Here is a 112,967-nt window from a genome sequence, read left to right as displayed (position 1 = left end):
TACGAAAGATTACCCAACCTCCTTTCCGGATTTTCACGAGTCACTAATGGACGATCGTCCATTAAATGTTGCGCCAGAACGGTCTTTCGTGTCAATCTTCATGTGAGATAGACTTGAGGGATGCCATCAAGAGGATGGAATTATTGAATAAAGTGGAAAACGTCAGAGGAAGAAAACGTGGCTCGAAACGTGCTCCGGATGCCAATAAGCAACTTCTGATCAAGGCGACTCTGGACTCTATCGCGGATATTGGTGTCACCGATACGACGGTCAGCCGCATCTGCGAGCGTTCTGGTTTATCGCGCGGAATGATCCATTTACATTTCGGCGGGAAGGACAATTTGCTGACGGCAGCAGCCCAGCATTTCAGTGCTCAATATTATGCCGAAATGGACAAATTGACCGACCTGGGTTCGGATGCATCGCCCGAAGACCGTGTGATGGCCGTGATCGAGGCGGACCTATCCGAAGCTCTGCTCAATCCAAGAAGTACGAAAATCTGGCATGCATTCCGCGGCATCGCGAGCTCACATCCAGGTATTGCCCGCTACAGCAGCACCCAAGATCAAAAACTTGTCGAGACCTTGCGGCTTGCATTTAAGGAGATAGCTCAAAAAAACGAGCGTGACCCAAACTTGGTGGACGATGCCACCGCCGGAACGCTGGCTTTGCTGGAAGGTATGTGGGTCAATTACCTAACAGATATGCAGGGTTTTTCACGACGACGCTCTGTTGATCTTATCAGACGTTTCTTGTGCGGACTTTTCCCCGGAAAATTCAAATTGTGAGATTTCGGGACGCTCAGATTTGAGACAGAAAAACAGCATGTTCTTGGAAAGCCGACTGCTGGTATTGGCGAATTCCCTGGCGTCTAAATGCAACACCCCGTGCATTGGACGAAATCCAACATCCGCTTTCCCCCGAAGAAAGGTTTCCATTGCACGTGCAGCGAAAGACCGCTTTCCGCCCTTTTCGACGAATGCTGCGGTCATTGCCGAAGTCGCCTTTGGGCTCGAAGCAGTCATCCGACGGCATTGGCGATGAGACTGGTTTGTGGTTGCGAGCGGTCATTGGGGCCGCTCTCAGGATTGGTCCGACATCGGCCCTCCCAGCAATATTCAACGAGTTTTCAAGCTTGACGCTGAGGTTCTACCGCCGTCTGACCCTCTCTCGGGTGCTGTCAGACGAATTCGAACCGGTCTCAGTTTGCCGCGGAAACCGCGAACCTATCCGGAACAAAGTTGACGCCACTCGCTAAGAGCGGCGGCGCGGGTCAACTTGAAGGTGTCTCGGCGGGTGAGGGATCTTTCTTGATTGAAGTGGTTGTAGACGGAGGAATGGACGGCGGCGAATTTCTGCAAACTTCGCATGCGCCTGAAACGCTGCATCGCGCGTTCACGCCGTCGAAACGGCAGGTGCGAGTTCTCGACGCGGTTGTTGAGCCACCTTCCCGTCTGTTGTTTTTCGAGCGCGCCCAGCTCTCTGAGCGCGGCTCTGTATGAGGCGAAGCGATCCGTGACGACGTTTTCCGCTTTACCGTGTCGCTTCATCAATTTCCTGAGGAATTTCAGTGCTGCAGCTTTGTTTCGGCGCTTGGTGACAACGGCTTCCAGCACCTCACCCTCGTGATCAACGGCCCGCCAAAGATAATGACGCTTGCCGTTCACCTTCACGAAAACCTCGTCCACGTGCCACTTCAATTTGGAGTATGCTCTCAATTGCTGAACACGCTTTCTTCGGATCTCAGCAGCGAACATCGGGCCAAACCTGTTCCACCAATATCGGACAGCCTCGTGACTCACGTCGATGCCTCGCTCGTGCAACAAATCTTCGACATTCCGAAGCGAGAGCGGGAAGCGGATGTACAACATCACCGCAAGGCGGATTATCTCTGGGCTGGTTTTGAAGTACTTGAAAGAGGCCGGATTGGTCATGGGCAAAAGCTACGCAACAACCCTAACTCGCTCAACCAAAGTTCTTCTGACAAGACCTTTTCCGTTATTCAGAGCGACCGACCGGACCTTCCAATTCTGGTTCGGTCGGTGGTGCATCAAGTGCCTTTCCAAAGATCACCTTGTCGCCGCCATAGGCCCAAAAATCGCGAATACCCGAAGGTTGGTTCGAGTTGGAGTGTCTGAAAATGGGTTCGGAGCGGTCATTGGATCCGATCTGACGAACGGCTGCCATGCGGACAAAGCCGTCGCTCAGGATCTGATTGTCAAGGTCAGCATCCGGCCGCTTCTTACCTATCCACTCCCGGACACAATTCCGATCTAACAAATAAAACATAGCCACATCCACGTTGATTTGGATGGACCGGAAATCCTCCGTTTCTCAAATCCTTAAATCAACCCGGATAGCGCTTAAGTCAGGCGGGCTTGCCCAAGACAATGGATGATGTCGCCGGCGTTTGACACGACGTAAATCTTAGACCAGCATCTCAGTTCGATGGGAGCCAAGCGCGGTGTCGGTTTTTTGCCGATATTGTCAACCGAACAGTCTACAGGCGGAGTACATGCACCGAACACTGAGCGTGGCGAACAACAAGAGCGGCTGTTGATCCCAAAAAGAACTCCTTCATCCCAGGTCTATGCGAAGCAAGCACGATACAGTCGATGCCATGTTTGTTGGCGTATTCAGTGATCGCTCGCCCAGCCGATTGGCTTTCGATCAGGACAGATGAGACCCCGTATTCACCTTCCAAGCGTTCGGACAAGCGTGCCTTTGCCTTTTGGAGAGATTTTTCGGCAATGCCGTCATCCATGTAGTACATAATCTGTCTGTTGGGCGGTTCATGAATGTGTGCGGCGGTGATTGTACCACCTTCGGACACAAGGGCGCGTGCAGTCGAAAGCGCATGTTCACTGATGCCGTGTTCAAGCGATAGGGCCACTAAGATGTTGTTGTACATTTCTAACCTCTGGTTGAAGGATTCCGTTTTTCTGCTGTAAATCTGTCTCTCACAGATTGTCTTTGAGAGAGTTCTCGCACCCCAGTCGTCAGACAGGGGTGCGCTCTTGGGCGTGTTCTTGGTATTTTGTGCCTTCTCGCGCTACCTACCCAGCAGTAGGTCTGGCAAGAACAGAGCCAACTCTGGGACAAAGGTCGTCAGCATCAGCGTTGGTAACCATGCAAAAACGATGAACACCAAAGTCGGCCACAGCATACGCGAAACCGGTTCATCGCAGACCTGAGCGCCAAGATAGAGAAGCGGCGCTGTAGGTGGAGTGATGTTGGCCATACCCAGGTTCACGCCGATCACAGCCGCAAAATGGATCGGATCCATGCCAGTGCTCTGCGCTATGGGCAGCAAGATCGGTGTCGCCAAAAGCAGACCCGAGATATCGTCCATCAGCATCCCGATCAGGATCAACACGATGTTGATCATCAACAGAACCACAATCGGATTTTCAGATACTGAATAGACCATTTGTTTTGCCAGCTGTGGCGCACCTTGCGCAATCAGGTTATCGGATACGATCAGAACCATGAAGATCATGACCATGACTACGCCAATCGTAACGCCCGAGTTTTGGATGGTTTGAGCCAGCGTTTTCCAGGTCAGACCACGGTAGAAGTAGATCGCGATCGGGATCGAGTAGACCACTGCAATACCGGCGGCCTCGGTCGGTGTCATGATGCCGCCATAGATACCACCCAGAATGATAAGCGGCATCATCAGTGCAGGCCCGGCCAAACGCGCCTGGACACCGAAGGTTGGCAGGAATGGCTTTGGACGTTCCGTCAGATTAATGTTGTCGTATTTCCGCAGCATGAACTGATTGACCACAATCAGCAGCGTGATCAGGATGAACGCTGGCAGAACCGTAGACAGAAAGCACTTCAGGACGTGTTGCTGTGCGACCCAGCCATAAAGGATCATCGTAGAGCTTGGCGGGATCAAAAGGCCCAGCGGACTTGCAGCCACGATCAGTGCCGCTGATTGCCCGCCTGGATAGTTGGCCTTTTTCAGGTGGGGCATCATGATGCCGCCAATACAGGTCAGCGTCGCATTCGCGCTACCGGAAATGGAGCCAAATACACCACAGGCCAATACACCCGCAGCGCTAAGACCTCCTTTGATATGGCCGATGAACATTTCAGCCAACGAGACAAGAGGGGCTGCGATCTTACCCTTTTCCATGATGCCACCAGCGATCATGAAGAGCGGGATCGCCAGAAGCACCAGGGAACGGATGCCCGTAGAGCCGGTCGGCAGATAGCCCGTGATGCCTTGGTCCCCAACAAGGGCGATGAAGATCAGGACCGCTCCGAATGCCACATATACGCTTACACCCAACAGCAGCATAAGGCAGACGATTAGGAGACTTCCTCCAATAATCATTGGGCTTCTCCTTTTTGCATTTCTGATCTCAGGGGCAGACCCAGCCCCTTACGGATATGTACGTACAGATAAGCAGCCGTAAACGTTGCCATGAAGCCAAAGGCTATCATGATAAAAATCCGCCAAGTGACAAACGGAATTCGCAGCACCGGGGTTGCGCGCAACCGTGGGAAAGAGAAGTCATCGAGCAGCGAGACATAACACGCGTACATGAGGAACAGGATCACCAGTACCTCAATCGTCAGGACGACAAAGCCGCGCCACCAGATCAGTCTGGGGTTCTGTATCACGATGCCAAGAATATCTGCGTTGATATGCAGGTTGCGTGCAGAGGCCAAAACAGCGCCTGCAAAAAAGCCGATGATGCTGATGCCCAGAAGCCATTCTTCATAGGCGAAAAGATCGCCCCCAAACCCATACCGGATGACAACAACAGCCCCAAACGTGAATGCCATCAGGAAACCGGAAAACATGACGATCTGTCTCATGACAAACGCGACTGCTTTCAATGGGTACCCGATAACAACTGGCAGCTCGTCGGTGATTTTTTGCGAAGTCTTGTTCTCTGCGCTTTCGACGACCAATGGACGGTCAGCTTCCGAGCTAGACATCTTTCTCCCTCCCTTTGTTGAGCCAAAGACAAAGAAGGGCCAACTGACGTGCTGGCCCTTCTTTTAGTATTTATTGTTGTTCTTTAGCTGCCAGCAGCCGGTCGATGATGTCCTGACCGACGTTTTGAGCCATCGAAGGCCAGACCGTCTCCTGGACATGTGCGGCCATTGCAGCCTGCTCTTCGTCGTTCAGGCGCAGGATGGTGTAGCCTTTGTCCAGCAGTTTCTGACCGAACACTTCGTCATTCTCGCGGTTGTAAGCAAAGAAGTCTTCGGAGGCTTTGGTCATCGCCGCCTGCAGCACCGCGCGCTGCTCGTCGTTCAGCTTGTCGAGCGTCCGTTGAGAGGCGTAAAATGTCGTGAGTTCCGAGATCGAGTTATACTCGACAAAGTGGGTCCCAACATCCGATTTAGCGAAGATGGAATAGGTTGCTGTCTTTGTGCAGCAGATTGCGCCATCTACGATACCGGCCTGAAGTGCCGGAAAGATGTCGCCCCAAGCCATGGTTGTCGCCTGGTAGCCCAGCTCTTCAACCATCGATTTTACGACGCTGGACGACCAAACACGAATGTTCATGCCCTTGTCGTCAAAGTTGCTCCAGTTCTCTGGCTCTTGCGAAGCAACAATACCGATGAACCCTTCTGGGTTCTGCGCCATGACGCGAACACCGTATTCGTCGGTGATTTCCTGCAGGATGGTGTTGAACTCGGAATCCATGTTCAGAAGTGTGCTTTCCATGTCATCCCAGCCGCCCAGCAGGAACGGCATTGACAGGAATTCCAGGCGTGGATCGGTATCGGCATAGATAAATGCCGAAGCCAGGTCGATATTGCCGCGTGCAACATCTTCGAACAGCGCTTCACCAGAACCTAACTGGTTTGCCGGGAAGACTTCGACCGTCAGGCCGACATCCGCAGCTGCCACATCTGCTGCGACCTGCTCCATCATCTTCGTGCCCTGGTGGTCGATCGGGAACACGCCGGCAAAACGCAGCGTCATGTCTTCCGCGAATGCGGCAGTTGACATCAGCGCGCTCAGTGCGCCAGCTGCCATACCTTTGGTAAACTTATTAAAACTCATCGGGTATCTCCTCCTGGTTGACGAGTAACGCCCACCCGGCAACATGCCGAAGCGGGCGATAAATTTGCTGGTGTCAGCAAAGTTCCGGGGCGATGAACTCGTATCCAAGGTCATCGGCCACAGCCTTGTACGTCACCTTGCCGTGGGCCACGTTCAGGCCGTCCATCAGGTGACGATTGTCTGCAAGCGCCTGCTTCCAGCCGTTGTTGGCAATAGCCAGAGCGTGCGGCAGCGTGACGTTGTTCAGTGCATAGGTCGAGGTTCGGGCGACTGCGCCCGGCATGTTGGCGACGCAGTAGTGAACTACATCGTCGACCACATAGGTAGGCTCTGCGTGAGTGGTGGCTTTGGACGTTTCAAAGCAGCCGCCCTGGTCAATCGCCACGTCCACGACGACCGCTCCGGGTTTCATTTTCGAGATCAAATCGCGCGTGACTAGCTTGGGCGCAGCAGCACCGGGGATCAGAACCGCGCCGATAACCAGATCGGCATTGGTGACCTCTTCCTCCAGCGCGGCTTTGGTCGAATAAACAACCTTGGCGGACGCCTCGAAATGGTTCTCCAGCTTCTCAAGCACTGCCGGATTGCGGTCTAGAATGGTTACGTCCGCGTGCAAGCCGACGGCCATCTGAGCCGCGTTGAACCCAACAACACCGCCACCGATGACCACAACTTTGCCGGGCTTCACACCGGGTACACCGCCCAGCAATACGCCCAGGCCCCCCTTTGCTTTCTCCAACGCGCTGGCACCAGCCTGGATCGACATGCGACCGGCAACCTGGCTCATCGGTTTCAGCAGGGGCAGACCGCCATTATCGTCGGTGACTGTCTCGTAAGCGATGCAGACAGCGCCCGAGTCGACCAAATCTTTGGTCTGTTCCGGGTCGGGGGCCAGATGCAGATAGGTGTAAAGGATCTGACCTTCCCGCAGCATGGCGCGTTCAACGGCCTGGGGCTCTTTCACCTTCACGATCATCTCGGCATTGGCGAAAATATCGGCTGCTGTTTCAGCAATCTCGGCACCAGCGGCACGATAGGCATCGTCATCAGCCCCAATGCCGATGCCGGCATTGGTTTCCACGATGACGTTATGACCATGAGAAACCAGTTCCGCGACGCTCTCGGGGGTCAGGCCAACCCGATATTCATGGTTCTTGATTTCCTTGGGAACACCAATGAACATGTTCTTCACTCCTTGGATCGGATGATCATTTTGCCGTTGGCATGACGAACTCGGCACCTTCCGAGATACTTTCAGGCCAGCGCTGCATGATGGATTTCTGCTTGGTGTAGAAACGAACACCCTCTTCGCCATAGGCGTGCATGTCGCCGAACAGGCTCTTCTTCCAGCCGCCAAAACCATGCCAGGCCATCGGAACCGGGATCGGAACGTTGACACCGACCATGCCGACCTGAACCTGCTTGCCAAACTCACGTGCAGCGTTGCCGTCACGGGTGAACAGCGACACGCCGTTGCCAAACTCGTGGTCGTTGATCAGTTGCAGGCCTTCGGCAAAGTTCGAGACGCGGACACAGGACAGAACCGGGCCAAAGATCTCTTCCTTGTAGATCTTCATGTCTGTCGTGACATTGTCGAACAGAGTGCCACCCAGGAAGAATCCTCCCTCATGCCCTTCGACGCTGTAGTCGCGGCCATCGACCAGCAGGTCAGCACCTTCTGCAACGCCAGAGTCGATGTAACCCTTGATCCGGTCACGCGCAGCGGCCGTAACGATCGGGCCCATCTCGGCATCCAGCTCAAGGCCATTTTTGACCTTCAGGGTTTCGGCGCGCTCTTTCAGAACCGGGATAAGCTTGTCGGCAGCATCGCCAACCAGCAGAGCAACCGAGATCGCCATGCAGCGTTCGCCCGCCGATCCGAAGGCCGCACCAATCAGGGCGTCGGCAGCCTTGTTCATGTCGGCATCGGGCATCACCAGCATGTGGTTCTTTGCGCCACCCAGAGCCTGAACCCGTTTGCCGTGCCGAGCACCAACTTCGTAGATATAGTTCGCAATCGGGGTCGAACCGACGAAGGACACGGCCTTGACGTCGTCGTTCTCCAACAACGCGTCCACCGCGACCTTGTCACCTTGTACGACGTTGAACACACCATCAGGGAAACCGGCCTTCTGCATCAGATCCGCGTACAGCAGCGCAGCGGACGGGTCGGTCGGCGACGGCTTTAGGATAAAGGTATTGCCTGCGGCGATGGCGATCGGGAACATCCACATCGGCACCATCACCGGGAAGTTGAAGGGAGTGATCCCGGCGACAACCCCCAACGCTTGACGCGTGGTCCAGTTGTCCATGCCAGTGGAGACCTGCTCCGTGTAATCGCCCTTGAGGAGTTGCGGGATGCCGCAGGCAAACTCGATGATATCAATACCGCGCTCAACCTCGCCTTGGGCGTCGGTGAAAACCTTGCCGTGCTCGACGGTGATGGCGCGCGCCAATTCGTCCTTGTGCTCACGCACCAGAGCCAGAAAGTTGTTCATAAGACGTGCGCGGCGGATTGGCGGTGTGTTCGACCACTTCGGGAACGATGCTTTTGCCGCGGCCACTGCGTCGTCGACTGTCTGGACGTTCGCCAGCGACACCGCGCCGGTTTGTGCCCCGGTTGCGGGGTTGAATACCGGCTGGGTCTTTTCACCGGATGGAGCAGTGATTTGGCCATTAATGTAGTGGCCGATCAAAGCGATCGGGGATGCATCTTTCATGATGTCAGTCCTTTTTGGTGTTAGAAGTCAGGGGTTATGGCAGGTCAGCCAATACCTCTCCAAGTGTTTGACAGAGTGTCGTAATTTCAGGTTCCGAGATGATCAGCGGCGGCGACAGGGCGACGATGTCACCGGTGACCCGGATCATTAGACCGGCGTCCCAGGCCCGTTTCATCGCATCATAGCCCCTTGTCCCTGGCGCGCCCTCTCGTGGTGCAAGCTCGATTGCGCCCACCAGTCCCAAATTGCGAATGTCGATGACATTTGGCAGGCCTTTGAGGCCGTGAAGCTGATCCTCCCAAGGCCCCGACAGCAACGCTGCGCGGCGGAACAGATCGTTCTGCTTGTAACTTTCCAGTGTCGCCAGAGCTGCAGCGCAAGACACCGGGTTGGCCGAGTAGGTATAGCCGTGGAACAACTCAATCGGCGCATCTGCGTTTTCCATCGCCGAGTTATAAATCGCATCGGAAACGACGACAGCCCCCATTGGGATGACACCGTTGGTTAGGCCTTTTGCCGTCGTTATGATGTCCGGCTTCACATCGAAATACTCCGATGCAGTCGCGGCACCCAAACGACCAAAGGCGGTGATGACCTCGTCGAATATCAGCAGAATTCCATGCCGGTCACATATTTCCCGTAACCGCTTTAGGTATCCTTTCGGCGGCAGAAGCACACCGGTGGACCCGGCCATCGGCTCAACGATCACGGCTGCAACGGTCGACGCATCGTGAAGCGCGACTAACCGTTCCAGATCGTCCGCAAGTTCTGCCCCATGTTGCGGGCATCCACGTGAGAACGCGTTTTTCTCCAGATCATGGGTATGGCGCAGGTGATCGACACCGGTGAGAAGCGTGCCAAAATGCATACGATTCTTAACAATACCGCCGACCGAGATTCCGCCGAAGCCGGTGCCGTGGTAGCCGCGCTCTCGCCCGATCAAACGGGTGCGGGCCCCGTCACCGCGCATCCGGTGATAATGCAGCGCAATCTTGAGCGCCGTATCAACGGACTCGGAGCCAGAGTTGGTGAAAAAGGCGTGGTTCATTCCCTCAGGCATCATCGCGGTCAGCTTTGCCGACAACTCAAACGCCTGAGGGTGGGAGAACTGGAAGTTCGGTGCGTAATCCAACTCGTGCGCCTGCCTCTGTACCGCTTCGACGATCAGTGGATCACGATGACCTGCGTTGACGCACCACAGTCCGGCGGTACCATCCATGACCTCTCGGCCATCAGAACTGGTGTAATACATCCCGTTGGCTGACTGGATCATTCGGGGCTCGCGAAGGAAATCACGATTGGCCGAAAACGGCATCCAAAACGATGACATTGTGTTGGGTTGATCAAGCACGTTCATTCCTCGTGAGGCAGATTTTCATTTGATGCCAAATCTTTGCAGAGTTCAGGCATTCCGCACACCCGGCTTTGTGGGAATCTGTAAGTTGTTGAAAAACAGTCCGTGCTCACATAAAGTGCTTTCGATCAAAAGCGAGAAATCACTGAGGTAACGGTTTTGTCATCAGATTTGGAAACGGCTCGTCGCCTGAAACTGATTCGTACCTCAAAGGGTCTCAGCCAGCGTGAGATGGCCAAGCGTGCTGGAGTTGGTAGCGGGACAATTTCTCAGATCGAAAGTGGATCGACCCAACCCTCAGTAGCTTTGCTCAAGAAGATCCTCGCTGGCGTTGATATTAATCTGGGGTTCTTTTTTAGTTTTGAACTCAAAAATGAAGACAGCTTTTACTTTCCCCATGGAACCATGCGCGATCTTGGGTCACCTGGAGTCTCCTATCTGTTGGTTGCAGGTGAGCGCCGAGACAGGAAACTACAGATGCTGATTGAGGAGTACGAAGTAGGTGCTGACTCGGGTCGAGCTGAACTGTCTCACGAAGGTGAGGAATGCGCGGTTGTGATTGAAGGCCGTCTTGAAGTGACGGTAGATGGGCAGTCCAGGGTTCTGGGTCCAGGGGACGCGTACTATTTTTCAAGCATACTGCCACACAGGTTTCGGAATGCCGGTGATACGCAATGCAAAGTGATCAGCGCATGTACTCCTTCGTCGTTTTGAAACGACCAATCAAAACAAACTTAGAATTCTGCCCTGCGCACTGAATGCCCGGAACGAAGGGCCACGCCGTAGCATCAAAATGGTATGTCAAATGGCAAAATATAGCTGTTCCCAAAATGGTAAATGTCAGCTTTGCGCACTTGTGCGCAATTGGTGAAGGTCGCAGCATTCGGTAGATCTGGGCTCGGTGCAGACCTTCGCTGCAATTAGCCCTAACGTCGGTGCTGTCAGACGAATTCGAACCAGTCTCAGTTTGCCGCGGAAACCGCGATCCTAACCGGAACAAAGTTGACGCCACTCTGCAAGAGCGGCGGCGCGGGTCAGTTTGAAGGTGTCTCGGCTGGCTAACGATCTTTCCTGGTTGAAGTGGTTGTAAACGGAGGAGTGGACGGAGGCGAATTTCTGTAAACTTCGCATGCGCCTGAATCGTTGCATCGCGCGTTCGCGTCGTCGGAACGGCAGGTGCGAGTTCTCAACCCGGTTATTGAGCCACCTGCCCGTCTGCTGTTTTTTGGTAGCGCCCAGCTCTCTGAGAGCGGCCTGATACGACGCGAAGCGATCGGTGACTACTACTTCAGCTTTACCGTGTCGCTTCATCAATTTCCTGAGGAATTTCAATGCGGCCTGCTTGTTTCGGCGTTTGGTGACAATGGCTTCCAGTACCTCGCCTTCGTGATCAACAGCCCGCCAAAGACAATGCCGCTTGCCGTTCACCTTCACAAAAACCTCGTCCACGTGCCACTTCCATTTTGAAAAGGCTCGGAGTTGCTGAACCCGCTTTCTTCGGATCTCAGCAGCAAACATCGGGCCGAACCTGTTCCACCAATACCGGACAGTTTCGTGGCTCACGTCGATGCCTCGCTCGTGCAACAAATCTTCGACATTGCGAAGCGAGAGCGGGAAACGGATGTACAGCATCACCGCAAGGCGGATGATCTCGGGGCTGGTTTTGAAGTATTTGAAAGAGGCAGGTCTGGTCATGGACAAAAGCTACGCAACACCCCTACCCCGCTCAACCAAAGTTCTTCTGACAAGACCCTCAGCGCAGCCGGATACCTGCATAGCCGAATGGTGCTCGAAGGACGGCCACATACTGTCTACAGCCTCTCAGAGAGCGGAACGGCAGCATTCGGTGACTGCATTGATTGCCTCAGAGCAATCTGCGCGACGGCAACGGACTCAGATTCCAACTGATGACTCAAAGTCGACATTGGTGCATTTCGAGTCTGGGAATTCTGAGCGGAGCCTTGCTGTGTGGCCTGCTTCGGCTGGGGCGGAAACCGCCTAATCACCGTGGGGGAATTTTGCCGAGCAGGTGTTTGCGGATACGACTCTCACAAACACGCGGAGATTGGCGCAAAACCGACCTACACACTCATTGCGGGTGAAGCACAGTGCGTTTGGGTGTTTCTGGTGCCTGTCTGGACACACACACTCAAAACTTGCTTAGGAGACATGGAATGAAACCTAAATTTGTCGCCACAGTTGCAACAGTTGCCTTCGGGCTGCCCACTCTGGCCGCAGCTCAATCTGCGGACGCCAACGGAGATGGTGTTTTGACGATTGAAGAGGTGCAAGCTGTTGCGCCGAACGTTGATGCCGATACATTTACGGTAATGGACACCAATGGAGATGGTTCTCTGGATCAGGATGAGATTCAGATTGCGCAAGAAGCGGGAATACTTCCGCCAGATAACGGCTAACCTGCTTATTGAGAATGGCGGCCCGATCCTCCCTGGGCCGCCTGCTCCGCTAAGCAGCTGGTTGGAGCAAGTACAATTCTCAGAGTTCTCCGTTCTTTCGAATTACCTACAAGAAAGCCCGACTTTGCCATACCCAACTCTTTTGCGTCGTCTTGCCGAAGGTTGGGTTTGAACGGCCGGTCGGGTAGGATGTACCTCAAAAGTGATTGCACCATACTGACCTATTTGAAGAGCGGATCGCGACATGCCGGTTTTTATCACTCTAACCAATGCAGATATTAACGATCCCGCTTTTTGGGCTGCGCTGGATATTGGCGCCGATAGTACGATTGATGCATCGGGGCTGAGCAACGCTATCCAAGTCACAATGACTGGAAGCTCCATTACCTTCACCAACACAAGCACAGGCACGGTCACGACTTATACGGATGCCGATCTTGCCGGTGGGTCATTCAGCCAGTTTGTCGAGTACACCGGCAACAACAACGATGACAATGTAAGCGGGTCCGTTGGTCTGAACGCAGGAGGGTATAGCGGCGGGCGAGGCAACGATACCCTTGTCGATAGCGGTTCGCTTGGCGGAAGCATCAGCGGTGGGCGTGGCAATGACACCCTGCAAGGCGGTTCAGGCGACAACAATATCTTTGGCGGTCAGGGTCAAGATATCCTGCGCGGCGGTTCAGGAAATAACAATCTCAGTGGAGGCGGCGGTCGCGACACGCTTTTTGCGGAAGACGGCAGTGGCAATCTGGACGGCGGCGGCGGGAGAGACGTCATATACGCCGGATTGAACACAAGTTTCGTTGATGGCGGCAATGGGAACGACCGGTTGATTTTGCCTCCGGGCTCTACATTCACTCCGTTTTCTCCTGGATCTACAGGCGGGACGGCCAACCTACCGAACGGCCGGAGTTTCACCTATCTGAGTATCGAGACAGTCGAAATCGCATGTTTCACTGAGGGAACGCAAATTCGCACCCCGAGCGGTGATCGCCTAATCGAAGACCTGAAAGTTGGTGATCTGGTTGAAACGCTGGATCATGGACCGCAGCCCGTGAGATGGATTGGCAAACGTTCTGTTTGCGGGCGGGGCAAGCATTCCCCAATCCGGTTTGCGCCTGGTACAATCGGGAACCGTCGCGAGCTGCGTGTATCACCCCAGCATCGAATGCTGGTTTCTGGTTGGCGCTGTGAACTGTATTTCCATGCACCCGAGTTGCTCTGTGCCGCCAAACATCTGTGTGATGGAGACCAAGTCTGCCGTGACCCTTGTGATACGGTAAACTACATCCACATCATGTTTGACAAACACGAAATCGTAAACTGCGAGGATGCCCTACTCGAAAGCTTTTTCGCAGGTGAACACATACTCAATGCAGATCTTGACGTATATCAGGAGTTGATAGAGATTTTCCCTGAGCTTGCTGACAGAAGATACAAACCAAGTCCTGCTCGCCCGTTTATCCGCCGCATCGAAGCTGCTCTCATTAACTGAATGACAAATTGGGTTTCGAACCCAAGCTGTTCAGCCCCACGCGAAAAGCAAGCCGGCAAAACGATGCTCTGCAAACTGTCCAATGTCCTCGTCTAGCTCGTTCTTCCAACTTTATCACAGATGACGGCTGACTAATCTAGTTGGCTATTGGCCGGCGGGCTAAATGCAACTCGGGGACACATTGTCCCCGAATGCAGAAGGTACTGAAAAAACTCTCTCACGGTAAAGACCCGTCATGAGGACAAACCTATCGCCCACTATTCACCGCTTTTCTTTTGAGTTTTGAGGCTCATTCAAAAAGAGTCTACGTAAATGTCGATTGGCGCATTGGTCGCGCGTCGTTTGGGTCAAGGGGCATGATGCTCCTTGCTCTAACGAGGAGACAGAACGATGAACTTAAAGAAAATTGCAACTTATGCGATCGGTGGCCTGGCAGCCTTATCCGTCGCGACAATGGCCCGGCCCCGCCACGTAAGCGTAGAACGCGCGGCCACGTTGGGGGCCGCACCCGAAGCCATCCTTGCTCTTGCCGCGTCGAATGAAGGCACAGACCTTCAACCCCTATATGAGCATTGACCCAGATTTGCGGATCGATCTCTTTGGCCCTGCAACGGGCGTCGGATCAGGCTGTCACTTCGACAGCAAGGACGGCACAGGCACTCAGACCGTTTCTAACGTGACCGCGGAACAAGTAACCTACGCCGTCGATCTCGGCCCTTTGGGCCAACCCACGCAATCGATCAGCGCCGTGCCCGCTGACGATGGAACCAAGGTGGTCTGGCGCGTCGATGCAGATATGGGCTTTAACCCCGTGCTTCGCATCCTGGGCCTCTTCATGGACGGCATGATGGGTCCAACTTTCGAGCTTGGCCTTGAAAACCTGCGCCAAGCTACCGCTTAATCTCAACTATCAAACTAATGGAACCAACCCAATGCGTTATACATTTTTGCTTTACTCCAACCCGGCTGACTTTGCCGACATGACACCCGAAGACTGGGCCAAGGAAAAAGAAGTCTACGGCGCTTATATCGGTGCGCTGCAAGAGGCTGGCGTGTTTGTCGACACCGATTGGCTACACCCGGCTGGCACCGCGACAACTATCACGCTGAAAGATGGTGAAAAGCGCGTGCAAGATGGGCCGTTTGCAGAGACGAAGGAAACGCTTGGCGGGTTCTTCGCAATTGATGTGCCTGACCTTGATGCGGCACTGGCCTGGGCCGAGAAATGCCCGGCGGCCAAGCATGGCAAGATTGAGATCCGCGCATCGGCCATGGGCGACTATTGACCCATCACGATGCACAGGCGCGGGCCGAGGATGTCGCCCGCGCCGCTTATGGCAAATTGATCGCGATGCTGGCCAGTCGGTCTGGTGACATCATCGCCGCAGAAGATGCCTTGTCGGATGCCTTTGTGGCCGCTCTCAAGACCTGGCCAGAACGTGGCATCCCCGAACGGCCCGAAGCCTGGCTGCTGACAGTGGCCAAAAACAGACGCACCGATCAGGCGCGTAAAGATGCCCGTCTGGTCATCACGGATGAGGTTCCCGAGATGGAAGACGCACTAGCAATCGAAAATGACGACAATCTAGACGAACGGCTGAAGCTGCTTTTTGTGTGTGCTCATCCGGCCATTGATGCAGGCATCCGCACACCGCTGATGCTGCAAACAGTGCTGGGTCTGGAGGCTGAGGAGATCGCCAAGGCTTTTCTGGTTTCCCCAACAGCCATGGCGCAGCGACTGGTCCGGGCGAAGAAGAAAATCAAATCAGCCGGTATCCCGTTTGTTCTGCCAGACGCCGAATCCTATCCGGAACGCATGGGCGCAGTGCTTGAAGCTGTATACGGAGCCTATGCGGTTGATTGGTTGGAAGGATCCGGAGATCTTTCCCACGAGGCGTTCTTCCTGGCGACCATTCTTGCAGACCTTGCGCCTCAAAACCCCGAAGCCTTGGGCCTGTCCGCCCTCATCGGCTTTGTTGAAGCGCGTCGTGATGCCCGGGTGCAGCTCGGCGTTCTGGTGCCCGTCCCTGAACAAGACACCGAGCTTTGGGACGCTGCACTTGTCGAACGATCTACGGCGCTTATGGCGCGCGCGTCTACCAAGGGCCAAATCGGCCGCTTTCAACTGGAAGCCGCAATCCAATCTGTTCATGCCGCGCGCGCGGTGACGGGTCGTACAGACTGGCGCGCGTTGTCGCAGCTTTACACGGGGCTCGTTCAGATGAATCCGACGATTGGGGCGGCGGTCAGTCGCGCGGCTGTGGTGGCCGAAGACGCCGGACCCGCCCAAGGCCTGCAGATGCTGAAATTAATCGACTTTCCAAACATCGACACCTATCAGCCTGCCTTGGCTGTGCGTGCCCAATGTCTTGCACAGCTTGAGCGTTATGCAGAGGCGGCGGAAACCTATACCCGGGCCATCTTGCTTTGCACTGATCTGCCCTCGCGCCGGTGGCTGGAAAAGAAAAAGACCGATTTGCGAAAAAAATTGTTGTGAGATGTCGATTGGCGGCCCGTTCATCCGTCGTGTTGGCAGAAGGCACAAAATCCCCGCTCTCAGCCAACCAGACAGAAGGACAGATACCATGACAATTCTTTACACAGCTCTCGCCATCATCGCTGCAATCGCACTGGTTGCTTTACTCTCGCCGCGCAAGGTCATCGTCACCCGAAATGCCGAAGTGCCTCTTTCTCCGGCCGACATCATTGACCGAGTTGCCTCAACCAAGGGCTTCCAGACGTTCAACCCCTATTGCACCACTGATCCAAACCTCAAGATCACACCTTTCGGCCCTGAGGCCGGTGTCGGATCTGGATTCCGCTTTGAAGGGAAAGAAGGCAAAGGCACCCAGACGATCATAGCGGTCACAGACAGCAGCGTCACCCATTTGATTGACCTGGGTGCCATGGGCAAACCAGTTCAGCAGATCAAAGCCGAGCCGAGTGCTAACGGGTCGAAGGTTACCTGGACTGTCACATCCGATATGGGCTTCAATCCCGTATTCCGCATCTTCGGCCTGTTCATGGATCGGATGCTTGGCAAAACCTACGAACTGGGCCTGAAAAACATGAAAACGCTTGGATAGGCCGGTACGCTACTTTAACGCATCGGGCGGGCGCAGGCCCGCCCTAATTGTTGCGCTCAATCTAAATCCCGCATTGGTGCAATGTGTAGTATCGAGCACTTTAGGTTCGGTGCCGACCTTGTTGCGACCGGGGCAAAGCGTTGCTGCGGCCTCGATGATGCACGCGTTTCGCGAAAACCAGTTCATACGGCAGGCATCTGCTGGGTGGCGCAATGGATACCGCCACCCATCTCGCCCAATGGGTCAATATTCAGTGTTACGATCTCCCGACTGGGATAGCGCCGCGCAAGAGCTTCTCGCGCGATCTCGTCGGTTTCTCTGTCTCCAAATTCAGCAGCAATCACCGCCCCATTGCAGGCATAGTAGTTTGCATAGGAGGCTACGAAATCGATGCTGTTCACCCGACGGATCACCGGCTCAGGAATTAGCTCTACGTCCAAACCGCTTGCAACAAGCGCATCATGTGTCTCAACGGCAGCGAAATGGAACGGGTCTTCCAGATCGGGGTCATCCGGCAAATTGATCAGTACACGTCCCGGACCAGTAAACCGCGCAAGACTGTCGATGTGATAATCGGTGATGTCCTCGCCACGGACACCAGGCGACCAGATCATCCGGTCCGCGCCGTAGGCGGTCAGCAACCGGCGTTCGATCTCGTCGCGGCTCAGGCCGGGATTTCGATTGTCGTTCACCCAGCTGCTTTCGTGTGCAATCAACAGACCATGCCCATCCTGCTCTACGCCACCGGCTTCTCCGCGTAATCCGGTGGGCAAAAGCTGCAGCCCCAGACGTTCGGCAACACGCTCGGCAATCAGGCTATCGCGGGCATTCACTTGTTTTTCCCCCCAGCCATTGAACTGGACATGGCTGATGGCAAGACCGCCAGCGCCGTCTACCACAAAGATCGGTCCTGCGTCGCGGCACCACAGATCTTCGGTGGGGATGTCCCACAAATCCACTTTCTCAGAAAGCTTTGCCTGCGTCCTTGCATGTCCCTCAGCCGCACAGAGCATCGTTACCGGCTCGAACTCACTGATTGCATTCGCGATATCGGCAATCGTTTGCTGAGCCATATCGAGGAAGACAGGATCAGGATAAACCCTGCGGTTTACGGGCCATTGCATGAAGGTTCGCTCATGAGAATCTTCTTCCGGCGGCACGTAGAAACCGGAATTGGCCGACGCCCTATCCATCCCGAGCAATCCCACCATTCCGAGTGCCCCGCTGCCGACCATCATACTACGCCGCTTCATGAACCCTCACAATCGTTTATGAAATGGCTACCCGGTCTGATTATTGCGGGATGGTAGACATCAGCGCAAGGTGAAGCACCACGTCGATAGGGCTCGTTGCGGACTTTGGATGCGATGCCGCATCGTTTGCCTGCAAAACCATTACCCTGATGAGGACGGCCCGTTACCGGCCATTCGCCTTACCTCGCCACCGCTGCGATGCGGCCCGTCATTCCGGACTTTCGCTGCAAGTGCAAAATCGAACCGACAGCGAACTCACAGTGTGCGAACATTGCTGCCATTGACTTTGGTTTTCCGAATGTCCGCTTGCAAAATGGTACTTGTCGTACTAGCTCATTTTCACGTGCTGCACGAACGCAGGGCGATGGAGAATTTATGTCTACGATTGCGGCCCGCCGCTAAGGTCCACCTGATTGGACCAACTTGAACCAGAAGACTTCCGCGCGAGATGCCGGAAGCCTTTTTTGCTGACATAAACTCAAGAGACAATCCGTTGAATATCTCAAAACACGAACAGCGTGTTTTGCACGTTCTGGCGCAAGGTGGAGCCATCCATTTTGAGCGTATGGCGAACGGCAAAGTGCGCGAAGTCTCATGCTTCTCCCGCGACGGCCACGTATTGGCTGATTGCTCGCTGAAGCTCTTTGACCGCCTGAAGAAACGGCGGTTAATCAAATCTGAAAACGGACGACCTTACCGCGCCACAAGGCTCGGCATTCGCTCCGTGAACCCTCAGTACGACAACCGATAAGGATAAACAGAAAATGACAGACCCAATCATTAAAGCGGCTTCAACCGACGACATTGCAGGACTTCAGGCAGTGCTGGATGGGACCAAGCTTTTCCCGAGCGAAATGCTCCCAGACATGCTGGCCCCGTCATTGGCAGGCGAAACAGAAGCCTTTTGGCTGACCTGCCATAGCGACGGAGAAGCTGTGGGCCTGTGCTACACAGTGCGCGAGGAACTCGCCGATGGGACGTGGAACATGCTCGCCCTCGCGGTGCGCCCTGATTTGCAAGGCAAACGGCTGGGGGCGGCACTGGTTCATGCGGCCGAGCAGCACCTAAAGGACAAAGGGCAACGCATCTTGATTGTAGACACGTCCGGCACGGACGACTTTGCCTTGACGCGCAAGTTCTACGCTCAAAATGGCTATGAAGAAGAAGCACGTATCCGCGACTTTTGGGCCGATGGCGACGACAAGGTGATCTTCCGCAAAGCGCTTTAAACGGCAATGCCCTCCGCCACTGTTGTGGCGGGGGGCACTTCGTAGACGACGTTCGCTACGATGCAACAACTTGGTAGGTTCGGGCTCTTCGCGACTGATGAGACAAACGCCAAGAGCGAACAGATGAACTTGGTTGCTGATTGCTCCAAAGTTGGCTGCGATCTGCGACTAGGATACCATGCAATTTGAGTATTAGTCCGGTAGCCCCGCCACGCGTAGATCATTCAGGAACTGGTCGGCGGCGCCTGGATCGTGGAACTTCCCCGCGAGACTATGTCGCTGCAATTCGATTGTGTAGTCGGGCGCATCTTCGAGTAACCTCGCTATCACCTTCCGAGCTTCGTCAACACGGCCAAGCCGAACCAGCAAAGCTGCATTTGTGCGACGTGCCAGATTGGGCATATTCGCCATACTTTGTATGGCCTCTAACCCAGCTTCATATTCTCCAGAAAAGTAAAGCGCCCAGGCCAATGTCCATAGATACCAGTCTGGATGATGGGGGTTCAAACGAATTGCTGTCTGAATACGGGTGACGCCTTCCTCCATGCGGCCCATATAGACCAACGCCTCAGTGGAGTCGGCTAAGACACCGGCCGAATTGGGATTAAGTAAAATAGACCGCTCATATTCAATGGTAGCTTGCTCAAGATTACCGCTCTGCATGGTTGCATTTGCCAAAACCCAATATGCGAGCGAACTGTCCGGGTCCAACGCGATTGCCTTCCGGGCGGACCAAAAAGCCTGATCCAGAGCCATCTCTTGTGGCCGTTCTCCACACCACGCCCAGCGAAAGCAATTGATGTGAACCCAAGCCAAACTGAAATACGCCTCAGAGTAACTCGGGTCGATCACCAATGCCTTCTCCGAGAGCTGTAACGCCAGTTCATTGCCCTCCGGTGTAAATTTCAACCGTTCAGCACGCCCACGATTGACGAGTTCGTAAGCTTCCAGGCTATTTGTAGGTTGGCGCAACAGGCGATTGTATTCGGCCTGATTGATGTTTTCCTCCAAAGTTGCAGCGATGGAGCGGGTGATATCTTTCTGCAACTCAAAGAGTTCCACCAGATCGCGATCATAGGTTTCTACCCAGATCGTGTTCCCGGCTATCGCATCCACCAACTGCGCGGTGACCCGCAGACCATCTCCGGCTTTCTGTTGGCTGCCTTCAACAATGTAACGAACACCAAGATCTGCAGCGATGTCGCGCGCGGTGGCCGACTTGTCCCGGTAATAAAAGCTCGATTGCTTTGCGATGACGAAGAGGTCAGGAAAATGGGAAAGCCGAGTGATGATCTCATCGCTGATGGCATCACTCAGATATCCCTTGTCTGCACCCTGGCTCTGATCGCCAAATGCAAGAACGGCGATCGAGGGTTTATCGGGTAAGGGCAAGTGTGCTGTTGCCGGATCAAGCGGCTCGAAGTCTGTGGACGTTTCCAATGTGAAATAGGCGATCCCGACCACACCTGCCAACACGATCAAGAACAGAGACAAAGACGATCCGAAATCACGGCCGAGGGTCGGACTCGAAGCCTTAGATTTGTTCTGCCCGTCTTCCTGGATCGGGACTGCATCAAGCTTGTATCCTTTCTTGGGTACGGTCTGCACGATCTTGTGATCCGTATCATTTAGGGCACGCCGGATATCGGCAATGCACTGCACCAGACTGTCATCCGTCACAAAGGTGTCGGGCCAGATATTCTCGATGAGATCCGCTTTGGAAACTAGCTTGCCGGAGCGACGTGCCAGATAAATCAGGATGTCTGTGCTTTGGCTGCGCAGATGGAGAGCATTCCCACTTGAGTCTTTTAACTCTTTGTTCTGCAGGGAAAACGTGAACTCTCCAAGATGGAAATCCTCGGCGGATTTCGTTTCTTTTTCGTCGTTGTCTCGGGACATTTCAGCGGCCTCCGTGCGCTCCTCAACATGCGGGGCTACCACTGGGTTGGCAACAGAATTCGCATCATTCCAGCGCTCCCCGCGTATCGACTAGGTATCCAGGTCAGGAGCGTTAAGGATGAAAATAGGGACAATTTTGACGATTGCATTCAATTTAACCGGCGCAGCCACGGCATCGGAAAGCAGTAATTTAACTGGCGCCACAACTACGCTCATTTCCGTGCTGAATACGTGGCTTGACACTAAAACCGAATTCCAAGCGCCGGAGAGCCGACCCCAGATCGAATTTGTAAACATCGAGCGAGCTGAACTCCTGCACGATGTGGCAGATCGTTCTAGTGGTCGAATTCGCGGACTGTACGACTCAGAGAGTGAGATAATTTACTTGGTAGAGCCGTGGTCCCCGGAAAATCCGCGCGACATTAGCGTCCTGCTGCACGAGATGGTTCATCACAGACAGAAAAGCCAGCATTGGTATTGCGAGCAAGCGCAGGAGTGGCGGGCCTATCAGATCCAGGCACAATGGTTGGCGGAACAACAAATCGCGGATGGCTTCTATTGGCCGGCGATCTTACTACAATCAAGTTGTGCAAAGCGTGATATACATCCTTGACGATGAGTAGATTGGCCTTCTGATCTTTCGTTTTCTACTGGTTCCATTGGAACGCCGCGCCGCGCATGGAGGGCGAATTCGGAACATTGATCCGCAGCACAACTCTTCGTGTCAAAAGTTCAGCAAGGGCTGACAGATGGCCCCGCAATGGCTTCTATACGCGGGGTAGTTGTCGTCGGTGCGTTTCGCAGCATCCGACACTTTGGGCTCGTGGCAGACCTCGTCGCAGACGCAGCACAAGCCCCTGCCCTGTTTACTACGAAACATCCAACGGCCCTTTCCGGACCTTCGTGGCTTAGTGAGGCGCTGCAGCGCAGCTTCACCGAACCGGACTTTCGCCGCGAGCGCAAAATTCGGCGATGGTCGAACTCCCAGTCTGCGAGACAAACTTAGCTATGGCCCTTCCGCGGTCTACGCCTGCTCGCAGCCCAAATCGGATATTCATAGCTATCCGAATTCGCGTTAACAAAATCGCAGTCGGATTGACAGCCAAGAACAGAGCTTGCGGCAGAACCAACAATTGTCGCCCAATGGGGAGTGGGCTTGATATGTCCAATCATCACTACATTCTAAAGTTGCTGCCCCATCGCCGTGTGCTAGGCGACGACAAGTGGCCAAGAAAATTCATTATCCGTTTTTCGCTTTCTGCGTTGCACTGGAGTTTCTCCGTATCGGGTTTTGAAATGTTTGCTCAAGCAAGAAGTGTTTGAGAACCCTGATGCCAATGCGATCTCAGCTAAGCTCATGGTCGTGTTGGTGAGCAGATCCAGTGCGCGTTCAAGTCGAATCGCGCGATAATAGTTTCCAGGCGAGGTCCCCAAGTGATTTCGGAACAGCCGCTCCATTTGCCGCGAAGACACACAACTCTGGCGTGCGATCTCACTCAGGCTGAGTGTCTCTTCTATATTTCTTGCCATGGTCTCGACGGCTTGCGCCAAATATTTGGGCGCTCCAAGCAAACGACGCGTTTGCGAACCTGGCTGCTCAACGTCACCAAATCTCGGCGCATTGATCAAGAAATGATTGGCCGCTGCAACGCTTGCTTCCTTGGAAATGTCTGCAATTAGACTAATCACCAAGTCCAAAACAGCGGTTTCCCCTGCGCAACTCCCAAGCGAACTACGCTTCACAAATAGCGAGTTCACGCCTTCCGCGTTCCAGTTGTTCTCGACAAAAGATGCAAGCAATTTCCAATGCACTGCGCATTTTTCACCGTCGAACATCCCAGCATGAGCCATCAGCAAACAAACCGAGCCGATACCAAATACCGGAATTTGGTTAAACCGTGCCTTTCGCAGTACAGGAAGCAACGCCTCAGCGTCCAAAGAAGCCTTCTCTGTCGGACCACAGATCACCAGAATCCGTTTTCCTTTTGGTATTGAGAGCTGTTCCAAATAGTCGGCGAGTTGTAGATCGCATTCTACACGCACACCACCACTGGACACCGCATCATCACCACCAGCACTAAGCAATTCAATACTTGGCGCAATGTCGGGGTATCGTTCAGCAAAGAAATGAAGTGGCTCAGCAACTGAGCCTAAGCTCAAAGTAGAGAAGCCATCCAGCAGCAATATAGAGATGGACTCGTGTTTATATGCAAAATCAAACATTGTGTCTGCTCAGCGCTTATTTACTGCGGTCAAACAAGGTGACTTTGCATGTTGGTGAACGAACTCGACAGAGCGTTGGATTCCGCCTAGCGGGAAGAGATGAACTTGTCTGATCAGGCTATCATTTTGGGCGGCCTGATAGGCTTGCAGACCGTGCAGGACTTCAAGGGGTTCGTACGGCAGCAACAAGTTCGTCACGTCTTTCGCCCGCCTCTGCAAAACGCGGATAGACGGACCAACGCCGCATGCCACCGCGAATTTGAGCATTGATTGCAACTTCGCTGGACCTGCAATTCCAACATGAATGGGAAGAGTAACGCCCGCTTCGCGAAGTTGCTGCTCCCACGCAATTATAGGCTCTATCTCAAACGCAAACTGCGTGACAATTGCCATTTCGCAATCTGTTCGATTAGAAAAATCCTGTTTGGCAAGCAACGCCTTCATGACATTCGTGGTTGACCCGTCTGGGTCAATGTCTCGATTGCCCTCTGGGTGCCCGGCAACATGCAGACGTTCAAACCCATATTTGTCTAAAAGACCTGAGCCCAAAAGTGCGAGCGAACTGTCATACTCCCCGATTGGACTTGAGATTCCGCCCGCCAGCAGTAGCGCCTGTTTAGCTCCAACGTCGCGATAACGCTGTAACCAGTCTTCAAAGGCCTTCTTGTTCTCAACCAATCTGGCCGGGATATGCGGCATCACAGTAAATCCATCAGATGAAAGCCGCGCCACGGTTGAAACCATATCCTCGATAGGTGTGCCCGCGATATGTGCGACATAGATTCGTGTACCCTTCGGCAAGATGGTCTTAAAATCCGGTATCTTGGCAGCAGTTCGGGGCATCACTTCGATCGAGAAATCTGACAATACGTCCGCAAGCGCGCCATTGGCAGCGGTCCGAATTTGCGGTTTACGACTTCCGGATATCCAACTGACAATATTAACCATCTTAACTCCCGATCCCTTTTATCATTGACGTTCAAGGCTGCACATTCTGAGCGGGTCAGCGCCGCTAAGGTAGCGCCTCCAGCCCCGATGGGCTGTGAAGCACGATGTGACCGCGGCCACATTCGGCAATGCCCATTTCCTCAAGCTCTTTCAGAAGCTTATTCACCCACTGACGAGACAGACCGGTCTCAGCAGCCAACTGAGATTGCGTTGCGACAACTTTCCTTTTGTCTTGGCCTGTTGGGGTTGATCTCGACAAGAGTGAAGCACCCAACCGACGCAAACCGTTTTCGTCTTTTGTAGTGCGTAACAAGGAATACTTTGTCTGTTCTTGCAGCACGTTCACTAAGTTGGCCGCAAACTTCGGAGATATTGCCAGCGCACTTTGAAGCTTCAACGAAGTAAACAAGCAAACGGTGGACTGAACCAGTACCCAGTGCGCGCTTTCGTACTCCATGTCATCAGGCATTGATAGAACCACGGGCGCTGAGCGTGGGATAGTGGGCTCGTTGCTATCAACGTCCTCTCGCAGCGGACGCAAACCCACACAACCACTCAAGAAAAGTGCAGTTGTTTCACCTTCTTCAACAAAGCTTTCAAGCCAAGAGTTGCTTGAAACCGTCACGTGGCGGCCATACGCGAGAACAGCATCCCATTCTTGCCACGATAATCCTTGGCACAGGCTTTCAATTTCGCGCTGAATTTTCAAATGCCCTGACCTCCCCTTCAAGACATGGAAACTTTGTGCTTGGACAAACTGCCGAGCGCATCTGGTACGCTCAAATGTTCAGAAAACAAACGCTCCCAGGACTCCATCTATCTTACATCTATGTTAGATATTGTATCTTTTGTGTGATGTCAAATCGCTTTGCCTATGCTTGACCTCGGCAACTGTCAACTGGTTGACAGAACTCGACAAGAACTCGCGCTAGTTTTCTCCTCATCACTAATCAAGGGAGGAAATCAGTGACAAAGCGTAGGAAAACAAGGCTCAAGCACCTTGCTGAGAAAGTTGCAAAAGGCGAACGCATCGTCGGGATGGAATGTCATGACACACCAAGCGCGATCATCGCGGAAGAGCTCGGTATGGATCTTCTGTGCTGTGGCAGCCCTGGGCCAATGGGTCTGATGGGTCACAAATCTATGGCCACGGTAGATTTTGAAGAACAGCTCTATATGTTGGAAGGGGTTCTCCGCGGTGCGTCTTCACCTTTCATTATCTGCAATATGCCCAACACAACGGCGTGTATTTCGATCGAAGAATCTGTGCGCAATGCAGCGCGGGTCGTTAAACTAGGTGCAGATGGAGTTCATATTGAACCGTCATTGGGCACTGTTGAACACATACGCGCCATCGTCGCAGCCGGTATTCCCGTTGTTGGTCATTTTGGTGTACAGGGGGAGCGCGCCGTAATGAACTCAGGCCATGCTCCCGCCGGTCGCACAGCAGAAGAGGCCGCTAGTATCCTGGAGCTAGTAAAAGCCTCTATCGACGCCGGGATATTTGCCGCCTTGTTCGAGCACACCTCTGTTGAATTGACGAAATGGTGCTATGAAAACCTTCCTGTCGCTGTGGCCAGTCTTGGCTCTGGTCCGCATGCGCACGGTATCTTTCATGTATCCAGCGATATCATCGGCTGTTCGGTCTTCCCAATTCCACCAAAACGTGAAGTGTTTGGCGATGTGATGGGGGAAATGCGCACAGCGTATTCGACGTATTTTGAGCGCGCGCATTCGGGCCAATTCCCCAACCCCGATTTGTCGCACCACATGCACGCAGGTGAGGCCGAGAAATTGGCTGGTCTTTTGAAGATGTGACACGGTCCGGCAACCCAATGACCCCCTCGGACGCTCTATCCTGGATATCCGGGTTGCCGGAACATAAAATGCTCTGCATCGATTGCGGTGCAGGCACAACCGGCACCGCAAACTTTTTGGCAAGGAATTTTGACAACGCAATCGCCTTAGACATCAATCCCGTGCTTGGGGATTGTGTATCAAATGTGAAGAAGCTGACAGGAAGTGCAAACAGATTACCTCTTAGTTCGAACTCTGTCGATCTTGTGATTTCTGTTCAAGCCTTTCATCATTTTGATAGTAAGAAACACCTTGAGAGTGCGCTGCGCATTCTTCGACCAGGCGGCGTATTTGCCGCGCTGTGCTGGGGAGAAATCGAGATCCCAAGCCCCGTCAAAACGGCGTATGCCTCAATCTTTGAGGCTATCGAGCACTATTGGGAACCGTCGCGTGCAGATACCCTGGCCGGCTATCCAAGTCTTTCGATGCCAGGTCAGTCGTTGACCCTGCCAACGACCTACAGGAGCCTCGACGTAACTCTGGACCAGTTCGAAGGCATTGTTGCAACTTGGTCCGGGCTGCAATCTGCCATTCGCGCAGGAGTGGAAATACCGGAGCCAGAGGACACCGCCCTAGAACACTTGGATAGCGTGTTCGAGCTGCGTTGGCCGCTGATGGGCAAGTTATTCCGGGTTTGATCTCAGCTATCCTGCCAGATCATTTGGGACAGGTCGGTCTTATTCTCACTGGTTTCCATCGGGCAATCCGGGCAGGTCTTTGCGGAGGGCAAGTTACGACAACCGTGGCAGCCGCGAATTAGACGCAACGTTCGCATGACCTCATCCTCCAGTTCGAGCATCTGAGCCGCTTGCCCGCGCAGTTCATCCGAAAGGCGTTCCAGGATCTCCGTCATTGCTGCACTGGATAGATCACCTGTATCGAAATCTCGACGCCTGGTGGCAATCTCTTGAATAGTGGTCACCGGTATGTTGAGGTTGCGCATGCGATGCGCCAGTTTCGCAATCGTCAGGCCAGTGTTCGAATAATACCTTGTACCGCCATCTGAGCGGATCGACGAAATAATCCCCATTTCTTCATAACCACGAATTGTACGCACGCTAAGGCCCGACAGATTGGCAAGCTCTCCGATTTTATAGGATTTCGCAAGATTGTCAGATTTCATGAATCATTTTCCTGTCATTGTGGCTCTTGCTTGGAGGTTCGTTGTCTTGCTTGCAATGCAGAAACCGCACCGTAAGTAGCGACACAGTAAGGAACGGTATACGTCAACAAGCATTTGAAAGCATTGACTTGTTGTTGTCCGAAGATTGCATCGCCTTGATTGATTAGGTTTAACGCCGAACCAACAATAAGTGCAACCTTTAACGATCTGACAACGATCTCCCGATCCAACGCGGCTTCAAGCATAATCGCCCTCCTTATCTGACACCATTGTAAGATAATTTGGCGGTAACGCAAACACTCGATAAGGGTTATTTGAGGCACGCAACTTCTTTGTTAAACCACGCCGAAATTTTTATAGATACAATTATTGGCGGCGAAGCAGCAAAGCGAACGAATTTCAAGCTGGTTTGGGTAGGGCGGCGTTCGCCTACTTTGTCCTGGCCTAATCTGAGAGCTTTGGTGTCGCTCCGGTCTCGTAGATTGAAATGTTTCACGACCACGGCCCAGAGCTGCCGTTCGTCGCCAAGATCGACCGCTGCGGTGCGGCCCGTCAGACCGGACTTTCTCTGCCACTGCAAAAACCCGAGAGGTTGCGAATTAACAGATCGCGGACGAAGCAGTCATAGGTCCGCTGTCCACCATTAGTTTGGGACTTCATTTCGTTGTCGTAATTTGTATCTGAAGAAATCGACGAAACGGGTTTTAATCTTGCTTGGTGGTGCTGACCCCCGGCACCGCCTATTGTTCATAATCAGAAACAGATTTTAACGGCAGGAGGATCGAGTGCAAAGCATCTCTGATCGAAGTTTGTTCGCCACCAAAGTGGCTGAAGAAGCAGGCGCGTTGGCTATAAGATATTTTGGCAATAGAGACACTCTGGTGGTGGATGCAAAGGGTGCTCAGGATTGGGTTAGCGAAGCCGACCGGAATGTCGAGACGTATGTTCGCGAAAAAATATCCGAGGCCTATCCCGATGATGGAATCTTCGGAGAGGAACACGCTGCGAAATTAGGGTCCAGCGGGTTTGACTGGGTGATCGACCCAATCGACGGCACCACGAACTTCGTAAACGGCATTCCGGCGTGGACGATCGTTCTGGCGGTTGTTTCAGAGGGACAAACACAAATCGGTGTCATTCACGAGCCGAACGTGGCTGAGACCTTTGCCGCCATGCGGGGGGCGGGAGCAACGCTCAACGGGCAGCCAATGCAGGTCGCATCAGGCGTCGATATGGCAAGCGGGACCGTCTCGGTCGGATATTCGAACCGCATCGAAGCGGCAAAGGTGATCCCAATCATTTCTGCCATCATCGAACGCGGGGCCATGTATCATCGCAATGCAAGCGGCGCGCTGTCGCTTGCCTATGTCGCGGCAGGCCGGCTGTTGGGGTACGTCGAAGAGCATATGAACGCGTGGGACTGTCTTGCCGGTCAGCTGTTGATCGCAGAGGCCGGTGGTGTCGTCGAAGAACAGGACGCCAATGAAATGATCCGCGATGGTGGCCGCGTCATTGCCGGTACGCCAAAGATCTTTGATGATCTCAAAGCAATTTGCGAGAAGGCATGGCACGTCTGATTTTCGTCAGGCGATAGCCCACCAGCCGGGGCTACAGCACAGCGTGTCCAAATCAGCGCTCCAGAAATGCCCCTGCCCAGGCTGGTCGTGCTGGCGATCAATCCGCACTCCGGAGAGATGACACCATAGCAGCGTCCCAACCGCGCCGTGGGTTACGATGGCAAGATCACCACCATCGTGCGCGTCCATGATTGACGTGACTGCCCCGACAATCCGGGCCTGAGCATCTGTCGCGGTTTCCCAGCCGCGAAAGCTCACGTCGGGTGCAGCGAAGAATGCATCGGCGGCGGCTTCGAACTGGTGCGGTGGCAGGAAACCGGTGGCACTGCGGTCATTTTCGCCCAGCGCCGGGTTTAACTTCACCTCAAGGCCGTGCGGTTTGGCCAGGATCGCAGCTGTCTGTTCTGCCTTGCGTTCGGTGCTGGACCAGATGGCGCTGACCGAGGCCATGATCGGCGCATTTGCAAATGCTTCGGCCCGGGTGCGGCCCACCTCACTCAGTTCCCATTTGGTGATTGCGATCTCTGGGTTCACGACCACTTCCGGGTGCGAAATGATAACGAGTTTCGGCAATGTTAGCCCTTCGGCAGCAAAACCGGTCCCCGGTCTGCAAAGGCCATTTTGACGTCAGCGCCCGGTTGCAACGGGTCATCCACGTCGTCCTGCACGGCAAACACCTGTCCGAATGCGCCGGTCAGCGTGTATTCCATGCGCACGCCGACATAGGTAGCCTTGGAGACTTTTGCCGGGATACCGGTTTCGTATCCGATCAGGATGCGGGACGGACGCACCGCCAGCGTTGCCGGACCCACGGGCAAATCGCGAGAGGGCAAGCTGTGGCGGTGTCCTTCGATGTCGATTGTCGCCTGATCGCCATCGACTTCGACGATTTTGCACTCGATCAGGTTTGCTTCACCGATGAAGTCGGCCACGAAGCGGTCGATTGGTGCGTCATAGAGTTGCCGTGGTGTGCCGATCTGGGCGATGGCGGCGTTACGCATGACGACGATCTCGTCCGACACGGCAAGCGCTTCCTCCTGATCGTGGGTTACATAGACAACCGTCAGTCCGAGGTCCCGCTGAATGGAGCGAATGTCTTCGCGCACCTGTCGACGCAGTTTGGCATCGAGGTTCGACAGGGGTTCGTCAAAGAGCAGCACCTGCGGTTCCAGCACCAGCGCGCGGGCGACTGCAACACGTTGTTGCTGGCCTCCTGACAGTTCGCTAGGCAAACGGTTGTCGAAGCCCTTGAGGCCCACCAGTTCCAACCCTTTGAGCGCGCGCGATCTAGCCTCGCTCTTATCAAAGCCGGAGAATGTCAAACCGTACATCACGTTTTCTAGCACGCTCATATGTGGGAACAGGGCGTAAGACTGAAATACCATAGACACATCGCGATCGGTCGCGGGCAGCTTGGTCACGTCGCGATCGCCAATCACTATCCGGCCCGAGCTGGCCATCTCCAGACCGGCAATCATGCGCAGCGTCGTTGTTTTGCCGCAGCCCGATGGCCCCAGCAGCGTCACCAGTTTACCTGCTTCCACATGCAGGTCGATGTTGTCGACGGCCACGACATCTTTGCCAAATACTTTTGACACTCCTTCGAACCGAACCGGCGCGGCTTTACTAGCAATGTTGGTATCCGTCATGTCGTTCGTTCCGCTCCGATCTGGGTGCGCCGTCCGATCTGCACGCGGCCCACGGTGAATTGCAAAAGCCCTACAGCTGCCAGCATCACGAAGATCAGCGTGGTGGAATAGGCGATGGCAAGGCCGTAGTCATTGTTCTCGACGCGCCCGATGATGTAGCTGGTCGCCATGTCGTATTCGGCCGATACCAGAAAAATGACTGCCGAGATCGCGGTCATCGCGCGGACAAAACTGTAGACGAGTGCCGCTAGGATGGCGGGCTTAAGCAGGGGCAGGATCACGCGTCGGAACGTCTGCCACGAGTTTGCACCCAGCGTCAGCGAGGATTCATCAAGCGAACTGTCCAGTTGCGACATGGATGCAATGCCCGCACGCACGCCGACGGGCATGTTGCGGAAAATGAAGCTGATCACGAGGATCACACCAGTGCCTGTGATTTCGATCGGGGGAACGTTGAAAGCCAGGATGTAGCTGACCCCGATGACGGTACCGGGAATGGCGAAGGACAGCATCGTTCCGAATTCGAAGGCGTTCTTTCCGGCGAAATTTTGGCGCGTGAGCAAGTAGGCGGTCACCAGTCCTACAGCTGCCGTCAGCGGAGCCGCTATGGCCGCAATGCTGATGGTGGTCCAGAAACTGTCCCATGCGGCACCCGTCCAGCGGATGCCTTCCTCTTCAAAGCGCACTGAGAAGGCGGTGACATAGTGTTTGAAGGTGAGCGTGTTGTTGACGCCCCAAAGCTCAACGACGCTGCCGTAAATGATCATGCCGTACACAACCGCTGTAAACAGCGCCCAGATGGACGCGATGGCCAACACGGGTATTGCCAGCCCATTGGGCATCAGCGGATGCACGCCAGCGTCCCCCTTGCCGGAAACGGTGGTGTAGCTTTTCTTACCGAGCCAGGCGCGCTGCGCGTAAAAGGCAGACAGCGTGAAGAAGAGCAGTACCATGGCCAGCACGGCGGCCCGACCCTGATCATATTGCGCGCCGACGATGGCAAAGAAAATCTCGGTCGACAGAACGTCAAAATTACCGCCTAGAACAAGCGGGTTGCCGAAGTCGGCCATGCTTTCGATGAAGCCTAGCAGAAAGGCATTCGCCAGACCGGGCCTCATCAGGGGCAGCGACACCGTTCGGAAGGTTTGCCACCTATTGGCGCGCAGCGTTTGGGCGGCTTCCTCCATCGACGGCGACACGCCTTCGACAACACCAATCAGCACCAGAAATGCGATGGGGGTGAAGGCCAGCGTCTGGGCGATCAGGACACCCGGCATTCCATAGAGCCACCGCGACGGTTGCACGCCAAAAAGATCAGCGAAAAAGACTGTGACCGACCCGGATAAACCGAAGAGTAGGATCAAGGCCAGCCCGATTACGAAGGGGGGCGTGATGATTGGCAAAACCGTCAGCGCGCGCATCCCACGCTTGAACCGAAACCCTGACCTGGTGACCACAAGTGCAAAACAAAGTCCCAGAACCGTGGTGATCAGGCCGACGAGAATGGCCAAAAAGAGGGAGTTCCACGCGGCGCCGCATTTAGCACCCCAAAAACACCCCAATCCCCAGAGACGGTAATCAAAAAATTTTGAGGCAAAAACAGATACCGAATAGGCGCCGTCTTCGGTCAAAAAGGCCGAAAACAGCATGTTGGCAATTGGAAAGAACACGAAGGCGGTGACGATTGTAATGACGCCGCCGATGGCGCTGACGACAAACACATCGCCGTTGACTGCACCGCGCGCCGCGATGCCCTGCGTGAGCAGGAACAGGAAAGCCGACGCACAGAGCATCGCTCCATACCCCATGCCGAACTGTCGGATTTTCGGCTCACCAAAGAGGGCCTTGAGCCAGTCGAAGTTGAAGCCGCGAATGCCGATCCCGAAGCCTTGCGCAATCAGCCAGCCAAAGCCCAGTGCACCGGCAAGAATCAGGATCTTAGCGTAGATCGGATCAGATTTAGGTTTCCCCAGCACCAGAATTGGCAATGCCAGCGGGATCAGCAAGGGTGCAAGCCAGAGCTTTTCACCCCGCCCGATCAGAAATAGTGCGGGCGCAAAATCTTCGTCAAACGGATAGCCGTTAAAGAGCCATTCAAATGACCAAAGGCCATCCTCAACCATGTACCATGGCAGCAGGACGTAGCCGGCCCAACCGACAATGATCCAGAAGATCAATACCGGGTGGGTCCTGGTTTTCGCTTTGTCAGTCACTTACTGCGGCAGCACCGAAACGTCTTCGTCCCACTTTTGCAGCAGACGCTTACGCTCATCAGAGGAGCCGTATTTTTTGAAGTCGTAGTCGATCAGCTTGATCTGGCTCATATCCGGGGCGCTTTCAGATGTTTGCGCACCCTTGTTGGACGGGACCTGGAAGGCATTGACTTCAAGTGCGAGGTTCTGGGCTTCGGCACTCAGCGCCCAGTCGTAGAACTTTTTGGCTTCTTCTTCGTTGCGAGCGCCTTCAATGATCGACATCGAACCGATCTCGTAACCAGTGCCTTCGCACGGGGCGACAACCTTTACAGGGAAGCCTGACACCGCCTGCTTGACGGCGTCATGCATGAAGACAATGCCGATCGTGTTCTCGCCACGACCCGCGGCCTTGATGGGCGCCGAACCAGATTTGGTGTACTGATTTATGTTGGCGTGAAGGCCTTTCATGAACTCAAAGCCCTCGTCCTCGCCAAAGATCTGCACCATCGACGCCAGCGTCGTGTAGGCAGTTCCGGACGAATTCGGGTTCGCCATCTGAACGTGCCCTTTATATTCCGGCTTGAGCAGGTCCTTCCAGCAAGCGGGTTCAGGCAGGTTGTTGGCCGCCAGGAGGTCAGAGTTGTAGCCATAGCCCAACGCACCCGAATAGATACCGATGGTCTTGTTGCCAGCACTTTCGGCCTGTGAAATTGCCCAGTCATGCAACTGGTCACGCATGGGCGAGACATATTCCATAGTTAAACCTTCTTCGGCCGCTTGAAGGTGCGGGTCACCCGTGCCGCCCCACCAGACATCTCCTTTTGGGTTTGAGCTTTCCGCACGGATTTGCGCAAAGGTCTCGCCAGAGGATTTGCGAGTCATGTTCACGTCAATGCCGGTGGCGTCCTCGAAGCTGCGCGCCATAAGCTGGCACCAGTCTTCCTGCGCCGAACAGTAGAATGTCAGCTTGTCGGCTTGCGCAGCACCCATGGAAGCGGCGAATGCGATCAGTGAGCCAGCAAGTGTGTTGGTCAATTTCTTCAAAGTCTTTCCTCCCATAACTATCCAGCTTCCGGCTTTGAGCCGGGAACTGTCATGTCACCTGTGAGGGCGGCCACGCTTAATTGTGGCATCTTCTGATTTAACCGGTCTCGGTACGGCTTTTCCTCTTTGTGACTATGTAAGTCTGACCACTCTAACACTTGTTTCGCAAGGATTTTTGCATAGCGACAAAATCAGTGCGATCCAAACGGAGCACCTTTGCAAGCATTATTCAAAGGAAGATCGCAAGCTCATCCATAGCCTTCGAATGCGCGGAGCTTGATACTTGCGCCAATTGGCGAATGTGTTCTGGGCAATCAGATTGTCTAGCGGTCATACAGATTTTGCAGCGAGTGTTTAAAGCTAGCTTCCGATTTTGACCACACTTGTGATGTGTGGGTTCACGCAGTGAGTGCGTTCTCATCGCCCTGCATGACCGAGGAAACTTACCTTAGGAACGTCAACAATGGGCTCTATGCCGACCTTGTAGCAAGCGCGGCATCTCAAAACTTGCACCGCCAGGCTCCGATGATGACGGCCCAAAGCGGTCACTCAGCTGAGCACCTGGATACTGCGACCGCAGCCCTCTTTCCTGCCGTTCGCTGCGCGAGCGAAATTTGCAATTAACCAGATTTACGTCGAACAGGATACAATGAATCAACGAATTTTATTTGCTGGAGGCCGTGGACCATATCTTGGCTGAAATCCTGGATGGCAGGAGGTCCCTGAAGGAATGCCCTGGTCGCCACTCCACTTCGTGTATTTCATGAATGGTTTGGATATCCTCAACGGTCAGACGATCAAGCAGATTTACACCGGTAGAAGACTGGATCGCTTTCAGCACCGGTGCTTTGTGCGCAGGCGATTGCGCAACGACGTTGCCCAACTCGTCGTGATGCGCATCCATTGTGGGTTCGTAGAATTCATCTTCGATCATACCGCCAAACAAGCAGCTCGCGCCCTCGTGACGGTATGCACCAACGCCAAACTTTGGATTGAAAGCTTTTTTGTCCTGCGCTTCGAGGCGGGCAATGGCGGTGTCAAACAGGTCTGCAACACTCATGTTGGTTGATCCTCCTTCCATTGGGTAAGTTCGCAAAAACTACGTGTATGATGATATCAAGATCGGCAATGCAAGCCAGCGGGTCGAGGCACAATCTATGGCAAAAAGTTCAGCGCGATGAGTGGCTCAGACAAGCCAGCGGGTTCAACGGGGAAAAAGAACCGCGCGTACCTACTTTGGGGTGGCATTGCGGATTCCTTGTCCGATATTCTCGCCAGCCCGAGCATTGTGCTTCCATTTTTGTATCTGGCGCTTGGGGCTCCCCAATTTCTCGCGGGGCTGCTTCTTCCATGTGTAAAGGGTGCTCGTATTGTTGCTGAAGCCGTGATGTCTCCGTATGTGCGCGTGGGGGAACGCTCCAAAAAGGCGATGATCCTTCCCAACCTTGTCATTGCTTTGGTCCTAGTCGTTTTGGCGTTGTCGGGTGCGGCACTTCCCAATGGGGTCGTCATGGTGCTGTTTGTGCTGGTCGCCTTGGTAGTTGGCTGTTGCTACGGAATCTGGGCCTTGGGCAGTAACCACATCTACGGGTCGGAACTCGAAGACGAAGAACGAGGGCAGATCATCTTCACGCAACTGGCACTAAGTTGCATCATAGCGATAGTCCTCGTTTGGGCCACACGAGCGCTGATGACAGGAGAAACTCCGTTCGAGCGACATCGTGTTTTGCTTTGGTTGGGTGTGCTGGCACTTTTGGTTTCGTGCTTTTGCATGTTTCGACTTGTACTAACGAAATCGCCCGAAGAGGTTAGCAATCCGGAGGCTTCCGAGGAGAAAGAGACCTTTTTCAATCAGGTTTCGCGGGGTTGGTCCCTGGCGCTCCAATTTGCCTGGTTCCGCCGCTTCCTCGTCGCGCGACTTTTCTTTTTGTCAGTCGAACTGGCGACGCCATTCTACACAATTCATGCGGCTACATTTCACCTGTCTACTCCGCACATCCTGAGTATCTTCGTTACGGCAACAAGTGCTGGACGCGCACTTGGCGCGATCTTGTGGCGCCGGGTTGTTCGCAAGTCGATCCGCTACACAATCGCTGGCGCGTCTATGATCGCTTGCCTTTCGGCGCTTATGGCGATTGGATTCGACCTGTTCGGCCTGGCCAGCAACCCCTGGGTTTATGCCACAACGATCTTTTTTCTGTCCTTTGGAATCGGTGGGGAAACTGAAGGACGGTATTTGTATCTGCTTTCGATGTCCTCTGACACTAATCGCCCATATATGGTCGCGCTCGCAGACGCGGTGGCAGGTATAGGCGGGATCATTTTCGCTGCGGTGCTTGGACTGGTGGCGCAAATCCAAAGCGTCCTGTTTCCATTGATCGTTCTGGCCGGGCTTAATGCTATTTCTGTCTATCTTGCCCTGTCGCTGACCGAGAAACCGGAAAAAACGCCCTCAGGGTAATTCGTCCGTGCTGAGAGTTGAAATCTGTCGTCAGCTAAAGACAGGTTATTGCGACTGCAGTGCTTTGTTCGCTGCGGCGATGATGGCATCGGCAAGGGGGCCATAAAGGGTTCCGTGCAATCCACCCGGCACAATAACGAGTTCTGATCGAGGCAGGGCCCTATGCAGACGCCAAGGTGTCCACAAAGGAGCCGAGAGATCGAGCCGGCTGTGGATAAGATATGTCTTTAGATCAGCGAGTTTGGAGACTTGCTCTAATAATGGCGTGTCGAGCCAGGCAAGGTTGCGAAAGTAGTGGGTGACGACCCTTGCGAAACCAAGCCGAAAGCGTTCGTCATCGTAAGATAAATTGGGCTCTACGCGGGGGTCCAAGCTTACTACGGCGGCTTCCCATGTGCACCACGCGAGCGCGGCAGCGGACCTCAAGCTTGCGTCCTCACCAATCAGAAGATCGTTGTAACCGGCTGCAATTTCAATCCCGTCGTGAGCTTCGGGTACTAAAGCATGGAACTGTTCATGTGCCTCGGGCAAAAACCGACGGGCTCCAAAATAGAGAAAGTCGAGGTCTTCGCTGGATGTCATTGCCACCGCCGCAAGGATTAAACCGTTCACCCGGTCCAGATGTTCCAGCGCGTAGGCCACGGCAAGCGTGGTACCCCATGAAGAACCATAAATGTACCAGTTCGCCAGCCCCAAACTTGCGCGTAATCGTTCAAGATCATGGATCAGGTGTTTTGTCGTATTCGCCGTGAGGCCATCCACGCTGTCGCCCGCGTGCGGCTTGGAGCGCCCCGCCCCTCTTTGGTCAATTGTCACAATGTGCCAACGTTCCGGATCGAACAACTGAACCATTTGCGGACGCGTCCCACCGCCGGGCCCTCCGTGCAGCAGCACAATAGCTGGCGCATTTTCGTTACCGAATGTTTGCCAAAACACAGAGTGGCCATCTTCTTCTGGTAAAACACCAGAGAGCAGAGGCAGCGAAGGATGATAGAGAGCCATTACGCTGTCATACACTGCTTTAGGAAGCCTCGATAGCTCGATGCACCCCGTCGCCGTGAAGCTTCTTCTCAGCGCGACAAAGCTTGCCCATTTCTTACGTCTGCCGGCGTTTCTAACTGTATTCGTATTGATCGCGAGATTTGCGTGGTTTGCGATTGGCGTGATTTTACAAGGCGCCGCTTGAAACCTAGGATAGAGAGGACTGGCACCAAAGTATCCATACAGGAGAGTGTTGTTATGAGAATGCTATCGGTAGCTACAGCTTTTGCTTGTATGATGTTTCTTCCTGTGGCGGCGCTTTCGCAAGTAAGTATGAGTGTGTATTCGGATACGCCGTCCACGCATCCGAAATCTAAACTGCTGGCGTCCTTGGTGACCCAGATTCGGGACCGAACCAAGGGGCGGATCAAAGCCGAGTTCTTTAGTGCAGAATCGGGTTTGTTTCCGAATGAAGACACCGCACTGGACGCCTTGGTCAACAATCAAGTTCAGATGGTCTGGCCTCCGGTGGCGCGTCTTGAACGCTTTGCCCCCGAATTCATGCTGCTGACGCTTCCGTATAGCATCGACTTGTTTGCCATTCGCGATGCAAAAGGCCACGCGGCGCTAGTAGACGACCTTTCAAACCGGCTTCACAATGTGGGCCTGGACATTTTGGGTCTAGCCCCGGCCGGATACACTCTGTTTGTGAGTAAGAACCCTCTGACCAGTGTTGACCAGCTGCCGGGAAAGATCGTCCGCGTACCAGGGTCGCCAATGCTGACGGATTACCTGGAAGCGATTGGAGCGAAAGGCGTCAACTTTCCAGCGCCTGAGTTGCCAAAGATCCTAGGAGACAAGAGGGTAGATGTCGTCTTAACGTCTTTCGCCGGATGGAACCTGATTGGCCCAACCGATGGGGAATATGTATTGGTTGATCTTGACATGCGCGTCGGGTTTTACGGTGCCGTATTAAACGATGACTGGCTCGCTTCGCTCGGTGAACGCGACAGACAAATCGTGATTGAAGAAGTGTCAAACACCTTAGCCGCGCGTTGGTTGCAACTTGAAGATGAAAGAGTTGCATTCGAGGAGCAAATGCGCGCGGTCGGCACGACATACACAGAAATCTCAGGGGCAGATGCGGCGGTCCTCAAAACTGCGGCAGACGCTATCAGGAGTGACTACATTGAACAATCGCCGGAGTTCATTCAAAACTATTTGAAGTGAGTGACCCAAGGCGTGTGTCTCTGATCTTATCCTTGCAAGCGTCCAGCTTGTACTTACGCAAACCAAAGGTCTCGATTCTTCAGATCATCGAGTAAAGGCCATGGGTTCTGAGTCTAGCGCGCTATGTAACTCCGATGACGAGCGATCTTCCGGTGTATCCGTCCTCTTTGCTGATGATCCAGCCCAAACTTCAATTATTTTTGGCGTTCACGAACGACCGGAGTTGATGCAGATATATATATTGGAATACCCGCTCGTATTTGGCTTGCCGAATAGTCAAACGACAAATCGCTTCCGGACCCACCTGCCAATCAAAGTGCCCCATAAAAACCCAGAGTTTTCGGTATCGAGACATGTGTTACTGAATCTAGTTGGTGAGCTTCTTCACAACTTTATCAATCAACTCAGTGTTTTCTTTGACATAGCGCTGGCCAGAGGCCCGAATCTGGTCGATATTTTCTTGTTTAGGATTGAACCCATTGACGCCTGTCACCGCGTCTGGTGACAGGAAATAGCTGTCTATATCAATGGACGACTCAAAATCCGCATGTCTTTGCAATGCGTGCGAACTGACCGTCGCTTCTCCGTTGAAAACCATATGCATCATAGGAAAGAACCACCTAATCAATCCGCCACCTTCGGCGGTCGCGGGTGATACAGGCTGTCGCAGCTTGCTTCCAAGCGCGACAACTACGAATTCCTGATGTTCTGGCAGGTTCGAGCGCGCGTGCAGATACGCGATTTCACCCGGAGCGTTCAAAATCATGGCAGCATCCCCAAGGAATTCCCCAGATGCATGTTCGCCCGAGAACGTAACCGCAGGAAAATAAACCGGAGCACTGGTCACCGCCGTTACAAGTGAATGTAGATAGATGTTGCCTTCTACAGTATCCCAGTTTCGGAACACTCTAAGTCCGTTCTCTTTCTGCGAATAAGACGGGAACATAGCCGGGCGCAGAAGGTCATTGAACCTAGTGTCACCAAATGCTTGTTCATACACTCTAAAGCGGCCCTCATTTGGGATGGCCGGGCCGAACAGACCATGGCCCGTCAGTATTTTATGATAAATAGGGATTCCCAGAATTTCTCTTGCATATTGCTCATAGTCCTCCAGCGCTTTTTCGGCCGTGATCGGTTGTCCGTTCTCCCCGCTGGGGCTGAACAACAGCGCGGCTATGATTGCTCCGGTCGATGATCCGGCTACAAAGTCAAAAAGTTCGTGTACAGGCTTGCCTGATTTCTCCTCAAGCGCCTTCAGAACTTCAAGCTCTGCCAGACCATATAAGGCGCCACCGTTCATCGCCAGTATGCGCACCCGCTTGGGATCGTCGGTACGCCATTCCAGCGGATCATCAAAGTCTATTGTATCCGGCCAGCCTGGCAGTTCAGACTGGCTGTCGTAAAAGTACCTGCCATAGAAAAACACGCTTGCGGCGTAAATCAGCACAAGAGGGATCATACAGACCAGAACAGTTCCGACTATTTGAATGAGGCGCTTCATACGGTCCCTGTCTCGATTGAGAAGATAGTTCAGTCATAGCTGCCCCTGCCAATTCATCAACCGCGATCGGTGAAACGGTCAGGTAGGTTCACCAAGCGCGCGGTGTTCATTTCGCCATTCTCACTTTGTTCGGGTCGCAAGGCGCCAATGGAGGTCCGGCTGCCTGAATGATTGACTGACGGGCAAACCAATGCAACGCTCGCAACAGTTGTTTTCATACAAAGGTGGATTTGAGTTGATGCGAAGTGTTTGGTTCGTTCTGGCAACAGCTCTTTTGTTTGTTTCGGCGGCCGCTCATGCGCAGACTGATGCGACCCCACCAAGTGTGCTTGTCCTGAAGGCCCAAACCCAAAAATCAGGCTTGACAGATTCCTATGTGGGCCGTGTCGAGGCGATCAGCACGGTGGATATCATGGCGCGTGTCGAAGGCACGTTAGATGCGCGAAAGTTCGTCGAAGGTGGGCTGGTCAAAACAGGCGATATCCTGTTTGAGATCGAACGAGATTCCTACCAGGCGCTGGTCGATCAATCCGCTGCGACGGTCAACGGCGCAAAGTCGACCGCAAAAGGCGCTGAGGTGGACTACGAGCGTCAGCTGGCCCTGCTGCAGCGCGACGATGTTCCGCAATCCACGGTTGACTCGGCACAGGCAACGCTTGGCGCGGATCAGGCTGCGGTCAGTAAGGCCGAAGCGGAACTGGAACAGGCGAAAATCAATCTAAGCTATACAACGATCACCAGCCCAATCGACGGTCGCATATCGAAGTCAAACGTCGACGTTGGCAATCTTGTTAGCTCAAACTCCGGCGTGCTTGCGACCATCACCAGCGTCGATCCGATTTATGTCAGCCTCTACGTCAGCGAGCGTGATCTGATCCAAAAGCGGCAGCAAGGACTGATCGGACAAAATACATCGACGCTGGGTGTTCGGCTGGAACTGAGTAGCGGGGCGACCTATGCGCAAAGCGGGCAGGTTACCTACATCAGCAACGAAATCGAAGCGGCAACCGACACGATTGAAATCCGTGCCACATTCGAAAACTCTGACGGTCTGCTGATCCCCGGACAAGTGGTGACGGTCACCTTCGACGATCCTAATGCCAAAGAAGTGGTTGTGATCCCTCAGACCGCCATCCAATTGGACCAAAAGGGTCACTTCGTGTTTGTTGTGAACAGCGACAACGTCGCAAAACGGCAGGATGTTACCTTGGGGGCACAAACTGGTCTTGACTGGGTGGTCTCTTCGGGCCTGCAGGCCGGGGACTTGGTCATCGTTCAGGGTCTGCAACGGGTCCGGGAGGATGAAAAAGTCACCCCGACCGAGAACCAATCCTAAGCGGTAGTCCTTAATATGCTATCCAAATTCTTCATTGATCGTCCGAACTTTGCCATTGTTCTGGCTGTGATTATGGTTCTGCTGGGTGCCATCGCGACCCGATTGGTACCCATCGCCGAATTCCCGTCAATCGCTCCGCCACAGATCCAGGTCACAGCGAGCTATCCCGGCGCTAATGCTGCTCTGATCCGGGACGCTGTGGCAACACCTATCGAAGAAGAAGTGAACGGAGTTGAGGGCATGATCTACATGTCCTCCTCGTCGTCGAGCGAAGGTACATACAGTCTGACAATCACTTTCGATATTAACACCGACCCGGATATTGCCGCGGTAAATGTGCAAAACCGCGTCGCGCTGGCCACAGCGCTTCTGCCCGAGACGGTGACTCAGCAAGGGATTTCCACCTCGAAGCAGAACAGCAACATGCTGCAGGTGATTAACCTGGTATCGCCCAATAAAACCTACGATCAACTGTTTCTGAGCAACTATTCGGCGGATTTCCTGCAAGACCCTCTCAGCCGCATCGACGGAGTGGGTGCAACAACGCAGTTTGGTCAGTTGAACTATTCCATGCGGATCTGGCTGAACACGGATCAGATGGCGGCCCTTAACATTGATGCCACTGACGTGGAAGCCGCGATACAGGCACAAAATATCGAAGCCGCAGCAGGGCAGATTGGCGCGGCCCCGTTCGACGATGAAACGACTGCGTTTCAGTTCACTTTGGATGCTCAAGGCCTGTTGGACGATCCAAAACAGTTCGAGAACATCATTGTTCAAGCGCAGGATGACGGCTCATTTGTGCGTCTTAAGGACATTGCCCGCATCGAATTAGGCGCTGAGAACTATTCCGCCATCGCCTACTACAACGGTCAGCCTTCCGCGATCCTTGCGATTTTTCAGGAAAGCGGAGCCAACGCAATCGATGTCTCTACAGCCGTACAGACCGAGATCGAAAAACTGGCCCAACAATTCCCCGATGATGTAGAATACATCCTTGCCTATGACGTGACCGACGCGGTGCGTCAGTCGATCGAAGAGATAATCACAACACTGGCCATAACAGCCGCCATCGTTGTTGCCGTGACCTTTGTGTTCCTGCTGAGCATACGCGCCACGATCATCCCAGCGGTTGCCATCCCTGTGTCCCTTCTGGGGACGATTGCTCTCATCTACCTGATTGGGTTTAGCGCCAATATGATCACTCTTTTTGCTTTGGTACTGGCCATCACTCTGGTGATTGATGATGCGATCATCATCATCGAAAACACCGAACGGATCATGGAAGAAGACGGTCTGGAGCCGCGCGAGGCAACGCTCAAGGCCATGTCGCAGGTTACGCGACCGATCATCGCAACAACTTTTGTTCTGGCCGCCGTGTTCATACCGGTCTGCTTCTTTCCGGGCATTACCGGCCGCATCTACCTTCAATTCGCCCTGACAATCACCTTTGCCTTCACCCTTTCTGCAATAAACGCCCTCACGCTAGGCCCGGTACTGTGCGCTCAGTTTCTAAGTCGTAAAACCGGGCATCCCAAAGGGATTGCCCGCATCATACCCAAAGCGATCAACCGATGCCGGGATGTCTATGTGGCACTGGTCAGGCTCACGCTGAGGTTCAAGGCCCTGTGCCTGATCCTATACGCTGGCGTTGTGGCCGGAACCGTGTATCTGTTCCTGCACACACCCACCGGGTTTATCCCGCCCGAAGACAACGGCGTTCTCTTTGCCAGCATTACCCTGCCCGATGGTGCATCGCTTCAGCGCACCGAAGAGGTGTTGCTGGACATCGGCGAACAGGTCAAAGAGCACCCCGGAGTTGCTTCGGTGACGTCGGTTGCAGGGTTCAGCCTGATCGCCGGGGACAAGTCAAATGTAGGTATGTTGGTGATGCTTCTCGATCCATGGGACGAGAGGAAATCCAAGGAAACCCAGTGGTATAACATCATGTTCGCCTTGAACGATATTCTCGCGACAAGACCAGAGGCGACCTCGTTTGTTTTCCCACTACCTGCTATTTCCGGCGTCGGGCAGGCAGGCGGCCTGTCGGCACAACTGCTGGATCTGCAGTCCCATGACGTGCAGGAGTTTGATGCGGTTAAAAACGGCTTGCTTGCCGCATTGATGAAACAGCCTCAAGTGCAGCAGGCCTACAGCTCCATGTCAGCCAATGCACCCCAGTATTTCCTAGATATAGACCGAGACCGGGCCGAAGCGCTGCAAGTGGATGTTAGCAAGATTTTCACCGCTCTGCAGGCAAGTTTTGGGTCACTGTACGTGAACAATTTCGTGCGCGGCGGCCGGGTCTATTGGGTGGTCATGTCAGCAGATGCAAAACACCGGCAATCGTTGGATGAGATTGAAGGAGTGTATGTCAAGAATGCGTCAGGCACCGCGCTGCCGCTGCGGACATTCGTGACCGTCAAGCCGCAACTGGGGGCCGAGATCCTTTATCGCTACAACTTGTTCAATTCAGCGTCGATCAGTACCCAGCTGCAAACGGGGGTCAGCTCTGGCGAAGGCATCGCGCTGGTTGAGCAGGTCGCCGCGAGCACCCTGCCCGAAGGCTACATCCTAGAGTGGACGGACGTATCACTGCAGGAGGTCCAAGCCGGTGACCTCGTTCTCATTATCCTGGCGCTTGCGGTGGTTTTTGCCTATTTGTTTATGGTCGCCCAATATGAAAGCTGGATTTTGCCCCTTGCGATCATGGCGTCCACTATCTTTGCGGTTCTGGGCGCGCTCATTCCGCTGCAATTCATCCCCAACATCAACAACAATATCTACGCACAGATTGGGATCGTTCTGTTGATCGGCCTCGCCGCAAAGAAGGCCATCATGGTTGTCGAATTTGCCCATAACATGCGGCGCAATGAAGGCATATCTATTGATGATGCGGCGATCAAGGCCGCCCACATGCGGTTCCGGCCGGTCACGATGACGGGCCTATGCTTTATCATGGGCGTGCTGCCGCTGATGCTGGCCAGCGGTGCGGGCGCGGCGGGCCGGGTGTCTATCGGCTATCCAGTCTTTGCAGGCATGATCATCGACAGCACCCTCGGCCTTCTTATGATACCGGTATTGTACGCAGTGTTCCAAAGTCTGTCAGAGCGTTTGCCGGGCAATCCGCGTACAGCATGTTCAAAGTGAAAGCAATTCGGCTCAGAGGAGCGTAAAGAACGATGGCCTGGAAACAGGGGTGTCCGACAACTGGCCCGAATACTTGGATGCGGCCGGCGTCGGGTCTGCTGGTTCTCGCTTTGCGTCAACCGACTAGAGACTGAGCGATACTGTAAATCACTTTTTCACTTAATTACTTTGTCTATCCACCGACGAGAGTAATCCAATATTGTTGTATGTATATGCCAAGTAAATGTGGTTCTCTGATGAACAAGAACGCAATTTCGCGGTTCCGTCACCCACTTTCAGTTGATCGCACATTTGGCAATCTGAAGGTCCGCTTCGATGCCAGCACAAAGAGTTGTTGGCACCTGCAGCGAACTTCCGGTTTCCGCCCTTCGGACCCAATGACCAAGGTTTCGCTGGGCGGTTCTAGGCCGACTACCGGCCTCGAACCTTGGTTTCTGTTCTACCGCCGTCTGATCCGCTCGCGACGGCGCTCGCGACGTTCGATGTTTATCTGATGATCATGGCCTAGCGCCCGATAGAACCCCACTCCCTTGGACCAGTTCACAAAGTGGGCAAAGCTGTCGACCTGATCGTCATTGCGACCGCGTGGAAAGGACTGCAGTTCGCGTTTGAACGTCGCCAGCCAGGGCGCGTCTGCAGGCAGGTACACCTTGCCCTCTTCGACAGGACCGCACGCGGACTGGAACCGGGTTTCCTTGTCCTTATCAGGTTTGACACGGTCGTACCGCCGGCGGTCATCACGAAACAACTCATCGAAAAGCGGTTTGCCTGAGGCAGCATCTTCGATCAGAACACGATCGGGATCCCAACGGCCGACAAGCTGCAGTGCCTTAGCCTTCAGGTCTGGGTAGTCCATCTGACCGCGCCAGACGTCGAGAAGATACCACGCATTTTCGCGGAACCCCCAGGTCGTACACACCGAGAAGTCGGACTGCGGGTTCGCCGACATGCCAGTATCCCAGCTTTGAACGACAAGCTGATACCAGCGGCGATCTTCGATGGTCTCGTAGGTGCCAAACCACTCCCAGCGTAAGGGCGACCCTTCTGGCGCAATCGGGTTTTGCTGATACTGGCAATTGAACACGGCCGCGCCCATTTCGCGACGCTTCGTATCCAGCGTTTGCTGATCCAGGCGTGACGGACACAGGAGATCACCAGGATTGCGGCGCTGGACCCGTCCACGCCCAAGAGGAACCGTCTCATGGTCTTCGGCGATGGCAGGCAGATTCAGATGCCGATAGGTCCCGCGTTCCAGCAGATACCCCGGCGGATCCATCTCGTGCAACCGCTGTGCGACCATAACAACGCGCCCCTCGGCCGGGTTGTCAAAGCGCGACAGCAAGGTTCCCTCAATAAACTCCTGCGCCTTGACCAGTTCAGCTTCGGAACCCGCATCACCCGCTTTCAGCAGATCATCGATGATAATGTAATCGGCACCATGGCCAGTGACAGAACTGCCGATGGAGACAGCCTTACGGCTGCCTCCCATTGTGGTGCGGATTTCTTCTGAGGTGTTGCCCTTACGGGCCAGAACAGTTCCGGGAAAGATTTCCCGGTACCAACGCGCAGACATGATCCGACGACAATCTTCGGAATGTTTGCGCGCCAGATCCAGCCCATAGCTGGCAACAATGATCTTAGCGCTGGGGTTATGACCGAGAAGATAGGCGACATACGCAACAGCCACGGTGACCGACTTCAGGCACCGGGGCGGAATGTTGATGATCAACCGCTTGTTTTCGCCGACGCGAACGTTGTCCAACTCATGGCACATGGCCCGCACATGCCAGGCCGGATCAAAGCTGCGGTCAGTTCCCTGGTGCAGCGTGCCAAACACACGCCACACGAAGGGAAAGAAATTATCCCGGCAAATCTCGCGAGCGACCTGCCGGACCATTTTGGGATCAGGAGCTGACATCATAGGCCTCCTCATCTTCAGGACCGCCGTCACCATCCGGGTGACTGGAAAAGAAATCCCGGAGAATGTCGTAGTCGACAGCGTCCGGCTCAACCGCGCGGACGCTTTCTTGCGCGTCCATGTCACTTGTGTTGAACAGATCTGAGTCCAGCTTCAACAGCGCCATCAGTAATTTCGTGTCGCCCTTCAACGCGCCAGCCGTGAGCCGCTTGGCAATTGCCTCCGCCTTGGAAATCCGGATTTCGTGGCTGCCTTCGCGAACCGTAATCTTGGTTTCCAATTCACGTTTCAAGCTGGCACTCACCCCTTTGGCACCTTTCGGCCGCCCTTTCGGATTGCCGGATCGGCCTTTCTTGAATTGGGTTGCTTTAGGCGGTTTGCCGTAGCCCACTTCGTAATCTTTCGTATAGTCAGACATGATCCGCCTCCTGCTTCGAGGCGGTGTCGCTGGCCGCAGAACGCGCATCGAACGCTTGCCCCGTGACGGCATGCACGGCGCTCTCACCGGTCATCTCCTGCCAACGACGGATGGCGACGTCGACATAAACCGGGTCGAGCTCAATCAGCCGCGCCCGGCGTCCGGTTTTCTCAGCGGCCAGCAAGGTCGCGCCGGACCCGCCAAAGGAGTCCAGCACGACATCGCCGCGGTGGCTCACATCCATGATGGCATCCGCGACCAGGGCCGTTGGCTTCACTGTGGGATGATCAGCGAGATCCGCGTCACGCCCTACCCCAAAGCTGTTCACACCGGCATAATCCCAGACATTGGTCCGGTTGCGACCATGCTTTCCCAGTTCGACATTGTTGATATGCGGCGCACCAGGCTTCTTGAAGATAGCAACCAGCTCGTGCTTGGAACGATAAAGGCTGCCCATGCCTCCGTTTGTCTTGTTCCAGACGCAGAGGTTGATGAGATCAAAGCCGCCTGCCTTGCCGGTCGTAATCAGTTCTTCGATATGACGCCAGTCCATGCAGATCATCGCAATGCCCCCGCCCGGCAAGCAGTCAAACAGCCGGTTGTTCACGTCCGAGAGAAAGCCACGGAACTCGCTATCCGACATTTCTCCCGACGCCATGGCAAATTCGCGATGATCGCCGCCGGTGCCGCAACGGATATGCCCATTGACCGGCACGTTGTAAGGCGGATCGGTGAAGACTATCTGCGGGGTCTCGCCTTCCAGCAAGGTGTCGTAGCTCTGGGCTTGAAGGGCGTCCCCGCAGAAGATGCGATGATCTCCGAGAACCCAGAGGTCGCCCGACTCCGTGGCTACGGGTGCCGCAGGGTCCGGCGTCTCAACAGTTTCCGCTACAGATTCCGTCACCTCACCGACGCTGTCGATAATGATGTCGATCTCCGGTGTTTCGAACCCTGTGATGTCCAGATCAAAGTTCAACTCGCTATCAAGGCTGAGATCCATCAGCTCGGCAAACTCAATCTGAAGGGCCGCTTCGTTCCAGTCGGACAATTCCGCTAGCTTGTTATCCGCAATGCGCAGAGCGCGCACTTCAGCATCTGACAAGTGATCCGCGACAACCGTCGGCACAGACTTCAACCCCAGAGCCTTGGCGGCTTCATAGCGGCCATGACCCGCGATGATTGTGCCCGAACCATCCAACAAGATCGGGGTGACAAAGCCAAACTTGGCCACCGACTCCTTCAGCTTGTTAATATTCTTGGCCGCGTGCACGCGATTGTTGTTGGCGTAGGGCTTGATCTGGCTGATCTGAGATTGGATGACTTTGTCCGCCATCCAGATCGGCGTGTTGGACGCCTTGGCGTCGCTGTGTGTTTTTTGGGCAGACATAGCCGCCTCCTTTCGTTTGACGCTCGTTAGCGTCGACAAGAAAGGATCGTGTTGGGAATTCGGAGAGAGCACGATTAACAACTCTCCGGACCAATCGATCCGGTTCGTTGCCCCTTCGAATGCTCTCGGTCTTATCCGCTTCAAAAAATGCGGCGCCGAATGCTGCCTGGGAGATGTGTTCACCTCCCCGTGGGACCTTGTCCCTTGCAGGGCTGAGCAGAATCTATGCGCGGGCTTTTGCAATTGCAACCCCCAAGCAAAAAGTAACCAATTAAGATTGTTGACGAATAATCGGGGGTACAGCAGCAACGCCCGGCATAACACAGCCCTCTTCGGATTGCCCCAGAAAGAGCTGGACTGTTGCTGTGAACCACGCATCACTGAACCAACGCCCGAGCCATTCGGGCGCTCCTCGGTACCAGGGTTCGGCATCTCGCTGACCCAAGATCAGAGGAGACGATACATGTCCAAATCCAAACAAACCAAAATTGACAAAGTGCAACACTTGTTGCGCCGCCCGAGTGGCGCCAGCCTTGAGGCGCTCTGCAAAGCAACGGAGTGGCAGCCTCATTCGGTCCGAGCAGCTCTAAGCGGTCTGCGGAAAAAAGGCGTCACAATTGAACGGCGAACATCTGACAAACCAAATGGACCATCCACATATCACCTGACGGCGGGAACAGGAGAAGAGTCATGACCAAGACGAGCGGCGTCGCCGATCTGGCCACCATGGGTCGATCGGATCTGGTCACGATTTGGCAGCAACTGTTTCATCAACCCGCACCCGCCATGCTCAGCCAACCCTTCCTGCGCCGTTTTATCGCCTTTGAGATGCAGTCCCGCCGTCATGGCGGGCTACCCCGGCAGGTCCAAGCCACGCTGGAAAAGGGCTCTGAGAACAAGCCCCGGCCTACATGCCCTGCCCTAAAACCCGGCGGGCGCCTGCTGCGCGAGTGGAATAGCGTGACCCATGTAGTCGACGTTACAGAAGACGGCTTCACTTGGAACGGTCGGTCCTATCGCTCACTCTCGGCCATCGCCCGAGAGATAACCGGCGCGCATTGGTCAGGGCCGCGTTTCTTTGGGCTCACCGGCAAGGGGGCCAAATGAGCCCGCGCCGCAAAACCCGATGCGCCATCTATACGCGCAAGTCGTCCGAGGATGGGTTGGACCAGGACTTCAATTCACTAGATGCGCAATATGAAGCCTGCGCGGCTTATGTCGCCAGCCAGCGACATGAAGGCTGGACCCAATTGCCAGTCCGCTACGATGACGGTGGCCTGTCGGGCGGCACCTTAGAGCGCCCCGCCCTGCAACGCCTGCTTGAAGATATCGATGCCGGGCGTATTGACATGGTGGTGGTCTACAAGATTGACCGGCTGACCCGGTCGCTTGCCGACTTCTCTAAGCTGGTCGAACGGCTGGAACAGGCGAACTGTTCTTTTGTGTCCGTCACACAGGCCTTCAATACTTCTTCATCCATGGGTCGATTAACCCTTAACGTGCTGTTGTCCTTTGCTCAGTTTGAACGGGAAGTCACCGCCGAACGTATTCGCGACAAAATCGCGGCGTCCAAGAAAAAGGGGCTTTGGATGGGTGGCAACCTGCCCCTGGGCTATGACCGCCACCCCGGTCCAAAAGCAAGAACGCTGGTGGTGAACGAAGATGAGGCCAGAACGGTCCGGCATCTCTTTGGGCTTTATGACGAACTGGGTTGTCTGCGCAAAGTAGAAGAACGGGCAACAGCAGAAGGACTGCGGTCAAAACGGGTTGTTCGGGCGGATGGAAGCGTGAAGGGGGATTGTCCGCTGTCACGCGGCCAGATCTATTACCTGTTGCGCAACCCGGTTTATCTCGGAAAAATCCGCCACAAGGACAAGATCTGGGACGGACAACATCCGGCGATCATCGATCAGGACATTTGGGACCGGGTGCAGGAAAAAATGCGACAGACCTCCAACCGCTCGCGGGCACGCGGCCACTCCGGTGCGCGCCAACTCTCCACTGACCCCGGGTCCTGGCTCACCGGTCTGCTGCATGACGAAACTGGTGATCGGTTGACGCCAACCCACACCACGCGCACAGGCCGACGGTTGCGCTACTATATCTCCAACAGACTCATCTCGGGCGGCAAGGATATCTCCGGCTGGCGACTGCCCGGCCCTGCGCTGGAAAACGCGGTCATTGATGTCATCGTCAGACATCTGCAAGACGCCGCAATCACGCATCGAGTTCTGTCGCAACCGGAGGCCGGGTCAGCCGCGGTGATCCAGACGTCAATTGCCGATTTGGTGACTCGGCTTCAACGCCAAGGCGGTTATGTGGGCGCTGCTCTTCTGGCCAAAGGCAAAATCGCACGAAGACAGATCGACCTCGAATTGAACCGCAAAACCCTGGCAAGCACTCTTGGCATCACTACCGATCATCTGCACCCGGATCTCACGCACATCACCGCACCCTTCGATCAGCGCCGCCGCGGCGTCGAGGCCAAGGTAATCGCCGGAGATATGGCACCCCAACCCGACCCCCACCTCCGGTCCATGCTGATCCGCGCTCATGGCTGGGCCCGAGATCTGAAAGCCGGGGTTCAACTGATGGAAATTGCGCGGCGGGAAAACCTCCCCGGCGCCTTCATCCGTACCCGTGCTCAGATCGCGTTTCTCTCCCCGAAGATTCAGGCTGCGATTCTCGACGGCACCCAGCCGCCCGAACTCACACTCAAGCGTCTGGTCAGCGTGACCCACCCACTTGATTGGTCCGAACAGGAACGCCTGTTCGGCTTTTGATAGCTCCAGTCCTGCGTCCCTGATACAGGTTTCGCCCTCCCTGATCCGTCGGCACAATTCCCTGTTCCCACGAGAAAATTCCCTGTTCCACGTTTTAGGGAATTTGCAACATAAACCTCTGGAAAACATACAGTTCTGAAGTGAGGAATGACGGAACTCAGACCCGTTTCACGAAAATTCCCTGTAAATTGCCGGGTATCAGGGAAATCCCGCCCAAAGCGACCCCGCTAAAATGCGACACTGAGACTGCGGCCGGAATTGCGCTCTGAGTGTGCGATCTGCTCCGTCTCTGATTGAAAGCGCATGCGCCAACGCGCGGGAATTGCGGCACAATTCCGGGTCAGAAAACACAACTGAAGTGAGACAGGTATGAGTGGCGGGGAGACAGGGATTCGAACCCTGGGAACGCTCTCACGTTCAACGGTTTTCAAGACCGCCGCATTCGACCACTCTGCCACCTCCCCGCGTGAGGCAGGGTCTAAGGCGAGTTGAGCGCAGAGGCAAGCCATAAAGAGGGGAAATATTGCCTAAGCGTGTGCAGCAGTCTTTCCATGACCGGGCGCTCACGCTATGATCCGACGCAGAGACCGCATGAGACTGGCAACAAGAACCAGCAATACGCGGTGGGGCGCGGCCAAATTGGCCTTGTCAGGCAAGGGATTGAGAAAAATGGAGCGAGCTACGGGCACACGCTTTGGGCCACAACGGCTGGCAATTCTGGTCGTGGCCATGGCAGCACTGGCTGGATGCGAAGAAGGGTTCCTCACTTCAGAAGACCCTCCGGAAGACACCGCTGTCGATGATGCAGACAACACCAATCGATTTGAATTGTTCCCCGAAGCGGCCTCGGGGCAACAGCGCGATGTCGAGGCGCCAGAGGTCTTTCAGGTAACCGAAGCGGGCCTTTGGGACGGGCGGCCTTCGCTGGGTGGCATTTGGGTCGCGCACCCCGATGTGACGCAACCTGAGCGTGTTGTCATCAAAAACACGGCGAACAACAAAACCGTCACCGGAGCCCTGTTCCGACGCGAACGGAACTTGCCCGGACCTGCGCTGCAGGTCTCGTCTTCGGCAGCAGAGAAATTGGGCATGCTTGCCGGTGCGCCAACCAAGGTTCAAGTCGTCGCCCTACGGCGAGAGGCTATTGAAGAGCCCCCTGCGTCGGCTGAGGCGGAGCCGTCCGAAGACGCAGAGACTACGGAAGAGTCGCAAACCGCTGAAGCGTCGAACGCCCCGGATACCGACGCGGCTGAGGTAGAAAAGCCACAAAAGCGCAAATGGTGGCAGAAAAAGCCCAGCGCAGAAACATCGGCCGGAGCAGCCGTAGTTGCGGGCGCAGCAGCGGGGGCAACAGTCGCTTCCACTGATACCGACTCTCCCACCGCTGACGTGGCAAGCACCGATCTGGCTGCAGCCGAAGCCCCGGCACCTGAAAAACCCGCCAAACGCAAATGGTGGCAAAAGAAACCAAGCGACGAGACTGCAGCGGCCGCCGCGACCGCTGCAGCAGTTTCTGAGGCAGAGACCGCTGCGCAAGAGACGCAAGCTGCTGCCGTGCAGGAACCACAAACGGCCGCATTGTCTGAGCCTGTGGTAACGCCACCGGCTGAGAAGCCTGCCAAACGGAAGTGGTGGCAAAAGAAAGACCCCAACGAAATCACCGAAACACCGCTGGACCCAATTGCCGGTGCAGCGGCGGCCATAGAAGCATCTGAACCAACAGCTGCAGCGGCTCCGGTCGCGGCGAGCGCCACGACGGCTGGCGGATTGGCCAAACCGTTTGTTCAGGCGGGAACCTTCAGTGTTGAATCCAACGCCCGAAGTGCCGCCGAAAAGATCCGCCGCAACGGCATGACCGCCGAGGTGCTGGAGCTTAAGAGCGAGGACAAATCGGTCTGGCGCGTTCTGGTCGGGCCAGTCGCGACTCGCGCTGAACGTCGGGCGATGTTGAACGATGTAAAAGACCTCGGGTTCACCGACGCCTTCACGGCCAAAAACTGACAGAACAGGAGGCCCATGATGTTTTCCGCTTTGCGATCAACCACTCTGGCCCTTGGGTTGGCGCTTATGGCGCTGCCTGCACATGCGTTCGATACGACCGCGCGCGCGGCTTATGTGATCGACCAGAAAACAGGGACGGTGCTGCTGTCCAAAGATGCCGATCAGCCTCTGCCCCCGGCGTCCATGTCGAAACTCATGACGCTCTATGTGGCTTTCGAAGCCCTGCGCGATGGGCGGTTGACCTTGCAAGAGACATTGCCCGTGTCGGAACACGCCATGAGTTATGGCGGTTCGACCATGTTTCTGAATACACAAGATCGCGTTACGGTCGAGGATCTTCTAAGAGGCATTATCGTACTGTCGGGCAACGATGCTTGCGTGGTGATCGCCGAAGCGCTTAGCCCCGACGGGACCGAGGCCGGGTTCGCCCGGTTCATGACCCAACGTGCGCAGCAGATGGGAATGAATCACTCAAACTTTGCCAATTCCAACGGCTGGCCCGCAGCCGGGCACATGATGTCGGTGCATGACTTAGCGGTTCTGGCGGATCGGCTGATTACGGATTTTCCCGAATACTACCCGCTTTTCGCCGAAGAAGAGTTCGAGTTTGATGGCCGCGCACCTTCGAACGCACGCAACCGCAACCCGCTACTGAAGCTTGATATCGGGGCTGATGGCCTCAAGACAGGCCATACGCAAGAGGCCGGGTATGGTCTGGTTGGTTCGGCCAAACAAGGTGATCGCCGCGTTGTTTTCGTCCTCTCTGGCCTCGACAGCACAGCCAAGCGCGCAGAGGAGGCTGAGGCCGTGGTTAACTGGTCGTTTCGAAATTTTGTCGAGAGGACAGTTGCCAAAGCGGAAGAACCGGTAGCCCAGGCCAAGCTTTGGATGGGCGCCGACAAGACGGTTGGGCTGGTCCCCGAGGGCGATCTGACCCTGCTTTTCCCGGTGTTGGGAAACAAGGATATCGAGGCCGAAGTTGTCTATGAAGGCCCGATCAATGCGCCTGTCAGCAAAGGGCAGCAATTGGCTGAATTGGTCATCAAACCCGAAGGGTTGCCTGAAATTCGCCGTCCTTTGGTGGCGGACAAGGATGTGCCGCTTGGTGGTTTTGTTGTGCGTATGATGACGGTTGGTGGGATTGTCCTGAAAGACGTGATCAACACTCCGCTGGAGCAAATGTGACCACGCGCGGTACGTTTCTGACCTTTGAAGGCATTGACGGATCGGGCAAGTCTACGCAGGCCCGCCTGCTGGCCGAGCACCTGCGTCGCGACGGGCGCGATGTCGTTTTGACCCGCGAGCCCGGCGGCTCTGACGGGGCCGAGGAAATCCGAAGCCTTGTGCTGCAGGGTGATCCTGACCGTTGGTCAGCCGAGACCGAAATCCTGCTGTTCACCGCTGCCCGGCGCGACCATCTGGAACGCACGATCGAGCCCGCGCTGGCCGAGGGCAAAGTGGTGATTTGCGATCGTTTCGCTGACAGCACGCGGATGTATCAGGGTTTGTCGCGCGGTGATCTGCGCGGCTTGGTCGATCAGTTGCACAATCTGATGATCGGACGGGAACCCGACATGACTTTGCTGATCGACATGGACCCGGAAACCGGTCTGTCCCGCGCCAAGGGGCGTCAGGGAGCTGAAGAGCGGTTCGAAGACTTCGGACTGAACCTGCAACAGCAGATGCGTGCCGGGTTTCTGTCCCTCGCAGATGAGTTTTCCGATCGGTTTCGCGTCGTTGATGGCAATCGAGACATGGACAGCGTCGCGCGGGATGTGACAGACATTGTTATGACTTCCCTGCGATAGACCGGACATGAGCGACGACACCCCAACCCCGGACCAAGCCCCCGGAGCGCCGCATCCGCGCGAAACGGCGCGGTTGTTCGGTCAGGATGCGGCAGAACAAGCGTTTTTAAGCACATATAACTCGGACCGGTTGCATCACGGCTGGTTGCTGACGGGGCCGCGCGGGGTCGGAAAAGCCACGCTCGCATGGCGTATTGCACAGTTCTTGCTGGCAACACCTCCGGCAGATGATGGAGGGTTGTTTGGCGCTCCGCCGCCTCCGACCACTCTGGATGTTGACCCGGATCATCCGGTCGTGCACCGGATTATGGCAGGGGCTGAGCCCGGCCTTGCTGCGATCACGCGCTCTGTCAACGATCAGGGGCGGTTACGCAATGAGATCGTGGTCGATGACATCCGCAAACTCGGACGGTTCTTCGGCCTCTCCTCTGCCGATGGCGGTCGACGTATTGTCATCGTGGATTCTGCGGATGAAATGAACGTCAGCGCGGCCAATGCGCTGTTGAAGATGCTTGAAGAGCCGCCCGCGCGCACGACGTTGTTGTTGGTATCACATCAACCCTCACGCCTGCTGCCGACGATCCGATCGCGCTGCAGGACGTTGCGGCTTGCTCCGCTTGGGCCCGACGAAATGCAGGCGGCCTTAGCCCAGACCGGCACCGAAACCCCCGGTCAGGCCGATCATCTGGCGGCACTTGCCGCCGGGTCCGTAGGCGACGCGGTTCGACTGATCAATCTGGGTGGGCTCGAATTGTACGCTGAGTTGATCGCCATTTTAGGCACCCTGCCCCGGCTCGACCGGCAGCGTGCGCTAAAGCTGGCTGAAAGCGCCGCGCAACGCGGCGCTGCCGAACGGTTCGACCTGCTGCTTTCGCTGATCGATGTTGCGCTTTCACGTCTGGCGCTGACGGGCGCAACTGGTGCGGCCCCAGTGCCCGAAGCCGCCCCGAACGAGGCCGAAACCCTCGCGCGTCTATCAAATTCACCCCACAAGGCGCGCCAATGGGCCGAGGTCGCCGCCCTCATCACGCCGCGCGCGCGGCATGGGCAGGCGGTGAACCTTGACCCTGCCTCGCTTGTCCTAGATACGGTGTTCAAGATACAGGAAACCGCCGGTCACAGCTGATGAGCCTCACCCCCGAAATTACCGACAGCCACTGCCATCTGGATTTCCCGGATTTCGACGGTCAGTTGGATGAAATCGTTGCACGCGCTGCCGAGGCAGGTGTGACCCGCATGGTGACGATCTGTACCCGGCTTCGCAATGAACCTTCCGTCCGCGCCATCGCCGAAACCCACGCCCCAGTGTTCTATGCCGCGGGCACCCACCCGATGAGCGCGTCCGAAGAACCGATGGCCTCCGTGGATGAATTGGTCGCCCTTGCCCAGCATCCAAAGTTCGTAGGTATTGGCGAAAGCGGGCTTGATTATCACTACACCGCCGAGTCGGCAGATGTGCAGAAACAGTCGCTGCGTATCCATATCGAGGCAGCCCAGCGCACTGGGCTGCCGCTGATCATCCATGCCCGCGCCGCAGACGATGACATGGCCCGCATTCTGGCCGAAGAGCATCGCAACGCCGCCTATTGCTGTGTCATGCACTGCTTTTCTTCGTCGGCAGAGCTGGCCCGGGCTGCGCTTGATCTGGGGTTCTACCTGTCGATGTCCGGAATCGCCGCCTTCCCCAAAAGTCAGGAGCTGCGCGATATCTTCGCCGCAGCCCCGATCGACCGCATTCTGGTCGAAACCGACGCGCCTTACCTCGCTCCACCGCCCTATCGCGGCAAACGGAATGAACCTGCGTTCACCGCGCACACAGCCCGCAAAGGGGCCGAGGTCTTTGGCCTCGACTACGCCGAATTCGCCGCACACACGCAGGCCAATTTTGATCGGCTTTTCACCAAAGCAGCCACATATAAGGCGGCTGCATGAGTGAACTGCGCCTGACAATACTTGGCTGCGGATCATCTGGCGGCGTTCCTCGATTGGGCGGCGTCTGGGGTGATTGCGATCCCGAGAACCCGAAGAACAACCGCCGGCGTTGTTCTTTGTTGGTTGAACGCGATGGGCCGGATGGTACGACATCGGTTCTGATCGACACTTCACCGGATATGCGCAGTCAATTGCTGGACACCGGGACCGGGCGTTTAGATGGTGTGATCTACACCCATTCGCACGCCGATCATACCAACGGTATCGACGACCTACGTATGATCGTTTTCAACATGAAAACCCGTGTGCCTGTCTGGGCTGATGGTGATACGCAGAACGACCTGCTCAGCCGGTTTGGCTATGCTTTCGTTCAACCCGAAGGATCGCCCTATCCCCCTATTCTGGACCTCAAGACAATAAATGGCCCGTTTGAGATTTCTGGCCCCGGTGGCGACATCCCATTTCGGCCGTTTCGCGTAAATCACGGCTCAATTGACGCCCTTGGTTTCCGGATGGGAAATGCCGTGTATCTGCCTGATGTTGCAGAACTTTATGACGACAGCATGGCCGAGCTGACCGGCTTGGATTGTCTGATCATTGACGCGCTGCGCCGCTCTCCTCATCCGACCCATGCGCATCTGGACAAAACGCTGGGCTGGATTGAGCAACTGAAACCTGAACGCGCCGTGTTGACCAACATGCATATCGATTTGGACTATGCGGCGGTCGACTCCGAAACACCGGATCACATCACGCCGGCCTTTGACGGCATGGTGATCCGGCAACCTCTGTAGGGCAAGCCGCTGGGCATGCTTGCGATACCCCATTTGGTACAGCCATGTTCCAAAGCCTGATTGACGTCATTCTGCCAGTTTTTCTGGTCATCGGAGCCGGGTACACCGCAACCCGGTCCGGCTATTTCAAAGAATCCTATGTCGACGGTCTGATGCACTTCACGCAGGGGTTCGCCATTCCCTGTCTGTTGTTTCTGGCCATCGCTAATCTTGACCTAAGCGCCAGTTTTGATCCCCGTCTTCTGGCCAGTTTCTATTCAGCAGCGGGGCTGTGTTTCATCGCGGGGATGGTTGGTGCACGTTTCATATTCAAGCGCGAATGGGAGGACGCCGTAGCCATCGGCTTCTGCTGCCTGTTCTCAAACTCGGTTTTACTGGGATTGCCGATCACGGAACGCGCCTATGGGCCAGACAATTTGACCGGCAATTTCGCGATTATCGCTTTCCACTCGCCCTTTTGCTATTGCGTCGGCATCACGGTGATGGAGGTCTTTCGAAATCGCGGCCACGGTGGGACGCGGATGGTGACGTCGGTTCTGTCGGCCATGTTCAAGAACGCGCTTATTCTTGGCATCTCACTGGGGTTCATAGTGAATCTCACAGGGTTCATGATACCTGCAGTCGTTGATGAAGCCCTAAATCTTATCACGCGCGCTGCTCTGCCGGGCGCATTGTTCGCTTTAGGTGGTGTTCTGGTCAAGTACCGGCCAGAAGGCGATCTGCGGACAATTCTGTTTGTCTGCTGTATCTCACTGATGGTGCACCCAAGTCTGGTGTGGCTGTTCGGATCAACGCTTGCTTTGCCTCAGGATTTGTTCCGTTCGGGCGTCGTAACAGCGGCGATGGCCCCGGGGTTCAACGCTTACATCTTTGCCAATATGTATGGACGGGCGAAACGGGTGGCAGCTTCGTCAGTTCTGATCGGAACTGCCGTCTCAATATTGACCGTGTGGTTTTGGTTGACCCTATTGGGATAACAATTTTCTTAAGCTTTCATTGACTCTGTTCGCCCGAAAGACATCTATCTCTGAACCCATTCGGAGCCCTGCATGCCACACGCCGTTATCGTAGCCCATGGCCAGCCTTCTGACCCGGCCCCCGCCGAGGCATCGCTGGCAGCCTTTGCCATGGAAATTGATGCCTTATGTGAACGGGTTTCAGTGTCATCGGCCACATTGGCGGCCCCTCAGGCGTTAGAAAATTGCCTGGATAATCTGCCCGAAGGCACCGCAATTTACCCTTTGTTTATGGCACGTGGCTGGTTTGTCACCAACGCGTTGCCCAAGCGGCTCGGGTCACGGCCTGTAAAGATCCTGGATCCTTTAGGGATCGATCCGGAACTGCCTAAGCTGGTTTCGACGGCTGTGCATCAGGACCTAGTTGCCCGGGGCTGGGACGCCGAAGACACAGACCTTGTGATAGCCGCGCATGGGTCAGGCCGCAGCGCCAACCCTGCAGTTATCGCAATGGGCTTTGCAGAAAAGCTGGGTCAAATAGTCAGATGCAAAAACATCCGCACCGGGTTTGTTGAGCAAACTCCGACCATTGCCGAAGCGGCTGCCAATTGTGGGCCCAATGCACTCTGCCTGCCCTTCTTTGCCTGCACCGGTGGGCATGTTCTGGAAGACGTTCCGCAAGAACTGGCCCGCGCCAACTTCTCGGGTCATGTCATGCCGGTGATCTCGGAGCTCCCCCAGGTCGAGCGGCACATTGCGGCAAGGCTTGATGCTTTTTAGCGGCACCACACAGTTCCACGCAAATTCAGCCGGATTGCTGCGCATCCGACAATTCGCAATAAAAACGATGGCAGGATCGCCCATTTCGCTTCGCCGCATATAGCGCAAGATCAGCAGCATGCAGAATATCGTGCGCTTTCGGCACCTCGAACTGAGTAGAGAGCGCCGTACCAATACTTGCCGAAATCCTGCAGTCTGCCCCCTCAAACTGCATTGGCTCGCACAGGCGCGAGATGAGCCGCCGGGCAATTCCGTCAAGCTTTGGGCGGTCGATCATCCCTTTGAAGATCAAAACAAATTCATCCCCACCGATACGGGCAACCGTGTCGCCGCTTCGTGTCACGTCCAGCATGATTTGCGAGGCCTGTTGCAGCACGTAATCCCCCGCCGCATGGCCCAATCGGTCATTGATCGATTTGAAGAAATCCAGATCCAGATGCATCAATGCAAAGGTCGAATTAGACGAGATCAGATGCCCCAGGATATGATCCATTGCACGCCGGTTCTTAAGCCCGGTCAATGTGTCTGTGTAAGCTTGTTTTTCAGCAGCGAGCCGCGCACCTTGCAGACGGAGGTTCAGAGAGCGTGAAGCCTCCATCGCAGCTGAATTTGCCTCAACCAGATACAACAATTCGATCGCCAAATCGGTGCCCGAAAAATCACCACTGGTCAGCGAATAGTCCCGTACGGCGTCGAGTATGGAAATACCGAAAGACAGATTGATGACTGCGCCTCCGCCGCAAGGATACGGGGCGATCAGACCTTTGAACGCGGTCTGAGGGTGATCTTGGAACCTGAGGCGCAGCATTCGATCCGACAGCGCCATCATCTCTGCCACCGCAGTGATGGATTTGGGCCGCACGAGCTCAAAAATGTCTAGAAAATTTCGCCCGGCCAATGGCCGATCCGGGCGCAATTTCTGCAACGTTGGACCGACCCGACCGATCAGCCCCGCGTCATCGACAAGGACATACATCGGACACAGTGTATCCAGCAGAGAGCCAAGGTATTCGGTCTTGATCATGGTTTTCGTGCCCCAAGATCAAAATCACGCCCTTCGGCAAATGCGCTTTCAATCAATGTGATCGAAATAATCTCGGTCTCGCTTTGATTGCCTTGATTGGAAAGAAAAACCAACGCCCCGTAGTCATCTGCCATAGCACGCAATATGCCAGTCATGACACTGGCGTATCCCGGTAAGCCCGGAGCACAATGCAGTTGATATTCTGCTGCTGAATACTCCAGCAATTCCAAATCCGGCAACTTAAGGTCTGAAACAGCAAGACGCACGCGATCCGACAAGTCATCCAGCGAATGCAGAAATTCAACATAGGTCACGCCTCCGAAACGCAGCAATCGTCGCAGATCTTCCATATTCGGGTGAGAGACCAGATATGTACCAAGGTCTTCAAGAAACTCGGATTTTGAACGTTTCAAGTCCACACAGAGTACGTCCAAGACACGGGTTGAAATGTCCGCATCATAAATCAGCATTGCCTCAAACTCGTCGAAACCCAGCTCAGCCGCTTGGGTCGCACGCAGCCAGCATTGTCGGCCGTAAGTGGCGCAGACAAATGATTGGATCGCCCTGTTGATCAGCCCGTGCATGAGTCGCCTCAGATTGAATTACAACCTCAGGTGATCCCAGAAAGCTTAACAAACGCCCAAAATCCACAATGGGATCATGAGAATGCAATCTAGTTACAAAGTGAAACTCAGATAATCATGAAGGTCAGAAATCGGTTGGTGCACCACCTTCAGCTTTGCGGCGTTCAACAAACTCAGCCAGTTCCTCACGGATCGCTTCATCCATGTGCGGGGCTTCGAAGTTGTTGACGATCTCCTTGAACATTTGGTGCGCGCGTTCCGCTGTCCAGATGCCTCCGGCCACTTCCCATGCCTCGAAGTTTTTCCAGTCACTCAGAAACGGTTGATAGAATGCCGTCGTATAGCGATCCTGCGTATGTTGGATGCCAAAGAAATGCCCGTCGTTCCCAACCGATTTGATCGCTTCGAGTGCAATCTCATCCGGACCGGTCGCTGTTAGTTCAGGGTTCATATAGCGCTGAATTTGCTGCAGTATTTCGCAGTCCATGATGAACTTTTCAGGGCTCGCGATCAGCCCTCCCTCTAGCCAGCCAGCCGCGTGATAAACCATGTTGGTCCCCGACTGAACCGCCGCCCAAAGCGAATTCGACGTTTCCCAGACTGCCTGCCCATCCGGCACATTCGCAGCGCAAACACCCGAAGACCGCATCGGCAAGCCATAGAATCGTGCCATTTGCCCGGTCATCTGAGTGGAGCGCATGTACTCCGGTGTCCCGAATGCGGGCGCGCCCGATTTCATGTCGACGTTCGATGTAAACGTACCAATCGCGCACGGTATACCGGGCCGTACATATTGGAACAGAGCAATCGCACACAGCGCTTCGGCAAGCGATTGCGCCACCGCGCCCGCCATGGTCACTGGTGCCATCGCCCCGGCCAGTGTGAAGGGTGTCACCACAATCGCCTGCCCCCGCCGCGCCAAGCGCAGGCAGCCATCGATCATCGGATGATCGTGCTTGAGTGGCGAGGTCGAGTTGATGTTGGTGTACATCCGAGGTGAGGCTTCGAATTCTTCATGGCTGAGCGCGCCCGCGATCCGCACCATCTCCATCACATCTTCAACACGCTCTTTGCCCAACGAATAGGCGTGCATCGCCTTGTCAGTCAGTGTGAGCTTGTCGTAGAGCACGTCCAGATGCCGAACACTGGCGTGAATATCCACCGGTTCTACCGGATAACCACCTGCAAAGTGGATACAGTTAAAATATTGTGTCAGCTTAAGCAGATCCTGGCACATTCGGCGATTGCCGGGCACCTTCTTACCGATTTCCATATCCCAATAATTCGGAGGCGAAGAGACGTTGCCGAACACCATATTCCTGCCGCCGATCTCGATCTTATGATCGGGATTGCGCGGTGTGATGGTGAACGAGCTGGGGGCCTTTCCCACCATTTCCATCACGAAGTCCCGCCCCATACGGATATTATCACCCGAGATCGTGCACCCTGCCTCACGCAGAATGCCGATGGCCTCCTCATTATAAAACTCGATGCCAATTTCTTCGAGGATACGCATGGCACCCTCGTGAATCGCCTCGATCCCTTCGGGACCCAATGGCTCGGTAGGCCGGTCGATGTTGATCGGCGGATTCCACGGCATCTGCTCGATCACTGTGCCGCCGCGCCGGGCCGCTGCCCCTGCCCGGCCGCCACCGCGCCGTTTGCGTGTTTTTGTGTCAGCCATAGTTATTCTCCGCGCACTTTCTTTCTCAAGAAAGCCCCGAAGATCGGGTTTTCGCCGCTCTGTCTGCGACAGATAATGTCGGTTTTGCCATTCAACCCGGCGTTTCAGAACATTGGACGATCAGGACTTGGACAACCAATCGGGAATATGGCCGATGTCGGGTAATACAACATCCGCCAAAGGCGCGAGAGTTTCGGCCGTCGCCATTCCGGTCAAAACCCCGATCGTCACCATCCCCGCCGCGCGCCCTGCTTCCAGATCGTGCAGACTGTCGCCAACCATCGCAATTCGCGCAGGCTCTACCTCAACTTGTTGCGCAAAGGCCAACAATTGCCCAGGACCGGGTTTATAGCCATGACCGCTGTCATAACCGGCGACAAAATCAAAATGATCGCGCACGCCGACCGAATGCAGGTGCTGCAGGGCGGGCATTTCAGCATCATTGGTGGCGACACCCAGCTTGAACCCGGCCTCTCGCAGCTTTTCGAGGAACGGCGCCAAGGGAACTGCGGGTATCTGCTGTGCTTCGGCGGATGCGCGGTTGAGCGTTTCAATCAACTGCTCATGCGACATTTCGGGCAAGTGAGGCTTCAGCGCGCCAGCAACCTCATCAACTGTTCCTGCAATAACAATGCTGTCTGGCTCATAAACTTCTTGCTCGATATCGAACCCGATTGCCTTTCCCAACTCTGAGGCGCGCTGCACGTCGCCATCGGCAAGCTGTTCCAGCGCGATGCGTCCGAACGCCCCCCAAGTGGCCGCAAAATCAAAAAGTGTGCCGTCCTTGTCGAACACGAGGGCGTCTATTGCCATGAAAAAGGCTCCTGTGGATTAAGTCCAGTGCATGTCCGAATTGCCAGACAATACCGCGCGGGCTTGTCCCGGTTCATCGTAAGGTACAGAATTGGCGTCACAAAAAGCGATCACCCACGAATCGTCAAGCAACAGAAAGTCCAATACCGATCCCAGGAACTCGGCCTCGCCCGCTCGGTCGCGCAGATCCTGAGCAGAGGCCCCGGTCGCACCAAGAAAAACAGGTAACAATTCCTCATTCCCAACCAGCCAACTCAGCACATTTATAGCCAGCGTTTCAGCGGAGTTGGCAGAGATCGGCATAAACTGGCCTCGGGCATTAGCTTGGAAAGGGTTTGTTAACCAGAGTCATAAACACTTTGGCAACGCATGCAATCAAACGGTGAATGGCTATGTCTGTACAAGGCACCATACTCGTCCTCGACGGTGTTTCGACCAATCGCATAATGCTTAAGGTTCAACTGACGGCGGCCTGGTATCATGTCGTGCAAGGGGAAAAACTCGTCGGGCTAGGCGCATTGCTCAGGCGGACCCGTCCTGATCTGGTTTTGACAGCGCAGACTTTGCCGGACGGTACAGCGGCAGATGTCAAGAAAGTGATGGCGGCTGATCCTGCGCTGATCGATGTACCAATCGTCGCTATTGCACCCCAAAACGACAAAGCCGCGCGTTTACGAGCACTGTCGGATGGTCTGGATGATGTTCTGGGCTATCCGTTCAAAGACACACTGTTACTCGCCCGGATACGCAGCTTGTTACGCGCGAGGGGGGACAGGCAGGACCTAAGCCTCAAAGGTGAGTCTCAGCCCATCGGATTTGGCGAACCGCCACAAGTACTGCTGGCTCCGCCAGTGACCGCACAGATCGCGATCTTGGCGCATTCAGCACGGACCGGCGCGTTGTGGCGCAAAACTCTGGCTAGTCAAACGCGGCACAACGTGAACAGCCATACACTTCCTGATCTCAAAGGCGTTTTGTCCGGGGCCACGCCGGATGCAATTGTCGTCGAATTGAAGCCAACCGCCTCTGGGCGTAACCTTCTGGCCGATCTGCGATCCCGCAACGCAACGCGAAATACGGTGCTGATCGGGGTGTTGCCTGATGAAAACCCCTTACGCGCAGCCGAAGCATTGGACAACGGGGCAGATGCGGTCTGCATGGGCGGGTTTCACACGGACGAGATTTCGTTGCGGTTGGAAACCCTGATTGCCCGCAAGACCCGAGACGACCGGCTGCGTGCGGCTTTGCGGAAGGATTTGGCCGAATCGCTAACCGATCCGCTGACCGGGTTGCACAATCGACGTTATGCCATGAGGGCCCTGCAGCAGATTGCACATCAGGCACCGGATGCAGAACACGGGTTTGCAATCATGCTGGCCGATCTTGATCACTTTAAGGCAATCAATGACCGGTTTGGTCACGCCGCTGGTGATCTGGTGCTGACCGAGGCCGCCCGAAGGCTGCGCCTGGTAGTTGGGGCATCCGGTTTCGTAGCGCGTATCGGAGGGGAGGAGTTTATGATCGGGCTTCCCAACGCATCAGCGGAACTGGCCCTGAAACAAGCGCGAGAGGTTTGTAAGGCCATCTATGAAAAACCCTTTCAACTGCCTGACAGGCCTACACTTGTTCCCGTCACGATCAGTGTCGGGGTAAAGCTTTGCGCGCCGCCGGAACTCGCAAGGCGCGACGAAAACGACCCGGTGGGGCGCCTGATCAACTCGGCGGACCAAGCGCTTTACGCCGCGAAAAAGGCAGGCCGCAATCGAGTGCAAATTCAGAAGAGCGCGGCGTAAGGGATCAATCCTGCTTCTTTGGTTTGCGCGGGCCCCTTTTGACCACTTTTTCCAGCCGGTCCGCATATTCGGCGCGCTCCTCATCGCTCATAGCGGTAATCTGCGCCAGCCATTGCCGGTGAAGGGCTGTTTGCAAATCAGCGGTCGCCTTCGATTGCTGTTCAAGCAAAGTCTCAACCGCCGCTGGGTTAAACGGAACGACCCTCAATGCCTGACTGAGCGCAGAGAAATCCTGCTTGCGGCCATGTGATCGCTTGCCGCGCAAGTCCGACAATTCGCCGCGCAGCGCTTTTCGATCCGGCTTGGGTAAGGCGTAGTACAACGCTGGGCCAAAGCCCGGTGGGGTGTCTACCCGATCATTTCCTTTGAAACGCATGACAGCGCCCAGAACAATGCCGACAACCAACAAGTTCAGAGCAAGCGAGACGGCCAGCGCAATCGGTATCCATTTACGCTTGGGTGCAGGATTATCGCTCATTCTGCGTCCTCCAGGTAGTTTTCGTCCAAGTTCAGATCTGCCATTAGATAATTCGTCTCTTGCGATAAGAAGTAGTCAACGGGATCTGGCAAAAAGGTTGGGGCAGAAAACCCGATCCATACGCCCGCTGCGCTTGCAGCTACAAGGCCGCTCAAACCCTGCCAACCGCCAATCACACTAATGCTGGATCGCCACGACCAACGACCTTTCGGGGCAATTCGAGATAGCCGAACCGCTTCGGCGTCGGTTTCGATTCGAACAGCAAGATCGTCCGGAAGTTCATTCCGCGTTGCGCGCGCCTGCGCAAACAGATGGTCGAGTTCGTTATTCAGTTCAGCCATGTTCGTACCCCAGTTCATCCCGGCGACCCGCCAGTATGGCGGTCAGGGACCTTTTCCCACGCGCGGTCAGGCTTTCAACGGCCTCGACCGAAATATCCATGATCCCCGCGATTTCGGGATTGGACAATTCTTCAATGTGCCTCAGAACCACCGCTTGCCGCTGCCGCTCCGGTAGTTGATCCAATGCCTCCTGCAAGGCATCTTTACGTGCTTCATCCTGAAGTTGATCCACCACGCTGGCCGCACCATCTTCGGGCTCAGCGACATTATCCAACGCTTCAGGCCGCTTTTTTCGCCGCATATCCGCGCAGAGGTTCAGCGTCACTCTAAACAGCCAAGTCGATATCTGCGCCTGCCCCGGCACCCAATTGGGTGCCATCTTCCACAGCCGCATCATCGCCTCTTGGGTCACATCCTCGGCTTCAGCTTGGTTACCCAGCATGCGCAAGGCCACGGAATAGCAGCGCGGTCCCAGACGTCCGGTCAACAAACGGGCCGCCGCCGCGTCCCCATCAGCAAATTGGCCCAGCAACTCATCGTCGCTGGGCTCGGGCACGGCGGAAATTCCGCCGTCCGCCGTGTTCGGGTAAGAGGTCAGATCCTCCATCCCTTATCAGTTGTTGTCGGTGTCCGACTGCTGTTGCCGCTTGTGTTTCCGGCCCATTTTGCCTTTTGCATCCGCATATTCCTGTTCCGAGATCGAACCGTTTCCATCGGCATCGATACGCTCGAACATCTTGGAGGCACGGCGCGGTTTCGGCAATTCATCTTCGCTCAGGAAACCGTCAGCATTTGCATCGTGCTTTTCGAACATCTTGTTGACCCGCTCAGTCGCTTTGGTCTGTGCGGCAGCCTGCATCTCCTGAACGCTCAGTTGCCCATCGCCATCCGCATCTGCAGCGGTGAACTTTTGGTTGCGATGCGCGGTGATCTCGGCCTGAGTGACCTGCCCGTCGCCGTCGGCGTCAAGTTCCTGAAATGTTGCTCGCGGCCCTTTGGCCGATGCCATTGTGCCAGTCACGGCGACTGCTGCAAGAACGACGGCCGAGATGAAGGTAGTGGTTTTCATTACAAAGTTCCTTGAATTTAGCGGTCCAGTACCGCTGTTGATACTTACTCAAACGCGGCCCGAACGGTTTTCCGTCGCATCGGTAGCAACTTTTTTCACCGAGTTTGAATAGCGGCGACAAGCTGATAGGCTGCGGGTGATCGCCACAAAGCGACGCACCCCCCTTTTCCGACGGGTTCGAAACCGCCTATATCGCCCAAGGATAAACGCGTGAGACTCAAATGACTGCTCAAACGATCAACACTTCGGTCGAGGAAGACCGCCCAACCAAACCCGCACTGATCCGTGGGTTTCGTTGCAAATGCCCAAATTGCGGCGAAGGTAAGCTGTTGCACAGTTATCTCAAGGTGAACGATACCTGCACCGAATGCGGGCAGGAGTTGTTTCACCATCGCGCTGATGATGGCCCGGCCTACCTGACCATTCTGATCGTCGGTCACCTTTTGGCGCCCGCGCTACATGTGTCGTACGTGCACTGGCGCCCAGATCCATGGGTCATGGCCATTGGCTTTTCCATCGCTTGCGTCGCGCTGTCACTGTACCTTCTGCCCCGGCTGAAAGGTGCGGTGGTCGCCTATCAATGGGCGCGCCGGATGCATGGGTTCGGCAAAACTGCATGAGCGCAGACAAGACCGCCATTCGCAACGCTGCAACCGTCATCGTTCTGCGTGACAGGCTCAGCGATCCTTCGATCTTGATGGGGCAGCGTGGCGCGAAGGCGGCGTTCATGCCCAACAAGTTTGTATTCCCGGGTGGTGCAGTCGATCCTGCCGATGCTGGCATAACGCTCAGCACACCTCTGCCCGATCTCTGCACCGAGCGCTTGTCACAGCAATCCCAACCGGACCTGCAGAATGCTCTGGCTGCTGCTGCAATACGGGAATTGTGGGAAGAGACCGGGCTGATCCTTGGCCAACCGGGTGAATGGCCGGGTGCGGCCCCGCCCGATTGGCAAAGCTTTGCGCGGATGGGTTATCTGCCTTCTGCCGAAGCATTGCAATTCGTCTTTCGCGCCGTTACGCCCCCCGGGCGACCTCGCCGATTTGATGCCCGGTTTTTTTTGGTCGATGCCGATGCGATTCACGGCGATTTGGATGATTTCACTCATGCCTCGGATGAGTTATCGCATCTGCAATGGGTCAAGATCAGCCAAGCCCGCGAATTCGATCTGCCATTCATAACCGAAGTCGTCTTAGCCGAGATTGCAGCACGCACCGCAGACCCGAAGCCGCCAGAGACCGTGCCTTTCTTCCTCAACGACGAAGAGGCCAGCCTGTTCTTGCAGCTTCGGGGATATCCGATGCCTTATGCGGATTAGCGCATTCGGCTGACGACCACCGTGACCTCGGGCTTCTTGCCAATCTCGGCCTGCGCGGTCTGACGCGCGATCCGGCGCAACCCTTCTTCCATCTTGTCGTCATCGCGCAATGTCTTGGCGCCCGCGCGCATCAGGAACTGGTTCAGGTCTTCTTCCAACACTTCGACCAGCCCTGCGCGGGACGATCCCATCTCGGGCAGCCCCATGGTATCGCACCAAGGCTCACCCAACGGCTCGTCTTCTTCGTCCAGTATGACCGTGATCGTGATGTGGCCGTTCAGCGCCATACGGATGCGATCACGCACAACGCCGTCCAGGGCACCGATCTTGACCGTACCATCCAGATAAGTGCGACCGGTCTCGATATAGTCCGCGACCTTCGGAGCATTGCCAGTCAAATCCAGCATGGTGCCGTTTACTGCCAAAATCCCAGTGCGCCCGCCTTCTTCGGCCAGCTTGGCATGTTCTCGCAGGTGGCGATGTTCGCCGTGCATCGGGATGACCATCTGCGGATCGATAAGCGCGTGAACTTTTTCCAGATCAGGCCGATTGGCGTGCCCTGAGACGTGATACAGCCCCGAGCTGTCATCGACCACATCCACACCCTTCTCGCTGAGTTGATTCATGATGCGGATCACGCCGCGTTCATTACCCGGAATGGTCTTGGACGAGAACAGGAACAAATCGCCTTCTTTCGCTTCAAGCCCGCGATACTTGCCACGCGCCAGTTGGGCGCTGGCGGCACGGCGTTCACCTTGGCTACCGGTGACGATCAGCATCAGGTTCGCGCGGGGGACATCCAGCGCCTCTTCTGCGCTGATGACCTTTGGAAAGTCGCTAAGGATACCTGTTTCGGTCGCCGCCTCGATCATCCGTCTCATCGCACGACCCAGCAGCACGACCGAGCGTCCTGCCTTCTGCCCCGCCTCGGCCAGCGTCTTCACCCGCGCCACGTTCGAAGCAAAGGTTGTCGCGATGACCATACCGCTGGCATCTTGAACAAGCCGCGTGATTTCAGGCCCGACCTCAGATTCCGAGCGCCCGGGATGAGACGAAAACACGTTGGTGCTGTCGCAAACCAGCGCTTTGACGCCCGATTTGGCCACCTCTGACCACAAGTCGGGATCAAACGGCTCACCCACGATTGGGTTGGCATCCAGTTTGAAATCACCCGTATGCACCACCCGGCCCGAAGGGGTATCGATGATCAGCCCCGCACTTTCGGGGATCGAATGCGAAACCGGCAGGAAACCAATTGTAAACGGACCCGCCTTGATCTGTTCCGGCCAAGGCGAAGCAGTAAGCACCGCTTCGGTCGGATGACCATGTTCTTCCATTTTGCGGCGCGCGATATTGGCCGTGAACGCGCGCGCATAGATCGGAGCGCCCAAAGCCTCGTAACAATGCGCGACCGCGCCAACATGATCTTCGTGCGCGTGGGTCACAAACACCGCCTGAAGCCGGTCGGCGCGTTCTTTCAGCCATGTGATATCGGCGAAAATCAGATCAACACCGGGCGAGGTATCCATGTCAGGAAACGACACACCCAGATCCACCAGGATCAACCGCTCTTGCCCCGGCTTGCCATAGCCGTAGACATAAGCATTCATGCCAATTTCGCCTGCACCGCCCAGCGGCAAATAGATCAGTCGTTCACTGCTCATGTTGAGCTATTTTCCTTGTTATAGCGATGGATCACGGTCAAACCGTGCATCGTCAGATCATCTTCGATGGCGTCAAAACCCACGTCTGCCTGATCGAACAGAGGCGCCAGCCCCCCGGTGCCGACGACTTTCATCTCCATTCCGTATTCGGCTTTGACGCGTGAGATCAGACCTTCGATCAGGCCGGAATACCCCCAGTACACGCCGGATTGGATGCAGCCAACCGTGTTTGTTCCGATCACTTTTTCGGGTCTTGTGATATCGATATGCGGCAGTGCCGCTGCGCCCTGATGCAATGCTTCGAGGCTTAGGTTCACACCGGGGGCGATGATACCCCCGACATAGGCGCCGTCAGCTGCGACTACATCAAAATTCGTGGCTGTCCCAAAGTCGACCACAACCACATTGCCGCCATGGCGGTCAAAGGCCGCCGCCGCATTGGCCAATCGGTCCGGACCAGGTACCGTGCCTTCATCGACGCGTGGATTAACCGGCAATAAGCAATCTGGTTTACCGATGACAAGCGGGCGGCATCCGAAAAACCGATCTGCAAAAACCCGAAGGTTGAACACCACTCGTGGCACGGTCGAGGCGATGATCACGTCTGTAATATCCGCCTCGATCCCGTAGTGTTTCACCAAGGTTGAATACCATGTGAAATACGCGTCCGCTGTACGTGCGTGATGGGTTGACGTGCGCAGGGTACACAGAAACTTCTCACCGTCCCAGATCGAGAAAACGGTGTTGGTATTGCCGCAATCAATCGCCAGAAGCATCTTTGCCCCCTTCAGAAATAGACATCCGCGGCCGGAATACTGACACGGCCCTTGGCGGTGTTTAGGACAAGGCTGCCACCCGCGTCCACCGTTTCAAACGTACCTACAGTTTCTGACGCAGCGGTACGGGCGGTAATTACCTCGCCCAACCGCGCAGCGCGCGAAAGCCAGGCGGCGCGGATCGGCTCGAACCCATAGGTCATGAACTGCGTTTCGTAATGCGCATAGCCCGAAGCCAATTCGGTCAGAAAATCCTCGGGTGTCACCAAAGCACCAGTTTCCGAAAGCAATGAGACCGGGCGCACCGCCCCAGCTTCGACATTGTCAGCACTTGGAGCCTCGGAAAGATTGACGCCAATCCCGATCGCCAAATGCGTAACACCTCGGCCCTGCCCCGTGCTTTCAAGCAAGATACCGGCCAGTTTGCCGCCGTTCAGCAGCACATCGTTGGGCCATTTCAAGGACAAACCGCTGGTCCGCCCAGTCACCGCCACACAGGCATCAAATAACGCCAACGCGGCAACGAAGCTGCGCAGCGCCGCCTGCTCTGGATCACCTGGCGGGCGCATCAGCAACGTCGCGGCCAGATTGCCCGTGGGATTGACCCAAGCACGCCCACGACGCCCCCGAGCGGCAGTCTGCCGATGCGCCATGATCCAAACCGGCCCAGCAGCGGTAGGAGCCAGCCGCGCAGCCTCGTTCAGGGTGCTGTCCACCTCCTGCAGCACGTGCAGACCATATCCTTGGGGCCAGTCGCTCATGTCAAAAAGGCCCGGTACAACGCCCGAGCCCCTTTGCTGAGTTTCGGATTGGGATCAATTAACAAGCGTTGTCGCCGCAGCGGCCGCCGCGCCCTCGATGCCAAATTGGTAGAATACTCCGATCAGCATCAGCGCCGCAGACCCCATCAATGCACCCCACAGAACGGGTGACGAGCGGGTTTCGATTGGGTCTTCGTTCTCGGCCCCGAAATACATGTAGTACACGATGCGCAGATAATAGAACGCACCGATGACCGAAGCGATCGCAGATGCGATCACCAGACCGGTCAGCCCAGCCTCGATCCCGGCTTGCCAAACACCGAACTTGGCAAAGAAACCAAGCATCGGCGGCACGCCTGCAAGGCTGAACATCAAGATCAAAACAGCAAGCGCCTTGCCCGGATCGCGTTTCGAATACTGCCGCAATGCGTCGATATCGGTCACCGGTTTGCCGTCACGCTCCATCATCAGGATGAAGGCGAAGGTACCAATGTTCATCGTCACATAGATCGCCAGATACATCAGCATGGCTTTGACGCCCATTTCAGTGCCTGCAGCCAGACCGATAAGCGCATAACCCATGTGGGCAATGGACGAAAACGCCATCAGTCGCTTGATGTCACGCTGCCCGATCGCCGCAATAGCGCCCAGAAGCATCGACAGAACCGAAAGCAGGACTATCACCTGCTGCCAATCTTTGACAACACCCCCGAAGGCATCATGCAAGACACGCGCGAACAAGGCCATTGCAGCCACTTTGGGCGCGGTTGCGAAGAACGCAGTGATCGGCGTCGGCGAACCCTCGTACACATCCGGTGTCCACATATGGAACGGCACGGCCGAGACCTTGAACGCAAGGCCCGAGATCAACAGGACCAGACCAAACAGCAGCCCCAGCGAGACATCATCATGATGCACCGTCTGGATGATGCCCGAGAACAACGTGGTTCCGGTAAAGCCATAGACCAGCGATGCCCCATAAAGCAGCAGACCGGAGCTGAGCGCACCCAGAACAAAATACTTCAGGCCTGCCTCGGTCGATTTGGCGCTGTCCCGGCGCAGCGCGGCTACGACATAAAGCGACAAGGATTGCAGCTCTAGCCCCATGTAAAGCGACATCAGATCGCCCGCACTGACCATCATCATCATACCGACAGCCGCCAAAGCGACCAGCAGCGGATATTCAAACCGCAGCAACCCACGGCGCGCCATGTAGTCCTGGCTCATCAGCAGAACAGCAGCGGCGGACAACAGGATCGCTACTTTGGCAAAGCGCGCAAAGCCGTCATCCACAAACATGCCATTGAAAGCGATGTTTGTTCCGTCGCCATTCATCGCAATCCAGATCGCCAGAATGGCCATCAGACCAGATGTCGACCAGACCAGAACCGGGGCAAGCCCGTCTTTGGTCGTGTAGACAGCCCCGATCAGCGCCGCCATCGCATATACGGCCAGAACGATTTCTGGCAGGATTATTGTCAGATCAGCTTGGATCATGTCTCCAAAGCCTCCTTAATGCGAAGCGGCTGTCTGGGATGCGGCCTCAGCCGCGGCCAGAGCCGTGTCATAGTTCGAAATCAGCGCAGCGGTGGATTGCCCGATCACATCGGTCACCAGCGATGGATAGATCCCTAGCAGTATCGTCATGAGGATCAGCGGTGCAAAGATCAGGCGCTCACGGGAACTCATGTCGGTCATCGCCTTCAGGCTTTCTTTGATCAGATCGCCAAAGACTACCCGGCGATAGAGCCACAGCGCATAGCCCGCCGAGAAGATCACGCCGGTTGCAGCCACAGCCGTCACCCAGGTGTTGACCTGGAACGCGCCCATCAGGGTCAGGAATTCTCCGATAAACCCAGACGTGCCCGGCAGGCCGACATTGGCCATGGTGAACAGCATGAATACCAGCGCGTAAGCTGGCATCCGGATCACCAGACCTCCATATGCCTCGATATCACGGGTATGCATCCGGTCGTAAATTACGCCGACGCACAGGAACAGCGCAGCCGAAATAAACCCGTGGCTGAGCATCTGGAAGATCGCGCCGTCAACGCCCTGTTGGTTCGCCGCAAAGATGCCCATGGTCACAAAGCCCATATGCGCGACCGAGGAATACGCGATCAGTTTCTTCATATCCTCCTGCACCAGCGCCACCAGCGAGGTATAAACGACCGCAATCGCCGACATCCAAAGCACCAGATCGGTCATCACCGCCGAGCCCACGGGGAACATCGGCAGACTGAACCGCAGGAAGCCATAGCCGCCCATCTTCAAGAGGATCGCCGCCAGCACAACCGAACCCGCGGTCGGCGCTTGCACGTGCGCATCTGGCAACCACGTGTGTACCGGCCACATCGGCATTTTCACCGCAAAGGATGCGAAGAACGCCAAGAACATCAGCGTCTGCATGCCGCCGACGATATAGATGCCCAGCACGCTGAACCCAACCGACGAGAACTGATGGCTCATCAGCGCTTCGATATCCGTGGTGCCCGCATCGGCGTACATCGCAACCATCGCCACCAGCATCAGCACCGAGCCAAGGAAGGTGTAGAGGAAGAATTTGAAGCTTGCGTATATCCGATCCTTGCCGCCCCAGATGCCGATGATCAGGAACATTGGGATCAGACCGGCCTCGAAGAACAGGTAGAACAGCACCAGATCCAGCGCCATGAAAACGCCCAGCATCAGCGTTTCAAGCAGCAGGAACGCGATCATGTATTCCTTGACACGATCCGTTACGTTCCAACTGGCCAGAATGGTCAGCGGCATGATGAAGGTGGTCAACAGGACGAACAGAACGCTGATGCCGTCGACACCCATCTTGTATTTCAGTCCCAGCAGCCATTCGCCCTCTTCCACCATCTGGAAGCCGGTGTTTGAGGGATCAAAGCCGGTATAGATGCCAATCGAGACCAGGAAGGTCACAGTCGTCGCGATCAAAGCCACCCATTTGGCGTTGCGTTGCGCATCAGGATCGTCCCCCCGCAGAAACAGCGCCAGAATCGCCGCTGCCGCTGCCGGAGTGAAGGTTACGATCGATAGGATGAGATCCATTAGTGTGCGCCTCCGCCGATAGACATCCAGGTGACAAGGGCGGCAATGCCCAAGACCATCCAGAAGGCGTAAGTAAAGATGTAACCGGTCTGAGCCTTGCCTGCGAGGCGGGTGAAGAAGGGCACAACGCCCATCGCAACCCCATTCAGGAAGCCATCGATTGTATTGCCGTCACCGCGTTTCCAAAGGAATCGACCAAGTGCGACAGTGGGTTTGACAAAGATCGCGTTGTAGATCTCATCGAAATACCACTTGTTCAACAGGAACAGATACAGTGGACGTTGGTTCGCAGCCAGACGCGCAGGCAGCGAGGTGTTCACGATGTAGAACCAATAGGCCACTATGAACCCAAGCAACATCGCAACGAAGGGCGAGACCTTGACCCATTTCGGAACCGCATGGGCATCGTCAAGCACGGTGTTGTCCGGCGCCATATACAGCGCACCCTCACCCGGCTGACCAGCGAACACATAGTGATGATCACCATGGTCGTCTTTATCTCCATGCGCCGCATCGTCGCCATGGGAGTCATCGGTATGAGAGTCATCGCTATGGCCCTGATCGGCATGTGAGTCTTCGCCGTGACCATCATCGCCATGCGCCTCACCATGCTCTGACGCTTCGGCCACCGGAATTCCGTAAAACTTGCCGACTTTATCCGTATGTCCGAAGAAGTTGCCATACCAGATCATGCCGGCGAAGACTGCGCCCAGGGACAATACGCCCAGCGGGATCAACATGACCATCGGGCTCTCATGCGCGTGCTCATGGGTATGCTTGTCCCCACGTTCTTCACCATAAAAGGTCAAGAAGATCAGGCGCCAGCTATAGAACGAGGTGAAGACAGCCGCGATAACCAGCATCCAGAAGGCGTAGCCTGTGCCACCTGCAAAAGCGCTTTCGATGATCGCGTCTTTTGACAGGAAGCCTGCAAAACCAAAGGTGGTTAGCGGAATGCCAACACCGGTGATGGCCAGCGTCCCGATCATCATCGCCCAGAACGTATAGGGGATTTTCTTCCGCAACCCGCCGTACTCAGTCATCTCTTGCTCGTGATGCATGGCATGGATCACCGAACCGGCCCCAAGGAACAACAGCGCCTTGAAGAATGCGTGGGTCAACAGGTGGAACATCGCCGCCGAGTACATGCCGACGCCTGCAGCAACGAACATATAGCCCAGCTGAGAACAGGTTGAATACGCGATCACGCGCTTGATGTCTGTCTGAACCAGCCCCACAGTCGCAGCGAAGAACGCGGTCGAGGCCCCGAGGAAAGTGATGAAACCAGTCGCGCCCGGTGCGAACTCCATTAGCGGCGACATGCGACAGACAAGGAAGACACCTGCGGTTACCATGGTTGCGGCGTGGATCAGGGCCGATACAGGCGTCGGGCCTTCCATCGCATCCGGCAGCCAGGTGTGCAGGATCAACTGCGCCGATTTACCCATTGCGCCGATGAACAGCAGAACACAGATCACTTCGATGGCTGTCCACTCGCCCCAGAGGAAGTGCAATTTCTCCTCGGCCAGAGCCGGAGCCGCCGCAAAGACATCCGAAAAATTGATGCTGTCCGTCAGCAAAAAGATCGCAAAGATCCCCAGCGCAAAGCCAAAATCACCAACCCGGTTTACGATGAACGCTTTCATCGCTGCCGCATTGGCAGAAGGCTTACGATAATAGAACCCTATCAGCAGGTATGAGGCAACGCCCACGCCTTCCCAGCCAAAGAACATCTGCACCAAGTTGTCCGCCGTTACCAGCATCAGCATGGCGAAGGTGAAGAACGACAGATAGGCAAAGAAGCGCGGCTTATAGCTTTCGCCTTCGCGCCATTGCGGATCATGATCCATGTAGCCAAAGGAATAGAGGTGCACCAACGCCGAGACGGTCGTCACCACGATCAGCATAATCGCGGTGAGACGGTCCAGGCGGATCGCCCAGCTTGTCGAGAGCGAACCGCTCTCGATCCAGCGCAGGATTTCGATCTGTTGGGTGACGCCATCGAAGGTGAAGAACACGATCCAGCTCAGCAGACAGGCCAGAAACAGCAGCCCGGTGGCGGTCCACATCGCGGCCTTTTCACCAATAAACTTCCAGCCAAAACCGCAGATCAGCGCACCCACGAGCGGGGCAAAGAGGATGGTTGTTTCCATAGTTCTCTTAGCCCTTCATCATATTGACGTCTTCAACCGCGATGGTGCCGCGGTTGCGGAAGAAGCAGACCAGAATGGCCAGGCCAATCGCCGCCTCGGCCGCCGCCACGGTCAGCACGAATAGCGTAAACACCTGCCCGACCAGATCGCCGAGGAAACTGGAAAACGCCACGAGGTTGATATTCACCGCCAAGAGCATCAGTTCGATGCTCATCAGTAGGATGATGACGTTCTTGCGGTTCAGGAAGAGACCGAAGATGCCGATGACGAACAGCGTCGCCGCGACCGTAAGATAGTGTTCAAGTCCGATCATATTGACGATCCTGTCCCTCTCACGACGCCGAAATCTTTGTAAGATTTCAGGCCGATTTTTTTTGAAAAAATCGAGTCTCTCACAATCCCTGCCCCGGTTTCACGTCCTTCAACTCCATCGCCTTGGCCGGGTCGCGCATCATCTGGCCGACGATGTCCTGACGCTTGATGTCCTGACGGTGGCGCAGAGTCAGTACGATGGCACCGATCATGGCCACCAGCAGGATCAGGCCCGCCAGTTGGAACAGAAGGAAGTATTGATCATAAAGAATGACGCCCAACGCCTCGGTATTGTGACGATCCGCTGGAACCGGTTGTGCCAGATTGGACGCCGCGCCCTGCGCGCTGTCCCAGGCTCCAAAGGCCATGACGAACTGCATCAGGATGACCAGACCGATCAGCAGGGCCAGCGGCATATAGCGTGCCATCTCGGCCTTGAGCTCGGCAAAGTCCACGTCGAGCATCATCACCACGAATAAGAACAGAACCGCGACCGCGCCGACATAAACGATGATCAGCAGCATCGCCACAAACTCGGCCCCCAGCAGCACGAACAGTCCCGCCGAAGACAGGAAGGACAGGATCAGCCATAGCACCGAGTGCACCGGTTGGCGGCTGATCACCGTAAACAGCCCGCCGGTGATGGCGCTGATGGCAAACAGGTAGAAGGCAAAGACGGTCATTGATCCTCATCCTCGTTATCGCCCATGACCTCTTGCGCCAGATCCAGCGCGCGGGTCATGGCCGGGATGCCGGCAAAGACCGACATCTGACCGATCGTTTCCACGATCTCTTGTTTCTTCGCACCCGCTTCCAGCGCATGACGCACGGTCTGGCGCACGGCGCTATCGGCCTGCGCGCCCTGACAGGTCAACCCCGCCAGCGTCAGCAGCAGGCGGGTCTTGGCATCCAGACCATCTTTGTTGACGGTATTGCCAAACATCATCTCCATGACCTCTTTGGGCATGGTCGGCCACAGCGCCTCGAACCCTTTGGGCGAGAAATTCTCCATCGCCGGGTTCATCGCCTTGGCCATGTCCTGAGCTTGCTTCATCATCAGCTCGAACGGATTTGTCGGGCTGTCACTCATCTGTACGGCGCGTCCATTTCCAGATTGCGAGCGATCTCGGCTTCCCAGCGTTCGCCGTTATCCAGCAGCTTTTCCTTGTCGTAGAACAGCTCTTCCCGGGTTTCCGTGGCGAATTCGAAATTCGGGCCTTCGACGATGGCATCGACCGGGCAAGCTTCTTGGCAAAAACCGCAATAAATGCATTTGGTCATGTCGATGTCATAGCGCGTGGTGCGGCGGCTGCCGTCTTCGCGCGGTTCTGCGTCGATTGTGATGGCTTGCGCAGGGCAGATCGCTTCGCACAGTTTGCAGGCGATGCAGCGTTCCTCGCCGTTCGGATATCGGCGCAGGGCGTGTTCGCCCCGGAACCGCGGCGAAAGCGGGCCCTTTTCGTGCGGATAGTTCACGGTGGCCTTGGGGGCGAAGAAATATTTCAGCCCCAGCTTCATGCCGACCCAGAAGTCCTGCAACAGGAAGTACTTAGCAGCGCGGGTATAGTCGATTTGGGTCATATCAGCCTCCTACGCTCCACCGCGCAAACGCGCCCCAGAACCAGTCAAATTTTGCGGCAAAGGCCACGAAGACCACCCAGACCAGCGAGAACGGCAGGAACACTTTCCAGCCCAGCCGCATCAGTTGATCATAGCGGTAGCGGGGCGTGATGGCCTTGACCATCGCGAAGAGGAAGAAGAAAAACGCCATTTTGGCGACCATCCACAGCACGCCATCGGGCAGGCCCGGGATCGGCGACAGCCAGCCGCCAAAGAACAGCAGCGTGGTCAGGGCGCACATCAGGAAGATGGCGATGTATTCACCAGCCATGAACAGCAGGAAGGGCGTGGCCGAGTATTCGACCTGATAGCCTGCGACCAGTTCCGATTCTGCCTCGGGCAGGTCAAATGGGGGGCGATTGGTTTCGGCCAGTGCCGAGATGAAGAACAGGAAGACCATCGGGAAATGCGGCAGCCAATACCAGCTGAAAAACCCGAACGAGCCGTCCTGCGCCCGCACGATGTCGCCGAAATTCATCGAACCGGTCGAGATGATGATGCCGATGATGATCAGGCCGATGGAGACTTCGTAGGAAATCATCTGCGCAGCCGAGCGCAACGACCCAAGGAACGGGTACTTTGAGTTCGACGCCCAACCACCCATAATCACGCCATAAACCTCAAGCGATGAGACTGCGAAGACATAGAGGATGGCGACGTTGATGTCAGACAGGACCCAGCCATCGTTGAACGGGATCACCGCCCAGGCGATCATCGCGAGGACAAAACTGGTCAATGGTGCGAGGATAAACACCGTACGGTCGGCACCTGCGGGAATGACGACCTCTTTCACCACATATTTCAGTGCGTCCGCCACCGATTGCAGCAGGCCGTATACGCCGACAACATTGGGGCCGCGACGCATCTGGACGGCGGCCCAGATCTTGCGGTCGCCGTAAACGAGGAACAACAGCGAGATCATCACGAACGCAACAACAGCAAGCACTTGCGCCAGAATGATGATGGCTATTCCGCCTGGGGTGTTAAAGAATTCAGCCATTGGTCCTCACACCGTGGGTATTCCGTTTTCCGCGTGCGATGCAAAGGCCAGATGCCTGCGCAATCTGCGGCTGGGTCGGCGCGTTGGTGTAAACAGCATCTGCCGTCATTGCGCCACCCTTAATCTTAGGTTTCACACACAATTCTGGCGCGGCGAGCTGCCACGCCGCCGCCGCGTAGGTTTGCGATATGAAACGGGTTGGGGTCATTCCGCCGCGATCTTCTCGGATTTGCGGGCCTGAGATTGTGCAGAAAGTTCGGCCATCAATTGCGATGCCCGTGCGATTGGGTTCGTCAGATAGAAATCCTTGATCGCATAGCGGAATGTGGCCTTGCCCAGAGAAGCGGCCTTCAGCGCCTGAACTTCATTCTCGATCATTTCATCAACCTGAGCGAGATGCGGCACTGCCTCGATCAGCGCAGTACGCAGTTGCGCAAGCGAGTCGAAGGGCAGCGTTGCGCCCAGTTCGGCGGACAAGGCCCGCAAAATCGCCCAGTTTTCCTTGGCCTCACCCGGCGCAAACCCGGCGCGCATGGCAAGTTGCGGGCGGCCTTCGGTGTTCACGAATAGCCCGTTTTCCTCGGTATATGCCGCGCCCGGCAGGATCACATCGGCGCGGTGCGCGCCCCGATCACCGTGGCTGCCTTGATAGATCACAAACGCGCCTTCGCCGATTTCAACCTCATCCGCACCGAGGTTATAGATCACATCCGCTGCGCTCACCGCTTCCATGCCACCTTCATTCGTGGCATCAACGTCCATCGCACCGACGCGCGCGGCGGCGGTGTGCAGAACAATCAGGCCACTTTCGGTATTCGCCGCAATGGTTTGCGCAGCGGCCAGAACGGCAGCACCGTCTGCCTCTTGCAGCGCGCCCTGACCAACGATGACCAGAGATGGCTTACCCTTGATCTCGTCATCGCCGCCCATATCAACTGCTTTTTGCAGCGCGGCACGGTCATCACCCATATGGTGATAGTCGTAAGTCAGGTCGACAGCAGGCCCAACCAGAGCCACCTCGGCTCCATGCGCCCACGCCTTGCGGATGCGTGCGTTCAGAACCGGAGCCTCTTCACGCGGGTTGGTTCCGATTAGCAAGATACGCTCAGCCGTGTCGATATCTTCAATCGCTGCGGTCCCGGCATAAGCACCGCGATTTCCAGCAGGCAGTTTTGCCCCATCGGTGCGGCATTCGACGATGCCACCCTGCCCTTCGATCATCTGTTTCAGCGCGAATGTGGCCTCAACCGGAGCCAGATCACCGACAATCCCGGCTGGCTTCTCAGCCGCTTTCAGTGCCTCAGCGGCTTTGGTCAAAGCCTCGGGCCAAGTGGCTGGTCGCAGCTTGCCGTTCTCACGCACATACGGCTTGTCCAGCCGTTGGCGCCGCAACCCGTCCCAGACAAAGCGGGTCTTGTCACTGATCCATTCTTCGTTCACGCCATCATGGTTGCGCGGCAGGAAGCGCATCACTTCGCGCCCTTTGGTATCCACGCGGATGTTCGAACCCAGAGCGTCCATCACATCGATGCTCTCGGTCTTGGTCAGTTCCCAAGGACGGGCGGTGAAGGCATAAGGCTTCGATGTCAGCGCCCCAACCGGGCAAAGATCAATGATGTTGCCCTGCAGGTTCGAGTCCAGCGTCTGGTTCAAGTACGAGGTGATCTCGGCATCTTCGCCACGCCCGGTCTGGCCCATCTGAGTGATCCCGGCAACCTCGGTTGTGAAGCGCACACAGCGGGTGCAGCTAATGCAGCGCGTCATGGCAGTACCAACCAACGGACCCAGATCCAGATCATCCACTGCCCGTTTGGCTTCTTTGAAGCGCGTGCCAGACAGGCCATAGGCCATAGCCTGATCCTGCAGGTCGCATTCACCACCCTGATCGCAGATAGGGCAATCCAGCGGGTGGTTGATCAGCAGGAACTCCATCACCCCTTCGCGGGCCTTCTTGACCATGGGCGAGTTCGTCTTGACCACCGGTGCCTGGCCTTCCGGGCCCGGACGCAGGTCACGCACTTGCATCGCGCAAGAAGCTGCGGGTTTGGGCGGGCCGCCCACAACCTCGACCAGACACATCCGGCAGTTTCCGGCGATCGACAGACGCTCGTGATAGCAAAAGCGCGGCACCTCGACCCCGGCCTGCTCACAGGCCTGGATCAGTGTCATCGCACCATCGACTTCGATTTCTTGCCCGTCGATATTGACTTTGCGGAGGTCAGACATGGTCTAGTTCGCCCTCAAATACACGCCAATGGCGCTGTTTCTTTCAATCTCTTTCCGCCCCAACGTGCAGAAAGAATTGGGATTTTCATAAGACACGCCGTTTTGGGCCAGATAAGCTTCGCCCTTGGTGCGCATCCGGTCTTTTTCGGCATCCGAGTCTACATAGGCGCGGATTTCAGAGTCCGAGTATCCCAATTTGTTTGCTTTGGATCGCAGATCCCACATCACACCAATCGCCTTAAGCCGCCGCCCGCTGATCGAGGGGCAATACTCAGATATCTCGTTTGCGATGGCGATGTAGTAGAGTTCGTTGTCAATCTCTTTGACATCTCTCAATGGTGGTTTGGCTTCGGCCACTACGGGCACAGAAATCGCGAAAATCGTGGCCATCAGTTTTGCTAGAGACATAACATTTCCTTTCGTCTTGGGTTTCCCAAGACGACGGCTAGCGGCCCTGCTATGCAATAACAGAGAACCGGTCCCATCGTGATATGCGATACGATCGTTCATGGTCTCTGGCAGCTTCCGGCAAAGGTCAGCTTGTCATTCTCAAGACGCAGGTTTTGCGGTTCCGTATCCGGGCCAACCTTCCACGAAATTCTGGACGACCCAAAATTCTGAATGCAGAATTTTGTCCCCTCATAACGGCCCGCCTCGCGCGCGCCGTCCAGCGATTGCGAAACGCCGTTGACAGTGACCGTGAAATCAGTGGGCGTTGCCTTCTTGTCCACATGTTTGGCCTTGGCATTAAAGTAAATACCGTCAAACGCCACACGCGTCGCCCGCGAAGGCGCAGTTCCACATGCTGCTACAAGCAAGCCTCCCAGCACGACCATTGCCGTTACGGATACACGTTTCGCCATCATGACCACTCCTGTTCCGTGGCTGGCGCTTGTGTCATCCGCTCGCTTGTACGGGAAGTTTTGTGCATCAACATCCCGTTCACTCCGCTGCGACCTGTGCGCAACGATTGTCGCGCCACTTGCTGGCCTGTTTCAATTCTGCCCAACCAAAGGCATCTTCACCCGGTCCGTCCGAACGCAGTTTTTCCAACCGATCCAGCGCTTCTGCCAAACTGGGTTGATGCCCTTTCGGCACCCACCACATGACAAAATGCTGATCACCGAGAAGTTCAAACCACTCTTGGCGGCGTTCGTAGAACTGTTTGTGGATGGTCCCCCAAACAAACTTCTCAAGGCTGGCAACATCCTCCCAAACGGTCAGATTTGCGACGAACTGCGGGTCACCCCCAATGTTGTTTTCGGTATTGCCCGTTCCCGGCTCGCCTGAGCCTTCCATCATCCAGACAAAGCCCGGCATCCGCTTGCCCAGCCCGTTGACGCGATCAAGGTTGGCCATGAATTCAGCCACGCGCGGATCGTCGGTCGGTGCCAACAAACGACCGACATTCAGCTCGGCCAAGTGATATCCATCAGGCTGGATCAAAACGCAGCCACCAATGCGATAAGGCCAAGGATAAACATGCAGGCCCATCCGGCCACATACGCCACAGAACGGATCCCGCTATGCGGCTTGCCCATCCCACGCAGGTGAATCACCAGCATCACGATACGCGCCAACAGCGCGATCGATGCCAGCAGGTTAACCCAGAACGGGCTCGCCCCCAGCAGGATCGCCGCAACGGTCACAGTCAGGAATGCAGGCAGGGTTTCCGTCCCGTTCAGGTAAGCGCGGTTCAGGCGATAGGCTTTGTCCGAATAATCCTGATCCGGAGTGGCACCCGGTGCCAGCCCCTTGCCCGCCTTGGCCAGTGCCGAAAACGGCGACAGGAACAGGACGATCAGAGTGAAAATCACCAGCGACGCAATTGCGTGAGAATATTCGGCAAAGACTTCCATAAGGTTTACTCCGCTGCCATCGCACCCATACGGCCCGATTTCTGGGCCTTGATGCGGTCCTCGATCTCTTCCCTGAAGTTGCGGATCAGGCCCTGGATCGGCCAGGCTGCCGCATCGCCCAGCGCGCAGATAGTATGACCTTCGACCTGCTTGGTCACATCGAACAGCATGTCGATCTCTTCCAGCTCGGCCTCACCGCGCACTAGACGGTCCATCACGCGCATCATCCAGCCAGTGCCTTCACGGCAGGGCGTGCACTGACCGCAGCTTTCGTGTTTATAGAATTTCGACAGACGCCAGATCGCTTTGATGATGTCGGTGGACTTGTCCATCACGATAACGGCGGCAGTGCCCAAGCCCGAGCCCAGTTCACCACGCAGATAATCGAAATCCATGATCGCATCGCGCATGTTCTCACCGCGCACGCAAGGAACAGATGAGCCACCGGGGATCACGGCCAACAGATTGTCCCAACCGCCGCGAATACCGCCGCAATGGGTCTCAATCAGGTCTTCGAAGGAAATCGACATCGCCTCTTCGACGACGCAGGGGTTGTTTACATGGCCCGAGATCGCAAAGAGCTTGGTGCCTGCGTTGTTCTGACGGCCAAAACCGGCGAACCAGTCCGCGCCGCGACGCAGGATGGTAGGCACAACGGCGATGGATTCCACATTGTTCACCGTGGTCGGACAGCCATATAGCCCCGCCCCCGCCGGGAACGGAGGTTTCATCCGCGGCATACCCTTCTTGCCCTCAAGGCTTTCGATCAGGGCAGTTTCCTCACCGCAGATATAGGCACCAGCCCCATGATGCAGGAACAGGTCAAAATCCCAGCCCGAACCAGCGGCGTTCTTGCCCAGCAGACCCGCGTCATAAGCTTCGTCAATCGCGGCCTGCAGCGCCTCACGCTCGCGGATGTATTCACCGCGCAAGTAGATGTAGCAAGTATGCGCGTTCATTGCGAAAGACGCGATCAGGCAGCCTTCGATCAGCGTATGCGGATCATGACGCATGATTTCGCGATCTTTGCAGGTTCCGGGCTCGGATTCGTCAGCGTTCACCACCAGATAGGCGGGACGACCATCGCTTTCCTTCGGCATAAACGACCACTTCAGACCGGTCGGGAAGCCCGCACCACCACGTCCGCGAAGCCCTGAGTCTTTCATCGTCTGGATGATCCAGTCGCGGCCTTTCTCGATCAGGCCAGCGGTGCCGTCCCAATGCCCGCGGGCCTGCGCGCCTTTCAACGTGCGCTCATGCATCCCGTAGATGTTGGTAAAGATCCTGTCCTGATCCTTCAGCATCGCGTGTTACCTTTGGCTGTCCTGACGCATGCGCCAGAGTTGAAATATGTTGACGCCCGCATAAATGAATCCTGCCAAAGCGGCAAAATCAAACAGCAGCGCATAACGCCCCGGCAATCCGATTGCAGGGCCAATGAACAAGGTCATTCCAAGCCAAATCATCATCGTCACCGCAATGACGATGCCGATATGTCGGCCCTTGCGGGCTATGGCCAGTTCCTTGTCCGTATCCATCTTGTCCTGATGCCCTAGGCGGGCACTCGTTTAATCTTCGTAAGTGCCGTCTTCTTTGGCACGTTTAGCAAACTCGGTTTCTTCACCTGCAGCCAGTTTCGCGGCTTGTTCGATCCACCCGTCCCGCTTGATCCGGCCTTTGAACTTCAGCCGTGCATCCACCCAGGCCACCTGCTCGGGTGTCCATGCAGCGATCTGGTCATAGTGGTAAAAGCCCAGTTCGTTCAGAGTCTCTTCCAGCTTCGGACCTACGCCCTTCAGCATCTTCAGATCATCGGGCTTGCCATCGCGCGCACTGCTCAGCGTTTCCGGCTGATCCTCTTTTGCTGCTTTCGCTTCAGCGGCTTGTTTCACCGCAGGCTTCGCAGGGGCCGGCGCTTTAGGCGGCTTCGGCGCGGCCTTGGTCGCCGTTGCTTTTCCATCCTTGCCCAGCCACGGGGTCAGGATTGGTACCTCGGTCCCATTGATGCGCTTGACTGTATCGCCCAGATCGCTCGCAAGCTGAACACTTGCGTTATACTGCGTTCTGCCGCTGTCATACTCCGTCAGGCTGGTCAGCCCTTTCAGAGGTTCCGCCGCATATCGACCATTCTGCGGACCCGGAGTTGGCACTTTGCCCGACACCAGATCATCAAGAATTTTTCCAAAACTCTCAGTGGTCAGGTCTTCGTAGTAATCCTTGCCGATCTGAGCCATCGGCGCGTTGGTGCAGGACCCAAGGCATTCAACCTCTTCCCAGCTCAGCTTGCCATCCGCCGATAGCTCATGAGGTTTGGCTGCGATCTTTTCCTTGCAAACCGCAATCAGATCCTCGGCCCCGCAGAGCATGCAGGATGTCGTGCCGCAAACCTGGATATGCGCGACGGACCCGACGGGTTGGAGCTGGAACATAAAGTAGAACGAGGCCACCTCAAGCACGCGGATATAGGCCATGCCCAGCATATCGGCGACAGATTCGATCGCCGGACGGCTCAGCCACCCCTCTTGTTCCTGCGCGCGCCACAGCAGCGGGATCACCGCACTGGCCTGACGGCCTTCGGGGTATTTAGTCATCTGCGCTTCGGCCCATTGCTGGTTGGCAGCGGTGAAGGCAAAGCTTTCGGGTTGTTCAGGATGAAGACGGCGGAGCATTAGCGGTCAATCTCTCCAAATACGACATCCATGGTGCCGATAATGGCGGCGACGTCGGCCAACTGGTGGCCCTTGGCGACGTGGTCCATGGCTTGCAGGTGCAGAAAGCCTGGCGCGCGCAGTTTGGCGCGATAGGGTTTGTTGGTACCATCGGCGACCAGATAGACGCCGAACTCGCCCTTGGGGGCTTCGACGGCGGCGTAAACCTCGCCTGCTGGAACGTGGAAGCCTTCGGTGTACAGCTTGAAGTGATGGATCAGGCTTTCCATCGAGGTCTTCATGTCCGAGCGTTTCGGCGGGGTGATCTTGCCACGCGCCAGAACGTCACCAGGGCAGTCGCGGATTTTGGCGATGGCCTGACGGATGATCAGCAGCGACTGGCGCATCTCTTCCATACGGACGAGATAGCGGTCATAGCAGTCACCGTTCTTGCCGACGGGAATTTGGAACTCGAACTCGTCATAGCATTCATAGGGCTGTGCGCGGCGCAAGTCCCATGCGAGGCCCGATCCGCGCACCATCACGCCCGAGAAGCCGTATTTCTGAATGTCATCTTCGGTCACGACACCAATGTCGGCGTTACGCTGTTTGAAGATGCGGTTTTCGGTCAGCAGACCGTCAATATCATCGAGAACGGCGGGGAACTCATGGCTCCACGCCTCGATATCATCCAGCAATTCCGGCGGCAGATCCTGATGCACACCACCGGGGCGGAAATAAGCCGCGTGCAGGCGGGCGCCACAGGCACGCTCATAGAACACCATCAGCTTTTCGCGCTCTTCAAAACCCCACAGCGGCGGAGTCAGCGCACCCACATCCATGGCTTGTGTGGTCACGTTCAGCAGGTGGTTCAGGATGCGGCCGATTTCGGAATACAGCACCCGGATCAGCGAGCCGCGGCGTGGCACTTCTACACCAGTCAGCTTTTCGATGGCGAGGCACCAGGCGTGTTCCTGGTTCATCGGCGCCACATAATCCAGACGATCGAAATACGGCAGGTTCTGCAGATACGTCCGGCTTTCCATCAGCTTTTCGGTGCCACGGTGCAGCAGGCCGATATGCGGATCGCAACGCTCGACGATCTCACCGTCCAGCTCAAGCACAAGACGCAGAACTCCATGCGCCGCAGGGTGTTGCGGGCCGAAGTTAATGTTGAAGTTGCGGATCTTCTGTTCTCCGCTCAGCGCGTCCGTGCTGCCGTCATCGTATCTTGAGCCGTCCATCAACGCCCTCGTTTCTTCTTCGCTTCGGCCCGGACCCGGACCTTTTCCGCCTCAGCCGACTTGGCAGCGGCTCCGGCCAGCAGAACCCCAAGCGCCCCCAACGCAATCAGTTCCCCCAGACCCATCAGCGGCGCTCCATCTCTTGCAGTTTCATGGCCATAATCCAGATCAGGATCAGCGTTCCAATGGGGATGACGCAGGCGACAACCCAATATTTCTCGATCCCGAAATGCGGTAGCAGTTTCAGCATCGGGATGATCGTGGCGACCGTGACGGCAATCCAGATCAGGAACTCCATGACTTACGACTCCTGTTTTTCATCCCCCGGAAGAATGTAATTGGCACCTTCCCAAGGGGACATGAAATCAAACTGGCGGTATTCCTGTACAAGGCTGACGGGTTCATAGACCACACGCTTTTGCGCCTCGTCATAGCGGACCTCGGTATAGCCGGTGGTCGGGAAATCCTTGCGCAACGGATAGCCGCGGAACCCATAGTCGGTGAGGATGCGACGAAGGTCCGGGTGGCCTGAGAACAGGATGCCGAACATATCGAACACCTCACGCTCGAACCAGTTGGCCGAGGGGTGCACATCCACAATCGAAGGCACCATGTCATCCTCGCGGATCGAGACACGCAGGCGAATGCGCTGGTTCTGGTACATCGACAAGAAGTGATAGATCACGTCGAACCGCTTAGCCCGTTCGGGGTAATCGACGCCGGTGATGTCCACCAGGGTCGAGAACTGGCAGCTACGGTCGGCTTTCAGGAATTCGATGAATTCCACCAGATTCGAGGGAGCCACATCGACGTTCAGCTCACCATGAGTAACGTCCCAGGACAGAACGCAATCGGCCCGTTTCAGTTCCAGCTGCGCGCCGAGTTCTTTGAGTGCTTCGCTCATCTGCCCTCTCCCTTAGCGCACAATGGTGCCGGTACGGCGAATTTTGCGTTGCAACTGCATCAGTCCGTAAAGCAGCGCCTCGGCGGTCGGGGGGCAACCGGGGACATAGATATCCACCGGAACCACGCGGTCACAGCCGCGCACAACGGAATAGGAATAGTGATAATAACCGCCACCATTTGCGCAGGATCCCATCGAGATCACATAGCGCGGCTCGGGCATCTGGTCGTAGACCTTACGCAGCGCCGGGGCCATCTTGTTGGTCAACGTCCCGGCCACGATCATCACATCCGACTGACGCGGCGAGGCGCGCGGTGCGATGCCGAACCGTTCCGCGTCGTAACGTGGCATTGAGGTGTGCATCATCTCAACAGCGCAGCAGGCCAGACCAAAGGTCATCCAGTGCAAAGACCCGGTACGCGCCCAGTTGATAATGTCTTCGGTCGAAGTCAGCAGGAACCCCTTGTCCTGCAGTTCGGCATTCAGGGCCTGGGTGGCGACTTCTTTGTCGACGCCAGCGGTGTTTGCACCCGTCATCACTCCCATTCCAGGGCCCCTTTCTTCCATTCATAGGCAAAGCCAATGGTCAGCACGCCCAAGAACACCATCATCGACCAGAAGCCCACATCGCTGATATCCTTGAAGCCGACGGCCCACGGGAACAGGAAGGCAATCTCAAGATCGAAGATGATAAAGAGAATCGCGACCAGATAGAATCGAACATCGAACTTCATCCGCGCATCGTCGAAGGCGTTGAAGCCACATTCATATGCGCTGACCTTTTCGGGGTCGGGATTACGAACAGCCAGGACCACAGCAGCCAGAATCAGCACGATTCCAAGGCCTACGGCAACGGCCAGAAACACCAGAATCGGGAGGTACTCCCGCAGCAGGTCTTCCACGTATAGCTCCTTTCCTGCGCATGTCCCGGACGGGTGCGCCGTCAATTGGCGATTTGACTGGACATTCTCTATCCCTGTGGGGTCAGAGGGTCAACCAAGCAGAAACGCGCAGGCAGGCATAATTGTCATTCGCCAGCAGGCTATAGTTGGGAAGGTTGTTAGTTCGGCCCGAGTGGCTAAACCTGTTTATTCCATGCAGGTTTTCGTTTGTCGAAGAAGGCCGCGATTCCCTCTTGCGCCTCGTCGGTTTCCCAGCGCGCGACAAGCTGTTGAATGCTGTGATCAATCACAGCTTCGTCAACGCGCGGCCCAAGCGATTGGACTAGTTGCTTTGCAGACGAAACTGCACCCGGCGCGCAGGACAGATAAGGTTGAACTTCCGCCTCAACGGCTTCGGCCAGCGAGTCGGCCGGTACGGCGCGTGCCAGCAGGCCGAGTTCAACCGCCTCCGCCGCATCAAACAGGCGGGCGGACATAAAGACCCTCCGGGCACGAGCCTCGCCCATTCGCGCAATGACATAAGGGCCAATCGTGGCCGGGATCAGGCCCAGTCTGGTTTCGGTCAAACTCATCTTCAGGCTGTCGACGCCAATCGCGACATCACAGACCGCAGCCATCCCAACCCCGCCGCCGAACGCGTTTCCCTGCAACGCGCCGATCAAGGGTTTGGTCAAAGTGTTCAAGGAATTCAGCATTTCGGCCAGCTTGCGCGCTTCGATAAATCGTGTTTCCGGGTCAGCCGCCATCTGCGCCTGCATCCACCCCAGATCCCCACCGGCGCAAAAACTTTTCCCCGAGGCCGCCAGCGCAACGACCCGGACAGCATTATCGCTGGACAGTTGTGCGGCGGCCTGTGTCAGTTCAGCAATCATCAGTGCCGACAGCGCATTGTGCTTTTCCGGGCGATCCAGCATCAGCGTGGCCACGCCGCGTTCGTCAGTCTTCAGTGTAATCGTCTCGTACATTTCTTAGTCCGTCCGCATTGCCCGCGCCATGTCCGCCGCCTGTTCCAGAACGGTCGCATCCAGACCGGTCTCATATCCCAACCGCTCCAGATGCGCGGCCACGGCTTCGGTCGCAACATTACCCGCCGCGCCTGGCGCATAGGGGCACCCCCCCAAACCGCCAACTGCAGCATCAAACACCCGGACGCCCAGCGCCAGTGACGCATCTATGTTGTCGATCGCCCGCCCGTTGGTATCGTGGAAATGGCCTGCAAGCCGGGTCACGGGCACCCGCTCGCGCACCGCCAACAGCATATGCGCGATCTTGTCCGGCGTCCCCTGCCCAATGGTGTCGCCCAACGAAATCTCATAGCAGCCATGGGCAAACAACGCGTCCGCCACTTCGGCAACTTTTTCGGGAGGCGTCGGACCGTCATAGGGGCAGTCAGTTACGCAAGAGACATAGCCCCGGACGGGCAAATCAATATGGCGCGCCGCTTCAAGGATTGGCACGAAACGCTCGATCGACTCGGCGATGGTCGCGTTGATGTTGGCCTTCGAGAACCCTTCGGACGCAGATGCAAACACCGCGATCTCGTCAGCCTTGGCGACCAAAGCATCCTTATAGCCGCGCATGTTCGGTGTTAGCGCGGCGTAACGCACGCCGTCTGCGCGCCTGATCCCAGCCAGAACTTCACCGCTGCCCGCCATCTGTGGCACCCATTTCGGGGAGACAAAGCTGGCAATTTCAATCCGGTTGAACCCGGCGCGGCTGAGGCAATCGACCAAGGCCACCTTCTCGGCCACAGGGATTTCGCGCTTCTCGTTCTGCAGACCGTCCCGCGGCCCGACCTCGAATATTTCGACCCGTTCTTTCATCAGCGCATCCCTTCCCGGATTCTTCTTGTTTCAAATACGGATGACTGTGCCATGCAATGCGCGGCCCGAACAGGTTAATCCTCGGCCAGCCGAACCAGCGCCGCCCCGGCTTCGACCTGAGCGCCCGCATCCGCCAGCACTTCGGCCACTACGCCATCGCGGGCGGCCAGCAGCGAATGTTCCATCTTCATGGCTTCAAGAATGGCCAACCGGTCGCCTTCTTTCACCTCTTGTCCTGCCGAAGCAAAGACGGCCTTGACCAAACCGGGCATCGGCGCTTCGATCACATTGGTGTCCCCTGCTGCGCTGGCATCGCGATCCAACGGGTCAACGATTTGCAACACTTGCCCGTAGTCATCGAACACCGTGACCTGAGACCCTGTGATGGCGACGTTGGGCAGGGGCTTACCATCCAATGTCCAGCCATTGTGGCGTTGAGCGATCAGCCGATTGCCATCCACCTCCCAAACCTGCCGATCAGGCCCGTCGACCTGCACATCCAGATCAACAACCTCTCCGTCCCGCAGCAACTGCACTGCGCGGTGCAACGGGCTCCAAAGGGTAAAGCCGGTCTCCGCATCCGTATCTATCAGACCCAGCGCAGCCATCGCGGCGGCCACCGTCGCGGCGTCGTTCGCGCCAGTCTCCTGCACCAGTTCTTCAAGGTCTCGCCCGATCAGCCCGGTATCCACGTCGCCCGACGCAAACCCGGCATGGCGGGTCAGAGCACCAAGGAAAGCGAGGTTTGTGACCGTTCCGGCAACTTCGGTCTGGCGCAAGACACGATGCAGGCTTTCCAGCGCAATCGCGCGGGTCGGCCCATGTACGACAACCTTGGCAATCATCGGGTCATACCAAGGGCTGATCGTATCCCCTGCCCGCACACCACTGTCAGCCCTACACGCCGAGGGAAACTGCAGATGGGTCAGGGTTCCGGTCGCGGGCAAAAAGCCTTTGGGCACATCCTCGGCGTAAAGCCGCGCCTCGAACGCGTGCCCGCTGATCGACAAATCACTCTGCTGCTGAGGCAGGCTTTCGCCCGCAGCTACCCGCAGCTGCCATTCAACCAGATCAACACCGGTGATCGCTTCGGTCACAGGGTGTTCCACCTGCAGGCGCGTGTTCATCTCCATGAACCAGAACCGATCCGGCCGCAGCCCGTCCGAGGCATCGACGATAAACTCAACCGTCCCTGCGCCTTTGTAGCCGATCGCTTCAGCCGCACGAACACCTGCCTGCCCCATTGCCTCACGCATTTCAGCGGTCATTCCGGGGGCCGGAGCCTCTTCAATCACCTTCTGATGTCGCCGCTGCAACGAGCAATCGCGTTCAAACAGATGCACCGCATTGGTGCCATCACCGAACACTTGCACCTCGACATGGCGCGGCTTGGCGACGAATTTCTCAACCAGCACCGCGTCATTGCCAAATGCTGTCCTGGCCTCTCCGCGCGCACTGTCCAAAGCGGCCAGGAAATCCCCGGGCTTCTCAACCAGCCGCATGCCCTTACCGCCACCGCCCGCGACAGCCTTGATAAGAACGGGATAGCCAATGGTATCCGCCGCCTCGGCCAAATGTTCGGGATCTTGGTTTTCACCATGATACCCGGGCACAACGGGAACACCTGCCTGCTCCATCAAATCTTTGGCCGCGTCCTTAAGACCCATCTTGCGGATCGCATCCGCCGATGGCCCGATAAAGGTCAGGCCCGCAGTCTCAACCGCATCCACAAAGTCAGGGTTTTCGGACAAAAAACCATACCCCGGATGAATCGCCTGCGCGCCTGTGTCCAGCGCCGCCCGTATGATCACATCCCCCTTAAGGTAGCTCTCAGCCGGGGCGGCGCCGCCGATATGCACAGCTTCATCCGCGATCTGCACATGCTTGGCCGAGGCATCGACGTCCGAGTACACAGCCACGCAAGACACGCCCATCTTCTGCGCCGTTTCCATGACCCGGCAGGCAATCTCACCCCGGTTGGCAATCAGGATTTTGCTGAACATACCTATTTCCCTTCCCCTGCCAGATCCTCGACCAGACGAAACCGCTCGCACACCAGTTCCATCTCGGGATCAAAGCCGCCATTGCGCTCAAAGTAACGACGATGCGCCTCTCGCCACCCTTCGAGGCTGTCATTTTCACCTTCGGCCAGCGCAAATTCCTGGGATACATCGCAATAGCGCCGGATCGAGACATCCACGGTTTCGATCACCAGCGCGGGCTGATCATCCCAATCCAACGCAATGTCCCGTCGTCCCGGTTGCGGCATGTCCGGGCTGCCATCGGGATAATCCCTCAGAGCCCCACAGGTTGCAGTCTTGATGCCCTCCCGCACAAGCGCCAGCAACTCATCACACAACATCCGATTGTCGCCAAACTTGAACGTCTGCGCGTTGGGATAGCGGGTAATCAATTGTGTGAGAATTTCACTCATGAAGGCCCTCCAAGGGTTTGAACGCTTGTTTTGTGCAGAGACTTCGCTTCTGGCATGGGCAAGTCAGTCAATATCGCGCCATACGAAGGGACTTTTTTGCCCGTAAGGCAAGCACGATCTCGAATAACTGGCTCGCTAACGGCTAGAATCGTAGCCTCACCGAGATCTGTTTCGATACACTCGCCCTTTATTGGATCTCCAACAACTCTCGTAAGCCAAAGCACAGTACCTTTGCCAGGAATTGAAAACACATGCTGGACCATTCCAGAGAAAGCCATGTTCACATCCTGAACACGCCGAACCGTGTGTCCTCAATAGGTGCGTTCAGCGCAGCACTCAGCGACAAGGCCAGCACGTCGCGGCTTTTGCGCGGGTCGATGATGCCGTCGTCCCACAGCCGCGCCGAGGCATAGAGGGGGTGGGATTGCTCCTCGAACATCTCCAGCGTCGGGCGTTTGAAATCGGCCTCTTCCTCAGCCGACCACGTGCCGCCCTGCCGCTCGATCCCGTCGCGTTTGACCGTGGCCAGAACACCTGCCGCCTGTTCGCCGCCCATCACTGAAATCCGTGAGTTCGGCCAGGTCCACAGGAACCGCGGCTGATAGGCACGACCTGCCATACCGTAGTTTCCGGCCCCGAACGAACCGCCCACAAGCATTGTGATCTTTGGCACCGAAGTGGTCGCCACCGCCGTCACCATCTTAGCCCCGTGCCGCGCGATGCCCTCGTTTTCGTATTTCCGACCGACCATGAACCCGGTGATGTTCTGCAGAAACACCAGCGGCGTTTTGCGTTGCGAGCAGAGTTCGACAAAATGCGCGCCTTTTTGTGCCGCCTCGGAAAACAGCACGCCGTTATTGGCGATGATCCCCACCGGGCAGCCCTTGATATGGGCGAAACCTGTCACCAGTGTCTCGCCGAACCGGGGTTTGAACTCATCGAACCGAGAGCCATCGACCAGCCGCGCAATAACCTCGCGGATATCATAAGGCGTGCGCAGATCAGCAGGCACGACACCCAGAATCTCATCGGGGTCATATGCCGGGTCTTCGGTCGTCTCAAACTGTAGGCCGGGCTTCAGCCCGGCACCGCCCAACGACCCAACCGCCCGTCGCGCCAGAGCCAGCGCATGCGCGTCATCCTCGGCCAAGTAATCCGCCACGCCGGACAGGCGCGTATGGACATCTCCGCCTCCCAAATCTTCGGCCGTCACAACCTCTCCGGTCGCGGCCTTGACCAGAGGCGGTCCGGCCAGAAAGATTGTCCCCTGCTCTTTCACGATGATCGTCACATCCGACATCGCAGGCACATAGGCCCCACCCGCCGTGCACGAGCCCATCACAACGGCGATCTGAGCGATCCCCTTCGCGCTCATCCGCGCTTGGTTATAGAAGATGCGGCCAAAATGGTCGCGATCAGGGAAAACCTCATCCTGATTGGGCAGGTTCGCGCCGCCGCTATCGACCAGATAGATGCAGGGCAGATGATTTTCCTCGGCAATCTCCTGCGCGCGGAGGTGTTTTTTGACAGTCATCGGATAATAGGTGCCACCCTTCACGGTGGCATCGTTGCAGACCACCATGACCTCGCGCCCCTGTACCCGGCCAATGCCCGCGATGACCCCGGCGCAGGGCGCGGCATCGCCATACATCCCATGCGCCGCCGTCGCGCCGATTTCCAGAAACGGAGACCCCGGATCGAGCAGGTTCGCGACCCGCCGCCGCGGCAGCATCTTGCCACGGGATTCATGCCGAGCACGGGATTTCTCGCCACCGCCCATGCGCGCGGCTTCTGCGGCGGCAGAGATTTGAGACAGTGCGTCGAGATGCGCTTTGCGGTTTGCCTGCGCCGCTTCCGCGCCAGGGATATATCCGGATTTCAACTTACTCATTGTGTGCCCCCATAAGCGATGAGGTCCAAAGCCCGATCAGCTGTAACCCGCAAAAAACAATCTGCGCCATCTTCGTAATGGCCGGTCCCGGTCGTGAGATTTCCGCGTGACAAGCATTCGGCGTCGCGGAATTCGATCCAGGCGCGTTGTGCATCCCTCAGCGCTTCGGCAGCAACTGTTGGAATTTCAAACCCGGACAAATCGGTGATCAAGGATTGGTAAGCAGTATTCAGGACCGCGTCCCAGCCTTTCATTTCGGCATCTTTGCATTGCGCTACAATGATGCTGTCAAAGCTTCCGCTATCTTCGATGCATACATTCGAGAACTGCCTGAGACATGTCGCCCCCGCATGCCAGCCAGAGCCTGCTTCTTCTATGCAATCCCAGATTTCCGTTTCCGCTACAGGTTCTGGTGCCCAATCTGCCAAAGCATCTACTGGTATCAACAAACAAACAGCAAAAAGAATACGTTTCATTTGACTTCGCCCGTAGCCCGCGCCTTCAATTCTTTTCGGATCACCTTCCCCGTCACTGTCATCGGCAATTCCTCCAAAAACGCGACCTCACGCGGGTAGGAATACTGCGCCAGACGGTTTTTGACCCAATCCTGCAGCTCGGATTCCGTCGCCGCAGCCTCCGGCTTCAAAACCACATAGGCCTTCACAATCTCGGTCCGCAGCGGGTCGGGCTTGCCGACCACACCCGCCGTCGCCACCGCCGGATGGGTCAGCAGGCAGTCTTCGATCTCGGCGGGACCGATACGGTACCCGGCTGAGGTGATCACGTCGTCATCCCGCCCGACAAAGCGCAGATAGTCGCCCTCCCAAATGCCGCGATCTCCGGTGACCAACCAGTCGCCCCGGAACTTCTCGGCCGTCGCCTCGGGCCGGTTCCAGTATTCCAGCAACATGGAGGCCGAACCGCGGCGAATGGCGACATCGCCCTCCTCGGCCGTTGGCACACCGTCCTCGTCGATCACCGCGACCTCATGTCCCGGCACCGGTTTACCGATACATCCGGGCTGCACCGGGAAATCCTCGGCACAGGACGAGACGACCATGTTGCACTCAGTCTGGCCGTAAAACTCATTGATCGTCAATCCAAACGCCTGCTGCCCCCAGGCCAGCATCTCAGCCCCCAGCGGCTCCCCTCCCGAGGCCACCGAGCGCAGCCCAGGGATCGAGCGATCTGCGGCCTTCAACATCCGCAGTGCGGTGGGCGGAAAAAACACGTTGCGCACGCACGCGCGGGCAATCACATCTGCGCAAGCCTCTGGCGAAAATTTCTCAAGCCGCGCGGCTACGACAGGGATGCCCAGCGCCAGCCCAGGCATCAGCACATCGAACAATCCGCCGATCCACGCCCAGTCGGCGGGTGTCCACAAGCAATCGCCCGCGCGCAAATGATTGTGGCTGATCGAGACGCCGGGCAGATGGCCTGTCAGCACCCGATGCCCATGCAATGCGCCCTTGGGACTGCCTGTGGTGCCAGATGTATAGATCAGAACCGCCGGATCCTCGAGGCCAGTGTCGGCATAAGGCACGGGGCCGCCACTTTGACCGATCTCATCAACCAAAAGCGGCTGGGCCAGATCGCCGAGCAATGCGGCACCCTCCGCATCCGTCAAGACGATCTGCGCACCTGCATCACCGACCCGCGATGCAAGCGCGTCGTGCTTGAACAACTTGAACAGAGGCACCGAGATTGCACCGATCTTCCAGATCGCCAGATGCGCGGCAGCGCACCAGGGAGATTGGCTGAGCAAGACACCAACACGGTCACCGGGATGGACGCGCTCGATCAGCGAACCCGCGATACCGTCAACCATTTGCTCCAGATCACCAAACATGATTTTGCGCACCTCGCCCTGGGTCAGATCGAGCAATGCAACCTGTTCGGATGGGTGCGACAGACACTGACGTGCCATGTTCAGACGATCAGGGATTGCCCAGCTTTGATCCCCGCGCAAACCCGGTATGACCTCAGCAGGACACATGCTGTATTCCCCTTATTTTATTGGTGATTGCGGCGCGGCCGCCCAATCCCATGGCCACTGGTTTTTGATACAGATCAGAGCGTTTCTGCACCGCGGCATCCAAAACATCTGCATCACCGCAAGCAAAGGCATGACAATGACAAATAAACTCGCCGCTTTGACCCTCTCCGCCGCACTCATCGCGCTGGCCGCACCCGCATTCGCCCAGTCTCAGGGCGATTGGACGGTTGGTGTCGGTGTCGGCTATCTGGACCCCAAGTCCGACAATGGCACGCTCGCCGGGTTTGACGCCGAGATTGACTCGGACACCCGCCCGATCTTCACCGTCGAATATTTCATTCAAGACAACCTCGGGATCGAGCTGCTGGCCTCGACCCCCTACAAGCATGACGTCACGCTGGGTGGCAGCGTTGACGCGGGTAGCGTCAAACATCTGCCGCCCACCCTGTCGCTGAACTATCACTTCCCGACCAACAGCGCATGGAAGCCCTATGTCGGAGCTGGTCTGAACTACACCATCTTCTTCGAAGAAGACTCTCCGCTGGGTGATCTGGACCTGGACAACTCCTTCGGCGTTTCGCTGCAAGCTGGTGTGGATTACATGGTCACCGATAACGGCGCCGTGCGTCTGAACGTGCGCTGGTTCGACATCGACTCGGACGTCAAACTGAACGGCGCCGATATTGGCACTGCCGAGATTGACCCGTTCCTGGTTGGACTGTCTTACGTTCATCGGTTCTGATCCATTTTCAGAAGCCCCGTGGTTCACTGAACTGCGGGGTATTCAGTCACAGCATTTCATGCATCATTTCGCGGCCGATCAGCATGCGGCGGATTTCGCTGGTGCCCGCACCGATCTCCATCAGCTTTGCATCGCGGAAAATCCGGCTGACGGGTGCATCTGCCAAGAACCCGGCCCCGCCCAGCGCCTGAACGGCCTGATGGGCCTGCACCATTGCTTGCTCTGATGCGTACAGACAGCAGGCTGCCGCATCCTGCCGGGTCACATCGCCTCGGTCACAGGCCTTGGCAACCTCATAGACGTAGGCCCGGGCCGAGTTCATCGCAGTGTACATATCTGCAATCTTGCCCTGCATGAGTTGGAAGCTGCCAATGGGTTTACCAAACTGCTTACGCTCGGCCAGATACGGCATCACCTCATCCAAACAGGCTGCCATGATTCCGGTCCCGATCCCGGCCAAAACGACACGCTCGTAATCCAGACCGGACATAAGGACAGCAACGCCCTTACCTTCCTCGCCCAGCACATTTTCGAACGGCACTTCGACGTCTTCAAAGATCAGTTCAGCCGTATTCGAGCCCCGCATCCCGAGCTTGTCGAAATGGGGCGAGGTCGAGAAGCCCTTCATCTCTTTCTCGATCAGAAACGCAGTAATCCCCTTTGACCCCGCATCCGGGTCCGTCTTGGCATAAACAACCAAAGTATCCGCGTCCGGCCCGTTGGTGATCCAGTATTTGTTACCATTCAGGCGGTAGTGATCGTTCCGCTTCTCGGCCCGCAGCTTCATCGACACAACGTCAGATCCCGCGGAGGGCTCGGACATCGCCAGAGCACCCACATGATCGCCCGAGATCAGACGCGGCAGATACTTTTGCTTCTGGTCTTCCGAACCGTTCAGCTTGATCTGGTTCACACACAGGTTCGAATGTGCCCCGTAAGACAACGATACCGAGGCCGAGGCCCGCGCCACTTCTTCCACCGCAATGGTATGAGCCAGATAGGACATACCCGCCCCACCATACTCTTCAGGCACGGTGACGCCCAGAAGTCCAAGCTCCCCCATCTCTTTCCACAGCTCATTCGGAAACGCATTGGACGCGTCAATCTCTGCCGCCATCGGTTTAACCCGCTCCTGCGCCCAGCGATGGACCATCTCACGCAGGGCATTCACGTCTTCGCCCAGATCGAATTGCATAGTGGCCATAAACATGCAGGGCTCCTCCGATTGCATTAATGAACAAGTGTTCAATAACCAGATACCAGCGAATCTGCCTCCGGTCAACGACGACGCGCAGACCAAAGCAAAACGCCGCCCCTCCAAAGGGGACGGCGTTCTTGAAACATCGAGCGTGTGCTGAAAGCGCACTCCGCTGGATTACGACTGATAAACCGCACCCACCTCGGCACGAATGATGCGTGCGATCTGAGCGCAATCCTCAAGCGAGAAGGTCAGCGGCACGCGGATATCCATGATCCCTGACAATATCCGGTCACTAGCAGGCATCGGATCGCTATCCGCATAACGCCAACTGTCATAGCGAGAGGTAAAACCCGTAGGCTCCGCACCGCCGAACCATTTTAACTCAACCCCGCGCACGGCGCAGCGCTTGATAACTTCGGCGATGCGCTTGGGCGTCCAGTCCAATAACAGGAACTGGATCGATGAACCGACATACGTCTCATCTTTCGGCCGCTCCACGATCGTCAAACCAGGCGTTTCCCGCAGACCGCGCTCGATCTCGCTATACCGCTCATTCCAGCGCTGCACCTGTCGGTCAAGATCACGCAGCTGCGGCCGCAGAATTGCTGCGCGCAGATTGTCCATACGTCCTGAAACATTGGGGGTGTTATATTTGATATGTTCAAACACTTCCGGTTCCGGCGCAGCCAGATGGCGTTCATAAAGCATATAGGACCCTGACAGCATCGTGGCCTTCGCCGCCAGTTCAGGGTCATCTGTGATTAGCAACCCGCCCTCGCCCGAGTTAACGTGTTTATACGTCTGGCACGAGTAACACCCGATGGCCCCCTGCCTCCCAGACAATTGTCCACGCCATGCAGCACCCATGGTATGGGCACAATCTTCGATCACAATCACCCCCGCCGCATCACACATCTGCATCAGGCGATCCATATCGCACAGATGCCCACGCATATGGCTGAGCATCAGCACCTTGGCCTGGTCCAGCTTGGCCTCAAGATCATCGAGATCTATGGTCAGCGCTTCGGTTACGCCAACAAAGATTGGCCTTGCGCCAACCGACGCAATTGATCCAGGCACTGGTGCCAAAGTGAAAGCATTGGTCAAAACCGGATCACCCGCTTTCACGCCAACAGCCCGCAAAGCTGTGGCCAGAGCATACCCTCCTGATGAGACCGCCAGACAGTACTTCGCCCCCATCTGGCTGGCGAACTCTTGTTCCAGAAGTGCGGTTTCACTCAACTCGCCGGGTGCCACGTTGTAACGATGTAAGCGGCCATGGCGCATGACGGCCACGGCCGCCTCAATCGCCTCTTCGGGGATGGGTTCCTGCTGGGTGAAATTGCCAGTGAATATCTCGGTCATAGGTCTGTTTTGATGCTGAGTCTCAAGCGGGTCAAGGGATCACGCTGCTGCTCCGATCAAATCGGAGACCAGTTTCGGTAAATCATCAAAATGATGCAACAAGGCTTCAGGCTCCAGCGCAGCCATATCATCGCCTGACGGGCCAAACGTCACCAACACCGACGGCACGCCCGCAGCCCGGGCCGTGTTCCGGTCGGTATCCGAATCTCCAATCAGCACGCAGTGATCAGGGTGCCCACCAGCGCGACGCGCCGCTTCGCGCAAAGGCGCGGGATCGGGTTTGCGCACCGGCAACGTATCGGCCCCGACCAAAGATGCGAACCGGTCCCGCACGCCCATCCGGGTCAAAAGCAAATCTGCCAACCCTTCGGGTTTGTTGGTACAGATGCCCACTCCATAGCCCGCAGTTGTTAACACTTCGACGGCTTCGAGTGCGCCGGGATAGAAGTAGGTATGCGTGTCGATCGCCTCGGCATAGGCCTCAAGCAGAACCGGATAATATGCCAATACCGTATCGTCGCGATAGGCCCCGACGCGCTTCAAACCATGGGTCAGCATCATACGCCCTCCGCGTAGTGCAACACCGGCATCTTGATCATGAACCAACACATCCCCATGGCCCATCTGGCGAAAACAATGGTTTGCCGCAGCCAGCAAATCGCCGGATGTATCCGCCAAAGTTCCATCCAGATCGAAGATTACCGTACGCATGCTCACCTCCTGAACCGGCGGGATTCCGCCATGTCGTGTTGCAAACGGCAATCTTCTTTGATGGCTGAACCGCTTGCGCCTTTGCCCACAGCGGATAAAACGGGCCGCGACAAAACAAAAGAGAAAACGATTTCATGAGCACTGCCCTTGTCATTCTTGCCGCCGGAAAAGGCACAAGGATGAACTCTGATATTCCCAAAGTTCTGCACCCGATTGCGCAGGCACCGATGTTGGTCCACGCCATGCGCGCCGGAGCGGTCCTGTCACCCGAGCGCACCGTTATCGTCACCGGCCACGGCGCCGAAGCGGTCGGACGCGTGGCAGAAGCCGAAGATGAAAATGCCAGCATTGCGGTGCAAGAGGAACAGCTGGGCACGGCCCACGCGGTCGCGCAGGCGCGCGCAGCGTTGGAGGGGTTCGAAGGTGATGTGGTCGTCTTGTATGGTGACACGCCGTTTTTGCAGCCCGATACGCTGGAGCGGATGATCAATGCGCGGGCCGAAAATGATCTGGTCATTCTTGGCTTCGAAGCCGCTGATCCAGCACGTTACGGGCGCTTGGTCATGAACGGTGACGCCTTGGAACGGATTGTCGAGTTCAAGGATTCATCAGATGAAGAGCGCGCCATAACATTTTGTAATTCAGGTCTTTTGGCATGCGACGCTGAAACTCTGTTCTCGCTGATTGATGCGGTAGATAACGACAACGCATCCGGTGAATACTACCTGACCGATGTCGTCGAGATCGCGCGCAACCGAGGACTAAACGTCACCGCAGTGGCTTGCGACGAGGCACAGACCTTGGGCATCAATTCGCGCCCCGATTTGGCAGCGGCAGATGCGGTTTTTCAAGCACAGGCGCGGTCTGCTCTGCTGGAACTTGGAGTCACGCTGATGGCGCCCGATACCGTCTATCTGGCCGCCGATACAGTCATTGGCCGCGATACCGTGATCGAACCCAATGTTGTGTTTGGCCCCGATGTGACGGTCGAAAGCGGCGCGACAATCCGGGCTTTTTCACATCTCGAAGGATGCCATGTCAGCCGAGGTTCCGTGGTCGGCCCTTACGCCCGTCTACGCCCGGGGACCGAACTGGCGGAAAACGCAAAGATCGGCAATTTTGTCGAGATCAAAAACGCGGAAATCGCCGAGGGCGCAAAGGTGAATCACCTCAGCTATATCGGCGACGCCTCGGTTGGGGCGGCAACAAATATCGGCGCGGGAACCATCACCTGTAACTATGATGGCGTGATGAAGCACAAAACAACCATCGGGGAAAACGTGTTCATCGGGTCGAACACGATGCTGGTCGCCCCGGTTACCTTGGGTGATGGCGCAATGACCGCGACGGGCACCGTGGTGACCAAGGATGTTGAACCAGACGCATTGGCAGTTGCACGCGCCAAGCAGGAAAACAAGCCCGGCTACGCGCGCAAATTTTTTGAGATGTTGAAGGCGAAGAAGGCTCGCCGCGACAAAGGAGCCTGAGTTATGTGTGGAATTGTTGGAGTTCTGGGCAGCCACGAAGCAGCCCCTATTCTGGTCGAGGCCCTGAAACGCCTTGAATATCGCGGCTATGACAGCGCCGGTATCGCGACGGTGAACGAGGGCGCCTTGGGGCGTCGGCGGGCCGTTGGCAAACTGGTGAACCTAAGTGACCTTCTGGTGCACGAACCTTTACCGGGAAAATCCGGAATCGGTCATACCCGGTGGGCGACCCACGGTGCCCCTTCAGTAAACAACGCGCACCCGCACAAGGCTGGTCCGGTCGCCGTTGTGCACAATGGTATTGTCGAAAATTATCGCGAGCTGCGTGCCGAATTGGCCGTGCACGGTGTCGGCTTCGTCACGGATACCGACACCGAGACCGTAGCCCTGATGACGGAACAATATATGTCCGAAGGCCTGTCTCCGGTCGACGCCGCATTTAAAACCATCGACAGGCTCAAAGGCGCATTTGCGCTTGCCTTTCTGTTTGATGGGCAAGAAGACCTGATCGTCGCGGCGCGCAAGGGCTCTCCCTTGGCAATTGGTCACGGCGATGGTGAGATGTTTGTCGGCTCTGACGCGATCGCGTTGGCCCCGCTGACGGATCGCATCACGTATCTTGAAGAGGGCGATCGCGCGGTGCTGACCCGCACGTCGTTGGAAATCCGCACGGAAACCGGTGAGCTCGCCAATCGTGAGGTGCGACAGATCCAAATCGATCAGACGCGCGCTGACAAGGGTGGCCATAAACACTATATGGCCAAGGAAATCGCTGAACAGCCTGTCGTGGTCGCCGAGGCTATCCGCTCGTACCTGCCCACAGGTGGCGATCAGGTCGTGCTGCCCGGCGAAAATCTGGATTTCAGCAAACTCGACCGCTTGACCATGGTGGCATGCGGTACTGCATTCTACGCTTGTCTGACGGCGAAATACTGGTTCGAGCAGCTGGCAAAGATGCCGGTTGAGGTCGATATTGCAAGCGAATTCCGCTATCGCGAGCCTCCGATTTCGGACCGGACCCTGGCGCTGTTTGTCAGCCAATCGGGCGAAACTGCCGACACGCTGGCGGCGCTGCGCTATTGCGAAGGCAAGGCAGACAAGATTGTCTCGGTCGTGAATGTTGCGGAAAGCTCGATCGCGCGTGAAAGCGATGTGGCGCTGCCGATTCATGCGGGTGTTGAGATTGGCGTTGCCTCAACCAAAGCATTCACCTGCCAGCTCAGCGTGTTGCTGATGCTAGCCCTCAAAGCCGCCGCTGACCGGGGTACGCTGACCGATGAAGAGCTGGCCGATCACGCGGCGGCGCTACGTGGTTTGCCGACGGTGCTCAACGCAGCGCTGGATCAGAACGATGCCATCCGCCAATCAGCTCAACGCCTGTCTGAGGCACGCGATGTGCTGTTCCTGGGCCGTGGCCTTATGTACCCGCTGGCAATGGAAGGCGCGCTGAAGCTTAAGGAAATAAGCTATATCCACGCCGAAGGTTATGCGTCAGGAGAACTCAAGCACGGTCCCATCGCCTTGATCGACAAAAACATGCCGGTTGTCGTCATGGCCCCACGCGATGCGGTTTTTGATAAGACCGTCTCGAACATGCAGGAAGTGATGGCCCGCAAAGGCAAGGTCATTCTTGTTTCAGACGATGATGGTATCGCAGAGGCTGAAGATGGGGTGTGGAGCACCATCCGGATGCCGCATATCCACACCAGCCTCGCACCGATCCTATACTCGGTACCCGCGCAACTGCTGGCCTATCACACGGCTGTGGCCAAAGGCACCGATGTGGATCAGCCGCGTAATTTGGCGAAATCTGTGACGGTGGAATGATCCATGGCCAAGCAATTTCCTGACCTTGACGAAGCAAAGCGCACTTTCATCGAAGACCAGCACATGTTCTTTGTGGGAACCGCTGCACCGGATGGTCGAGTTAACATCTCGCCCAAAGGTATGGATTCACTGCGCGTTCTGGGGCCAAATCGGATCGTCTGGATGAACCTGACCGGCAGCGGCAATGAAACGGCAGGTCACTTGCTTGAGGTCAATCGCATGACATTGATGTGGTGTTCCTTCACAACGCGCCCATTGATTCTGCGCACGTATGGAACAACCCGCACAGTGCATAATGGCGACAAGGATTGGGAGGAATTAGCCGCGCTTTTCCCAACCCACCGCAGTGCGCGGCAGATCTATGATGTCGATATCGATCTGGTGCAGACCTCGTGCGGCTATGCCGTGCCCTTCATGGAATACCAGTCTGAACGAGACACGATGCAGAAATGGGTCGATGGCAAATCAGATGATGAAATCCGCGCCTATTGGTCTGAGAAGAACCAGAAAACGCTGGATGGCAAGCCAACCGGCGTGCCGAGCTGATCGTGTTGGACACCTATTTAGATCAGATCAAGGCGCATTCCGACCCCGAGAAGGCGGCTCAGATGGCGGCCTATCACAAGGTTGATCGCCCTTATCTGGGCGTTGCCAATCCAGTTCTGAATGATCTGAGCAAAGGTTGGCGGCAATCCCTGACGGTGCCTGAACGTGTTTCATTGGCCGAACATCTGTGGGACAGCAATATTCACGAGGCACGCGTGGCCGCTGGCAAGCTGCTGACACAAGCGCGTATCCGACCGGATGAGGGCGTTTGGGATCTGCTGCAAAGCTGGCTGCCAGATTTTGATGCTTGGGCGATTGCCGACCACGCTTGTACGGCGATGCAGAAAAGGCTGTTGGCGGACCCTTCTCGCCTGGATCTGGTCGAAAACTGGACAAGTTCTAACCATATGTGGACCCGCCGCGCCGCTCTGGTCGCCACCCTGCCCTGGACCAAACAGAACCATCCCAAGCCCGAGGATCTTCGGCACCGTGACCGTATACTGGGATGGGCGGCGGGCTATGTCCCGGATCGCGATTGGTTCATCCAGAAATCCATCGCCTGGTGGCTGCGCGAGTTGTCAAAACATGATCCGCAGCGCGTCGTCACGTTTCTTGATACGCACGGCACTGCCATGAAACCCTTTGCCCGTAAAGAAGCCGGCAAATACCTGCGCGCTCAGTCGGAATAAACGTCCAACTCGACCAGCTCATCAAACGGGACCAGCAAGGCGCGCATCGCCTCAAGCGACAGCCGACCGCCACCGCCTGCGGGGCCCGGTGCGGGAATAAGCGTGACATAAGCCTGTGCACCTGTGCGCCGTACGACCACGCGACCGTTGATTTCAGTCTCAACCAGGGGCGTTTGCAACCAACGCCCCGGCGTGTTGGGATCACCCAGCCCGGCAACGGTCGTTTTGGCACCCGACCACCCGGCTGATGCTGCAACCGGTTCGGGAACCTCTTCGGCAGGCACTGCGGCAACGGGTTCCGGTACGGGCTCGCTTGGCGAACTCCCAAACACACGATCCGTTGTAGACCGAACCGCATCACATCCGGCAACAAGCGCGCAGGCCAAAATCAACGCATATTTCATAGCAGAAATCCTAAAGGCCTGCGCCTATCTGCACCAGCCTAAAACGCAGTTGGCTCTTGCCGAGTACCAACCTGCGCTTTACCTATGGGCCATGACCGCTCCGCTAATCGACCCGTTTGCCCGCGCCATCACCTATCTCCGTGTCTCTGTCACGGACCGTTGTGATTTCCGCTGCGTCTATTGCATGTCCGAAGACATGAAGTTCCTGCCCAAAAAGGATCTTCTGACTCTGGAAGAACTCGACCGAATGTGCAGCACGTTCGTGAACATGGGTGTTGAGAAACTGCGCATCACGGGGGGTGAGCCACTGGTGCGCCGGAACATCATGTCGTTCTTCAACAGCATGACCCGTCATCTGGACAGCGGCGCTCTGAAAGAGCTGACATTGACCACCAACGGCTCACAGCTTCATCGCTTTGCGGATGATCTTTACGCGGCGGGCGTGCGGCGCGTGAATGTATCGCTGGATACTTTGGACGAGGACAAATTTGCCAAGGTGACCCGCTGGGGACGCCTGAAGCAGGTGCTGAACGGGATCGATGCAGCCCAAAACGCGGGGCTGCGGGTCAAAATCAACGCTGTTGCACTGAAAGGCTTCAACGAGCCTGAGCTGCCCAAGATCACCGAATGGTGTGCCGAGCGCGACATGGATCTGACCTGGATCGAGGTCATGCCCATGGGCGATATCGGCAATGAAGATCGTCTAGATCAATACTGGTCACTCAAAGACGTTCGCAAGGAATACGAAAATCACTATTCGGTCACTGATCTGGCCGAGCGCACGGGCGGCCCTGCACGGTATGTCCGGCTTGAGGAAACTGGCCAAAAGATCGGCTTCATCACGCCCTTGTCCCATAACTTCTGCGAAAGCTGTAACCGCGTGCGGCTGACCTGCACGGGTGAGCTTTATATGTGCCTCGGGCAAGAGGATATGGCCGATCTGCGCGCCCCTCTACGCGACCATCCCGACACCGAACAGCCGCTTGAGGATGCGATCCGTGCGGCCATCAACCTCAAGCCCAAAGGGCACGATTTCGATTATTCCCGGCAGGCCATCGACGGACAGATGAGCCGCCACATGAGCCACACGGGCGGCTAAATTGAGAAGCCACAAAGGACAGCCGACGCTGCTGTACAAGCTGTACTGCGGTGCCATGACACTTGCCGAACCGCTGATCTGGCGCAAAGTCCGCAGCAAACTGCAGGCAGCGGGCGTTCCTGAAAATCGCCAGCAAGAGCGGTTGGGTCGCGCCAGCCTGCCCCACCCCAATGGACAGCTGATCTGGTTTCACGCAGCCAGCGTTGGTGAAAGCTTATCAGTCCTGAGCCTGATCAACCGCCTGGGACAACGCCTGCCGGAAGCCGAATTTCTGATTACATCAGGGACACCGACCTCAGCGGCTCTGATCGCTAAACGATTGCCCCCGCGCACTCGTCACCAATACCCACCGTTGGACAGCGCAGCCCCGGTACGCAGATTTTTAGAGCACTGGAAACCCAGCGCAGGCATCTTCGTCGAAAGCGAAATCTGGCCGCGCCTGATTGTAGAAGCCTCGAAGACCGGCGTGCCACTTGCTCTGCTGAATGCGCGCCTATCAGACAAATCGGTCGACGGCTGGAACAAGCGGCCTAAGACTGCGCGCTTCATTCTGGATCATTTCAACGTATTCCTGACCCAAAACGCAAAAACCGCGGATAACCTGGTCGGCATGGGTGCCGACGCCGAACGCGTCGAACCCGGCACCAACCTCAAAGCCATGTCTGATCCGCTGCCCGTGGATCAAACCACACTATTCGAGATCCAAACCCAGATCGCGGGGCGTCCGGTCTGGATCGCCAGCTCAACCCATGCAGGTGAAGAAGAAACCGTCCTTGCCGCCCACAATGAGTTGTCAAAGCGCTGGCCGGAACTTTTGCTGCTGCTGATCCCGCGCCACCCAGAACGCAGGGATGAAGTCTTGAAGATCGCCAACAATGCCGGTCTATCCAGCGCTCTACGCAGTGCGGATCAGAAGATCACAGCAGGCACGCAGGTCTATGTCGCTGATACATTAGGGGAAACTGGAACTTGGTACGCGCTTTGCCCGATTGTCTTTCTCGGGGGGTCTTTGAAAGAGATCGGTGGCCACAATCCATTCGAGCCCGCGCAAGCAGGGGCAGCCGTCATTACGGGCCCGGGATTTTTCAACTTCGCGGAAACATTCGAGCCGCTGGTCGAAATCGGAGGTGCAGTTCTCATAAACTCCAAGCAAGAGCTGTCTGATGCCGTCGCTCTCTGGCTGTCAAACCCATCAGAATTAGCCGCTGCGCAAGCCGCGGCCAGAGCCTGCGTAAATACACAAAAATCAGCGCTGAAATCCGTAATCGACACACTCTGCTCCCGCCTGTCCCTCAGCTAACAGAACGCACCGATCCGATCTTCATCTGGCTATAAATATCCCGGGGAGCGCGAGGGGCTGGCCCCTCGCTTCACCCAATCAAGCCGCAGGCATGCGCTGTTCAACAATCTCCGCCCACCAGCTGCACCCAGCCGGAATAGCCTCATCGTTGAAATTATACTCCGGGTGGTGCACGGCAGCCGTGTCACCATTTCCTACAAGAATGTAGGCCCCGGGACGCTCCTCAAGCATGAACGCAAAATCCTCGCCACCCATGACCAGCGGCGCGTCTTCACAAGCCCCTGAAACCGACCGCGCAACCTCTGCCGCAAATTCGGTTTGCTCATCGCTGTTCACCATAACCGGATACCCCCGGATATAGGTTACATCCGCAGTTCCACCGAACGTCGCTGCCACACCGTTGCAAATCTCAGTGATCCGCTGCTCGGCCAGATCACGCATCTCTTTGCTCATGGTGCGGACCGTGCCTTTGATCTGCGCAGTCTGTGGGATCACGTTGAACGCCTTGGACGATGTCTCGAACGACGTCACAGACACCACAACATTATCAATCGGATCAGCATTGCGCGACGCAATTGTCTGTAGCGCCAGCACTGCCTGCGCCGTCATCACTGTTGTGTCCACCGTTTCCTGAGGTTTCGCAGCATGACCGCCACGTCCCTCAAAGGTGATGTCAAATTGATCAGTCGCCGCAAAAAACGAGCCTGGACGGATCGAGAAGCTGCCAACCGGTTTACCCGGCCAGTTGTGCATCCCGTAGACTTCCTGAATATTCCAACGCTCCATCATTCCGTCTTCGCACATCTCGCGCCCGCCACCGCCGCCTTCCTCGGCGGGTTGGAAGATCACCACAACGGTGCCGTCGAAATTGCGCGTCTCTGACAGGTATTTCGCCGCGCCGAGCAGCATCGCCGTGTGCCCGTCATGGCCGCAAGCGTGCATGGCGCCGTCAGTTTTCGAAGCATAGTCCAGCCCGGTCGCCTCATGGATTGGCAGGGCGTCCATATCCGCGCGCAGGCCAATCACCTTGCCGTTGCTGTCGGCCTTGCCCTTGATCACGCCGACCACACCCGTGCGCCCGATCCCGGTTACCACCTCGTCACAGCCGAACTCTTTCAGCTTCTCAGCGACCAAGGCGCTGGTGCGGTGGGTTTCAAACAGGATCTCGGGATTCTCGTGAATATCCCGTCGCCATGCGGTGATTTCATCCTGCAATTCGGCAAAGCGGTTCTTAACTGGCATCTTTTCTCTCTCCTAATTCAAGCCGCCGGCATTCGGCGCTCGACCATTTCGGCAAACCACGAACATCCCATCGGAATGATATCGTCGTTGAAATTATATTCGGGGTGGTGCAGCCCTGCGCTGTCGCCATTGCCCAGCACGATAAAGGCGCCCGGGCGCTCTTCCAGCATGAACGAGAAATCCTCACCACCCATGACCATAGGCGCTTCGCCACAACTACCGCCAACCGAAATGGCAGCCTCAGCGGCATAACCCGTCTGTTCTTCTGCATTGATCGTCACAGGAACACCGCGCTTGTAGGCCACAGTCATCGTGCCTCCAAAGGTTTGGGCAATGCCCTGCGCAACCTCATCCAGGCGCTTTTCGATCAGATCACGCATCTCATTGGAATGAGTCCGGACCGTGCCGCGCACCTGCGCCGATTGCGGGATGACGTTGAACGCCTTCGAGGATGTCTCAACCGAGGTTACCGACACCACAGCCTGCAAAATCGGATCAGCATTGCGCGACACGATGGTTTGCAAGGCCACGATAAGCTGAGACAGCATCACCGTGGTATCAATCGTCTCGTGAGGCTTGGCCGCGTGCCCGCCGCGCCCTTCGACATGAATATCGAACTCATCCGCTGCGGCCAGCAACGGCCCGGACCGAATGGCAAACTGACCCGTCGGCAATCCGGGCACATTGTGCATGGCATAGACTTCCTGAATACCAAACCGGTCCATCAGCCCGTCCTTGCACATCGCCTCGGCCCCGTTGCCGCCTTCTTCGGCAGGTTGGAAAATCACAATGGCTGTGCCGTCGAAGTTCCGCGTCTCTGAGAGGTACATCGCCGCACCAAGAACCATCGCTGTGTGTCCGTCATGGCCACAGGCGTGCATCGCACCGTCGGTCTTTGAGGCATAATCCAGCCCCGTCTGTTCCTGCATCGGTAACGCATCCATATCGGCGCGCAGCCCGATCACACGGCCTTGCGTATCGGTCTTGCCCTTAATGACGCCTACAACGCCGGTGCGGCCAATCCCGGTCACCACTTCATCGCAGCCAAACTCTTTCAGCTTTTCGGCCACAAGCGCGCTGGTGCGATGGGTGTCATAGAGAATCTCGGGATGTTGATGGATATCCCTCCGCCAACCAGTGATCTCATCGTGCATTTCGGCAAGTCGGTTCTTGATTGGCATCTGATCCTCCCAAATCAGGCAACGGGCAATCGTCGTTCCACCAGCTCAGCAAACCAGCTGCATCCGGCGGGAATTGCGTCGTCGTCGAAGTTGTATTCCGGGTGATGGCACATCGCCGTGTCCCCGTTTCCGATAAAGATGTAGGCTCCGGGCCGTTCTTCAAGCATGTAGGCGAAATCTTCCGACGGCATGATCGGATCGGTGCTGTCATTGACCGTGCCTGCCACCGCTTCGGCGGCCTCGGCGGCGTATACGGTTTCAGCCTCCGAATTCACGGTAACTGGATAGCCCGGCGTCCATATCATTTCGGCTTTTGCATCGAAGGCCGAGGCTGTATCTTCGGCGATCCGTCGAATGCGCTCTTCCGCGATCTTGCGGTATTCAGAATCAAGCGTCCGAACCGTGCCTTTCAAACGTACCGTATGCGCAATCACATTCGAGGCGACACTGTCAGTTTCAAACGTACCAACGGTCAGCACCACTCGTTTGACCGGATCAACGGTGCGCGAGACAACCGATTGCAAGGTCACAACAATATGCGAGGCGACCAGCGTGGTATCCACCGCCTCATGCGGTGCGGCGGCGTGACCGCCCTTTCCCGTGACCACGATTTCGAACTCGTCAGACGAGGCCAGCAATGCTCCGGGCCGAATAGCGAACTCACCCACCGGCATCCCTGGCATATTGTGCATGCCATAAACTTCCTGAATGCCCCAGCGATCCATCAGACCATCCTGGCACATGGCCAACCCCCCGGCCCCGCCTTCCTCGGCCGGTTGAAAGATCAACACCACTGTGCCGTCGAAATTCCGGGTCTCGGCCAGATATTGCGCGGCCCCCAACAGCATTGAGGTATGCCCATCATGCCCGCAGGCGTGCATCTTGCCGGAAACGGTCGAGGCATAATCCAGCCCAGTCGCTTCTTCGATGGGTAAGGCATCCATATCCGCGCGCAATCCGATAACGCGGCCCTTGGTATCCTCGCGCCCCTTGATCACGGCAACAACGCCGGTTTTGCCAATGCCCGGCGTTATGTCGTCAACGCCGAATTCTTTCAGGCGCTCGACAACGAAGCCTGCGGTTTCTTCGACATCATACATCAGCTCGGGATGCATATGCAGATGGCGACGCCATTTGGTGATCTCGCCATGCATCTCGGCCAGCCGGTTCTTGACAGGCATCTTGGAACTCCCTTCGGGGTCTTATTCACAAAGTCGCTGTACCAGTCGCTCCATGAATTTGTGACCTGCGTTGAAT

At 56.2% G+C, this 112,967-nt stretch carries 118 protein-coding genes and 1 tRNA gene (2 of these 119 cut by a window edge); 40 read left to right on the top strand and 79 right to left on the bottom strand.

Annotated elements, in window-relative coordinates; translation table 11 throughout:
* Positions 1–10: the 5' portion of an ABC transporter permease gene (locus ACR0NN_RS09760; RefSeq protein ID WP_170474779.1), read on the bottom strand. 845 nt of this gene lie to the left of the window's left edge; only the first 10 of its 855 coding nucleotides appear in the window; it begins with the start codon at positions 8–10; its stop codon lies off the left edge, out of view.
* Positions 11–152: 142 nt separating this feature from the next.
* Between ACR0NN_RS09760 and ACR0NN_RS09755 the strand changes: the two genes are divergently transcribed.
* On the top strand, positions 153–788 hold the full coding sequence (locus ACR0NN_RS09755) for a TetR family transcriptional regulator C-terminal domain-containing protein (RefSeq protein WP_480684558.1): 636 nt from the start codon (positions 153–155) through the stop codon (positions 786–788).
* A gap of 438 nt (positions 789–1,226) precedes the next feature.
* On the opposite strand, the gene ACR0NN_RS09750 is transcribed toward ACR0NN_RS09755, so the two are convergent.
* The 9 genes from ACR0NN_RS09750 to aptA all read right to left on the bottom strand — a co-directional run bounded on the left by ACR0NN_RS09750 (position 1,227) and on the right by aptA (position 10,114).
* Positions 1,227–1,934, bottom strand: coding sequence for an IS6 family transposase (locus ACR0NN_RS09750; protein WP_480684522.1), 708 nt, complete (start codon positions 1,932–1,934; stop codon positions 1,227–1,229).
* A 64-nt stretch (positions 1,935–1,998) separates the two neighbouring features.
* A complete protein-coding gene (locus ACR0NN_RS09745; RefSeq protein WP_170687618.1) occupies positions 1,999–2,187 on the bottom strand; it encodes a hypothetical protein in 189 nt (62 codons plus the stop codon).
* 313 nt (positions 2,188–2,500) lie between these two features.
* Positions 2,501–2,911 (bottom strand): universal stress protein, encoded by a 411-nt coding sequence (locus tag ACR0NN_RS09740; RefSeq protein ID WP_480684520.1) that lies wholly within the window; start codon positions 2,909–2,911, stop codon positions 2,501–2,503.
* Positions 2,912–3,052: 141 nt separating this feature from the next.
* Positions 3,053–4,345, bottom strand: coding sequence for a TRAP transporter large permease (locus ACR0NN_RS09735; RefSeq protein WP_480684518.1), 1,293 nt, complete (start codon positions 4,343–4,345; stop codon positions 3,053–3,055).
* Positions 4,342–4,956: a TRAP transporter small permease gene (locus ACR0NN_RS09730; protein WP_170407643.1), complete on the bottom strand. Its 615-nt coding sequence runs from the start codon at positions 4,954–4,956 to the stop codon at positions 4,342–4,344. Before ACR0NN_RS09730 ends, ACR0NN_RS09735 begins: the two co-directional genes overlap by 4 nt.
* A gap of 70 nt (positions 4,957–5,026) precedes the next feature.
* Complete coding sequence (gene dctP / locus ACR0NN_RS09725) at positions 5,027–6,037, bottom strand: TRAP transporter substrate-binding protein DctP (protein ID WP_480684556.1); 1,011 nt, start codon at positions 6,035–6,037, stop codon at positions 5,027–5,029.
* A 73-nt stretch (positions 6,038–6,110) separates the two neighbouring features.
* Positions 6,111–7,220, bottom strand: coding sequence for an alanine dehydrogenase (gene ald, locus ACR0NN_RS09720; protein WP_480684517.1), 1,110 nt, complete (start codon positions 7,218–7,220; stop codon positions 6,111–6,113).
* A gap of 25 nt (positions 7,221–7,245) precedes the next feature.
* On the bottom strand, positions 7,246–8,757 hold the full coding sequence (locus ACR0NN_RS09715) for a CoA-acylating methylmalonate-semialdehyde dehydrogenase (protein ID WP_480684515.1): 1,512 nt from the start codon (positions 8,755–8,757) through the stop codon (positions 7,246–7,248).
* A gap of 34 nt (positions 8,758–8,791) precedes the next feature.
* Positions 8,792–10,114: an omega-aminotransferase AptA gene (gene aptA, locus ACR0NN_RS09710; RefSeq protein WP_480684514.1), complete on the bottom strand. Its 1,323-nt coding sequence runs from the start codon at positions 10,112–10,114 to the stop codon at positions 8,792–8,794.
* A gap of 156 nt (positions 10,115–10,270) precedes the next feature.
* Here aptA and ACR0NN_RS09705 point away from each other — a divergent pair, with 156 nt between their 5' ends.
* Positions 10,271–10,825 (top strand): cupin domain-containing protein, encoded by a 555-nt coding sequence (locus ACR0NN_RS09705; protein WP_480684512.1) that lies wholly within the window; start codon positions 10,271–10,273, stop codon positions 10,823–10,825.
* A gap of 273 nt (positions 10,826–11,098) precedes the next feature.
* Here ACR0NN_RS09705 and ACR0NN_RS09700 read toward each other — a convergent pair whose 3' ends face one another.
* Entirely contained in the window at positions 11,099–11,806 is a 708-nt protein-coding gene (locus ACR0NN_RS09700; RefSeq protein WP_170720344.1) for an IS6 family transposase, read from the bottom strand.
* Between the two features lie 479 nt (positions 11,807–12,285).
* On the opposite strand from ACR0NN_RS09700, the gene ACR0NN_RS09695 reads away from it, so the two are divergent.
* The 7 genes from ACR0NN_RS09695 to ACR0NN_RS09665 all read left to right on the top strand — a co-directional run bounded on the left by ACR0NN_RS09695 (position 12,286) and on the right by ACR0NN_RS09665 (position 17,109).
* On the top strand, positions 12,286–12,528 hold the full coding sequence (locus ACR0NN_RS09695; RefSeq protein WP_170687594.1) for a penta-EF hand family protein: 243 nt from the start codon (positions 12,286–12,288) through the stop codon (positions 12,526–12,528).
* A 244-nt stretch (positions 12,529–12,772) separates the two neighbouring features.
* On the top strand, positions 12,773–14,023 hold the full coding sequence (locus ACR0NN_RS09690; protein ID WP_170758954.1) for a Hint domain-containing protein: 1,251 nt from the start codon (positions 12,773–12,775) through the stop codon (positions 14,021–14,023).
* Between the two features lie 390 nt (positions 14,024–14,413).
* Positions 14,414–14,599 carry a hypothetical protein gene (locus ACR0NN_RS09685; RefSeq protein ID WP_480684509.1) on the top strand — a complete coding sequence of 62 codons (186 nt, stop codon included), beginning with the start codon at positions 14,414–14,416 and terminating at the stop codon, positions 14,597–14,599.
* Positions 14,562–14,924, top strand: a complete 363-nt coding sequence (locus ACR0NN_RS09680; RefSeq protein WP_480684507.1) for an SRPBCC family protein — start codon at positions 14,562–14,564, stop codon at positions 14,922–14,924. Before ACR0NN_RS09685 ends, ACR0NN_RS09680 begins: the two co-directional genes overlap by 38 nt.
* A gap of 31 nt (positions 14,925–14,955) precedes the next feature.
* Entirely contained in the window at positions 14,956–15,309 is a 354-nt protein-coding gene (locus ACR0NN_RS09675) for a YciI family protein (protein ID WP_170687591.1), read from the top strand.
* Complete coding sequence (locus tag ACR0NN_RS09670; protein WP_480684505.1) at positions 15,306–16,520, top strand: RNA polymerase sigma factor; 1,215 nt, start codon at positions 15,306–15,308, stop codon at positions 16,518–16,520. The genes ACR0NN_RS09675 and ACR0NN_RS09670 overlap by 4 nt, the downstream gene beginning before the upstream one ends.
* An 88-nt stretch (positions 16,521–16,608) precedes the next feature.
* Positions 16,609–17,109, top strand: a complete 501-nt coding sequence (locus tag ACR0NN_RS09665) for an SRPBCC family protein (protein ID WP_170720351.1) — start codon at positions 16,609–16,611, stop codon at positions 17,107–17,109.
* A gap of 182 nt (positions 17,110–17,291) precedes the next feature.
* On the opposite strand, the gene ACR0NN_RS09660 is transcribed toward ACR0NN_RS09665, so the two are convergent.
* Positions 17,292–18,362: an agmatine deiminase family protein gene (locus tag ACR0NN_RS09660; protein ID WP_170720355.1), complete on the bottom strand. Its 1,071-nt coding sequence runs from the start codon at positions 18,360–18,362 to the stop codon at positions 17,292–17,294.
* A gap of 448 nt (positions 18,363–18,810) precedes the next feature.
* Between ACR0NN_RS09660 and ACR0NN_RS09655 the strand changes: the two genes are divergently transcribed.
* The gene (locus tag ACR0NN_RS09655) at positions 18,811–19,113 is read left to right on the top strand and encodes a YjhX family toxin (RefSeq protein ID WP_480684504.1); all 303 of its coding nucleotides are present in this window, start codon (positions 18,811–18,813) and stop codon (positions 19,111–19,113) included.
* 13 nt (positions 19,114–19,126) lie between these two features.
* Positions 19,127–19,591, top strand: a complete 465-nt coding sequence (locus ACR0NN_RS09650) for a GNAT family N-acetyltransferase (protein WP_480684502.1) — start codon at positions 19,127–19,129, stop codon at positions 19,589–19,591.
* Between the two features lie 192 nt (positions 19,592–19,783).
* On the opposite strand, the gene ACR0NN_RS09645 is transcribed toward ACR0NN_RS09650, so the two are convergent.
* Positions 19,784–21,490 carry a winged helix-turn-helix domain-containing protein gene (locus ACR0NN_RS09645; RefSeq protein ID WP_170720358.1) on the bottom strand — a complete coding sequence of 569 codons (1,707 nt, stop codon included), beginning with the start codon at positions 21,488–21,490 and terminating at the stop codon, positions 19,784–19,786.
* Between the two features lie 118 nt (positions 21,491–21,608).
* On the opposite strand from ACR0NN_RS09645, the gene ACR0NN_RS09640 reads away from it, so the two are divergent.
* On the top strand, positions 21,609–22,103 hold the full coding sequence (locus ACR0NN_RS09640) for a DUF6647 family protein (protein ID WP_170687588.1): 495 nt from the start codon (positions 21,609–21,611) through the stop codon (positions 22,101–22,103).
* Between the two features lie 596 nt (positions 22,104–22,699).
* Here the strand turns inward: ACR0NN_RS09640 and ACR0NN_RS09635 are convergent.
* The 3 genes from ACR0NN_RS09635 to ACR0NN_RS09625 form a co-directional block, all read right to left on the bottom strand.
* Positions 22,700–23,713: a helix-turn-helix domain-containing protein gene (locus ACR0NN_RS09635; RefSeq protein WP_170689459.1), complete on the bottom strand. Its 1,014-nt coding sequence runs from the start codon at positions 23,711–23,713 to the stop codon at positions 22,700–22,702.
* Between the two features lie 9 nt (positions 23,714–23,722).
* The gene (locus ACR0NN_RS09630; RefSeq protein ID WP_170689458.1) at positions 23,723–24,661 is read right to left on the bottom strand and encodes a methylenetetrahydrofolate reductase; all 939 of its coding nucleotides are present in this window, start codon (positions 24,659–24,661) and stop codon (positions 23,723–23,725) included.
* Between the two features lie 64 nt (positions 24,662–24,725).
* On the bottom strand, positions 24,726–25,370 hold the full coding sequence (locus tag ACR0NN_RS09625) for a helix-turn-helix domain-containing protein (RefSeq protein WP_170689457.1): 645 nt from the start codon (positions 25,368–25,370) through the stop codon (positions 24,726–24,728).
* Positions 25,371–25,627: 257 nt separating this feature from the next.
* Here ACR0NN_RS09625 and ACR0NN_RS09620 point away from each other — a divergent pair, with 257 nt between their 5' ends.
* Both ACR0NN_RS09620 and ACR0NN_RS09615 read left to right on the top strand, forming a co-directional pair.
* The gene (locus tag ACR0NN_RS09620; protein WP_170689456.1) at positions 25,628–26,479 is read left to right on the top strand and encodes a 3-methyl-2-oxobutanoate hydroxymethyltransferase; all 852 of its coding nucleotides are present in this window, start codon (positions 25,628–25,630) and stop codon (positions 26,477–26,479) included.
* Positions 26,480–26,496: 17 nt separating this feature from the next.
* On the top strand, positions 26,497–27,156 hold the full coding sequence (locus tag ACR0NN_RS09615; RefSeq protein WP_480684499.1) for a class I SAM-dependent methyltransferase: 660 nt from the start codon (positions 26,497–26,499) through the stop codon (positions 27,154–27,156).
* Between the two features lie 2 nt (positions 27,157–27,158).
* Here ACR0NN_RS09615 and ACR0NN_RS09610 read toward each other — a convergent pair whose 3' ends face one another.
* On the bottom strand, positions 27,159–27,641 hold the full coding sequence (locus ACR0NN_RS09610) for a MerR family transcriptional regulator (protein ID WP_170689454.1): 483 nt from the start codon (positions 27,639–27,641) through the stop codon (positions 27,159–27,161).
* A 14-nt stretch (positions 27,642–27,655) separates the two neighbouring features.
* Positions 27,656–27,886, bottom strand: coding sequence for a nitrate/nitrite transporter NrtS (gene nrtS / locus ACR0NN_RS09605; RefSeq protein WP_170689453.1), 231 nt, complete (start codon positions 27,884–27,886; stop codon positions 27,656–27,658).
* A 540-nt stretch (positions 27,887–28,426) separates the two neighbouring features.
* Here nrtS and ACR0NN_RS09600 point away from each other — a divergent pair.
* Positions 28,427–29,218, top strand: a complete 792-nt coding sequence (locus tag ACR0NN_RS09600; RefSeq protein WP_371808486.1) for an inositol monophosphatase family protein — start codon at positions 28,427–28,429, stop codon at positions 29,216–29,218.
* A 6-nt stretch (positions 29,219–29,224) separates the two neighbouring features.
* On the opposite strand, the gene ACR0NN_RS09595 is transcribed toward ACR0NN_RS09600, so the two are convergent.
* The 5 genes from ACR0NN_RS09595 to ACR0NN_RS09575 form a co-directional block, all read right to left on the bottom strand.
* Positions 29,225–29,791: a histidine phosphatase family protein gene (locus tag ACR0NN_RS09595; RefSeq protein ID WP_170637220.1), complete on the bottom strand. Its 567-nt coding sequence runs from the start codon at positions 29,789–29,791 to the stop codon at positions 29,225–29,227.
* A gap of 2 nt (positions 29,792–29,793) precedes the next feature.
* A complete protein-coding gene (locus ACR0NN_RS09590; RefSeq protein ID WP_170687264.1) occupies positions 29,794–30,867 on the bottom strand; it encodes an ABC transporter ATP-binding protein in 1,074 nt (357 codons plus the stop codon).
* Complete coding sequence (locus ACR0NN_RS09585; RefSeq protein ID WP_170720333.1) at positions 30,864–33,080, bottom strand: ABC transporter permease; 2,217 nt, start codon at positions 33,078–33,080, stop codon at positions 30,864–30,866. The genes ACR0NN_RS09590 and ACR0NN_RS09585 overlap by 4 nt, the downstream gene beginning before the upstream one ends.
* Positions 33,081–34,121: an ABC transporter substrate-binding protein gene (locus ACR0NN_RS09580; protein ID WP_371415275.1), complete on the bottom strand. Its 1,041-nt coding sequence runs from the start codon at positions 34,119–34,121 to the stop codon at positions 33,081–33,083.
* A gap of 649 nt (positions 34,122–34,770) precedes the next feature.
* Positions 34,771–35,166, bottom strand: a complete 396-nt coding sequence (locus ACR0NN_RS09575; protein ID WP_170660738.1) for a hypothetical protein — start codon at positions 35,164–35,166, stop codon at positions 34,771–34,773.
* Positions 35,167–35,493: 327 nt separating this feature from the next.
* On the opposite strand from ACR0NN_RS09575, the gene ACR0NN_RS09570 reads away from it, so the two are divergent.
* Entirely contained in the window at positions 35,494–36,567 is a 1,074-nt protein-coding gene (locus ACR0NN_RS09570) for an MFS transporter (protein ID WP_170660737.1), read from the top strand.
* A 45-nt stretch (positions 36,568–36,612) separates the two neighbouring features.
* Here ACR0NN_RS09570 and pip read toward each other — a convergent pair whose 3' ends face one another.
* A complete protein-coding gene (gene pip / locus ACR0NN_RS09565) occupies positions 36,613–37,569 on the bottom strand; it encodes a prolyl aminopeptidase (protein ID WP_480684496.1) in 957 nt (318 codons plus the stop codon).
* A gap of 237 nt (positions 37,570–37,806) precedes the next feature.
* On the opposite strand from pip, the gene ACR0NN_RS09560 reads away from it, so the two are divergent.
* The gene (locus ACR0NN_RS09560) at positions 37,807–38,778 is read left to right on the top strand and encodes a TRAP transporter substrate-binding protein DctP (protein WP_170660735.1); all 972 of its coding nucleotides are present in this window, start codon (positions 37,807–37,809) and stop codon (positions 38,776–38,778) included.
* Between the two features lie 367 nt (positions 38,779–39,145).
* On the opposite strand, the gene ACR0NN_RS09555 is transcribed toward ACR0NN_RS09560, so the two are convergent.
* On the bottom strand, positions 39,146–40,237 hold the full coding sequence (locus ACR0NN_RS09555) for a patatin-like phospholipase family protein (RefSeq protein WP_480684494.1): 1,092 nt from the start codon (positions 40,235–40,237) through the stop codon (positions 39,146–39,148).
* Between the two features lie 232 nt (positions 40,238–40,469).
* Between ACR0NN_RS09555 and ACR0NN_RS09550 the strand changes: the two genes are divergently transcribed.
* Both ACR0NN_RS09550 and ACR0NN_RS09545 read left to right on the top strand, forming a co-directional pair.
* A complete protein-coding gene (locus ACR0NN_RS09550) occupies positions 40,470–41,615 on the top strand; it encodes an efflux RND transporter periplasmic adaptor subunit (protein WP_480669536.1) in 1,146 nt (381 codons plus the stop codon).
* Between the two features lie 15 nt (positions 41,616–41,630).
* Positions 41,631–44,765 carry an efflux RND transporter permease subunit gene (locus ACR0NN_RS09545; RefSeq protein ID WP_170720343.1) on the top strand — a complete coding sequence of 1,045 codons (3,135 nt, stop codon included), beginning with the start codon at positions 41,631–41,633 and terminating at the stop codon, positions 44,763–44,765.
* 439 nt (positions 44,766–45,204) lie between these two features.
* Here the strand turns inward: ACR0NN_RS09545 and terL are convergent, their stop codons facing one another.
* Genes terL through ACR0NN_RS09530 form a run of 3 tightly spaced genes read right to left on the bottom strand, consistent with a single transcriptional unit; the run spans position 45,205 to position 48,488 of the window.
* Positions 45,205–46,683 carry a phage terminase large subunit gene (gene terL / locus ACR0NN_RS09540; protein ID WP_170720430.1) on the bottom strand — a complete coding sequence of 493 codons (1,479 nt, stop codon included), beginning with the start codon at positions 46,681–46,683 and terminating at the stop codon, positions 45,205–45,207.
* A complete protein-coding gene (locus tag ACR0NN_RS09535; protein ID WP_170687732.1) occupies positions 46,670–47,101 on the bottom strand; it encodes a DUF5681 domain-containing protein in 432 nt (143 codons plus the stop codon). Before ACR0NN_RS09535 ends, terL begins: the two co-directional genes overlap by 14 nt.
* On the bottom strand, positions 47,094–48,488 hold the full coding sequence (locus tag ACR0NN_RS09530; RefSeq protein ID WP_480684491.1) for a site-specific DNA-methyltransferase: 1,395 nt from the start codon (positions 48,486–48,488) through the stop codon (positions 47,094–47,096). Before ACR0NN_RS09530 ends, ACR0NN_RS09535 begins: the two co-directional genes overlap by 8 nt.
* On the opposite strand from ACR0NN_RS09530, the gene ACR0NN_RS09525 reads away from it, so the two are divergent.
* Genes ACR0NN_RS09525 through ACR0NN_RS09515 form a run of 3 tightly spaced genes read left to right on the top strand, consistent with a single transcriptional unit; the run spans position 48,418 to position 51,271 of the window.
* Positions 48,418–49,182 (top strand): DUF3489 domain-containing protein, encoded by a 765-nt coding sequence (locus ACR0NN_RS09525; protein WP_480684490.1) that lies wholly within the window; start codon positions 48,418–48,420, stop codon positions 49,180–49,182. The genes ACR0NN_RS09530 and ACR0NN_RS09525 overlap by 71 nt on opposite strands.
* Positions 49,179–49,595 (top strand): DUF2924 domain-containing protein, encoded by a 417-nt coding sequence (locus tag ACR0NN_RS09520; RefSeq protein ID WP_480684488.1) that lies wholly within the window; start codon positions 49,179–49,181, stop codon positions 49,593–49,595. Before ACR0NN_RS09525 ends, ACR0NN_RS09520 begins: the two co-directional genes overlap by 4 nt.
* Positions 49,592–51,271: a recombinase family protein gene (locus ACR0NN_RS09515; RefSeq protein WP_480684486.1), complete on the top strand. Its 1,680-nt coding sequence runs from the start codon at positions 49,592–49,594 to the stop codon at positions 51,269–51,271. The genes ACR0NN_RS09520 and ACR0NN_RS09515 overlap by 4 nt, the downstream gene beginning before the upstream one ends.
* A 374-nt stretch (positions 51,272–51,645) precedes the next feature.
* Here ACR0NN_RS09515 and ACR0NN_RS09510 read toward each other — a convergent pair.
* Positions 51,646–51,735: transfer RNA gene (locus ACR0NN_RS09510), tRNA-Ser, on the bottom strand.
* A gap of 205 nt (positions 51,736–51,940) precedes the next feature.
* Between ACR0NN_RS09510 and ACR0NN_RS09505 the strand changes: the two genes are divergently transcribed.
* From ACR0NN_RS09505 to ACR0NN_RS09470, 8 genes are all read left to right on the top strand, one after another.
* Entirely contained in the window at positions 51,941–53,272 is a 1,332-nt protein-coding gene (locus ACR0NN_RS09505) for an SPOR domain-containing protein (protein WP_170720442.1), read from the top strand.
* Between the two features lie 18 nt (positions 53,273–53,290).
* Positions 53,291–54,457 (top strand): D-alanyl-D-alanine carboxypeptidase family protein, encoded by a 1,167-nt coding sequence (locus ACR0NN_RS09500; RefSeq protein ID WP_480684484.1) that lies wholly within the window; start codon positions 53,291–53,293, stop codon positions 54,455–54,457.
* Positions 54,454–55,080, top strand: coding sequence for a dTMP kinase (tmk, locus tag ACR0NN_RS09495; protein WP_170720450.1), 627 nt, complete (start codon positions 54,454–54,456; stop codon positions 55,078–55,080). The genes ACR0NN_RS09500 and tmk overlap by 4 nt, the downstream gene beginning before the upstream one ends.
* Positions 55,081–55,087: 7 nt before the next feature.
* Positions 55,088–56,206 carry a DNA polymerase III subunit delta' gene (locus tag ACR0NN_RS09490; protein ID WP_170720455.1) on the top strand — a complete coding sequence of 373 codons (1,119 nt, stop codon included), beginning with the start codon at positions 55,088–55,090 and terminating at the stop codon, positions 56,204–56,206.
* Positions 56,206–57,012: a TatD family hydrolase gene (locus tag ACR0NN_RS09485; protein WP_170720457.1), complete on the top strand. Its 807-nt coding sequence runs from the start codon at positions 56,206–56,208 to the stop codon at positions 57,010–57,012. Before ACR0NN_RS09490 ends, ACR0NN_RS09485 begins: the two co-directional genes overlap by 1 nt.
* Positions 57,009–57,806 (top strand): MBL fold metallo-hydrolase, encoded by a 798-nt coding sequence (locus ACR0NN_RS09480; RefSeq protein WP_170720464.1) that lies wholly within the window; start codon positions 57,009–57,011, stop codon positions 57,804–57,806. Before ACR0NN_RS09485 ends, ACR0NN_RS09480 begins: the two co-directional genes overlap by 4 nt.
* 44 nt (positions 57,807–57,850) lie before the next feature.
* The gene (locus ACR0NN_RS09475) at positions 57,851–58,783 is read left to right on the top strand and encodes an AEC family transporter (RefSeq protein ID WP_170720466.1); all 933 of its coding nucleotides are present in this window, start codon (positions 57,851–57,853) and stop codon (positions 58,781–58,783) included.
* Positions 58,784–58,855: 72 nt separating this feature from the next.
* On the top strand, positions 58,856–59,542 hold the full coding sequence (locus tag ACR0NN_RS09470; protein ID WP_170720469.1) for a CbiX/SirB N-terminal domain-containing protein: 687 nt from the start codon (positions 58,856–58,858) through the stop codon (positions 59,540–59,542).
* Positions 59,543–59,567: 25 nt separating this feature from the next.
* On the opposite strand, the gene ACR0NN_RS09465 is transcribed toward ACR0NN_RS09470, so the two are convergent.
* The 5 genes from ACR0NN_RS09465 to ACR0NN_RS09445 form a co-directional block, all read right to left on the bottom strand.
* Positions 59,568–60,566: a GGDEF domain-containing protein gene (locus ACR0NN_RS09465; protein ID WP_170720471.1), complete on the bottom strand. Its 999-nt coding sequence runs from the start codon at positions 60,564–60,566 to the stop codon at positions 59,568–59,570.
* Positions 60,563–61,150, bottom strand: a complete 588-nt coding sequence (locus tag ACR0NN_RS09460) for a heme NO-binding domain-containing protein (RefSeq protein ID WP_170720477.1) — start codon at positions 61,148–61,150, stop codon at positions 60,563–60,565. The genes ACR0NN_RS09465 and ACR0NN_RS09460 overlap by 4 nt, the downstream gene beginning before the upstream one ends.
* 124 nt (positions 61,151–61,274) lie before the next feature.
* Positions 61,275–62,834 (bottom strand): trimethylamine methyltransferase family protein, encoded by a 1,560-nt coding sequence (locus ACR0NN_RS09455; protein ID WP_170720482.1) that lies wholly within the window; start codon positions 62,832–62,834, stop codon positions 61,275–61,277.
* A 120-nt stretch (positions 62,835–62,954) separates the two neighbouring features.
* The gene (locus ACR0NN_RS09450) at positions 62,955–63,647 is read right to left on the bottom strand and encodes an HAD family hydrolase (protein ID WP_170720485.1); all 693 of its coding nucleotides are present in this window, start codon (positions 63,645–63,647) and stop codon (positions 62,955–62,957) included.
* 18 nt (positions 63,648–63,665) lie between these two features.
* On the bottom strand, positions 63,666–63,950 hold the full coding sequence (locus ACR0NN_RS09445; protein ID WP_170720488.1) for a DUF3572 domain-containing protein: 285 nt from the start codon (positions 63,948–63,950) through the stop codon (positions 63,666–63,668).
* 83 nt (positions 63,951–64,033) lie between these two features.
* Here ACR0NN_RS09445 and ACR0NN_RS09440 point away from each other — a divergent pair, with 83 nt between their 5' ends.
* A complete protein-coding gene (locus tag ACR0NN_RS09440) occupies positions 64,034–65,440 on the top strand; it encodes a diguanylate cyclase (RefSeq protein WP_480684479.1) in 1,407 nt (468 codons plus the stop codon).
* A 4-nt stretch (positions 65,441–65,444) separates the two neighbouring features.
* Here ACR0NN_RS09440 and ACR0NN_RS09435 read toward each other — a convergent pair whose 3' ends face one another.
* The 4 genes from ACR0NN_RS09435 to ACR0NN_RS09420 are packed head-to-tail and all read right to left on the bottom strand — an operon-like array spanning position 65,445 to position 67,328.
* Positions 65,445–65,918 (bottom strand): periplasmic heavy metal sensor, encoded by a 474-nt coding sequence (locus ACR0NN_RS09435; RefSeq protein WP_170685805.1) that lies wholly within the window; start codon positions 65,916–65,918, stop codon positions 65,445–65,447.
* The gene (locus tag ACR0NN_RS09430) at positions 65,915–66,259 is read right to left on the bottom strand and encodes a hypothetical protein (RefSeq protein WP_170720490.1); all 345 of its coding nucleotides are present in this window, start codon (positions 66,257–66,259) and stop codon (positions 65,915–65,917) included. The genes ACR0NN_RS09435 and ACR0NN_RS09430 overlap by 4 nt, the downstream gene beginning before the upstream one ends.
* Complete coding sequence (locus ACR0NN_RS09425; protein ID WP_170720493.1) at positions 66,252–66,866, bottom strand: RNA polymerase sigma factor; 615 nt, start codon at positions 66,864–66,866, stop codon at positions 66,252–66,254. The genes ACR0NN_RS09430 and ACR0NN_RS09425 overlap by 8 nt, the downstream gene beginning before the upstream one ends.
* Positions 66,867–66,872: 6 nt before the next feature.
* Complete coding sequence (locus ACR0NN_RS09420; protein ID WP_170720497.1) at positions 66,873–67,328, bottom strand: EF-hand domain-containing protein; 456 nt, start codon at positions 67,326–67,328, stop codon at positions 66,873–66,875.
* Between the two features lie 221 nt (positions 67,329–67,549).
* Here ACR0NN_RS09420 and ACR0NN_RS09415 point away from each other — a divergent pair, with 221 nt between their 5' ends.
* Together ACR0NN_RS09415 and ACR0NN_RS09410 are read left to right on the top strand one after the other, a co-directional pair.
* Entirely contained in the window at positions 67,550–67,948 is a 399-nt protein-coding gene (locus ACR0NN_RS09415) for a DUF983 domain-containing protein (RefSeq protein ID WP_170720501.1), read from the top strand.
* Positions 67,945–68,646, top strand: a complete 702-nt coding sequence (locus ACR0NN_RS09410; protein WP_170720503.1) for an NUDIX hydrolase — start codon at positions 67,945–67,947, stop codon at positions 68,644–68,646. Before ACR0NN_RS09415 ends, ACR0NN_RS09410 begins: the two co-directional genes overlap by 4 nt.
* On the opposite strand, the gene ACR0NN_RS09405 is transcribed toward ACR0NN_RS09410, so the two are convergent.
* From ACR0NN_RS09405 to ACR0NN_RS09245, 33 genes are all read right to left on the bottom strand, one after another.
* The gene (locus ACR0NN_RS09405) at positions 68,643–70,310 is read right to left on the bottom strand and encodes a ribonuclease J (RefSeq protein ID WP_480684475.1); all 1,668 of its coding nucleotides are present in this window, start codon (positions 70,308–70,310) and stop codon (positions 68,643–68,645) included. The two genes, ACR0NN_RS09410 and ACR0NN_RS09405, sit on opposite strands and share 4 nt — an antisense overlap.
* Complete coding sequence (locus tag ACR0NN_RS09400) at positions 70,307–71,086, bottom strand: type III pantothenate kinase (protein WP_170720511.1); 780 nt, start codon at positions 71,084–71,086, stop codon at positions 70,307–70,309. The genes ACR0NN_RS09405 and ACR0NN_RS09400 overlap by 4 nt, the downstream gene beginning before the upstream one ends.
* A gap of 11 nt (positions 71,087–71,097) precedes the next feature.
* The gene (locus ACR0NN_RS09395; RefSeq protein ID WP_170720514.1) at positions 71,098–71,847 is read right to left on the bottom strand and encodes a biotin--[acetyl-CoA-carboxylase] ligase; all 750 of its coding nucleotides are present in this window, start codon (positions 71,845–71,847) and stop codon (positions 71,098–71,100) included.
* Between the two features lie 54 nt (positions 71,848–71,901).
* The gene (gene nuoN, locus ACR0NN_RS09390; RefSeq protein WP_170720517.1) at positions 71,902–73,344 is read right to left on the bottom strand and encodes an NADH-quinone oxidoreductase subunit NuoN; all 1,443 of its coding nucleotides are present in this window, start codon (positions 73,342–73,344) and stop codon (positions 71,902–71,904) included.
* A gap of 15 nt (positions 73,345–73,359) precedes the next feature.
* Positions 73,360–74,904, bottom strand: coding sequence for an NADH-quinone oxidoreductase subunit M (locus ACR0NN_RS09385; protein ID WP_170720522.1), 1,545 nt, complete (start codon positions 74,902–74,904; stop codon positions 73,360–73,362).
* Complete coding sequence (gene nuoL, locus ACR0NN_RS09380; RefSeq protein ID WP_170720526.1) at positions 74,904–77,057, bottom strand: NADH-quinone oxidoreductase subunit L; 2,154 nt, start codon at positions 77,055–77,057, stop codon at positions 74,904–74,906. Before nuoL ends, ACR0NN_RS09385 begins: the two co-directional genes overlap by 1 nt.
* 7 nt (positions 77,058–77,064) lie before the next feature.
* Positions 77,065–77,370 carry an NADH-quinone oxidoreductase subunit NuoK gene (gene nuoK, locus ACR0NN_RS09375; protein ID WP_005984024.1) on the bottom strand — a complete coding sequence of 102 codons (306 nt, stop codon included), beginning with the start codon at positions 77,368–77,370 and terminating at the stop codon, positions 77,065–77,067.
* A 79-nt stretch (positions 77,371–77,449) separates the two neighbouring features.
* Positions 77,450–78,052 (bottom strand): NADH-quinone oxidoreductase subunit J, encoded by a 603-nt coding sequence (locus tag ACR0NN_RS09370; RefSeq protein WP_170685817.1) that lies wholly within the window; start codon positions 78,050–78,052, stop codon positions 77,450–77,452.
* Complete coding sequence (locus ACR0NN_RS09365; protein WP_010442761.1) at positions 78,049–78,459, bottom strand: carboxymuconolactone decarboxylase family protein; 411 nt, start codon at positions 78,457–78,459, stop codon at positions 78,049–78,051. Before ACR0NN_RS09365 ends, ACR0NN_RS09370 begins: the two co-directional genes overlap by 4 nt.
* Complete coding sequence (gene nuoI, locus ACR0NN_RS09360) at positions 78,456–78,950, bottom strand: NADH-quinone oxidoreductase subunit NuoI (protein ID WP_039524264.1); 495 nt, start codon at positions 78,948–78,950, stop codon at positions 78,456–78,458. Before nuoI ends, ACR0NN_RS09365 begins: the two co-directional genes overlap by 4 nt.
* A gap of 1 nt (position 78,951) precedes the next feature.
* On the bottom strand, positions 78,952–79,989 hold the full coding sequence (gene nuoH / locus ACR0NN_RS09355; protein ID WP_170720534.1) for an NADH-quinone oxidoreductase subunit NuoH: 1,038 nt from the start codon (positions 79,987–79,989) through the stop codon (positions 78,952–78,954).
* Complete coding sequence (locus ACR0NN_RS09350; RefSeq protein ID WP_170685820.1) at positions 79,982–80,197, bottom strand: hypothetical protein; 216 nt, start codon at positions 80,195–80,197, stop codon at positions 79,982–79,984. The genes nuoH and ACR0NN_RS09350 overlap by 8 nt, the downstream gene beginning before the upstream one ends.
* A complete protein-coding gene (gene nuoG / locus ACR0NN_RS09345) occupies positions 80,194–82,215 on the bottom strand; it encodes an NADH-quinone oxidoreductase subunit NuoG (RefSeq protein WP_170720537.1) in 2,022 nt (673 codons plus the stop codon). The genes ACR0NN_RS09350 and nuoG overlap by 4 nt, the downstream gene beginning before the upstream one ends.
* A gap of 3 nt (positions 82,216–82,218) precedes the next feature.
* Positions 82,219–82,623 carry a DUF5333 domain-containing protein gene (locus tag ACR0NN_RS09340; protein WP_480684471.1) on the bottom strand — a complete coding sequence of 135 codons (405 nt, stop codon included), beginning with the start codon at positions 82,621–82,623 and terminating at the stop codon, positions 82,219–82,221.
* A 98-nt stretch (positions 82,624–82,721) separates the two neighbouring features.
* On the bottom strand, positions 82,722–83,078 hold the full coding sequence (locus tag ACR0NN_RS09335; RefSeq protein WP_480684469.1) for a hypothetical protein: 357 nt from the start codon (positions 83,076–83,078) through the stop codon (positions 82,722–82,724).
* 79 nt (positions 83,079–83,157) lie between these two features.
* The gene (locus ACR0NN_RS09330; protein ID WP_170720547.1) at positions 83,158–83,661 is read right to left on the bottom strand and encodes a DUF3291 domain-containing protein; all 504 of its coding nucleotides are present in this window, start codon (positions 83,659–83,661) and stop codon (positions 83,158–83,160) included.
* The gene (locus ACR0NN_RS09325; protein ID WP_170720549.1) at positions 83,658–84,074 is read right to left on the bottom strand and encodes an MAPEG family protein; all 417 of its coding nucleotides are present in this window, start codon (positions 84,072–84,074) and stop codon (positions 83,658–83,660) included. Before ACR0NN_RS09325 ends, ACR0NN_RS09330 begins: the two co-directional genes overlap by 4 nt.
* A 5-nt stretch (positions 84,075–84,079) precedes the next feature.
* Positions 84,080–85,378 (bottom strand): NADH-quinone oxidoreductase subunit NuoF, encoded by a 1,299-nt coding sequence (nuoF, locus tag ACR0NN_RS09320; RefSeq protein WP_170671812.1) that lies wholly within the window; start codon positions 85,376–85,378, stop codon positions 84,080–84,082.
* Positions 85,379–85,384: 6 nt separating this feature from the next.
* The gene (locus ACR0NN_RS09315) at positions 85,385–85,612 is read right to left on the bottom strand and encodes a DUF5337 domain-containing protein (protein WP_170693940.1); all 228 of its coding nucleotides are present in this window, start codon (positions 85,610–85,612) and stop codon (positions 85,385–85,387) included.
* 30 nt (positions 85,613–85,642) lie between these two features.
* Positions 85,643–86,743: an NADH-quinone oxidoreductase subunit NuoE gene (gene nuoE, locus ACR0NN_RS09310; protein ID WP_170720552.1), complete on the bottom strand. Its 1,101-nt coding sequence runs from the start codon at positions 86,741–86,743 to the stop codon at positions 85,643–85,645.
* Positions 86,743–87,966, bottom strand: a complete 1,224-nt coding sequence (locus ACR0NN_RS09305) for an NADH-quinone oxidoreductase subunit D (protein ID WP_170343780.1) — start codon at positions 87,964–87,966, stop codon at positions 86,743–86,745. The genes nuoE and ACR0NN_RS09305 overlap by 1 nt, the downstream gene beginning before the upstream one ends.
* The gene (locus tag ACR0NN_RS09300; protein ID WP_480684467.1) at positions 87,966–88,091 is read right to left on the bottom strand and encodes a hypothetical protein; all 126 of its coding nucleotides are present in this window, start codon (positions 88,089–88,091) and stop codon (positions 87,966–87,968) included. The genes ACR0NN_RS09305 and ACR0NN_RS09300 overlap by 1 nt, the downstream gene beginning before the upstream one ends.
* Positions 88,091–88,264 (bottom strand): hypothetical protein, encoded by a 174-nt coding sequence (locus tag ACR0NN_RS09295; RefSeq protein WP_170397057.1) that lies wholly within the window; start codon positions 88,262–88,264, stop codon positions 88,091–88,093. Before ACR0NN_RS09295 ends, ACR0NN_RS09300 begins: the two co-directional genes overlap by 1 nt.
* 3 nt (positions 88,265–88,267) lie before the next feature.
* Positions 88,268–88,870, bottom strand: coding sequence for an NADH-quinone oxidoreductase subunit C (locus tag ACR0NN_RS09290; RefSeq protein ID WP_170720555.1), 603 nt, complete (start codon positions 88,868–88,870; stop codon positions 88,268–88,270).
* 12 nt (positions 88,871–88,882) lie between these two features.
* Positions 88,883–89,416, bottom strand: a complete 534-nt coding sequence (locus tag ACR0NN_RS09285) for a NuoB/complex I 20 kDa subunit family protein (RefSeq protein WP_010442777.1) — start codon at positions 89,414–89,416, stop codon at positions 88,883–88,885.
* Positions 89,407–89,772 carry an NADH-quinone oxidoreductase subunit A gene (locus ACR0NN_RS09280; protein ID WP_120635912.1) on the bottom strand — a complete coding sequence of 122 codons (366 nt, stop codon included), beginning with the start codon at positions 89,770–89,772 and terminating at the stop codon, positions 89,407–89,409. Before ACR0NN_RS09280 ends, ACR0NN_RS09285 begins: the two co-directional genes overlap by 10 nt.
* Positions 89,773–89,948: 176 nt before the next feature.
* Positions 89,949–90,737: a crotonase/enoyl-CoA hydratase family protein gene (locus tag ACR0NN_RS09275; protein ID WP_170720559.1), complete on the bottom strand. Its 789-nt coding sequence runs from the start codon at positions 90,735–90,737 to the stop codon at positions 89,949–89,951.
* 3 nt (positions 90,738–90,740) lie between these two features.
* Complete coding sequence (locus ACR0NN_RS09270) at positions 90,741–91,595, bottom strand: hydroxymethylglutaryl-CoA lyase (RefSeq protein ID WP_170720561.1); 855 nt, start codon at positions 91,593–91,595, stop codon at positions 90,741–90,743.
* Positions 91,596–91,669: 74 nt separating this feature from the next.
* Positions 91,670–93,598, bottom strand: coding sequence for an acetyl-CoA carboxylase biotin carboxylase subunit (locus ACR0NN_RS09265; protein ID WP_170720564.1), 1,929 nt, complete (start codon positions 93,596–93,598; stop codon positions 91,670–91,672).
* A gap of 2 nt (positions 93,599–93,600) precedes the next feature.
* Positions 93,601–94,029, bottom strand: coding sequence for an ASCH domain-containing protein (locus tag ACR0NN_RS09260; protein ID WP_170720569.1), 429 nt, complete (start codon positions 94,027–94,029; stop codon positions 93,601–93,603).
* A 280-nt stretch (positions 94,030–94,309) separates the two neighbouring features.
* On the bottom strand, positions 94,310–95,920 hold the full coding sequence (locus tag ACR0NN_RS09255; RefSeq protein ID WP_170720575.1) for a carboxyl transferase domain-containing protein: 1,611 nt from the start codon (positions 95,918–95,920) through the stop codon (positions 94,310–94,312).
* A complete protein-coding gene (locus tag ACR0NN_RS09250; RefSeq protein WP_170720577.1) occupies positions 95,917–96,396 on the bottom strand; it encodes a lysozyme inhibitor LprI family protein in 480 nt (159 codons plus the stop codon). The genes ACR0NN_RS09255 and ACR0NN_RS09250 overlap by 4 nt, the downstream gene beginning before the upstream one ends.
* Positions 96,393–97,916, bottom strand: a complete 1,524-nt coding sequence (locus ACR0NN_RS09245; protein WP_170720580.1) for an AMP-binding protein — start codon at positions 97,914–97,916, stop codon at positions 96,393–96,395. The genes ACR0NN_RS09250 and ACR0NN_RS09245 overlap by 4 nt, the downstream gene beginning before the upstream one ends.
* Positions 97,917–98,052: 136 nt before the next feature.
* On the opposite strand from ACR0NN_RS09245, the gene ACR0NN_RS09240 reads away from it, so the two are divergent.
* Positions 98,053–98,658, top strand: a complete 606-nt coding sequence (locus tag ACR0NN_RS09240) for an OmpW family outer membrane protein (protein WP_170720586.1) — start codon at positions 98,053–98,055, stop codon at positions 98,656–98,658.
* A 46-nt stretch (positions 98,659–98,704) separates the two neighbouring features.
* On the opposite strand, the gene ACR0NN_RS09235 is transcribed toward ACR0NN_RS09240, so the two are convergent.
* The 3 genes from ACR0NN_RS09235 to ACR0NN_RS09225 all read right to left on the bottom strand — a co-directional run bounded on the left by ACR0NN_RS09235 (position 98,705) and on the right by ACR0NN_RS09225 (position 101,935).
* Positions 98,705–99,868 (bottom strand): isovaleryl-CoA dehydrogenase, encoded by a 1,164-nt coding sequence (locus tag ACR0NN_RS09235; protein ID WP_170720589.1) that lies wholly within the window; start codon positions 99,866–99,868, stop codon positions 98,705–98,707.
* A gap of 165 nt (positions 99,869–100,033) precedes the next feature.
* Positions 100,034–101,224: a DegT/DnrJ/EryC1/StrS family aminotransferase gene (locus tag ACR0NN_RS09230; RefSeq protein WP_170720597.1), complete on the bottom strand. Its 1,191-nt coding sequence runs from the start codon at positions 101,222–101,224 to the stop codon at positions 100,034–100,036.
* A 39-nt stretch (positions 101,225–101,263) separates the two neighbouring features.
* Complete coding sequence (locus tag ACR0NN_RS09225; protein WP_480684461.1) at positions 101,264–101,935, bottom strand: HAD-IA family hydrolase; 672 nt, start codon at positions 101,933–101,935, stop codon at positions 101,264–101,266.
* A 134-nt stretch (positions 101,936–102,069) separates the two neighbouring features.
* Between ACR0NN_RS09225 and glmU the strand changes: the two genes are divergently transcribed.
* Genes glmU through ACR0NN_RS09205 form a run of 4 tightly spaced genes read left to right on the top strand, consistent with a single transcriptional unit; the run spans position 102,070 to position 106,484 of the window.
* A complete protein-coding gene (gene glmU / locus ACR0NN_RS09220; protein ID WP_170720601.1) occupies positions 102,070–103,422 on the top strand; it encodes a bifunctional UDP-N-acetylglucosamine diphosphorylase/glucosamine-1-phosphate N-acetyltransferase GlmU in 1,353 nt (450 codons plus the stop codon).
* 3 nt (positions 103,423–103,425) lie between these two features.
* The gene (gene glmS / locus ACR0NN_RS09215) at positions 103,426–105,249 is read left to right on the top strand and encodes a glutamine--fructose-6-phosphate transaminase (isomerizing) (RefSeq protein ID WP_480684459.1); all 1,824 of its coding nucleotides are present in this window, start codon (positions 103,426–103,428) and stop codon (positions 105,247–105,249) included.
* Positions 105,250–105,252: 3 nt separating this feature from the next.
* The gene (locus ACR0NN_RS09210) at positions 105,253–105,795 is read left to right on the top strand and encodes a pyridoxamine 5'-phosphate oxidase family protein (RefSeq protein WP_170720605.1); all 543 of its coding nucleotides are present in this window, start codon (positions 105,253–105,255) and stop codon (positions 105,793–105,795) included.
* 2 nt (positions 105,796–105,797) lie between these two features.
* Positions 105,798–106,484: a DNA alkylation repair protein gene (locus ACR0NN_RS09205; protein ID WP_170720607.1), complete on the top strand. Its 687-nt coding sequence runs from the start codon at positions 105,798–105,800 to the stop codon at positions 106,482–106,484.
* Here the strand turns inward: ACR0NN_RS09205 and ACR0NN_RS09200 are convergent.
* Positions 106,472–106,888, bottom strand: coding sequence for a hypothetical protein (locus ACR0NN_RS09200; RefSeq protein ID WP_170720610.1), 417 nt, complete (start codon positions 106,886–106,888; stop codon positions 106,472–106,474). The genes ACR0NN_RS09205 and ACR0NN_RS09200 overlap by 13 nt on opposite strands.
* Before the next feature lie 91 nt (positions 106,889–106,979).
* On the opposite strand from ACR0NN_RS09200, the gene moaA reads away from it, so the two are divergent.
* Both moaA and ACR0NN_RS09190 read left to right on the top strand, forming a co-directional pair.
* Positions 106,980–107,987 (top strand): GTP 3',8-cyclase MoaA, encoded by a 1,008-nt coding sequence (moaA, locus tag ACR0NN_RS09195; protein WP_170720613.1) that lies wholly within the window; start codon positions 106,980–106,982, stop codon positions 107,985–107,987.
* A 55-nt stretch (positions 107,988–108,042) separates the two neighbouring features.
* Complete coding sequence (locus tag ACR0NN_RS09190; protein ID WP_170721820.1) at positions 108,043–109,287, top strand: 3-deoxy-D-manno-octulosonic acid transferase; 1,245 nt, start codon at positions 108,043–108,045, stop codon at positions 109,285–109,287.
* 78 nt (positions 109,288–109,365) lie between these two features.
* On the opposite strand, the gene ACR0NN_RS09185 is transcribed toward ACR0NN_RS09190, so the two are convergent.
* The 4 genes in view from ACR0NN_RS09185 to argE are tightly spaced (at most 21 nt apart) and all read right to left on the bottom strand, a layout consistent with a single transcriptional unit that may run on beyond the window.
* Positions 109,366–110,529, bottom strand: a complete 1,164-nt coding sequence (locus ACR0NN_RS09185; protein WP_170720618.1) for a M20 aminoacylase family protein — start codon at positions 110,527–110,529, stop codon at positions 109,366–109,368.
* Between the two features lie 17 nt (positions 110,530–110,546).
* Positions 110,547–111,710, bottom strand: a complete 1,164-nt coding sequence (locus ACR0NN_RS09180) for a M20 aminoacylase family protein (protein ID WP_170720621.1) — start codon at positions 111,708–111,710, stop codon at positions 110,547–110,549.
* A 14-nt stretch (positions 111,711–111,724) separates the two neighbouring features.
* Positions 111,725–112,891: a M20 aminoacylase family protein gene (locus ACR0NN_RS09175; protein ID WP_170720624.1), complete on the bottom strand. Its 1,167-nt coding sequence runs from the start codon at positions 112,889–112,891 to the stop codon at positions 111,725–111,727.
* 21 nt (positions 112,892–112,912) lie between these two features.
* Positions 112,913–112,967, bottom strand: partial view of an acetylornithine deacetylase gene (gene argE / locus ACR0NN_RS09170; protein WP_170720628.1) — the end only. The gene runs 1,112 nt beyond the window's last position; 55 of the gene's 1,167 nt are visible here — the last part of the coding sequence; its start codon lies off the right edge, out of view; the stop codon is at positions 112,913–112,915.

The organism is Ruegeria sp. BA2 (assembly GCF_056539605.1).
The sequence above is the reverse complement of the archived record's forward strand: the minus strand, read 5'-3'. Positions and strand labels throughout refer to the sequence as shown.

Coding starts and splice junctions, on each gene's coding strand:
- ACR0NN_RS09570 (WP_170660737.1), top strand. CDS start 35,494: ATGTCTCCGTATGTGCGCGTGGGGGAACGCTCCAAAAAGGCGATGATC.
- ACR0NN_RS09480 (WP_170720464.1), top strand. CDS start 57,009: ATGAGTGAACTGCGCCTGACAATACTTGGCTGCGGATCATCTGGCGGC.
- ACR0NN_RS09370 (WP_170685817.1), bottom strand. CDS start 78,052: ATGACCGTCTTTGCCTTCTACCTGTTTGCCATCAGCGCCATCACCGGC.
- ACR0NN_RS09740 (WP_480684520.1), bottom strand. CDS start 2,911: ATGTACAACAACATCTTAGTGGCCCTATCGCTTGAACACGGCATCAGT.
- ACR0NN_RS09530 (WP_480684491.1), bottom strand. CDS start 48,488: ATGTCTGCCCAAAAAACACACAGCGACGCCAAGGCGTCCAACACGCCG.
- aptA (WP_480684514.1), bottom strand. CDS start 10,114: ATGAACGTGCTTGATCAACCCAACACAATGTCATCGTTTTGGATGCCG.
- ACR0NN_RS09175 (WP_170720624.1), bottom strand. CDS start 112,891: ATGCCTGTCAAGAACCGGCTGGCCGAGATGCATGGCGAGATCACCAAA.
- ACR0NN_RS09250 (WP_170720577.1), bottom strand. CDS start 96,396: ATGAAACGTATTCTTTTTGCTGTTTGTTTGTTGATACCAGTAGATGCT.
- ACR0NN_RS09325 (WP_170720549.1), bottom strand. CDS start 84,074: ATGGAAGTCTTTGCCGAATATTCTCACGCAATTGCGTCGCTGGTGATT.
- ACR0NN_RS09575 (WP_170660738.1), bottom strand. CDS start 35,166: ATGAGTGTTGCAGACCTGTTTGACACCGCCATTGCCCGCCTCGAAGCG.
- nuoE (WP_170720552.1), bottom strand. CDS start 86,743: ATGCTCCGCCGTCTTCATCCTGAACAACCCGAAAGCTTTGCCTTCACC.
- ACR0NN_RS09420 (WP_170720497.1), bottom strand. CDS start 67,328: ATGAAAACCACTACCTTCATCTCGGCCGTCGTTCTTGCAGCAGTCGCC.
- nuoN (WP_170720517.1), bottom strand. CDS start 73,344: ATGATCCAAGCTGATCTGACAATAATCCTGCCAGAAATCGTTCTGGCC.
- glmU (WP_170720601.1), top strand. CDS start 102,070: ATGAGCACTGCCCTTGTCATTCTTGCCGCCGGAAAAGGCACAAGGATG.
- ACR0NN_RS09680 (WP_480684507.1), top strand. CDS start 14,562: ATGAAGGCACAGACCTTCAACCCCTATATGAGCATTGACCCAGATTTG.
- ACR0NN_RS09645 (WP_170720358.1), bottom strand. CDS start 21,490: ATGTCCCGAGACAACGACGAAAAAGAAACGAAATCCGCCGAGGATTTC.
- ACR0NN_RS09560 (WP_170660735.1), top strand. CDS start 37,807: ATGAGAATGCTATCGGTAGCTACAGCTTTTGCTTGTATGATGTTTCTT.
- ACR0NN_RS09180 (WP_170720621.1), bottom strand. CDS start 111,710: ATGCCAATCAAGAACCGACTTGCCGAAATGCACGATGAGATCACTGGT.
- ACR0NN_RS09650 (WP_480684502.1), top strand. CDS start 19,127: ATGACAGACCCAATCATTAAAGCGGCTTCAACCGACGACATTGCAGGA.
- ACR0NN_RS09745 (WP_170687618.1), bottom strand. CDS start 2,187: ATGGCAGCCGTTCGTCAGATCGGATCCAATGACCGCTCCGAACCCATT.
- ACR0NN_RS09285 (WP_010442777.1), bottom strand. CDS start 89,416: ATGGGAGTGATGACGGGTGCAAACACCGCTGGCGTCGACAAAGAAGTC.
- ACR0NN_RS09475 (WP_170720466.1), top strand. CDS start 57,851: ATGTTCCAAAGCCTGATTGACGTCATTCTGCCAGTTTTTCTGGTCATC.
- ACR0NN_RS09470 (WP_170720469.1), top strand. CDS start 58,856: ATGCCACACGCCGTTATCGTAGCCCATGGCCAGCCTTCTGACCCGGCC.
- ACR0NN_RS09615 (WP_480684499.1), top strand. CDS start 26,497: ATGACCCCCTCGGACGCTCTATCCTGGATATCCGGGTTGCCGGAACAT.
- ACR0NN_RS09550 (WP_480669536.1), top strand. CDS start 40,470: ATGCAACGCTCGCAACAGTTGTTTTCATACAAAGGTGGATTTGAGTTG.
- ACR0NN_RS09440 (WP_480684479.1), top strand. CDS start 64,034: ATGGCTATGTCTGTACAAGGCACCATACTCGTCCTCGACGGTGTTTCG.
- ACR0NN_RS09225 (WP_480684461.1), bottom strand. CDS start 101,935: ATGCGTACGGTAATCTTCGATCTGGATGGAACTTTGGCGGATACATCC.
- ACR0NN_RS09675 (WP_170687591.1), top strand. CDS start 14,956: ATGCGTTATACATTTTTGCTTTACTCCAACCCGGCTGACTTTGCCGAC.
- ACR0NN_RS09305 (WP_170343780.1), bottom strand. CDS start 87,966: ATGGACGGCTCAAGATACGATGACGGCAGCACGGACGCGCTGAGCGGA.
- ACR0NN_RS09635 (WP_170689459.1), bottom strand. CDS start 23,713: ATGTTTGATTTTGCATATAAACACGAGTCCATCTCTATATTGCTGCTG.
- ACR0NN_RS09730 (WP_170407643.1), bottom strand. CDS start 4,956: ATGTCTAGCTCGGAAGCTGACCGTCCATTGGTCGTCGAAAGCGCAGAG.
- ACR0NN_RS09610 (WP_170689454.1), bottom strand. CDS start 27,641: ATGAAATCTGACAATCTTGCGAAATCCTATAAAATCGGAGAGCTTGCC.
- ACR0NN_RS09255 (WP_170720575.1), bottom strand. CDS start 95,920: ATGAGTAAGTTGAAATCCGGATATATCCCTGGCGCGGAAGCGGCGCAG.
- ACR0NN_RS09460 (WP_170720477.1), bottom strand. CDS start 61,150: ATGCACGGGCTGATCAACAGGGCGATCCAATCATTTGTCTGCGCCACT.
- ACR0NN_RS09655 (WP_480684504.1), top strand. CDS start 18,811: ATGCCGGAAGCCTTTTTTGCTGACATAAACTCAAGAGACAATCCGTTG.
- ACR0NN_RS09260 (WP_170720569.1), bottom strand. CDS start 94,029: ATGAGTGAAATTCTCACACAATTGATTACCCGCTATCCCAACGCGCAG.
- ACR0NN_RS09455 (WP_170720482.1), bottom strand. CDS start 62,834: ATGGCTGACACAAAAACACGCAAACGGCGCGGTGGCGGCCGGGCAGGG.
- ACR0NN_RS09315 (WP_170693940.1), bottom strand. CDS start 85,612: ATGGATACGGACAAGGAACTGGCCATAGCCCGCAAGGGCCGACATATC.
- ACR0NN_RS09515 (WP_480684486.1), top strand. CDS start 49,592: ATGAGCCCGCGCCGCAAAACCCGATGCGCCATCTATACGCGCAAGTCG.
- nuoI (WP_039524264.1), bottom strand. CDS start 78,950: ATGACCCAAATCGACTATACCCGCGCTGCTAAGTACTTCCTGTTGCAG.
- ACR0NN_RS09700 (WP_170720344.1), bottom strand. CDS start 11,806: ATGACCAGACCTGCCTCTTTCAAATACTTCAAAACCAGCCCCGAGATC.
- ACR0NN_RS09405 (WP_480684475.1), bottom strand. CDS start 70,310: ATGAGCAGTGAACGACTGATCTATTTGCCGCTGGGCGGTGCAGGCGAA.
- ACR0NN_RS09685 (WP_480684509.1), top strand. CDS start 14,414: ATGAACTTAAAGAAAATTGCAACTTATGCGATCGGTGGCCTGGCAGCC.
- dctP (WP_480684556.1), bottom strand. CDS start 6,037: ATGAGTTTTAATAAGTTTACCAAAGGTATGGCAGCTGGCGCACTGAGC.
- ACR0NN_RS09690 (WP_170758954.1), top strand. CDS start 12,773: ATGCCGGTTTTTATCACTCTAACCAATGCAGATATTAACGATCCCGCT.
- ACR0NN_RS09425 (WP_170720493.1), bottom strand. CDS start 66,866: ATGGAGGATCTGACCTCTTACCCGAACACGGCGGACGGCGGAATTTCC.
- pip (WP_480684496.1), bottom strand. CDS start 37,569: ATGGCTCTCTATCATCCTTCGCTGCCTCTGCTCTCTGGTGTTTTACCA.
- ACR0NN_RS09630 (WP_170689458.1), bottom strand. CDS start 24,661: ATGGTTAATATTGTCAGTTGGATATCCGGAAGTCGTAAACCGCAAATT.
- ACR0NN_RS09445 (WP_170720488.1), bottom strand. CDS start 63,950: ATGCCGATCTCTGCCAACTCCGCTGAAACGCTGGCTATAAATGTGCTG.
- ACR0NN_RS09265 (WP_170720564.1), bottom strand. CDS start 93,598: ATGTTCAGCAAAATCCTGATTGCCAACCGGGGTGAGATTGCCTGCCGG.
- nuoH (WP_170720534.1), bottom strand. CDS start 79,989: ATGGCTGAATTCTTTAACACCCCAGGCGGAATAGCCATCATCATTCTG.
- ACR0NN_RS09695 (WP_170687594.1), top strand. CDS start 12,286: ATGAAACCTAAATTTGTCGCCACAGTTGCAACAGTTGCCTTCGGGCTG.
- ACR0NN_RS09385 (WP_170720522.1), bottom strand. CDS start 74,904: ATGGATCTCATCCTATCGATCGTAACCTTCACTCCGGCAGCGGCAGCG.
- ACR0NN_RS09245 (WP_170720580.1), bottom strand. CDS start 97,916: ATGTGTCCTGCTGAGGTCATACCGGGTTTGCGCGGGGATCAAAGCTGG.
- ACR0NN_RS09395 (WP_170720514.1), bottom strand. CDS start 71,847: ATGAGCGACTGGCCCCAAGGATATGGTCTGCACGTGCTGCAGGAGGTG.
- terL (WP_170720430.1), bottom strand. CDS start 46,683: ATGTCAGCTCCTGATCCCAAAATGGTCCGGCAGGTCGCTCGCGAGATT.
- ACR0NN_RS09300 (WP_480684467.1), bottom strand. CDS start 88,091: ATGGGTCTGGGGGAACTGATTGCGTTGGGGGCGCTTGGGGTTCTGCTG.
- ACR0NN_RS09450 (WP_170720485.1), bottom strand. CDS start 63,647: ATGGCAATAGACGCCCTCGTGTTCGACAAGGACGGCACACTTTTTGAT.
- ACR0NN_RS09485 (WP_170720457.1), top strand. CDS start 56,206: ATGAGCCTCACCCCCGAAATTACCGACAGCCACTGCCATCTGGATTTC.
- ACR0NN_RS09410 (WP_170720503.1), top strand. CDS start 67,945: ATGAGCGCAGACAAGACCGCCATTCGCAACGCTGCAACCGTCATCGTT.
- ACR0NN_RS09240 (WP_170720586.1), top strand. CDS start 98,053: ATGACAAATAAACTCGCCGCTTTGACCCTCTCCGCCGCACTCATCGCG.
- ACR0NN_RS09430 (WP_170720490.1), bottom strand. CDS start 66,259: ATGGCTGAACTGAATAACGAACTCGACCATCTGTTTGCGCAGGCGCGC.
- ACR0NN_RS09270 (WP_170720561.1), bottom strand. CDS start 91,595: ATGAAAGAACGGGTCGAAATATTCGAGGTCGGGCCGCGGGACGGTCTG.
- ACR0NN_RS09555 (WP_480684494.1), bottom strand. CDS start 40,237: ATGATCCCTCTTGTGCTGATTTACGCCGCAAGCGTGTTTTTCTATGGC.
- ACR0NN_RS09290 (WP_170720555.1), bottom strand. CDS start 88,870: ATGAGCGAAGCACTCAAAGAACTCGGCGCGCAGCTGGAACTGAAACGG.
- ACR0NN_RS09640 (WP_170687588.1), top strand. CDS start 21,609: ATGAAAATAGGGACAATTTTGACGATTGCATTCAATTTAACCGGCGCA.
- ACR0NN_RS09660 (WP_170720355.1), bottom strand. CDS start 18,362: ATGAAGCGGCGTAGTATGATGGTCGGCAGCGGGGCACTCGGAATGGTG.
- ACR0NN_RS09545 (WP_170720343.1), top strand. CDS start 41,631: ATGCTATCCAAATTCTTCATTGATCGTCCGAACTTTGCCATTGTTCTG.
- ACR0NN_RS09750 (WP_480684522.1), bottom strand. CDS start 1,934: ATGACCAATCCGGCCTCTTTCAAGTACTTCAAAACCAGCCCAGAGATA.
- ACR0NN_RS09230 (WP_170720597.1), bottom strand. CDS start 101,224: ATGACCGAGATATTCACTGGCAATTTCACCCAGCAGGAACCCATCCCC.
- ACR0NN_RS09665 (WP_170720351.1), top strand. CDS start 16,609: ATGACAATTCTTTACACAGCTCTCGCCATCATCGCTGCAATCGCACTG.
- nrtS (WP_170689453.1), bottom strand. CDS start 27,886: ATGCTTGAAGCCGCGTTGGATCGGGAGATCGTTGTCAGATCGTTAAAG.
- ACR0NN_RS09505 (WP_170720442.1), top strand. CDS start 51,941: ATGGAGCGAGCTACGGGCACACGCTTTGGGCCACAACGGCTGGCAATT.
- glmS (WP_480684459.1), top strand. CDS start 103,426: ATGTGTGGAATTGTTGGAGTTCTGGGCAGCCACGAAGCAGCCCCTATT.
- ACR0NN_RS09340 (WP_480684471.1), bottom strand. CDS start 82,623: ATGTCTCTAGCAAAACTGATGGCCACGATTTTCGCGATTTCTGTGCCC.
- ACR0NN_RS09525 (WP_480684490.1), top strand. CDS start 48,418: ATGACTTTGTCCGCCATCCAGATCGGCGTGTTGGACGCCTTGGCGTCG.
- ACR0NN_RS09365 (WP_010442761.1), bottom strand. CDS start 78,459: ATGAGTGACAGCCCGACAAATCCGTTCGAGCTGATGATGAAGCAAGCT.
- ACR0NN_RS09350 (WP_170685820.1), bottom strand. CDS start 80,197: ATGACCCCAACCCGTTTCATATCGCAAACCTACGCGGCGGCGGCGTGG.
- ACR0NN_RS09400 (WP_170720511.1), bottom strand. CDS start 71,086: ATGCTTCTGGCGATTGATTGCGGCAATACCAACACCGTTTTCTCGATC.
- nuoG (WP_170720537.1), bottom strand. CDS start 82,215: ATGTCTGACCTCCGCAAAGTCAATATCGACGGGCAAGAAATCGAAGTC.
- nuoL (WP_170720526.1), bottom strand. CDS start 77,057: ATGGAAACAACCATCCTCTTTGCCCCGCTCGTGGGTGCGCTGATCTGC.
- moaA (WP_170720613.1), top strand. CDS start 106,980: ATGACCGCTCCGCTAATCGACCCGTTTGCCCGCGCCATCACCTATCTC.
- ACR0NN_RS09185 (WP_170720618.1), bottom strand. CDS start 110,529: ATGCCAGTTAAGAACCGCTTTGCCGAATTGCAGGATGAAATCACCGCA.
- ACR0NN_RS09490 (WP_170720455.1), top strand. CDS start 55,088: ATGAGCGACGACACCCCAACCCCGGACCAAGCCCCCGGAGCGCCGCAT.
- ACR0NN_RS09275 (WP_170720559.1), bottom strand. CDS start 90,737: ATGTACGAGACGATTACACTGAAGACTGACGAACGCGGCGTGGCCACG.
- nuoF (WP_170671812.1), bottom strand. CDS start 85,378: ATGCTGAAGGATCAGGACAGGATCTTTACCAACATCTACGGGATGCAT.
- ACR0NN_RS09295 (WP_170397057.1), bottom strand. CDS start 88,264: ATGGAGTTCCTGATCTGGATTGCCGTCACGGTCGCCACGATCATCCCG.
- ald (WP_480684517.1), bottom strand. CDS start 7,220: ATGTTCATTGGTGTTCCCAAGGAAATCAAGAACCATGAATATCGGGTT.
- ACR0NN_RS09335 (WP_480684469.1), bottom strand. CDS start 83,078: ATGGCGAAACGTGTATCCGTAACGGCAATGGTCGTGCTGGGAGGCTTG.
- ACR0NN_RS09535 (WP_170687732.1), bottom strand. CDS start 47,101: ATGTCTGACTATACGAAAGATTACGAAGTGGGCTACGGCAAACCGCCT.
- ACR0NN_RS09235 (WP_170720589.1), bottom strand. CDS start 99,868: ATGTTTATGGCCACTATGCAATTCGATCTGGGCGAAGACGTGAATGCC.
- ACR0NN_RS09210 (WP_170720605.1), top strand. CDS start 105,253: ATGGCCAAGCAATTTCCTGACCTTGACGAAGCAAAGCGCACTTTCATC.
- ACR0NN_RS09415 (WP_170720501.1), top strand. CDS start 67,550: ATGACTGCTCAAACGATCAACACTTCGGTCGAGGAAGACCGCCCAACC.
- ACR0NN_RS09590 (WP_170687264.1), bottom strand. CDS start 30,867: ATGACGGATACCAACATTGCTAGTAAAGCCGCGCCGGTTCGGTTCGAA.
- nuoK (WP_005984024.1), bottom strand. CDS start 77,370: ATGATCGGACTTGAACACTATCTTACGGTCGCGGCGACGCTGTTCGTC.
- ACR0NN_RS09715 (WP_480684515.1), bottom strand. CDS start 8,757: ATGAAAGATGCATCCCCGATCGCTTTGATCGGCCACTACATTAATGGC.
- ACR0NN_RS09520 (WP_480684488.1), top strand. CDS start 49,179: ATGACCAAGACGAGCGGCGTCGCCGATCTGGCCACCATGGGTCGATCG.
- ACR0NN_RS09735 (WP_480684518.1), bottom strand. CDS start 4,345: ATGATTATTGGAGGAAGTCTCCTAATCGTCTGCCTTATGCTGCTGTTG.
- ACR0NN_RS09435 (WP_170685805.1), bottom strand. CDS start 65,918: ATGAGCGATAATCCTGCACCCAAGCGTAAATGGATACCGATTGCGCTG.
- ACR0NN_RS09465 (WP_170720471.1), bottom strand. CDS start 60,566: ATGATCAAGACCGAATACCTTGGCTCTCTGCTGGATACACTGTGTCCG.
- ACR0NN_RS09200 (WP_170720610.1), bottom strand. CDS start 106,888: ATGAAATATGCGTTGATTTTGGCCTGCGCGCTTGTTGCCGGATGTGAT.
- ACR0NN_RS09580 (WP_371415275.1), bottom strand. CDS start 34,121: ATGGGAGGAAAGACTTTGAAGAAATTGACCAACACACTTGCTGGCTCA.
- ACR0NN_RS09190 (WP_170721820.1), top strand. CDS start 108,043: ATGACACTTGCCGAACCGCTGATCTGGCGCAAAGTCCGCAGCAAACTG.
- ACR0NN_RS09500 (WP_480684484.1), top strand. CDS start 53,291: ATGTTTTCCGCTTTGCGATCAACCACTCTGGCCCTTGGGTTGGCGCTT.